We start from the raw sequence: 113408 nt of genomic DNA on the forward strand, positions 1-113408 counted from the left end.
CCGCCGGCCCGTACCCGCCGCCGTGCCACCCGTAAGGTCACCTCGCCCGAGGTGACCACCGAGGCCACCACCGAGGCCACCACCGGTGAGTCGCTGCCGGCCTCCGCCGTCGAGCAGATCGCCGCCGACGAGGCCGAGGTCGCCGCCGCCGAGACCGCCGCCACCCGTGGCCGCGGCCGCCGCCGCGTCACCTCGCCGCAGTTCACCTCCGAGCCGGCCCCGGCCCGCGAGCCCCGCCGCGCCACGCGCCCCGCCGTCGCCGTCTTCCAGGCCCCGGTCTTCGCCGAGCCGATGTTCCAGACCCCGGAGACCGCCGCCGCGGCCGCCGCCGCCGAGGTCGAGGAGCCGGAGGAGGAAGAGACGGTCGAGACCGTCGAGACCGTCGAGGCCGTGGTGGAGACCGAGCCCGCCGAGCGCGCCGAGTCCGGCTCCCGCCGTCGCCGTCGCCGCCGTGGCGAGCCCGTCGCCGTCGAGCCCGTCCCGGCCACCGTCGCCGACGAGCCCGAGGTAGAGGCCGTCGCCGACGAGGTCGAGGAGACCGAGGAGGCCGAGGAGACGGACGAGTACGAGGACCGTCCCTCCCGCCGTCGCCGCCGTGGCGGCCGCCGCCGCCGTCGCGGCGAGCTCACCGAGGTCGAGGAGACCGAGGAGGGCGAGGAGCCGCACGCCGAGGACGAGGCCGAGGAGGCCGAGGAAGGCGAGGAGGAGTCCGAGGAGGCCGAGGCCTACGCCGGCGGCTCCAGCAGCTCCCGTCGCCGCCGCCGTCGCCGCCGTCGCAGCGGGGACGCCGCCGCCGAGGTCGAGACGGCCGAAGAGGACGGCGTCCGTACGGTCGTCAAGGTCCGCGAGCCCCGCCCGGTCCGCGAGAAGGCCGAGCCGTCCGACGAGGTCCAGTCCATCAAGGGCTCGACCCGCCTGGAGGCCAAGAAGCAGCGCCGCCGCGAGGGCCGTGAGCAGGGCCGCCGCCGCGTCCCGATCATCACCGAGGCCGAGTTCCTCGCCCGCCGCGAGGCCGTCGAGCGCGTCATGGTCGTCCGCCAGAACGGCGAGCGCACCCAGATCGGCGTCCTGGAAGACAACGTGCTCGTCGAGCACTACGTCAACAAGGAGCAGGCCACCTCGTACGTCGGCAACGTCTACCTGGGCAAGGTCCAGAACGTGCTGCCGTCGATGGAGGCCGCCTTCGTCGACATCGGCAAGGGCCGCAACGCCGTCCTGTACGCCGGTGAGGTCAACTTCGAGGCGCTCGGCATGGCCAACGGGCCGCGCCGCATCGAGACCGCCCTCAAGTCCGGCCAGTCGGTCCTCGTGCAGGTCACGAAGGACCCGATCGGCCACAAGGGCGCCCGCCTGACCAGCCAGGTCTCCCTGCCCGGCCGCTACCTCGTGTACGTCCCCGAGGGCTCGATGACCGGCATCAGCCGCAAGCTCCCGGACACCGAGCGCGCCCGCCTGAAGACCATCCTCAAGAAGATCGTCCCCGAGGACGCGGGCGTCATCGTGCGCACCGCCGCCGAGGGCGCGAGCGAGGACGAGCTGCGCCGCGACGTCGAGCGACTGCAGGCGCAGTGGGAGGACATCCAGAAGAAGGCCACCCAGATCTCGACGTCCGCGCCGACCCTCCTGTACGGCGAGCCGGACATGACCGTCCGGGTCGTCCGCGACATCTTCAACGAGGACTTCTCCAAGGTCATCGTCAGCGGCGACGACGCGTGGGAGACCATCCACGGCTACGTGAACCACGTCGCCCCGGACCTGACCGACCGCCTGTCCAAGTGGACCAGCGAGGTCGACGTCTTCGCGACGTACCGGATCGACGAGCAGCTGATGAAGGCGCTCGACCGCAAGGTCTGGCTGCCCTCCGGCGGCTCGCTGGTGATCGACAAGACCGAGGCGATGATCGTCGTCGACGTCAACACCGGCAAGTTCACCGGCCAGGGCGGCAACCTGGAGGAGACCGTCACCAGGAACAACCTGGAGGCGGCCGAGGAGATCGTGCGCCAGCTGCGCCTGCGCGACCTCGGCGGCATCGTCGTCATCGACTTCATCGACATGGTCCTGGAGTCCAACCGCGACCTGGTGCTGCGCCGCCTCCTGGAGTGCCTGGGCCGGGACCGGACCAAGCACCAGGTGGCCGAGGTCACCTCGCTGGGCCTGGTCCAGATGACCCGCAAGCGGGTCGGCCAGGGCCTCCTGGAGTCCTTCTCCGAGACCTGCGTCCACTGCAACGGCCGCGGTGTCATCGTGCACATGGAGCAGCCGACCACCGCCGGTGGCGGTGGCGGCGGCAAGCGCGCGAAGAAGCGCGGCCGCGGCGGCGCCGAGCACGTCCACGAGCACGAGCACGCCGAGGCCGTGGAGCCGGAGACGGCGGAGGCCGAGGTCGAGACCGAGGCCGAGGTCGCCGCGGAGCTGGCCGCCCCGGTGGCCGTGCCGGTGCCGATCGCCCCGGACGAGGAGCTGTACGGCTCCGCCGCCGAGGCGGAGGCCGCCGCCACGCGCGGTCGTGGCCGTCGTCGCGCCACCCGCCGGGTGTCCGCGCCGGTCGCCTCGACGCCCGTCGCCCCGGCGGTCGCGGAGACCGAGGCCGTGGTGTTCGAGCCGGCGCCCGTCGCCGAGCCCGCCCCGGCGCCGGTCGCCGAGCCGGTCGTGGAGCCCGTCGCCGAGCCGGTCGCCGAGACCGTCGTCGAGGAGACCCCGGCCCCGGCCCCGCGTGGCCGTCGTCGCGCCACCCGTCGGGTGACGTCCCCGGTCGTCTCCACCACGGACGCCGCCGCCGAGATCGTCGCCGAGCCGGTCGTCGAGGCCGTCGCGGAGCCGGAGCCCGTCGTGGCGCCGGAGCCGGTGGCCGAGCCGGTCGTCGAGGCCGTCGCCGAGCCCGTCGTCGAGGAGGCCCCCGCGGCCGCCGCGCCGCGTGCCCGTCGCCGGGTGGTCCGCAAGGCCACCGCTCCCGCCGGTTCGCCCGCGGGCGCCGAGGAGGCGGCCGTCGTCGTGGTGACCACGGCCCTCGCCGAGGCGGCCGAGGAGCCGGTCGAGGCCGAGGCCGAGGCCGCGCCGGCCAAGAAGACGGCCGCGCGCAAGACCGCGAAGAAGGCCACGGCCAAGAAGGCCGCCACCAAGAAGACGGCGGCGACCAAGAAGACCGCGGCGAAGAAGACCACCGCCAAGAAGGCCACGGCCAAGAAGGCGGCGGAGAAGACCGCGGCTCCGGCCCAGGACTGATCCACCGGGTGCGGGCCGTCCCTCCACGGGGCGGCCCGCACCCGCTCGGGCGAATTTGACCCCTTGTGGCAGCCGCCCGTAACCTAGACCGTCGGCGTGTCTCATCGACATGCCGCGCCTCTGAGCACCTCCCTCCCGCTCGTCGGGAGAGGCCGCTCGTCCGATTCCGGAACGCCGCGGGCCCCCGGGCCCGTGTGAGCGGCTGGCTTCAGAGGTTTCGATCCCGAGTGAGAGAGAGATCCGCGTGTACGCCATCGTGCGCAGCGGTGGTCGCCAGCACAAGGTTGCTGTCGGCGACATCGTTGAGGTTGACAAGATTTCCACTGCCAAGGTTGGCGACACGGTCGAGCTCTCGACCCTGCTCGTTGTCGACGGCGACGCCGTGACCAGCGACCCGTGGGTCCTGGCCGGTATCAAGGTCACGGCCGAGGTCGTGGACCACCACAAGGGCGCCAAGATCGACATCCTGCGCTACAAGAACAAGACCGGCTACCGCCGTCGCCAGGGTCACCGCCAGCAGTACACGGCGATCAAGGTCACCGGTATCCCCGCGGCTGCGAAGTAAGAGGGACTGAGACATGGCACACAAGAAGGGCGCATCGTCCACCCGGAACGGGCGCGACTCCAATGCCCAGCGGCTCGGCGTGAAGCGCTTCGGCGGTCAGGCCGTCAACGCTGGTGAGATCCTCGTCCGCCAGCGCGGCACCCACTTCCACCCGGGCTCGGGTGTCGGTCGCGGTGGCGACGACACGCTGTTCGCCCTGCAGGCCGGCGCGGTGCAGTTCGGCACCCACCGTGGCCGCAAGGTCGTGAACATCGTTCCGGTCGCCTGATCGGAACACTTTGCGGAGGCGGACCTCACTTCCCGTACGGGAAGCGGGTCCGCCTTTCGCGTGTTACTAGATAGACATTCCGCACGTAATTCTCTGGAGGCACACCCATGACCACCTTCGTGGACCGCGTCGAGCTGCACGTCGCCGCGGGTAACGGAGGCCACGGCTGCGCCTCCGTCCATCGCGAGAAGTTCAAGCCGCTCGGCGGCCCCGACGGCGGCAACGGCGGCCGCGGCGGCGACGTGACCCTGGTCGTCGACCAGTCGGTCACCACTCTTCTCGAGTACCACCACTCGCCGCACCGCAAGGCGACCAACGGTCAGCCCGGCGCCGGCGACAACCGCTCCGGCAAGGACGGCCAGGACCTGGTCCTGACCGTGCCCGACGGCACCGTCGTCCTCGACAAGCAGGGCAACGTCCTCGCCGACCTCGTCGGCCAGGGCACCACCTTCGTCGCCGGCCAGGGCGGCCGCGGCGGCCTCGGCAACGCCGCGCTGTCCTCGGCCCGCCGCAAGGCCCCCGGCTTCGCGCTCCTCGGCGAGCCCGGCGAGGCGCGGGACATCGTCCTGGAGCTCAAGACCGTCGCCGACGTGGCCCTCGTCGGCTACCCGAGCGCCGGCAAGTCCTCGCTCATCTCCGTCCTCTCGGCCGCCAAGCCGAAGATCGCGGACTACCCCTTCACCACGCTCGTCCCGAACCTCGGCGTGGTCACGGCCGGCTCGACCGTCTACACGATCGCCGACGTGCCGGGCCTCATCCCGGGCGCCAGCCAGGGCCGCGGCCTCGGCCTGGAGTTCCTCCGCCACGTCGAGCGCTGCTCGGTCCTCGTCCACGTCCTCGACACGGCGACCCTGGAGTCCGAGCGCGACCCGGTCACCGACCTGGACGTCATCGAGGAGGAGCTCAAGCAGTACGGCGGCCTGGAGGACCGGCCCCGGATCGTCGTCCTCAACAAGATCGACATCCCGGACGGCCAGGACCTCGCGGACATGATCCGCCCGGACCTGGAGGAGCGCGGTTACCAGGTGTTCGAGGCCTCCGCCGTGGCCCGTACGGGTCTCAAGGAGCTCTCCTACGCCCTCGCCGGCATCGTCGCCGAGGCGCGCGCGTCCAAGCCGAAGGAGGAGGCGACCCGGATCGTCATCCGCCCGAAGGCCGTCGACGACGCGGGCTTCACCGTCACCTACGACGAGCAGGAAGAGGTCTACCGGGTGCGCGGCGAGAAGCCGGAGCGCTGGGTCCGCCAGACCGACTTCAACAACGACGAGGCCGTGGGCTACCTGGCCGACCGCCTCAACCGCCTCGGCGTCGAGGACCAGCTGATGAAGGCCGGTGCCCGCGCGGGCGACGGCGTCGCGATCGGTGCCGAGGACAACGCGGTCGTCTTCGACTGGGAGCCCACCATGATGGCCGGCGCCGAGATGCTCGGCCGCCGCGGCGAGGACCACCGTCTTGAGGCCCCGCGTCCGGCGGCGCAGCGCCGCCGTGACCGGCAGGCGGAGCGCGACGACGACGCGCAGCGCGAGTACGACGAGTTCGAAGCGTTCTAAGCGGTACCCGGGGAGCTCCCCGACCCCGTCGGAGGGGTCGGGGAGCTCCCGTAGGATCCTGGTGTGAGTAGCGTCCCCCCGCCCGAGACCGCAGGCCGGCTCAGTGTCGTCGTCATCGCCTACAACGACGAGGAGCTGGTCGCCCAGGCCATCGGCTCCGCGCTCGACCAGGGGCCCGTGGTGGCGGAGGTCGTGGCGGTCGACGACTGTTCGAGCGACGGGACCGCCGCCGTCCTCGACGAGCTCGCCGCCCGGCACCCGCGGCTTCGGGTGGTGCGCCGCACCGAGAACAGCGGCGGCTGCGGAACCCCGCGCAACGACGGCATCCGCGCCGCCACTTCCCCGTACGTCATGTTCCTGGACAGCGACGACATCCTGCCGGCCGGCGCCGCCGAGGCCCTGGTCGCCGCCGCCGAGCGGCACCGCGCCCCGGTCGCGGTCGGCGTCTGCGTACGGCGTGAACTGCCCGAGGGCCGGGACGTGCGCTGGCAGCCCGCGCTGTACCGGGAGCCGGCCGTCCTGGAGACGCCCGACGAGCTGCGCCCGCTCGTCCACGACACGCTCTGCGTCAACAAGATCTACGACCGGGCCTTCCTCGCCGAGCACGACATCCGCTTCCCCGACGGCCGGTTCGTCTACGAGGACTTCCTCTTCACCGCCCGGGTGTACGCCGCCGCCCCCCGCGTCGCCGTGATCCCCGACACCGTCTACGTCTGGCACGTGCGCCGGGCCGCCGCGCAGCTGTCGATCTCCCTGGACCGCGAGGGCGTCTCCAACTGGCGGGCCCGGATCGCCGCCCACGGCGCGGCCGTCGAGACCCTCGCCGAGGGGGGACGCGCGGAGCTCGCCGCCGCCTGCCGCACCAAGTTCCTCGAACACGACCTGCGCATGTACGCCCGCGACCTGCGGCTGCGTGACGCCGGACACCGCGCCGAATGGTGGGAGCTCACCCGCGCACACCTGTCCGGCTTCGCGGACGAGGAGATCGCCGCGGCGGTCGCCCCCGCCCGCTGGACCGCCCGTTTCCTGCTGGCCGCGAAGGAGCCGCGCGACCTGCTCCGGCTGTCCCGGCTCACCGCCAACCCGGGCCGGCTCCTCCCGCCGTACGCCGGCACCCGCACCGCCGCCGTCTGGGCGGACGACCTGCCGGAGGCCCGTCTCGACGGCATGGACGAGCTGCCGCTCGACGGGCTGCCGCTCGTCGTGGACGCCGCGCTGAGCACCGGCGGGGGCGGCGAGCTGCGGTTCACCGTCAGGGACCTGTACGGGCGGCTCGCCGAGGCCGGGCCCGTGCGCGCGGAACTCGCCTTCCTGCCGCGCGGCGACACCGAGCCCGCCCGTACCGAGGAGGCCGCGCTGAGCGCCGTGGCCGGGGCGGACGGCACGGTGGCCGCCTGGACCGCCCGGGTCCCCGTGGGGCTCACCGGGCTCGCCGGATCCGGCCGGCGGCGGGGGCGCGAGGGCGTCCAGCTGTGGGACATCAGCGCCACGGTGACGTGTGCGAACGGTGAGTCGTTCACCACGTCGCTGCGGGCGCCGGACGGTTCCCAGCGGCGCTCGGTGCTTCCGAGCAGCCGGTACGGTGTACTCCTGGTGCAGCCGTACACCACGGCCAACGGTTCGCTGGCGGTACGGATCGCACCCGGCGCACGGGACGGATTCCGGGCGGTCAGGGCCCGGCTCCGTCGGCTTGCCCGCAGTTCACAGTGAAAGGGTTTGGGGCACTATGACTTATCTGATCACCGGCGGCGCCGGATACATCGGCTCCCACGTGGTCCGCGCCATGACGCAGGCGGGCGAGCGGGTCGTCGTCCTCGACGACCTGTCCACGGGCTACGAGTCGCGGGTCCCCGAGGGCGTTCCCCTGGTGGTCGGCTCCACCCTGGACCGTGAGGTCCTGGACCGGACGATCGCGGAGCACGGTGTGACGGGCGTCGTCCACCTCGCCGCGAAGAAGCAGGTCGGCGAGTCCGTCGAGCTGCCGCTGCACTACTACCGCGAGAACGTCATCGGTCTCACGGTCCTCCTGGAGGCCGTCGCGGCCGCGGGCGTGCGGAACTTCCTCTTCTCCTCCTCCGCCGCCGTCTACGGCATGCCGGACGTCGACCTCGTCACCGAGGAGACCCCCTGCCTGCCGATGAGCCCGTACGGCGAGACCAAGCTCGTCGGCGAGTGGCTGGTACGCGCGGCGGGCGCCGCGCACGGCATCTCGACGGCCTGCCTGCGCTACTTCAACGTGGCGGGTGCGGCGACCCCCGAGCTGGCCGACACCGGCGTCTTCAACCTGGTCCCGATGGTCTTCGAGCGCCTCGACGCCGGGGAGTCCCCGCGGATCTTCGGCGACGACTACGACACGCCCGACGGCACCTGCATCCGTGACTACATCCACGTCGAGGACCTGGCCGACGCGCACCTCGTCGCCGCGCGGAAGCTCGCGGAGTGGGCCGAGGCGGGCGAGCCGCGTGACCTGACGGTCAACATCGGCCGCGGCGAGGGCGTCTCCGTCACCGAGATGGTCCGGCTGATCAACGAGATCACCGGCCACACCACCGAGCCGCTGGTCACCCCGCGCCGCGCCGGCGACCCCGCCCGGGTCGTCGCCGCCGCCGACCGCATCGAGTCGGAGCTGGGCTGGAAGGCCCGTCACGACGTGCGCGACATGATCGAGTCGGCCTGGGCCGGCTGGGTCTCCCGTCGCGGCGCGACCGTCTGATCGCGGACACGTCTGACCGCGGGACACAGCTGATCGCGGACACAGCTGACCGCGGACACAGCACAAAGGAAGGGCCGGGGAGTCGAACTCCCCGGCCCTTCCTTGTGTCCGGACGCGCCGTCAGCGCTCCAGGAAGGCGAAGAGCGCCTCCCAGCGGTCGGTGATCTCGTCCGCGGAGTACCGCTTCACGTTCTCGAAGGCGGCGTCGCCCATCCGGTTCCGCAGCTCCTCGTCGGCGATGAGGCTGCTGATGCGGCCGCCGAGCTCGACGGTGTTGCCGAGCCGGGCGAGCAGACCGTCCTCGCCGTCACGGATGATCTCCCGGACACCCGGGGCGCAGTCGAACGCGGCACAGGGCACGCCCGCCGCCATCGCCTCCAGGAGGGTGATCGGGAAGCCCTCGGCGCGGGACGCCTGAGCAAAGACCGAGGCACCGGAGAGCGCCCCGAGCACATCGCTGGTGCGGCCCATCCACTCCACGGACCCCTCGATGCCGAGCGTGGCCGCCCGGGCGGTCAGGGCCTGCTCCTCGTCACCCGTGCCGTAGATCCGCAGCTTCCAGTCGGGGTGCCGGTCGGCGATCTCGGCCCAGCTGTCGAGCAGCATGTCGACGCCCTTCTCGTGCGAGAGGCGTCCGATGGAGGCGACGACCTTCGCGGTGCGGGGCGCCGGGGCCTCGGGCATGAACGGCAAGGCGTTCGGCATGTGACCGACGTTGTCCATGCCGGCGCGGATCCAGAGGTCCGCGTCGCCCGGGGTGAGGACGAGCATCCGGTCGACGTCCTGGTAGTACCGCTTCACCCGGGCGAGCCGGGAGGAGGCGGCGCTCGCCGCGTACGACTCGTGGCTCATGCCGATGACGACATGGCCCTTGGTGTCGGCGAGGGAGACCCACTCCATCGCCCACACCTGGGTGACGATGACGACGGCCCCGGGCCGGGCGGCGGCGAACAGCGCCGTCATCCGGTCGGCGCGCTCGCGCATCCCGGCGGCGCGGGCCGTGTGGCGCCGGCGCTCCACCGCGTTGAGCTTGCCCTTGAGGCCGCGCAGCGGCTTCACCTGCGGCGGGTGCGCGTCGTACAGCGTGGTGGTGTCGTACGGCAGCGGCTCGGGGAACTCGTGCTGCCGCCCCGCGGGGGCCGGGGTGATGCCGATGACGTGGACCTTGTGCCCACGGTCGGTGAACTCCCGGGCCATCTGGTGCGTCCAGGTGGTCACACCGCCCATCTCGTCCACGCTGTTGGAGACGATGAAGATGTCGCGGCCGCCGGACACGGCGGTCTGGTTGGTCACTTACCGCTCCTGGTGAAGAACTTGGCGACGATCTGCCGGGCCGCGTCGCCCCGGTCGTACTCGCTGAACTCCGCGTTGAACCGCCGACGGGCCGTCGCGTACTTGGTGTCGGCCTCGTCCTTGAAGTTGGCGATCACTCCGAAGAGCTCCTCCTCCGTGGCCACCACCGGGCCCGGAGCGTGCTCCTTCAGGTCGAAGTAGGTGCCGCGGTTCTCCGTCGCGTACTCGTCGTAGTCGTACGTGAAGAAGATCATCGGCCGGTCGAGCAGCCCGTAGTCGAACATCACGGACGAGTAGTCGGTGATCAGCCCGTCCGCGAGGGCGAGCAGCGGCGTGATGTCGTGGTGCTTGGACACGTCGATGATCCGGCCGGCGACCGACTCCGGCAGCGTCACGCTGTTCAGGTAGTGCGTCCTGATCAGCAGCGTGTGCGTGTCGCCGAAGCGCTCGGCGAACTCCTCCAGGTCGAAAGGCGGCTTGAAGGCACGCACCTTGCCGCCCGGGGCGGAGCGGAACGTCGGCGCGTACAGCAGCACCTTCTTGTCCGGGTCGAGGCCCAGCTCGGCCGCGAGCGGACCGCGTTCCCGCGTCCCGGTCCCGGCCTCCGCGGAGCGCGCCTGGGCGAGCTCGTCGTTGCGCGGGTAGCCGACGGGCAGCAGCACCTCGTCGCGGAGGCGGAAGGCACGGCCGAGGGTGCGCCGGTCGTGCTCACCGCGGATGAGGAAGTGGTCGAAGCGGTCCAGGGCCTGCTGGAAGGACTCCTGGGCGGCCAGGGGGCGCGCCTTGGAGTTGGGCTCGTCGAAGCCCATCCGCTTGAGGGCGGTGCCGTGCCAGGTCTGGATGTAGGTGGTTCCGGGGCGCTTGGTGAGGCGCAGCGGGAAGCCCTGGTTGTCGATCCAGAACTCGGCCTGGGCCAGCGCCTTCAGGTACTGCCAGCTCCAGCGGCGGACGAGGGTGGCGTCCTCGGGGAAGCCGTCCGGCGTCGCCCCGGAGTACGACCAGACGGCCTCGAACGGGATGCCCTGGCTGCGCATCTCCTCGTAGATCGCCTTGGGGCTGTCGCTGTACTGCTTGCCGAGGTGGCTCTCGAAGACGACGAGGCCCTTGCGGATCGGGAGCTTGCTGTAGAACTCGTCGTAGACGCGCAGCTTCGTCTCGCCCGAGGTCAGGTCCTTCTTCGCCTTCCGCAGGCGGCGCAGGCTGGTCTTCGCCAGCTGTGCGGGACGCCCGTGCATCGCGCCCTCGATCATCGCCGAGGTGCGCACGGCCGCCTTGCCCTCGGCGGCGAGGACGTACGACAGGTTCCCCTTCTTGGTGATCTCGGGGACCAGGCGGTCCGAGACCAGGGTGGTCAGCCGCGGGCGGACCTTGAGGGAGCGGGCGTCGTCGAGGGAGGCGTCGCCGACGGAGACGCGGGTCCGCAGACGCTGGCCGTCGACGGTGAGTATGACGCGGACGTCCCAGACGGCGTCGATGATGCCGAGCGGGCGGACGGTGTTCGCGATGTCCGCGGTGCCCTCCCACTCGATCCACTCGCCGGCGTGGCGGAGGGCCGTCACCGGGATGCGGGCGGCCTTGCCGCTGACGCTCCGGCGGGCCGAGAGCTCCAGTACGGCGCTGAGCTTCGCGTCCGGGCTGATCCGGCCCAGCGGGTTGACGATGCGTCCCGCGAGCTTGACGACGCCGTCGGTGCTCTCGTACGAGGTGAGGCGGTTGCCGAGGGCGAGGGTGGGGAGCGACCTGGTGTGGAAGCCACGAGCGGTGACGTCGAGGATGCTGCGTCCCTGCTCGGTGTCCAGGTGGCGGCCGCACCAGTAGATCTGCTCGTCCAGCTCGGCGAGGGGGACGGTGAGGCGGCCCGGGTTGGTGAGCGCCTCGGTGGCCGGGAGCAGGTTCTCCCAGTCCTCCTTGCTCAGCAGGTAGGCGCAGATCGCGTGGATCGGCTGCACTTCCTCGTACGCCTGCGGGTCGATGTCCGCGAGGTACGCGTTGGCCAGTTCGGCGAAGGCGTGGCGGTACTCGTCGTCGGCGCGCGACAGGTCACGGAAGTGGAGGACCAGGTCGTGCTTGAGGAACTTGATGTCCTTGCGGTACTTGAGCTCGTCGTAGCCCTTGCTCGCGAGCAGCGCGTCCACGCGGCGGTGGATCTCCATGCGGTGCTCGAAGTTGGCGATCTCGTGGCGCCGGTTGCTGATCGACTTGGCGGCGGCGCTCTCCTGCACGTTCCAGTAGTAGACCGTGTTCGGGATGAGCGTGATCCGGCGCGCGGCGACGTAGGCCTGGGCCGAGAAGAGCAGGTCCTCGTAGTGGATGCCGACCGGGAACTCGAGGCCGGACTCCAGGAGGAACTCCCGGCGGTAGCACTTGTTCGTCGACAGGGTGTCGAAGGTCAGCAGGTCCGACAGCTCGGTGATCGAGTCGATCGTCCTGGTCGAGGCGTAGAGCCAGGGGTACCAGGAGGTCTTCTTCTGGTTGCGGCTGTCCAGGTGCACGCGGACGCAGAGGCCGGAGACGATGTCGGAGCCGGTGCTCTCGGCGGCGTCCAGCATGTTGCGGCAGGCGTTGCGCTCGAGCACGTCGTCGCTGTCGAGGAACATGACGTAGTCGCCGGCGCACTGCTGGATGCCGTAGTTGCGGGGCGCGCCGCAGCCGCCGCTGTTCTGCGGCAGCTGGAAGGCCCTGACCCGGTCCGGGTGTGCGGCGGCGAGCGCCTGGGCGACCTCGAAGGTGCTGTCCTTGCTGCAGTCGTCGACGATGACCACTTCGACGGCCTGCAGGGTCTGATCCAGTACCGACTGAACGGCCGTCGGGAGACGCTCTGCGTCGTTGTAGGCGATGACGACCACGGAGACGTCAGGCACTTGCACCTCGATCCACTTGTCTTTCCTCTAGACACACCCAAGCTACCTGGTGTTGTCCACCTGGTTCGCCGCCGCTTCGGGCACGACGGCGAGCCCCGTGTCCCGATCGTTACGGGACGGAGAGGCGCTCGGAGGCAACCATCCGCGCGCGTGAGAGGTCGCCCTCATGGGCGTTCGTTCGGGAGCGGCTGTGCGGACGGCGGCACATGTGGCGAGAACCTACCCCAAAGCTGCTTACTTCCGGCCACTCCAAGTGACAGGCGTCACAGGAGTCCCGGGGGTGTCATGGGTCATGAACGGCGCAGCCGGTCCACCCCGTAGTAGCGGGCGGCACACTGCGCGACCCAGTCCCGCGGATACACGGTTGTGAAGAAAGGTTCCGCGAGGCCGCCGATGAAGAGGGGGCGGTACGTCACGTCCGCGCGTCCCGCCGCCGCCTCGGCGCGGATCCGCGTGTCCTGCCGGTCCCAGGCGAGGCTGCGCTCCACCGTCCTCGTGGTCAGCGTCCGCGCCGGTGCCACCAGTGCGGCCGTCCCCGCGACGGCCACGACCCCCGCGACTCCCGCCGCGACCGCCGCGAGGGCGGACCGGGCTCCGAGCCGCCGCCCGATCCGGTGGCCGAGCCAGGCCCCGTAACCGCAGAGCGCGATCAGGAACGGCACGAGGAAGCTGGTCCACGCGCGCGCGTACGTCCAGCCCCCCGCTCCGTAACCACCACGCAGGCCGTACGCGGTCACGAGGCTGCCCAGGGCGATCAGGGGCACGGGGAGGACGGCGATCGTGAGGAGAGCCCCGCGCGGCAGCGCCCCCGGCCCGCCGGGCGAGGAGGCGGAACGGCGGGCCCGGAGGGCCGTCGCCAGGCCGAGGAGCACTCCGGCGGCGAGAGCGCCCGCGTACGCCCACTGGGTGCCGATCGTCTCCCAGATGCGGGCCCAGTCGTGGATCGTCGCCCCGATCTCCGACAGCGACAGCGGCCGCTTCGGCTGCTGGGCGCGCCGCCAGCGGGCGCCGGGGGAGACGAACAGCACCACCGAGCCGATGACGAGGCCCAGACACCAGGCGGCGCACCACGTCGAGGCGAAGCGGTCGTGGCTGAGGCGCAGCCGGGGGAGGCAGAGCACACCGGCCGTCGCCGCGAGCAGCCCGGACATGGCGACGAAGGGTTCGCTGAGCGTGCCGGCCGCCGCGCCCAGCAGGACCGCCGAGCCGACGGCGACGGACCGGGCCCAGGGCCGGCGGCTGCGGGCCGCCCACACCCCCGAGAGGGCCGCCCAGACGCCGAGGACGCTCGGGAGGGTGTGGGAGATGGTGGACGGAGCCCAGAGCAGCACCTGGTACGAGCGGGTCCCCGCGAGGAACAGCAGCGCTTCGAGCATCAGGACCGCCGTCGCGGTGGCCGCCACCGGGAACGGCAGGCGCAGGGCGCGCAGCGCCTCCCGGGCGAGGAGGAACAGCCCCACGCCGAGCGTGACGATCAGGAAGGCGGGCAGCAGCTTCGGCCCCCGCATGCCGTCGGAGTAGAGGAGGCCGGTGACGAAGGCGTTGGTGACGCGCCCGTTCTGGGTGCGGTAGAAGTCCGAGGTGATCCCCAGGGGGCCCATGTCCCGGGCCTTCCAGAGGGCGCACCAGTCGTCCGAGGTGGGGCGTACGTAGACGCCGAGGAAGGCGCCGACCGAGAGCAGCGCTCCGGCGCCGGCGGCGACGACGAGCGTGATCCAGGGCAGCAGCCGCCGCAGGGCGCCCCGGCGCCCGTCCCTGTCCGCCGTGCCGTCCGTCTCCTCGGTGCCGGTCATTCCGTCCGTCTTCCGCATCAGCGCGTCACCGTGCTCCGAGATGGTCGTCCTGCTCAACGGTCATCGCTCCAGCCGGCCAAGATCCGTGGCGTGTCGCCCCTGTGGCGTGTCGCCCCTATGGGTGACAAATGGGTGAAAAAGTCACGTACATCAATATCTGCCCCGCATGCTTTGCTCCATGGACGACATGCCGACCGGGGGTGGTCACTCGGACGACGCCGGGCAGTCATCGCCCGGTCGTACCGTTGCCGCGCTGCTCGAAGGAGAGTCCGGTGGCGGTCCTTCCAGTCCTTCAGGACGTCTTCTCGCCCATCCCTCTGGAGTGACCGTTCCATGACCAGGCTTTCCGTCGTCGTCCCCTGCTTCAACGAGGAAGACGTCATCGAGCGGTTCGACACGCGGATGCGACAGGTGCTCGACGCACTCCCGGTCGGATACGAGATCTGTTACGTCGACGACGGAAGCTCCGACGGAACGCTGGGCAAACTGCGCGAGATCGCCGCCCGGCACCCGCAGCACACCCAATACGCCTCCTTCAGCCGCAACTTCGGCAAGGAGGCCGCCATGCTCGCCGGCCTGCGCAAGTCCACCGGCGACGCCGTGGTCATCATGGACGCCGACCTCCAGCACCCGCCGGAGCTGCTCGGCCGCATGCTCGACCTCTACCACCAGGGCCACGACCAGGTGATGGCACGGCGCACCCGCGAAGGCGACAAGAAGGTCCGTACGGCGCTCAGCCGTGTGTACTACCGGGCCGTCAACCGCTGGGTCGACGTGGAACTCACCGACGGCGTCGGCGACTTCCGCCTGCTCTCCCGCCCCGCCGTCGACGCACTGCTCTCGCTGCCCGAGTACAACCGCTTCTCCAAGGGCCTCTTCTCCTGGATCGGCTTCGACACCGTCACCTTCGACTACCAGAACGCCGCGCGCGAGGGCGGCGAGACGAAGTGGAAGTTCAGCTCCCTGCTCAACTACGGCATGGACGGGCTGATCTCCTTCAACAACCGTCCGCTGCGCATCGCCCTCTGGCTCGGCATGATGCTCACCGGCCTCGCCGCCCTCTACGCGGTCTGGGTGACCGTCGCCGCGATCACCCAGGGCGTCACCGCCCCCGGCTATGTCACGCTGGTCGCGATCATCGCGGGGCTCGGGGGAGTGCAGATGGTGATGCTGGGGCTGATCGGCGAGTACATCGGCCGCATCTACTACGAGACCAAGCGCCGGCCGCACTTCCTGGTGAAGGAGACCCACCGCTCCTTCGGCCGCGGGGCCGCCGAGCGGGCCGGCGCCGAACGGATCCGCGTCGTGACCGCCGAGCGGGAGCGCTGATGGGCCCGGGGGGCGCCCCCGGCGCACGGCGGGCGCGGCTTGCCGAGATCTTCCGCTTCGCCCTGGTCGGCGGCGTCAACACCGCGACCTTCTTCGGCTGTTATCTCCTCCTGCACCCGTGGATGCCGTACTTCGCCGCGTACTCCCTCGCCTTCCTCCTCAGCATGATCGGCTCCTTCTTCCTCAACACCTACTTCACCTACCGCACCCGGCCGACGTGGAAGAAGTTCGCCCTCTTCCCGCTCACCAACGTCACCAACTACCTGGTGCAGAGCGTCGGTCTCTACGCCCTCGTCACCTGGGCCGGAATGGACGACAGAATCGCGCCACTCGTCGCGGCCGTCGTCGCCATCCCGTTCACCTACCTGATCTCCCAGCGGATCCTGGTGCCCCGCTCCACCGGCCGGCCCGCCGCGCCGGGTCCAGGGAGCGAAACGGACGAGCGGCAGCCCTCCCGGCTCGCGTAGATTGCCTGGCAGCCGCGGCGGGGAGCGCGCGGCGCGTGGGACAGCCGAGTGAGGACGACGCAGGTGGCGACGCAGGTGACGGGACAGACGGACGTGGCAAGGCAGTACGTGACGGAGGCCCGCAGGATCGTCGTCAAGGTCGGCTCCTCCTCGCTCACCACCGCCTCCGGCGGCCTCGACGCCGACCGCGTCGACGCCCTCGTCGACGTCCTCTCCAAGGTCCGCAGCGGCGGCGAGAAGGAGATCGTCCTCGTCTCCTCCGGCGCCATCGCCGCGGGACTCGCACCGCTCGGCCTCACCCGCCGCCCCAAGGACCTCGCCCGCCAGCAGGCCGCCGCCAGCGTCGGCCAGGGCCTCCTCGTCGCCCGCTACACCGCCTCCTTCGCCCGCTACGGCGTCCGTGTCGGCCAGGTCCTCCTCACCACCGACGACACCAGCCGGCGCGCCCACTACCGCAACGCGTACCGCACCCTGGACCAGCTCCTCGCCATGGGCGCGCTGCCCGTCGTCAACGAGAACGACACCGTCGCCACGGACGAGATCCGCTTCGGCGACAACGACCGGCTCGCCGCCCTCGTCGCCCACCTCGTCCGCGCCGACCTGCTCGTGCTGCTCTCCGACGTCGACGGGCTGTACGACGGAGACCCGTCCAAGCCCGGCACGTCGAGGATCGCCGAGGTCACCGGCCCCGAGGACATCGCCCACGTCGAGATCGGCTCCGCCGGCAAGGCGGGCGTCGGCACCGGCGGCATGGTCACCAAGGTCGAGGCCGCCCGGATCGCCGCCGCCGCCGGCATCCCCGTGGTCCTCACCTCCGCGAGCCGCGCCGCCGACGCCCTCGCCGGCCGGGACACCGGCACGTACTTCCACCGCACCGGCCGCCGCTCCGCCGACCGGCTGCTCTGGCTCGCCCACGCCTCCACCCCGCAGGGCCACCTCAGCCTCGACGACGGAGCCGTACGAGCCGTCGTCGAGGGCAAGAAGTCCCTGCTCGCAGCCGGGGTCGCGGCCGTCGAGGGCGACTTCGTGGCCGGCGACCCCGTCGAGCTGCGCGACGCCGCCGGGCGGGCCGTCGCCCGCGGCCTCGTCAACTTCGACGCCAAGGAGCTGCCCCGGATGCTCGGCCGCTCCACCCACGAGCTCGCCAAGGACCTCGGACCCGAGTACGAGCGCGAGGTCGTCCACCGCGACGACCTGGTCGTCATCCGCTGATTCGGCCGACGCCGAAACGGCTGAAAGTCTGGCCATCCGGAAGGGACGTTTACCAAAACCGCCCCATGTGCCGCCTCGGGCTGGTCAACTTTGTCTCGGGGGTAAGACAAGGCGGGGTACAGCACCACACGCATCACACAGGAGGCCGCCGGTGAGACGAGCGCGCCCAGGGGCACCGCCCCGCGGGACTGCCGAACGCGCCCTGACCAGTGTCGAGGCCGGAGCCGACTTCGACGAGGCACGGCACAGGTCCACGGACAGGAAGACCGAGACCACCACCGAGACACGTGAGGAACGGCCGGTGTCCAAGCTCTGGCACATCACCCTCAGTGTGTCGGGCGTGGAGTCACCGCTGAAGGAGGTGCGGCGCGGGCTCGAACAGCTGGCCCATGACCACCCCTTCCTGCTGACCAGCCGCTATGCCAACGACCACGCCGAGATCCGGTACTGGGAAGAGGCCCGCGACCTGCACGACGCGGCGGCCGTCGCCCTGCGGCTGTGGGGCGAGCACCGGCAGACCGCCAAGCTGCCGCCCTGGGAGATCGTGGGCCTGGAGGTCATCGACCGCGAGACCTACCACCAGCGGATCGCGGAGGGCTACGGCCCGCCACCCGCCGCCCCGGTCGGCGTCCACCCCTACTGACGGGCGGGTCTCCGTGGGGGCTCCTCCCGGCGGCGGGGTGCGTCTCCGCGTACGGGGTGCGTCCCTGCGTACGGGGTGCGTCCCGGGGGATACGGGCCGCATCCCCCGGGATACGGGCCGCGTCTCCGCGTACGAGCTGCGTCCCCGCGTATGGGCCGCGTCCCCGCGTATGGGCCGCGTCCCCGCGTATGGGCCGCGTCCCCGCGTATGGGCCGCGTCCCCGCGTATGGGCCGCGTCCCCGCGTACGGGCCGCGTCCCCGCGTACGGGTACGTCTCGGAGTGCGGGATACGTGAGGGATGTCCGCAGGGGTGCCAGTACCCTGCGGGCATGACCTCGCTCACGCCCCTCGACAACCTCTCCCCGGTCACCCGGGCCGCCTACCGGGCCCGTGGCGCCGCCGCCGAAATCGCGCCACTCCCGCGCGCGGCCAAGGACGACGCGCTCCTCGCGATCGCGGACGCCCTCGAAGTCCGCACGGCCGAGATCGTCGAAGCCAACGCCGTGGACATCGCCAAGGCCCGCGAAGCCGGGACCAGCGAGGCCATCATCGACCGTCTGACCCTCACCCCGGAGCGCGTCCGGGCCATCGCCGCCGACGTCCGCGACGTCGCCGCGCTGCCCGACCCCGTCGGCGAGGTCGTCCGCGGCTCGACCCTCCCCAACGGCATCGACCTGCGCCAGGTCCGCGTCCCCCTCGGCGTCGTCGGCATCATCTACGAAGCCCGCCCCAACGTCACCGTCGACGCCGCCGCCCTCTGCCTCAAGTCCGGCAACGCCGTCCTGCTCCGCGGCTCCTCCTCCGCGTACGCCTCCAACACCGCCCTGGTGACCGTCCTGCGCGACGCGGTCGGCGGCGCCGGACTGCCCGCCGACGCGATCCAGCTCGTCCCCGGCGAGTCCCGCGAGTCGGTCCGCGAGCTGATGCGCGCCCGCGGCCTCGTCGACGTGCTCATCCCGCGCGGCGGCGCCTCCCTGATCAAGACCGTCGTCGAGGAGTCCACCGTCCCGGTCATCGAGACCGGCACCGGCAACTGCCACGTCTACGTCGACGCCCAGACCGACCTCGACATGGCCGTCGACATCCTGATCAACTCCAAGGCCCAGCGGGTCAGCGTCTGCAACTCCGCCGAGACCCTCCTCGTCCACCAGGACGTCGCCGAGGCCTTCCTGCCCAAGGCCCTCGCCGCCCTCGCCGAGGCCGGCGTCACCGTCCACGCCGACGAGCGGGTCCTCGCCCTCGCCGAGGGCTCCAAGGCCACCGTCGTCCCGGCCACCCCCGAGGACTGGGAGACCGAGTACCTCTCGTACGACATCGCGGCCGCCGTCGTCGACTCCCTCGACAAGGCCGTCGAGCACATCCGGATGTGGTCCTCCGGCCACACCGAGGCGATCGTCACCACCTCGCAGGCCGCGGCCCGCCGCTTCACCCAGCTGGTCGACTCCACCACGGTCGCCGTGAACGCCTCCACCCGGTTCACGGACGGCGGCCAGTTCGGCTTCGGCGCCGAGATCGGCATCTCCACCCAGAAGCTCCACGCCCGGGGCCCCATGGGCCTTCCCGAGCTGACCTCGACCAAGTACATCGTCACCGGCGACGGTCACGTGCGGTAACACCTCCTTATCGGTACGGGGAGGGACGGGCAGGGAGGCTTCGCACTCTCCCTGCCCAAAAGCACCTTCCGGGTCTACTCTGAATCCGTGCCGGACGACGTGGGGGGCAGGCCGTTCCAGGACGGCGGGGACCCCGAGGACTCTGTCGACCGCGGAGGCGCCGACGAGGTCCACGCCGACGTGGTCTTCGACGAGGCCTTCGTCAGGGCCGCCACCATCCACGAGCCCACCGCGGTCGAGCGGCTTCTTGCCGCCGCCCAGGCCCGTGCCGAGGCCGAGGCGGCCCGCGCCCGCGCCGGCGGTGGATCCGTCGAGGACGACCCCTACGAGGACGGCCACGACCCTCTCGGGCTCACCTACGAGCCCGACGACATCGGCGACGACGCCAGCCCCTACGGCCGCCACGGCGGCGCCCTGCGCCCCTACCGGGGCCGCGCCCGCTGGCTCCGGCCCGTCGCCTGGATCCTCGCCCTCGTCATGGGCATCGGGATGGTCGCCCTCGCCTTCAGCGCCGTCTACCGCGGCGCGGCCGCCAACCGCGAGGACCAGGTCCCGCCGCCGGCCACCACCGGCGTCGACACACCCAGCCCGAACCCCGCCCCGCCGGCCGCCCAGGCTCCCGCCCCGGCCCCCGCTCACGCCCCCGCGGCCCGGTCGGCATCACCCCGCCAGGCGTTGCGGGCCGTGCGCGGCACACCCTGACGGCCGAATTCCCCCGAACTTGTCTCCCGGCGTTTACCGAAGCCCCAACAGACCTACCCTGAAGGTATGGCAGGGCGTGGCGACCCGCCTGAGGGGACACCCGAGGGGTTCCCCGGCGGTGGTGAGGACGAATACCGATCCGTCGTCTTCGACGAGGCGTTCATCCGTGCTGCCCACCTCCAGGAGTTCTCGGCTCGGGAGCGGATGGGCGAGCACGCCCAGGCCGTCCGCAGCCGCTCCTCCTGGGAGAGCCGGAGCGGCTCCCGTCAGGCGGTCCTGCTCGTGCTGCTGATCCTCCTCGCCTTCGGCACCGCCATCTATCTCGGCGTGCGCAACCCGTACCAGCCCCCCGTCGACCAGCGGGCCGAGCCCCTGCGGACCACCGTCGTCCCGCTCGCCCCCCAGGGCCCCGTCCCGGGCGGCACACCCACCCAGCTCTTCGCCCACAGCCCGGCCGCCGAGTACCGCACCGGGGCCGCCGGCATCAACCTGCCTATCGCGGGGCGCACCTCCCACTTCGCCGAGAGCCAGGTCGTCACCGGCCTGAGCATCGCCAAGGAGTACCTGGTGGCCTCCGCCCTGGAGCCGGGCGTCCTCTCCGGGGCCACCGTCCGGCCCGCGCGCCTGCTGCTCGACCCGGACCTGCTGGAACAGTTCGACCGGAGCGTCGAGTCCCCCGCCGACGACGGCCGGCACGCCCTCGCGGCCTGGCTCGTCCGCTTCGACCCCCGGCAGGTGGCCCTCGCGGAGCCCGCCGCCCGGGTGCAGGGCACCCTCCGCTTCGAGGAGACCGGCCCCGACACCCTGGACGTCACCGCGGACCACACGTACACCTACGCTCTCCGCCCGGCCGCCCACGGCGCGGGTCCGGTCGCCGCGGCGTCCCTCTTCACGGTCCACCGCGTGGTGCACTTCCGCTTCGACCGCGAGGACCTGCGCATGCACCGTGCCGAGCTGCTGACCAGCACCGTGGAGGCCGGGCCGCAGGCGTGCGGCGACACCACGGGCTCCCTGAAGCCGCTCCTGGCGGGCACGCGGGCCTCGGACGCGGGCGGCGGCCCGGCGGTCACCGACCCGTACGCCACCGCCCGGCCCGCCGCCCCCGCGCTGTGCGGTGCGCTGGCGCCGAGCGCTCAGCCCTCGCTCTGACCGTCCCCGGTCCCGTCACCGGCCGGCTTCCCGGCCTCGCCGTCGGCGCCCTTGCCGTCCCCGGCCGGACCGCCGTCCGTCTTCCCGCCGCCGTCCGTTTTCTGGCCGCCCTGGCCGCCGCCGAACCGGTTGCGGAGCCGCCCGCCCAGGTCGCCCGCCAGGTCACCGGCGCCGCCGGCTATGTCCCCGACCAGCTTCAGCAGGGGATCCTTGCTGGTCCGCACCGTGTCGGCGTAGTGCCCGGCCGACTCGCGGAAGGAGTCCGTGACCGAGGTGTCCTTGTCCTCCGAGCGCTTCGGGTAGTGCCCGTCCATGATCCGCTGGAAGTCGCGGCTCTCCGACCACTTCTTCAGCTCCGCCGCGCGGACGGTGGTGAAGGGGTGCGAGCGCGGCAGCACGTTGAGGATCTTCAGGACCGAGTCCCGCAGGTCCCCGGACTTCTCGTACTCGTCGGCCTGGGCGAGGAACGCGTCCACGTTCATCTCGTGCAGGTGGTTGCCGCCGGCGATCTTCATCAGACCGCGCATCGAGGCCCGCACGTCCTGGCCGACGAGGAGGCCGGCCCGGTCGGCGGAGAGCTCCGACTTGCGGAACCACTCGCGCAGCGCGGTCACGATGGCCGTGATCGCGACCGTACCCAGCGGGATCCACGCGATCTTGAGCGCGAGGCTGGTGAGGAACAGCAGCACCGTGCGGTACACGGCGTGTCCGGAGAGCGCGTGCCCGACCTCGTGGCCGACGACCGCCCGCATCTCCTCCTCGTCGAGGAGCTCCACCAGGCCGGTGGTGACCACGATGATCGGCTCGTCCAGGCCGATGCACATGGCGTTGGGCTTCGGGTCCTGGACGACGTACATCGGCGGGACCTTCTCCAGGTCCAGGATGTAACAGGCGTCCCGCAGCATGTCGTTGAGGTGGATGAACTGCGCGTCGCTCACCCGGACGGAGTCCGAGAGGTAGAGGAGCCGCAGGCTGCGCTCGGGCAGCAGTCCGCTGAGCGCCTTGAAGGCCGTGTCGAAGCCGCTGAGCTTCCGCAGGGCCACGAGGGCCGAGCGGTCGGCCGGATGCTCGTAGGCCCGCGAGGAGATGCCGGGGAACCGCTTCCGCTGCCTGCTCGGCACGTTCCCCTGGTCGTTCTCGGTCATGGATGCCCCCTGTTCGTACGAGTCGGTGCTCGTCCCCCTGACTGAGCCCAGCGTAGGCGCTGGAGCTACCGTGTGGCGGGGGCCTGTGGATAACTGGGGCGCCGAGGACGACCGAAGGGCACGACCGACATGCCGGACACCGCCGACGCCGCGAACGCACTGCTCGCGGCCGCCGCACAGCAGGGGCCGGGCGACACGCTCCGGATCCTGCTGCTCGTCTCGATCGTGGGCGGCGCCCTGCTCGCCTGGTTCCTGCTGCGCGGATACCGCAGCGACGACACCGGCGGCGGCACGGACACCGGCGCGGAGCGCGATGCCAACGCGGAGCGCGACGCCAACGCCTGAGTCGGCGTGAGCACGCCGCGACCGCCCGCATACGATGTGCGCGAAGTCTCCGCTCCCATCCCCGATCGATAGGTCTGTCGAAGATGAGCCTCCACAGCACCGCCGCCCACCTGGTCACCCTCGCCGAGGGCGCCGAGCACGGCGGCAACCACGAAAGCCTCAGCCCCTACCTCACCGGCTTCGGTGCCTTCGGCGCCCTGCTTCTGCTGCTGTGGATCACCACCCGCTTCAACCGCGACCGCTGAACCGTCGGACCGCTGATCCGGCGTCCGCTGCCGTGCCAGTAGGCTCTGCACGCATGGGAGAGCAGGAAGTGCCTACTGGCGGGCGCGGCAAGCGCCGACTCGGGGTGATGGGCGGAACCTTCGACCCGATCCACCACGGACACCTGGTGGCGGCCAGCGAGGTCGCCGCCCTGTTCCACCTGGACGAGGTGGTGTTCGTACCGACCGGAGAGCCGTGGCAGAAGAGCCACAAGGTCGTCTCGTCGGCCGAGGACCGCTACCTGATGACGGTCATCGCCACGGCGTCCAACCCACAGTTCTCCGTGAGCCGCATCGACATCGACCGCGGCGGCGCGACGTACACCATCGACACCCTGCGGGACCTGCGGTCTCTCAACAGCGACTCGGACCTGTTCTTCATCACCGGGGCCGACGCGCTGTCGCAGATCCTCACCTGGCGCGACGCCGAGGAGCTCTTCTCGCTCGCCCACTTCATCGGCGTCACCCGGCCGGGCCACGACCTCACCGACGACGGACTGCCCAAGGGCGGCGTCTCGCTCGTCGAGATCCCCGCGCTCGCCATCTCCTCCACCGACTGCAGGGCGAGGGTCGCGCAGGGCGATCCCGTCTGGTACCTGGTCCCGGACGGCGTGGTGCGCTACATCGACAAGCGCCAGTTGTACCGCGGCGAGTGAGCTTCGGGGAGGGCCACCGGTGAACGATCAGCAGCACCCGTACGACCCGTACTATCCGCAGCCGCAGATCATCGGCTACGACGCGTACGGGCAGCCGGTGTACCAGCAGCCGCAGGCACAGCAGCAGGCGCCCGCACAGCACTACGACCCGTATGGCCAGCAGCAGCAGCCGCAGCAGCAGGCGTACGGCTACGACCCGTACACCCAGCAGGGGCAGCAGCAGCCCGCCCAGGAGCAGGGCCGGCCCCCGCAGTACGACCCCTACGGGCAGCAGGGCTACGCCTACCCGTCCTACGACACCGGGCAGCAGTGGGCCCCCCAGGCCGAGCCCGCCCCGGCACCCGCTCCCGCCCCCGTACAGGCGCCCGTCCAGGCCGCGCCGGCGGCCCCCGCGGCCCCGGTCGCCGCGCCGGCCGGCGTCCCCGGCCAGCGCCCCGCCTCCGAGCGGTCCGCGGCGCCCCGGCGGGACGAGGACGACCGCGCGTACCGCACCGAGCAGTTCTCGTTCATCGAGGAGCCCGACGAGGACTCCGAGGACGTCATCGACTGGCTCAAGTTCACCGAGAGCCGCTCCGAGCGGCGCGAGGAGGCCAGGCGGCGCGGACGCAACCGCATCGTCGCGCTCGTCGTCGTCCTCGTGCTCGCCGCCGTCGGCGGCCTCGGCTACCTCTGGTCCGCCGGGCTGCTCCCCGGCTCGTCCGACCCGGAGCAGAAGGGCGGGAACACGGCGACCGGCCCGCAGCAGCGCGACACGATCGTCGTCCACCTCCACGACCTCAAGAACGGCAACACCTCCACCGCCCTGCTCGTGGACAACACGACCACCCGCCAGGGCGCCACGGTCCTCCTCCCCAACTCCGTCGTCGTCGCCGACGCCGAGGGCTCGGGGACCACCCTCGGGAAGTCCGTCGAGGACGACGGCTCCAGCGGCACGCGGGAGGCGATCGGCAACCTGCTCGGGGCGAAGATCACCGGCACCTGGCGGCTGGACACCCCGTACCTGGAGAACCTCGTCGAGTCCGTCAGCAGCATCGAGATCGACACCGACACCGACGTCCCCGACACCAAGAAGGGCGCCGGGCCGCTGGTCAAGCACGGCGAGAAGCAGACCCTGAACGGCCGCGCCGCCGTCGCCTACGCCACCTACCGGGCGCCCGGCGAGGCCGAGGCCAAGCAGCTCCAGCGCTTCGGCCAGGTCATGTACGGGGTGCTGCGCAAGTTCTCCAGCGACCCCGGGGCGGCCACGGTCACCATCGAGACCCTCCAGCAGATCCTCGACCCCTCTCTCCCCGAGAAGGACCTCGGCGCCTCCCTGGCCAAGCTCGCCGAGCACGCCAAGCTCGGCGACTACAAGACGGCCCTGCTCCCGGTGGGAGAGGACGGAGCGCTGACCGAGGGCGCGAGCGACAGCGTGGTGAAGGACATCCTGGGCGGCAAGGTCACCGCTCCCGAGGCGGGCGAGGTGCCCCGGGTCTCGGTGCGGGACGGTTCCGGCAAGAAGGCGGCCGAGGCGGCCAGGGTCGCCCTGATCAACGGCGGCTACGCCTTCGTGGGCGGCGCCGACGCGCCGGCCCGGGAGGAATCGCAGGTCCTGTACGGCGACGACAGCCAGAAGGCGACGGCGGCCGAGGTGGCCAAGACGCTGGGGCTGCCCGCCGGCTCGGTCGAGAAGGGCAAGCCCTCCGGAACGATCGCTGTCACCGTGATCCTGGGCCGGGACTACAAGGCCCCGGGGGCCCGGTAAGGGGCGCCCCGGAAAACGCCGACGGGCCCGTCGGCGGTCCGTGAGACCCTGGAGGGGTACTGGACCGCCGACGAAAGCCTGCTTGTGACCGCCACGGACCGTTCCATCGAGCTCGTCAAGACCGCCGCACAGGCGGCCGCCGACCGGCTCGCGCACGACATCATCGCGTACGACGTCAGCGACGTGCTGTCGATCACCGACGCCTTCCTGCTCGCCTCCGCACCCAACGACCGCCAGGTCAAGTCGATCGTCGACGAGATCGAGGAGCGGCTGCAGAAGGAGCTCGGCGCCAAGCCGGTCCGCCGTGAGGGCGACCGCGACGCGCGCTGGATCCTGCTGGACTACGTCGACATCGTCGTCCACGTCCAGCACAGCGAGGAGCGGGTCTTCTACGCCCTGGAGCGGCTGTGGAAGGACTGCCCCGAGCTCGACCTGCCCGAGGACGCTCTGAAGACCCGCGGCAAGGCCGCCGAGCACGCCGCTCTGATCGGCGCCGACATCGAGGCCGGCTCCGGTCTCCCCGAAGGACCGGACGGTGAGCTGAGCTGAGCGCCACCAAGGGCGGCAGCGGCCGCCGCATCGTCCTCTGGCGTCACGGCCAGACCTCCTGGAACCTGGAGCGCCGTTTCCAGGGCTCGACCGACATCGAGCTGACGGAGGCCGGTGTCGCCCAGGCGCGCCGGGCCGCACGGCTGCTCGCCGCGCTGGGGCCGGACGCCATCGTGGCCTCCGACCTGAAGCGGGCGGCGGCCACCGCCGCCGAGCTGGCCGCGCTCACCGGCCACGCCGTCGCGCACGACTCCGCCCTGCGCGAGACGTACGCGGGGGAGTGGCAGGGACTGACCCACGACGAGATCGTGGCGCGGTACGGCGAGCAGTACGCCGCCTGGAAGCGCGGGGAGCCCGTGCGCCGGGGCGGCGGCGAGCTCGAGACCGAGGTGGCCGACCGGGCCGCCCCGGTGGTCCTGGAGCACGCCGACAAGCTGCCCGAGGACGGCACGCTCGTCGTGGTCAGCCACGGCGGCACCATCCGCACCACCATCGGCCGGCTCCTGGGCCTGGAGGCCCGGCACTGGGAGAGCCTGGGCGGGCTCTCCAACTGCTGCTGGTCGGTGCTCGGCGAGGGCGCCCGCGGCTGGCGTCTGATGGAGCACAACGCGGGCACGCTGCCCGAGCCGGTCCTCGGCGACGACGACTGAGCCCCACGACCGGCCTGCCGGACCAGGATTTCACTTTCCGGCAGGTCACAGGCTAAAGTTCTTCTTGTTCGCAGCGCGGAGCGCGAAGAACACGAGGGGCTATAGCTCAGTTGGTAGAGCGCCTGCATGGCATGCAGGAGGTCAGGAGTTCAATTCTCCTTAGCTCCACAGTCACCGAATCCCGTCCCCATCAGGGGGCGGGATTCGTCGTTCCGTCACCTCTTCGCCCCGCGCAGGAGCTCGATCCCCCGGCGGCTCTCCTCGTCGGTCGGCGTGTACGTCACGATCCGGCACTCCGGCATCCCGTTGACCGAGAGGGAGACCGAGGTCAGCCGCACCTCGCCCACCAGCTCGTGCCGGAAGGTCTTCACCCTCGTCCCCGGGGGCACCACGTCACCGCTGCTCCAGAGCCGGGCGAACTCCGGGCTGGTCTCGGCGAGACGCCGTACGAACTCCTCCCACTCGGGCTCGCCCACATGACGGCCGTACGCGCCCCGCAGCTGGGCCACCATGAGCGGCAGCTCCCGCTTCCGGTCGACCACCGGGCACTTGGGCCCGGGGACGCTGAAGAGCGCCCAGAGCACGTTGCGTATGCCGAACGGGCCGGTGTCCAGGCCCGGTCCGTCCTGCATCAGGAGTCGCTCGTACAGGGCGTTGGTCGCGAGCACGTCGTACCGCGCGTTGTACAGCACCGCCGGGAGCGGGTCGAGGGCGTCGAGGATCCCCTGGATCTCCGGGCTGACCACCAGGGCGTCCGCGGCGGACCGGTCCGGCGCGTAGGGCACTTCGGCGAGGTGGTAGAGGTGCTCGCGCTCCGGCCGGTCGAGCCGGAGGGTGCGGGCCACGGCGTCGAGGACCTGCGCGGAGGCGTTGATCGGCCGGCCCTGCTCCAGCCAGGTGTACCAGGTGACGCCGACGCCCGAGAGCTGGGCGACCTCCTCGCGGCGCAGCCCCGGTGTGCGCCGGCGGAGTCCCGGCGGCATGCCCACGTCCTCCGGGGTCACCCTGGCCCGGCGGCTGCGCAGGAACGCGGCCAGTTCCGGTCGTCGTCGTCGCTGCGCCGGCAGTGCTGCCACAATCGTCACACCCCCATGGTCGAGTCCCCGCGCCGCCGCTGCCAGGTGGTGTCAGTACCAGCATCGGCGGGCTCTCGTTACCCGTATCCGATCGCGGTCACGCTCGACGCATGACCTCGACCACAACACGTCCCGCACTCAGTAAAGACGGTGCCACCGACAACCGCCCGGGACTGCTGCTCGGCGTGGTGCTCGCCGCCCAGTTCATGGCACTCCTCGACGTCTTCATCGTCAACGTCGCCGCCCCCACCATCAGGGCCGAACTTTCCGCGTCCGGAGGCGCGCTCCAGCTCGTCATCGCCGGATACACCATCTCCTACGCGGTGTTGCTGATCACCGGGGCCCGCCTGGGCGACCTGTTCGGCCACCGCCGGGCGTACCTCGGCGGCCTCGCCCTGTTCACCGCGGCCTCCCTCGCCTGCGGACTGGCCACGGGATCCGGCCAGTTGATCGCCTTCCGGCTGGTGCAGGGCGCGGGTTCCGCCCTGATGATCCCTCAGGTGCTGAGCCTCATCCAGCGCAACTTCACGGGCGAGCGCCGGGTCCGGGCCCTCAGCGCCTACTCCGCGGTCCTGGCCACCGGCGCGGCCGCCGGGCAGGTGGCCGGCGGCGTCCTGGTGAGCGCCGACCTCTTCGGCACCGGCTGGCGGCCGGTCTTCCTGGTCAACGTGCCCATCGGGATCGCCCTGCTCGCCCTCGGCGCCCGGGTGCTGCCCCGTGAGGTCCACGCCGGGTCCACGCGTGCGCGTGCCCTCGACCTGCCGGGTCTGCTGCTGCTCGGCGCGGCCGTGTCCCTGCTGACCGTCCCCCTGGTGCTCGGGCAGGAGCAGGACTGGCCGCTCTGGTCCTGGCTCTCCCTCGGCGGTTCGCTGGTGATCGCCGTCGTGTTCGGCATGTACGAGTCCCGGCTCGCCCGGCGCGGCGGCGCACCGCTGATCGCCCCGCGCGTGCTGCGCATTCCGGGGATGGGGCGGGCCGTCCTGTGGATCTCGGCGGCGATGGGCGTCAACGCCGGCTTCCTGTTCACCCTCACCCTGCATCTGCAGGGCGGGCTCGGCCACAGCGCCCTGCGCGCCGGACTCACCTTCGGGCCCGCCGCCCTCGTCTTCGGGGTCGTCGGCCTGACCTGGAGGCGCTGGCCGGCCCGGCTGCACCGCGGCCTGGTCCCGGCCGGATTCCTGCTCGCGGCCGTGGCGGTCCTCGCCCTCGGAGCGCTGCTCGGGGACGGTGGCACCGGCGGCTGGGCTCTCTACCCGGCGCTGGGCGCGTTCGGCGCGGGGATCTCGCTGGCCTTCAGCCCGGCCCTGACCGGGGCCCTGGCCACCGTACGGCCCGAGGACGCGGCCGACGCCAGCGGACTGCTCGCCACGGTCACGCAGCTCGGCCAGATCGTCGGCGTCGCCACGTTCGGCACCCTCTTCCTCGGCCGGTACGCGGGTTCCGGAGCCCAGGACTCCGCCGACGCGCTGTGGGCGACCGCCCTGGCCCTGGCCGCCGCCTCCGTCGTGGGCGCCGCGGCGGGACTGCCGCGACGATCACGCTGACCCTCTTGCGGGGCCATGGCAGAATCGGACGGCCGGAGGGGGACGAGGATCCGGACGGGAGGGTGACCCAAGTGCTCGGCGACAACGGCAGGGTGTCCTATGGGTGCACGGCCTGCGGCCACAGCTGGAGCTGATTGATGGGTGCACACAGGCGGAAGTGCGACTGGTGCGGCAGCGGCACGCCCATCGTGCGCGACATGGACCCCGTCAATCCGGGGTTCCAGTACTGGTGCGAGGAGTGTGCGCGGGCGCTGATCATAAAAGGCGACCCCATCGAGACCTACCGCGAGCTGGAGGGGGAGCCGATCTACGGCCGGCTCCTCGACGAGCACTGCACCCTCAAGCGGTTCTACTCCTTCGCCACGGCCTGACGCCGCAGCGTCAGCGCGTACCCGACGAACAGCGCGGTCGCCGTCAGCGGATAGATCGCCGACAGCAGCATCTGCCCGGCGTTCTGGTCCAGTTCGGGGCGGCCCGGGTCGTGCGGGACCCACCACAGCGCGAACGAGGCGAAGGCCAGGGCCACCGCCCCCGTCACCGGCCACGCGCGCGTGGCGCGGTCCGCGAGCAGGATCAGCAGGGGCACGCACCAGACCCAGTGGTGGGACCAGGAGATCGGGCTGATCATCAGCGCCGTGAACGCGCAGACGACCACGGCCACGGCCTTGTCGCCGCGGACCGCCGCCCGCACCGCGAGCACCATCGCCGCGCCGCCCAGGACGGCCGCGGTCACCGCCCACCACATGCCGGGGTCGTCCGTGTGCAGCAGCCGGGCCAGGACCCCGCGGATCGACTGGTTGGCGGTCTCCTCGGCGAAGCCGACCCGGCCGGTCTCGAACAGGGTCTGCGTCCAGAACCGCTTCGAGTCCGCGGGCAGGGCGAGCGCCACCGCCAGCGTCGTCCCGAGGAACACCCCGGTCGCCGTCAGCGCGGTGCGCAGCCACTGGTTCATGCCCCGGTCCCGGTGACAAAGGAGCAGACCCGCGGCGAGCAGCAGGACCACGAAGAGCCCCGGTGTGAGCTTCACCGCGGTCGCCAGACCGATGCCCAGTCCGGCCCAGCGGCTGCTCTCGCGGCGGGTGAGGTCCCAGAGCACCGCCACCGCTATGAGCAGGTTGATCTGGCCGTACCGCAGGGTCGTCCACACCGGCTCGCACCAGACCACGACGGCGGCGACCCACAGCGTCGTGCGCCACAGGTCGGTCCGGGACAGGGAGGGGCGGATCAGCTGGAGCGACAGCTGTACCAGGGCGACCACCAGGAGCAGGTTCCCCGCCGTGGTGAGCGTCCGCATCAGCGGGACGTCGACCAGCGTCAGCGGGACGAACAGCAGAGCCGCGAAGGGCGGGTAGGTCATGCCGAGGTTCGCCGAGGTCGCGCGCATCGCGTACAGGTCCCCGCCGGCCCGGACCGTCTCGCCCTCGGCCCGGTAGACCATCACGTCGAGCATGTTCACGTGGGCCAGGCGTTGCGCCACCCAGAAGGCCGCGAACGAGAGCAGACAGACCGCCGCGGCGGTGGCCAGGGGCCACGGCCGGGCGCGGGTTCGGGAGAGCACGGAGACGGACACAGTCGGCGACCCTACCCGGGGCTCCGGAAGGGGCGGAGAAACCGATTTGGCGATCTGCCGGGCGGGCCGTTACTGTTCTGTCCGTCGCCGCGAGCGAGAGTGAAGCGAGACGACAAATCAAGGGGCTATAGCTCAGTTGGTAGAGCGCCTGCATGGCATGCAGGAGGTCAGGAGTTCAATTCTCCTTAGCTCCACAGAACGGAAGCGAGCCATCCGGATCGGATGGCTTGCACCGGTTCTGCGGTAATCTGAATAATTCCCGCACGCGGGGCTATAGCTCAGTTGGTAGAGCGCCTGCATGGCATGCAGGAGGTCAGGAGTTCAATTCTCCTTAGCTCCACAGAAGAGAAGCGGGTCACCCGGATCGGGTGGCCCGCTTCTTCGTGTGCGTCTCCTCGGTGCCGCTCCGTGGAACGTCGATGCGGCCCGCTCGGGCCCTGCGGTACCCTGGCGCCATGCGTGCCGAACGCCTTCTGCTTACCGAGCCGCGCTGACCAGTCCCGACGGGTGACAGACATTCCGTCGGAGTCGGCGCGGCATCCCCTCCTGTGCGAGGGGATTTTTCATTTCGGGCAGTTCGTGGCAGTGGGCAGAGACGATCGATGGAGCATCAAGGACCATGACCGAGATCACGACGGCCGCCGAGACGGCGGCCCCTCATCGCTACACGGCGGCCATGGCCGCCGACATCGAGGCACGCTGGCAGGACTTCTGGGACGCCGAGGGAACCTACGAGGCGCCGAACCCCACCGGTGACCTGGCGGGCGACCCCGCGGTCGCCGCCCTGCCCAAGAAGTTCATCATGGACATGTTCCCGTACCCCTCGGGTGCGGGCCTGCACGTCGGCCACCCGCTGGGCTACATCGCCACGGACGTCTTCGCCCGCCACGCGCGCATGACCGGCCACAACGTGCTGCACACCCTGGGCTTCGACGCCTTCGGCCTGCCGGCCGAGCAGTACGCCGTGCAGACGGGCACGCACCCGCGTGTGTCCACCGAGGCCAACATGGAGAACATGAAGGTCCAGCTGCGCCGGCTGGGCCTGGGCCACGACAAGCGCCGGTCGTTCGCCACGATCGACCCGGACTACTACAAGTGGACCCAGTGGATCTTCCTGCAGATCTTCAACTCCTGGTACGACGACGAGGCCAAGAAGGCCCGGCCGATCGCCGAGCTGATCGAGCAGTTCGAGAACGGCACGCGTGAGGTCCCCGGCACGCGCGCGTGGAGCGAGCTGAGCGCCGCCGAGCGCTCCGACGTCCTGGGCGAGTACCGCCTGGCGTACGCCTCCGACGCGCCGGTCAACTGGTGCCCCGGCCTGGGCACCGTCCTGGCCAACGAGGAGGTCACCGCCGACGGCCGCTCCGAGCGCGGCAACTTCCCCGTCTTCAAGGCCAAGCTGCGCCAGTGGAACATGCGGATCACCGCCTACGCGGACCGCCTGCTCGACGACCTGGACGCGCTGGACTGGCCCGAGGCCATCAAGCTGCAGCAGCGGAACTGGATCGGCCGCTCCGAGGGCGCCCGCGTCGACTTCCAGGTCGGCGACACCGGTGCCATCACCGTCTTCACCACCCGCCAGGACACCCTGTTCGGCGCCACCTACATGGTCCTGGCGCCCGAGCACGACCTGGTCGAGAAGATCGTCCCGGCCACCTGGCCCGAGGGCACCCACGAGGTGTGGACCGGCGGTCACGCCACCCCCTCCGAGGCCGTCGACGCCTACCGCAAGCAGGCCGCCTCCAAGTCCGACGTCGAGCGCCAGGCCGAGGCCAAGGACAAGACCGGCGTCTTCACCGGCGCGTACGCGACCAACCCGGTCAGCGGACAGCCCGTCCCGGTCTTCATCGCCGACTACGTCCTGATGGGCTACGGCACCGGCGCGATCATGGCCGTCCCCGCGCACGACAGCCGCGACTTCGCCTTCGCGCGCGCCTTCGAGCTGCCGATGCGCTGCGTCGTCGAGCCCTCGGACGACCGCGGCACCGACCCCTCGACCTGGGACGACGCCTTCTCCTCGTACGAGGCCAAGCTGGTCAACTCCGCCAACGGCGAGATCTCCCTGGACGGCCTGGGCGTCGTCGACGCCAAGGCGAAGATCACCGCCTGGCTGGCCGACGGCGGCATCGGCGAGGGCACCGTCAACTTCCGGCTGCGTGACTGGCTGTTCAGCCGCCAGCGGTACTGGGGCGAGCCCTTCCCGATCGTCTACGACGAGGACGGCGTCGCCCACTCGCTGCCCGAGTCGATGCTGCCCCTGGAGCTGCCGGAGGTCGAGGACTACTCGCCGCGCACCTTCGACCCCGACGACGCGGACACCCAGCCGGAGACCCCGCTGTCCCGCAACGAGGACTGGGTCAACGTCACCCTGGACCTGGGCGACGGCCGCGGTCCGCGCCCCTACCGGCGCGAGACCAACACCATGCCCAACTGGGCCGGCTCCTGCTGGTACGAGCTGCGCTACCTGGACCCGCACAACTCCGAGAAGCTGGTCGACCCCGCCGTCGAGCAGTACTGGATGGGCCCCCGCGAGGGCATGCCGACCGGCGGCGTCGACCTGTACGTCGGCGGCGCCGAGCACGCCGTGCTGCACCTGCTGTACGCGCGCTTCTGGTCCAAGATGCTGTTCGACCTGGGCCACGTCTCCTCGGCCGAGCCGTTCCACAAGCTGTACAACCAGGGCATGATCCAGGCCTTCGTCTACCGGGACGCGCGCGGCATCGCCGTGCCGGCGGCCGAGGTCGAGGAGCGGGACGGCGGCTTCTGGTACCAGGGCGAGAAGGTCAGCCGCGTCCTGGGCAAGATGGGCAAGTCCCTGAAGAACGCGGTCACGCCGGACGAGATCTGCTCCGAGTACGGCGCCGACACCCTGCGCCTGTACGAGATGGCGATGGGCCCGCTGGACGTGTCGCGCCCCTGGGACACGCGCGCGGTGGTCGGCCAGTACCGGCTGCTGCAGCGGCTGTGGCGCAACATCGTCGACGAGGCGACCGGTGAGGTCACCGTCGTCGACACCGCGCCCGACGAGGACACGCTGCGCGCCCTGCACAAGGCGATCGACGGCGTCGCGCAGGACATGGCCGCGATGCGCTTCAACACCGCCATCGCCAAGATCACCGAGCTGAACAACCACCTGACCAAGTCCGGTGGCGCGATCTCCCGCCCGGTCGCCGAGCAGCTGGTGCTGCTGGTCGCCCCGCTGGCCCCGCACATCGCCGAGGAGCTGTGGCGCAAGCTGGGCCACACCGACTCGGTCGTCCACCAGGACTTCCCGGTCGCCGACCCGGCGTACGTCGTCGACGAGGCCGTGACCTGCGTCGTGCAGATCAAGGGCAAGGTCAGGGCCCGCCTGGAGGTCTCCCCGTCGATCACGGACGCGGAGCTGGAGACGCTGGCGCTGGCCGACCCGCACGTGGTCGCGGCGCTGGGCGGCGCCCAGATCCGCAAGGTGATCGTCCGCGCGCCGAAGCTGGTCAACATCGTCGCCGGCTAGCGGCACATAGGGGTTTCCCCTAGTGGCAGGTTGGGGGTTCCGATGGAACCCCCGGCCTGCCACTTCCGTTTACGGTGGAGGAACCACAGCCGTGGGGATTCGACGGACGCGGAGGGGCCGCACATGGAAGCCACGATTATCACGATCCTGGCGCTGCTCTTCTTGTCCTTCGTGGCGCTCGGTGTGTTCGTCACCGTGAAGGTCGCGAAGGCCGCCAAGCGCGGCGTCGACCGCACCCTCGACCAGGCCCGCCGCACGGTCGAGGACACCACGCTGAGGGCCAAGAGCCTCGGCCAGGCCGGGGTCGCCGGCGAGCTGGCCCGGCTGCGACTCTCGCTGCGCACCTCGATGCGCGCCACACAGGAGGCGCTGCAGTCGGGGGTCGGCGAGGACGCCTCGCTGAAGGAGTCGCTCGACCTGTTCCGCCGGCTCAGCACCCATGGGCTCGAACTGGACGCGGACCTCAAGCGCCTGGAGCGCGAGCCCGACCGGGCGTGGGTGGCCGGCCAGCTGCCCGAGCTCGCCGCGCGGACCGAGCGGATCACGGGCTCGGCCGACGCGCTGCGGCGCGCCGCCCGGGACCGGGCGCTGAAGTTCGCGGAGGACGACCTGTCGACGCTCAGCGCGCAGATCGACGTCGAGGCGGGCGCCCTGCGTCACTGGACGGGTCCGGAGAGTGCGCCGGGGGCCACGTCGGGGACCACGCCGGGGTCGGCGCGGACGGCCGGCCCCGGGGCGGGGGCCGGGGTGCCGGACGCGGCGACGGCCGACGGATGGGGGCAGCCCGCAGGGCCCGCCAGGCCCGCCGGTCAGGCCGGTCCGCGGGCAGCCGGAGAGCCGTCCGCGATCACGGGGCCCGACCCCCGGCGCACCGCCTACCCGTGGGAGAAGTCGGCCCGCCCGGAGACCACCACCTGACGTAACGACCCTCGGCGAAGCCCCGGCGGGGCGCGGACGGGCGTCCGGTGGGGGGCCGGGCTGCCGCGCGACGGCCTCGGCGGGTAACCTCCCGCTCATGTCCCGGCATGTCGCGATCGTCACCGATTCCACGGCCTACCTGCCACGCCAGACGAGGGAGCGGCACGCCATCACCACGGTCCCGCTGACCGTCGTCATCGGCGACCGCGCCCTTGAGGAGGGCACCGAGATCTCGGCGAAGGCCCTTGCCGAGGCCTTGCAGAAGCGCCGGCCCGTCACCACCTCGCGGCCGAGCCCCGAGGTCTTCGCCGAGGCCTACCGCGAGGCCGCCGCGGCGGGCGCGAAGGGTGTCGTCTCGCTCCATCTGTCCGCCGAGGTCTCCGGGACCTACGACGCCGCCGTGCTCGCCGCCAAGGACGCCCCCCTGCCCGTACGGGTGGTGGACACCCGCATGGTCGGCATGGCGCTGGGCTTCTGCGCCCTCGCGGCGGCGGAGGTCGCCGAGGCCGGCGGCTCCCTCGACGAGGCGGTCGCGGCCGCCGAGAAGCGCGCCGAGGGCACCTCCGCCTACTTCTACGTCGACACCCTCGACTATCTGCGCAGGGGCGGGCGCATCGGTGCCGCGCAGGCGCTGCTCGGCTCCGCGCTCGCCGTGAAGCCACTCCTCGAGCTCGACGGCGGGCGGATCGAACTGCGGGAGAAGGTGCGAACGGCCTCGAAGGCGATCGCACGCCTGGAGGAGATCGCCGTGGAGCGGGCCGGCTCCGGCCCCGTCGACATCGCCGTGCACCACCTCTCCGCACCGGAGCGGGCCGACGCGCTCGCGGACCGGCTCGCGGAGCGCGTCCCGGGAATCGAGGAACTCCACGTCAGCGAGGTGGGCGCGGTCATCGGCGCCCACACCGGCCCCGGGCTCCTCGCGGTCGTGGTCTCGCCGCGCTGAGCCCCTTCGTCCCAGCGGGCCGATCCCCAACCGTCCCCCGCAAGGGTGAGGGAGTTTTCCACAGCGGAGCGCTTGTCCACGGAAGACGGCTGAGCTCCGCACGGGCATGCCGTGATCTCTACCGTCACGGACATGACTCTTCGTACACGTATCCCAGCGACCACCTCCAGGACCTCGGGCAGGGCCGGGGGTCCGACGAGCGGGCCCGGTCGGGTGCCCGGTTCGGACGGGCGCAGCCGCCCCGGAGGGCGCGGCTCGCCCGCCGGACGGGCACGGAGGTGCATCCCGGTCGGCGGCCGGACCCTCGCGACCCTCGCAGAGCCGGGGGATGCCGTACGGCGACGGGGGGACGCCCTGTTCCCGACGTCGACACCACCGGTGCCGGCGGCGACACCGCCTCCGGTGCGCGCGCCGGACGTTCGGGAGGTGCCGGGGGTCCGGGAGATGCCGGAGGCGCCGGAGCGTGGTTCCCCGCCAGGGGTACGGGCGCGGCTGGCCGCGGTGCTCCGCGACCGGACTCCGCTGTGGGTGCAGACCAGGTGCGGTCTGGAGCCGAGGGCGCTGGCCGCGCTGACCGTGGTCCTGCTTCTGGCCGCGGGCCTCGCGGGCGGGTACTTCTGGACCGGGCGGCCGGAGTCCGTGCGCGCTCCCGAACTCGTCCGCGCCGCCGTCCCCGCGGCCCCCGCGTCCGCCGTACCTGAGCCCGCGCCGAGGGCCGGTTCGGGGGCGGGACCAGGTCCGGTGCCGGAGGCGGCCGGGGCTTCCGGGGCGCGGGTCGTCGTCGACATCGGCGGCAAGGTACGCAGGCCCGGGGTGCTGACCCTGCCCGCCGGCTCGCGCGTGGCGGACGCCCTGCGGGCGGCGGGTGGGGCGGAGCCCGGCGCGGATCTCACCGGGGTCAACCGGGCCCGTGTCCTGTTCGACGGCGAGCAGGTCCTGGTCGGTCTGCCGGGGAGCCCGGCCGGCGGTACAGGCCCGGGCGGCAGTGCCGGGGGCGGTGCGCCGGGGATGCCGCTCAGCCTCAACACGGCCACGGCGGAGCAGCTCGACGGCCTTCCGGGTGTGGGACCCGTGCTCGCCCAGCACATCGTCGACCACAGGACGGAGCACGGCGGCTTCCGGTCGGTCGGGGAACTGCGCGAGGTCAACGGCATCGGTGAGCGCCGGTTCGCCGACCTCGAACCGCTGGTCCGGCCATGAAGCACGAGGAGGTGGCCGGGGAAGAAGCAGGCGCGCCCGGGCCGGTGCGGCGGGAGGAGCCGGTCGATCTCCGGCTCGTTCCCCTCGCGCTGGCGGCCTGGGCGGCGGCGTCCTGTGCCGTGGGCATCACCGGGTGGTGGACGGTGGCCGGTGTCACGGTCTGCCTGGTGGGGGCGCTGGTTCTGGTGGCGCGACGGCCGGTTCGGGGGCGCGAGGGACCCGGTGGTCCCGGCGACGCCGTACCGCCTGCCACGCCGGGGTGGCGGTTACGGGCGACCGCGTGGGCCGGGGTGCTGCTCTGCGCCGCGGCCGGGGCCACCTCAGCGGGGCTGCACGCGGCGGACCTTCGACGGGGGCCCGTGCCGGAGCTGGCGCGGGAGTACGCCCGGGCGCGGCTGGAGGTGGCGGTGACCTCCGATCCACGGCTCACCAGGCCCAAGGTCCGGGGCGACGCGATGGCGCCGGTCTCGATCGTCCTGGACGGCGAGGTGACCCGGGTCGAGCAGTCGGACGGCTCGGTCCACCGGACCCGGACACCGGTCCTGCTGATCGTGCCGTCGGGGGAGGGACGGGAGGAATGGCTGCGGCTCCTGCCCTCCACCCGGCTGCAGGTCGGTGGCCGGCTCGCGCCGCCGCTGCGCCCCGGCGAGCCCTTCGCGGCGGTGCTCAAGGTCGACGGGGCCGGTCCGCCCTGGATCGTCGGCCCGCCGAGCGTGCTGCAGCGGACGGCGGGGGACCTGCGCGCAGGGCTGCGGAGGGCGACCGAGGGGCTCGATCCGGACGCGAGGGCGTTGCTGCCCGGACTGGTCGTCGGGGACACCTCCCGGATCGGACCCGAGCTGAGGGAGGCGTTCGAGGCGACCGACCTCACCCACCTCCTGGCCGTTTCCGGGAGCAACCTCACGGTGGTGTTGCTTCTGCTCATCGGGCGGCCCGGGCGGGCGCACCAGGTGGAGCGGGGTGGGCTCGCGCCACGGATCGGATTGTCGCTGCGGTTCACCGCGCTGGCCGGGGGAGCGCTGACGCTGGCCTTCGTGATCGTCTGCCGGCCGGATCCGAGCGTGCTGCGCGCCGCGGCCTGCGGGCTCGTCGCCCTCCTGGCGATCGGGACCGGACGCCGGAGATCCCTGATCCCCGCGCTGGCCGCGGTCGTCCTCGTCCTGGTGCTCTACGACCCCTGGCTCACGCGGAGTTACGGCTTCCTGCTGTCGGTCCTGGCGACCGGGGCGCTGCTGACGATCGCCCCGCGCTGGAGCGAGGCGCTGCGGCGGCGCCGGGTGCCGGGCCGACTGGCCGAGGCGCTGGGCGCGGCCCTGGCGGCGCAGGCGGTGTGCGCGCCGGTCGTGGTGGTCTTCGCGGCCCGGGTGAGTCTGGTCGCCGTCCCGGCGAACCTCTTCGCCGAACTCGCGGTGGCGCCGGCGACGGTGTGCGGGTTCGCCGCGCTCGCCCTCGCGGCGGTCTGGATGCCGGCGGCGGAGGGGCTCGCGTGGGTGGCGGGATGGCCGGCCGGGTGGCTGGCACGGGTGGCCCGAACGGGCGCCGTGCTGCCGGGGGCCGAATTGGCCTGGCCCGGCGGGTGGTGGGGCGGCCTCGCGCTGGCGCTGGTCACGGCGCTGGTGGTCCTCGGGGCGCGCAGGCTGCCGTACCGGGGTGCGGTCGGCGTGATCGTCGCCACGGTGCTGCTGCTCGTGGTGGTGCGGCCGGTGCCGATGGCCCGATGGGTCACGGGGTGGCCGCCGCCGGGCTGGGTGTTCGCGATGTGCCAGGTGGGGCAGGGGGATGCGACGGTGCTCGCGGCGGGCGGGGACTCGGCCGTCGTGGTGGACGCGGGCCCCGACCCCGTACCGGTGGATCGCTGTCTGCGTGAACTAGGGGTGCGGCGGGTGCCGTTGCTGGTGCTCACGCACTTCCACGCGGACCATGTGGCCGGACTTCCCGGGGTGCTGCGGGGGAGGACGGTGGGCGCGATCCAGGTCACGGGACTCGAAGAGCCGCCCGGCCAGGCGGCGTTCGTGCGGCGGACGGCGGCCGCCGCCGGGGTGCCGCTGATCCGGGCGGGACCGGGCGAGCGGCGAAGGGTCGGGGCCCTGGAGTGGCGGGTGCTCTGGCCGTGGGCGGGTGGCGGGGGGTCCGCGGGCTCAGGGGCATGGTCGGGTGGCGAGGGGTCCGCGGGCTCCGGGGAATGGTCGGGATCCGGGGTGTCCGCGGGCTCCGGGGTGTCCTCGGACTCTGGGGGGTTCGACGGTGGGCCCAATGACGCCAGTGTGACGCTGCTTGTCCGTACCGCCGGAGGGCTGAGTCTGTTGCTTCTCGGGGACCTCGAACCGCCGGCCCAGCGGGCGTTGGTGCGGGTTCATCCGGGGCTCGGGCCGGTGGATGTGCTCAAGGTCGCCCATCACGGTTCCGCGCACCAGGACCCGGGTCTGATGGCTCTGGTGCGGCCGAGACTCGCGCTCGTGTCGGCGGGGCGTGACAACCCGTACGGACACCCGGCGCCCCGGACCCTGGAGGCGCTGCGGGCGGGCGGTGCGCGGGTGCTGCGGACCGATCGGGACGGGGCCGTCGCGGTGGTGGGCGCGGGGCGTGGGCTCGTGGCCGTACCGGGAGGAGGGTGAAGCCACCGAGCATGCTCGGAAGGAAGCGCTTGTAAAGAAATCCTTGTAAAGGAGTCTTTCTAAAGATACCTTTTCATCATGCCGGAGACCAGCGCACCGCAGCCCGGGGGCGAGCAGCCCCGCAGCATCCGACTCACCGACCCGCGCGCCCTGCGGGCCTACGCCCATCCGCTGCGGATGTCGCTGGTGGGGCTGCTGCGCAGCAGCGGGCCGTTCACCGCCACCCGGGCCGCCGAGCTGACCGGCGAATCCGTGGCCAGCTGCTCCTACCACCTGCGGATACTCGCCAAGTACGGGCTGGTGGAGGAGGCGCCCGGCGGGCGGGGGCGGGAGAAGCCCTGGCAGGCCACCGCCCGGTACACCGAATGGCCGGAGTACAGCGAGGACGCGACGGTCGCCGAGGCGGCCGACGCGCTCAGCACCGCCGTCGTCGAGCGCTACTTCGAACGGGTCACCCGGGCCATCGAGAACCGGCACCGGCTGCCGAGGGAGTGGCGGGAGGCCGAGCAGTTCGGCGACTCCCTGCTCCACCTCACCCCCGAGGAGCTGGCCGGCCTCGGAGAGCGGATCGGCGAACTGCTCCGGCCCTACGAGGCGCGGGGGGCCGACCCGGCCCTCAGGCCCGAGGGCGCCCGGCTCGTCAGCATCCTGCGGATCGCCTACCTGGACCAGGACATCCCCGACAGCGAAGAGGAGTGACCGAGATGGCTCTCGTGGAACGCATACCGGCGCTGCTGCGCGAGCGGACCTTCCGTCGCTACTGGACCGGGCAGACCGTCTCCCTCGCCGGGGACCAGATCTCGCTCATCGCGATCCCGCTCGCGGCCGTCCTGGTCCTCGGTGCCGACGCCGCGCAGATGGGCCTGCTCAAGACCGCCGAACTCCTGCCCGCCCTCCTGCTCAACCTGCCGATCGGCGCCTGGGCCGACCGGCAGGCCAGTCGCAGGCGCGCCATGATCGCGGCCGACCTCGGGCGGACGGCGCTGGTCCTGAGCCTCCCCGTCGCCTACGCGCTGGACGCGCTGACGCTCGGTCAGCTGTACGCGGTGGCCTTCGGGATCGGCGCGCTCACCGTGCTCTTCGAGGTCTGCAACGTCACGGTCGTCGTCGCGCTCGTCCCCACCGATCGCTACGTCCAGGCGAACTCGCTGGTCAACGGCAGTCGTTCGATGGCCTGGCTCGCCGGGCCCGGGATCGGGGGCCTGCTCGTGCAGTTCCTCACCGCGCCCTTCGCGCTCGTCGCGGACGCCCTCACCTATCTGGTGTCGGCCGGGTACCTGGCCCGGATCAAGCCGGTCGAACCCGCGCCGGCGCCCGTGGCCAAGGGGCACTTCACCGAGGGGCTGCGCTGGGTGCTGGGGGAGCGCTCGATGCGCGCGCTGTTCGCGGCCTCGGGCACGATCCAGTTCTTCAACTTCATGTTCTCCACCCTCTTCGTGCTCTACGCGACCACCGAACTCGGCATCGGCGCGGGGCTGCTCGGCCTCGTGCTCGCGGCCGGAGCCGTGGGCGGCCTCCTCGGGGCGGTGTGGAGCGGGGCGGTCGTGCGGCGGATCGGCATCGGCGCCTCGCTCGTCGCCGGGTTCCTCGGATTCACCCTGCCCCTGCTGCTGGTACCCCTGGCGGGCGGGCCGCTTCCGCTGGTGGCGGGTGTGCTGTTCGCCGCGGAGTTCCTCTCCTGCCTCGGGGTGATGCTCGTCGACATCGCCGCGGGATCGTTCCAGATGGCGCTGATACCCGACGCCGTACGGGCCAGGGTCATGGGCGCGTACCGGACGCTCAACCACGGCTTCCGCCCGCTCGGCGCACTGGTCGGGGGTCTGCTCGGCACCGCGATCGGGCTGCGCCCCACGCTGTGGATCGCCACCGCCGGGGCCGTCCTCGCCGTCCTCTGGCTGCTGCCCTCGCCGCTGCCGCGGATGCGGGAACTTCCCACGCGGGAAGGGGAGTCGGTGCCCGTCGGATAGGGATTCGGGCAGGGAATCGGATGGAGAAGAGGATCAACGAGCGGGCAGACTGCCGGTATGACCACACACGAACCTGCCGCCATCGACGCCTATCTGCGCCGTATCGGCGCGGAGCGGCCGGGGCGCGCGGACGTCGCCGCGCTGCGCGAGCTGCATCTGCTGCACCTGCGGACCGTGCCCTTCGAGAACCTCTCCATCCATCTCGGCGAGCCCGTCGTCCTGGACGAGAAGGCGCTCCTCGACAAGGTGGTCGGCGCCCGGAGGGGCGGGTTCTGCTACGAGGTCAACACGGCGTTCGCCGTGCTGCTGCGAGGGCTCGGCTACGAGGTCGCGCTGCTCCAGGCGCGGGTGATCGGACCGGACGGGACGCCTGGCATCCCCTACGACCACATGGCGCTGCTCGTGGAGACGGCGGAGGGGGAGCGGTGGCTGGCCGACGTCGGCTTCGGCGACCACAGCCACTATCCGCTGGCCTTCGACGCGCGCGACGACCAGACCGACCCGGGCGGGGTCTTCCGGATCGTGGAGACCGCGGAAGGCGATCTGGACGTGCTGCGGGACGGGAAGCCGCAGTACCGGCTGGAGCGGCGGCCGCGGGAGCTCGCCGACTTCACGGCGGGCGCCTGGTACCACCAGACCTCGCCCGACTCGCACTTCCCGCGGTCCCTCATCTGCTCCCGGCTCACCGAGGACGGCCGGATCACGCTCAGCGCCCCGAAGCTGATCACCCGAGCGGGCGGTGAGCGCGAGGAGCGGATTCTCGACAGCGAGGACGAGGTGAGGAGTGCGTACCGGGAGCTTTTCGGGATCGAGCTCGACGTGCTGCCGGCCGTGCGAAGCGGAATCCCCAATTCGGACCCTCGGTAACACTTGCCTCCACTCGCCCCGTTTGCCTCGAACGCCTCAACGGTGATCGAATGCGACTTCGTTGCATAGTGAACGAGTCGCACGGGGGTGCGTGAAGAATGTTCGATCGTCTCTTCGGGAAGCGCGTGGCGGGGGCCGCGCGCGGCGGTCCGCTCGCCGGTCTCGCCGTCCCCTCCTCGGCGGGCGTGCTCAGCTGCCGGGTGCTCGACCCGGTGCATGAACCCGTCCGCCAGGCCGAGTTCGTCGTCAGTGACACGGCGGGCCGCAAGGTCCTGGGCGGCGAGACCGACCCGTACGGCACGGTCCTCGCGACCGTGCCGGCCGGCGAGTACCGGGTCGCCGTCACCTCCGAGGGGTACACGCCCTACCACGGCAGCGCCGTCGTCACCGAGGGCCATCACCAGGGCCTCGGCGACGTCCTGCTCCAGGTCGCGCCGCAGCCGCAGCTCCCGGAACCGGGCGACTGGGAGATCGACCCCCTGCACTCGCAGATCGGCTTCACCGCGCGCCACATCGGGCTCGCCCGGATCCATGGACGGTTCAACAGCTTCGCGGGCGCGGTGCGGATCGCCGAGCGCATGGAGCAGTCCGCGATGCACGTCGTCATCGACGCCGCCTCCATCGACACCGGGGTGCAGATGCGCGACGACCATCTGCGCTCCGGCGACTTCCTCGACGTCGGCGCCTACCCGACGCTGGAGTTCTTCAGCGAGCGCTTCGTCCACCGGGGCGGCAGCCGCTGGGCCGTCACCGGTGCGCTCACCCTCCACGGCGTGAGCCGCACGGTGACCCTCGACACCCAGTACCTGGGCCTCGGGAACGGCCTGGAGGGCGAGACCCGGGGCGCCTGCCGGGCCACCACCGAGCTGCACCGGGAGGACTTCACCCTCACCTGGCAGACGCTGCTCGCGCGGGGGATCGCGGCGGTCGGGTCCAGCATCAGCATCGACCTCGACGTCCAGATCGTCCCCAAGAAGGGCTGACGGGCGCCCCTGGCGGTCCTACGGGGCCTCCAGCCAGCCCTCGTACTCGGCGGCCAGCGCGTCAAGGGCCGCCGGGTCGAGGCGGGCGTCCGGGTCCTCCACGACCACCAGCCACTGCGCGTCCTCAGCGTCGTCCTCGCCGGCCAGGGCGTCCCGTACGAGCTGCGGTTCCTCGGCCAGGCCGAAACGGTCGGGGAGCTCCCCGGCGACCTCCTCGGCGGCGTCGCGGTCGGGGAGTACCAGTACGTGTCGTTCACTCACCCCGCCATTCTCGTCCCCTGTGCGGGCGGTGGTGTCAGTGGCCCGTGGGATGCTGGATCGCGATGGCCACCAGAAAGACTTCCCCCGACGACCTCCTCGGCCCCGTGACGCTCGCCGTGGGGCAGGAGGACCTGCTCCTCGACCGAGTCGTCCAGGAGGTGGTGGCGGCCGCGCGGGCCGCCGACGCCGACACGGACGTGCGCGACCTCACCCCCGACCAGCTCCAGCCCGGGGCGCTTGCGGAGCTCACCAGCCCCTCGCTCTTCGCCGAGCGCAAGGTGCTGGTCGTGCGGAGCGCGCAGGACCTCTCCGCCGACTCGATCAAGGACATCAAGGCGTACCTGGCCGATCCGGTCGAGGACATCTCGCTCGTCCTGCTCCACGCCGGCGGTGCCAAGGGCAAGGGGCTGCTCGACGCGGCGCGCAAGGCCGGGGCCCGGGAGGTGGCCTGCCCGAAGACGACGAAGCCGGCGGAACGGCTGACGTTCGTACGGCAGGAGTTCCGGGCGCTGGGGCGGTCGGCCACGCCCGAGGCCTGCCAGGCGCTCGTGGACTCGATCGGCAGTGATCTGCGGGAGCTCGCGTCCGCGGTCTCCCAGCTCACCGCCGACGTGGACGGGACGATCGACGAGGCCGTCGTCGGGCGGTACTACACGGGCCGCGCCGAAGCCTCCTCCTTCAACGTCGCGGACCGCGCCGTCGAGGGGCGGGCGGCCGAGGCCCTGGAGGCCCTGCGCTGGTCCCTCTCGACCGGGGTCGCGCCCGTGCTCATCACCAGCGCGCTGGCCCAGGGCGTACGGGCGATCGGCAAGCTCTCCTCGGCGCGGGGCGGGCGGCCCGCCGACCTGGCGCGGGAGCTGGGCATGCCGCCCTGGAAGATCGACCGCGTGCGGCAGCAGATGCGCGGCTGGACGCCCGACGGGGTGTCGCTGGCGCTGCGGGCGATCGCGGAGGCGGACGCGGGGGTGAAGGGCGGGGGCGACGACCCGGAGTACGCCCTGGAGAAGGCGGTGGTCGCGGTGGCGCGGGCGGCGAGGATGCGGCGGGGCTGATGCCCTGGGGCCGTGCGGGGGGCCGTGCGGCGCGGGTGGTTCGTCGGCGGTGCGGGGGCCGTGCGGCGCGGGGGTTCGTCGGCGGTGCGGGGGCGGGTGGTGCCGTCCGGGGGATCCCCCACCCCGCCCCTTCCCGAAACCCTGCCGGGGGCTGGTGGGGGTTGAGGTCTGTTTCTCCGGGGGTTCCGCCCCCGGACCCCTGCAGCAAGGCGGCAGCTTCGCGCCGCCCCCGCTACCAGCCGCCCCGAGAGGGTCGGGCCCGTCCGGATGTGCCGTCAGGCATCGGGAGGCGCCGCCTCGCGCGGCAGCTTCGCGCCGCCCACTACCGGCCCCGAGACGGGCGGCCCGTTCGGCTCCACCAAGGTCAACCCGTTCGGATCCACCCACGACGAAGGCCCCGCTGCTCCTGGGGAAGGAGGCAGCGGGGCCTTCGTCGTTGTCGCTGGTGGGCTCGCGCCCGCGTGGCGAACGCGTCCGTGCGCGAGTCCGGGTGGCCGGGCGGGAGCGGGGTAGAGGGCCCGCTGAGTCCCGTACGGCCGATCACATCAGAGCTCAGCCCTGGAGGGAGGCAACCTTGGTGGCCAGCGCCGACTTCTTGTTGGCGGCGGCGTTCTTGTGGATGACACCCTTCGAGACAGCCTTGTCGAGCTGACGCGAGGCGGCGCGAGTGGCAACGGTGGCCTTCTCGAGGTCGCCGGCGGCGACAGCCTCACGGGCCTTGCGGATCGCGGTCTTGAGCGAGGACTTGACGGCCTTGTTGCGCAGGCGCGCCTTCTCGTTCGTCTTGTTCCGCTTGATCTGGGACTTGATGTTCGCCACGAAAAGAGCCTTTACAGGTTCGATGTTCCTTCTGGATGCGCCTCGCAGCTGAGAGGGCATACGAGACACAGCTGTCCACACTATCAGCCACCCTCGGGGCCGCCCAAACCGGGCGCAGGGCGGCGGGCATGGGACCATGGTCTCTACGTATCCGTTCTGAACATCGCCCGAGACGAGATCACTGCGTGCCCGCGACTCCTACCAACGTGCCCGAGCCGAGCCGTACCGACCCGGCTCTGATCCGCAACTTCTGCATCATCGCGCACATCGACCACGGCAAGTCCACGCTTGCCGACCGGATGCTCCAGCTGACCGGTGTGGTCGACCAGCGGCAGATGCGTGCCCAGTATCTCGACCGGATGGACATCGAGCGGGAGCGCGGCATCACGATCAAGTCCCAGGCGGTCCGGCTGCCCTGGGCGCCCACCGACGGGCAGGGTGAGGGCAGGACGCACATCCTGAACATGATCGACACGCCCGGGCACGTCGACTTCACCTACGAGGTCTCCCGGTCGCTCGCCGCCTGTGAGGGCACGATCCTCCTCGTCGACGCGGCGCAGGGCATCGAGGCGCAGACGCTCGCCAACCTCTACCTGGCGATGGAGAACGACCTCACGATCGTCCCCGTCCTCAACAAGATCGACCTGCCGGCCGCCCAGCCGGAGAAGTTCTCCGAGGAGCTGGCCAACCTCATCGGCTGCCAGCCGGAGGACGTCCTCAAGGTCTCCGCGAAGACCGGCATGGGCGTCGAGGCGCTGCTCGACCGTGTCGTGCGGGACGTCCCGGCCCCGGTCGGTGTCGCCGACGCCCCCGCCCGCGCGATGATCTTCGACTCCGTCTACGACTCCTACCGCGGTGTCGTGACGTACGTCCGAGTCGTCGACGGTCAGCTCAACAAGCGCGAGCGCATCCGGATGATGTCGACCGGCGCGACGCACGAGTTGCTCGAGATCGGTGTCTCGTCGCCCGAGATGACCTCTTCCGACGGTCTCGGCGTCGGCGAGGTCGGTTACATCATCACCGGCGTGAAGGACGTCCGTCAGTCCAAGGTCGGTGACACGATCACCTCCCTGCACCAGGGCGCCACCGAGCCGCTCGGCGGTTACAAGGACCCGAAGCCGATGGTCTTCTCGGGCCTCTACCCGCTGGACGGCTCCGAGTACCCGGACCTCCGCGAGGCCCTCGACAAGCTGCAGCTCAACGACGCCGCGCTGGTCTACGAGCCGGAGACCTCCGCCGCCCTCGGCTTCGGTTTCCGCGTCGGCTTCCTCGGTCTGCTCCACCTCGACGTGATCCGTGAGCGGCTCGAGCGCGAGTTCGGGCTCGACCTGATCGCCACCGCGCCGAACGTGGTCTACCGCGTCGTGATGGAGGACGGCAGCGAGCACACCGTCACCAACCCGAGCGAGTTCCCCGAGGGCAAGATCAGCGACGTGTTCGAGCCGGTCGTGCGTGCCACGATCCTGGCCCCGAGCGAGTTCATCGGCGCGATCATGGAGCTCTGCCAGACCCGCCGCGGCACCCTGATCGGCATGGACTACCTCTCCGAGGACCGGGTCGAGATCCGCTACACCCTGCCCCTCGCCGAGATCGTCTTCGACTTCTTCGACCAGCTGAAGTCCAAGACCCGCGGTTACGCCTCCCTCGACTACGAGCCCACCGGCGAGCAGGCCTCCAGCCTGGTCAAGGTCGACATCCTGCTGCACGGCGACAAGGTCGACGCCTTCTCGGCCGTCACCCACAAGGACGCCGCGTACGCCTACGGTGTCCGGCTCGTCGCCAAGCTGCGCGAGCTCATCCCGCGGCAGGCCTTCGAGGTGCCGATCCAGGCCGCCATCGGCTCCCGGGTCATCGCCCGCGAGACCATCCGCGCCATCCGGAAGGACGTCCTCGCCAAGTGCTACGGCGGTGACATCTCCCGTAAGCGGAAGCTGCTGGAGAAGCAGAAGGAAGGCAAGAAGCGCATGAAGATGGTCGGCTCGGTGGAGGTGCCCCAGGAGGCCTTCATCGCCGTCCTGTCGAGCGACGAGTCCTCCGGCAAGGGCAAGAAGTAGCTGCCTTATGCACCGAATGGGCCCACGTGCGCAGCGCACGTGGGCCTGTTCGTTATCCAGGGGCCCTTACGTGGCAGCATTTCGGCCTCTACTCTGATCCCGGCTCGAAGGTTACTCGCCAGTTAGTTACGAACCACCAGAAGGCACCGCCGCCGCCCGGAGGACGTCGTGAGCGACACACAGACCCAGATCGAGAATCGGCCGCCCTCCGTGGCGGGCCTCTTCCTTGAGCGCGTCGAGCGGACCCCGGATGCGGAGGCCTACCGCTACCCGGTTCCCGCCGCCTCGGGCGCCGGCCCGGACGACTGGAAGTCGCTCAGCTGGGGACAGGCCGCCGAACGGGTCTACGCGATCGCCGCCGGCCTCGTCGACCTCGGCGTCCAGCCCGAGGAGCGCGTCGCCCTCGCCTCCTCCACCCGGGTCGAGTGGATCCTCGCCGACCTCGGCGTGATGTGCGCGGGCGCCGCGACCACCACGGTCTACCCGCAGACGAACGCCGAGGAGTCGGCGTTCATCCTCTCCGACTCCGAGTCGAAGGTCCTCATCGCCGAGGACGCCGCCCAGCTGGCCAAGGCCGTCGAGCGCCGCGCCGAGCTGCCCGACCTCCGTCATGTGGTCGTCATCGACGCCACGGGGGTGGAGAGCGACGGCGAGTTCGTCCTCTCCCTCGCCGAGCTGGAGGCGCGGGGCAAGGCCTATCTGGAGAAGCACCCCGAGGCCGTCAAGGAGCGGGTCGGCGCGATCACCTCCACGCAGCTCGCCACCCTCATCTACACCTCGGGCACCACCGGCCGCCCCAAGGGCGTCCGCCTCCCGCACGACAACTGGTCGTACATGGCCAAGGCCATCGCCGCCACCGGCCTCGTCACCCAGGACGACGTCCAGTACCTCTGGCTGCCGCTCGCCCACGTCTTCGGCAAGGTCCTCACGTCCGGCCAGATCGAGGTCGGCCACGTCACCGCCGTCGACGGCCGCGTCGACAAGATCATCGAGAACCTTCCGGTGGTCCAGCCGACCTACATGGCGGCCGTGCCCCGCATCTTCGAGAAGGTCTACAACGGGGTCGCCGCCAAGGCCCGCGCCGGCGGCGGCGCCAAGTACAAGATCTTCCAGTGGGCCGCCGAGGTCGCCCGCGAGTACGCCAAGGCCACCCAGGACAACTTCCGCCGCACCGGCACCGCCTCCGCGCCCTTCGGCCTCTCGGCGAAGCACAAGGTCGCCGACGCCCTGGTCTACGGCAAGATCCGCGAGGCCTTCGGCGGCAACCTGCGCGCCTGCATCTCGGGCTCCGCCGCCCTCGCCCCCGAGATCGGCTACTTCTTCGCCGGCGCCGGCATCCACATCCTGGAGGGCTACGGCCTCACCGAGTCCTCCGCCGCCTCCTTCGTGAACCCGGGCGAGGCCTACCGCACCGGCACCGTCGGCAAGCCGCTCCCCGGCACCGAGGTCCGGATCGCCGACGACGGCGAGATCCTGCTGCGCGGCCCCGGCATCATGGAGGGCTACCACGGCCTGCCGGAGAAGACCTCCGAGGTCCTGGAGTCCGACGGCTGGTTCCACACCGGCGACATCGGCGAGCTGTCCGCCGACGGCTACCTCCGGATCACCGACCGGAAGAAGGACCTGATCAAGACGTCCGGCGGCAAGTACATCGCGCCGGCCGAGGTCGAGGGCCAGTTCAAGGCCGTCTGCCCCTTCGTCTCGAACATCCTCGTCCACGGCGCCGACCGGAACTTCTGCACCGCCCTCATCGCCCTCGACGAGCCCGCCCTCCTCGGCTGGGCCGCCGAGCACGGCCTCGGCGGCAAGTCGTACGCGGAGGTCGTCGCCGCCCCGGAGACCGTCAAGCTCATCCAGGGCTACGTCGACCGCCTCAACGAGGGCCTCCAGCGCTGGCAGACGATCAAGAAGTTCCGCCTGCTGCCGCGCGACCTCGACATCGAGCACGGCGAGCTCACCCCGTCCCTGAAGCTGAAGCGCCCGGTCGTCGAGCGCGAGTACAAGGACCTCATCGAGGAGATGTACGCGGGGTCGCGGGAGTCCTGACCCCAGGGGTTCGGGGCGTACCTTCTCGAGTGAACGGCGGGATCAGGAAACCGGAACCCTGCTGTCACGGCTGGCACTTAGGATCTCCGCAAGATCTTCAGGTTGGTCGTTCGTCAGCGAGGTAACCGTGTCAGACCCCGCCGTTGTGCCCGAGGACGCCGCGCGCGTCCGGCAGATCTTCCGTTACCTCGCCGAGGTAGGCGGAAGCCGGACGAAGCCCGTACGCCACGACGACGGGGCGAGGCACGCCCTCTGGTTCGGCGAGCTCCCGCCGCAGTTCCAGGACTTCCTCCGGGGGCCGGTCGGTGGCGACCGGCCCCTGTGGCTGAGCGCGGACCGCCCGCTGGCCGCCCAACCGCCCGCTCCGCCCCAGCCACTCGCCACCTGGCTGGAAGCGGCCCACATACGCGAGTCGGAGCGTGACGCGGCCCCGCGGCCCCGTGACACCGCGGAGGTCTCCGTCTCCGAAGTGACCCCCGACGGCAGCACTCTTACGCGCCTCGTCACGACCACCCTCGACGCCTACCACCGGAAGGACGAGGTGCTGGCCCAGTACGAGGACTGGGAGCCGCTCTGGATCGGCTGGGCCCGGAACGACCGTGTCATGAAGCCGGTGGTACGGGCCTACGACCGCCTCTACCGTGTCCACGAGGACGTCAGCGACCTCGGCGAGAGTTTCGAACTCCTTCTCGGTCTTGGTCATCTGACCTGGCAGTCGGGCGACGAACCCGTCCGGCGTCACCTCGTCACCTGCCGGGCGGTCATCGCCCTCGACCCGGACACCGGCACCATCACCGTCGGCCCGGATCCCGAGCAGGGCGCCTTCGTTCTGGACGAGTCGATGCTCGACGCCGACCAGAAGACCCGGGCCCACACGCGGGAACTCGTCCTCAAGGATCTCGAAGCGTCCGGCGATGCCACCGAACCGGACGGCCGCGACCTGCTGCACCGTGCCCTCAACACCTGGGCGATCGCAGCCCATCAGTCGGGAGAGTACGTCACCGACCCTGCCCGCCCCGGCCGGAGCGGCCACAGGACCGCACCCATCGTCCACTTCGCACCGGTTCTCCTCCTGCGCGAGCGGACCCGCCGCAGCATGCAGGAAGCCCTCCATGGCATCGCCCGCCTCATCGAGCACGGAGCCGAGCCGACCCGGCTGCTGCGGGCGATCGCGGGTACGGACGACACGGCCCCGCTCGATGACTCAGGTCGCCCCGACAGCCAGGACCGGAGCGGGGAAGGGGCCCAGCCGCAGGAGCTCTACTTCGCTCTGCCCTCCAACGATGAACAGCGCACGATCGCCGAACGGCTGCGGGACCGCAGCCTCGTCGTCGTCCAGGGACCGCCCGGCACCGGCAAGACGCACACCATCGCCAACCTCGTCACCGATCTGCTCGCTCACGGACAGCGCGTGCTGATCACCAGTCACACTTCGCGGGCCCTCAGGGTCCTCAAGGAGAAACTTCCCGTCTCCGTGCGGGAACTCTGCGTGAGCCGCACGGACGAACTGACGGCCCAGCAGGAACTGGAGCAGTCGGTCAAGGCGATCCTCGACCGACAGGGCGAGTTCTACCCGCGCGACTACGAGCGGCGTATCAAGGGCCACGAGGAGAAGCTGCGCGCCGCCCGCTCCATCCAGGCCGGCTCCCTCAAGGAACTTCGCGCGATCCGCGAGCGGGAGACCTACCGCCATCCCGTGGGCATCGGCGATTACCAGGGCACGCTTGCGCAGATCGCGAGCCGCCTCCACGACGAGCGTCCTGCCCATGCCTGGATAGGCACCGTTCCCGCCCCTGAACCCCTCATGGGTGTCGAGACGCTGGCCGAACTCCGGCGGACCTCCCTCGCGTTCACCGCACGGCACCGGGCCCTGGCCGCTTCCGTCTCCGCGAAGCTCCCCGCGGCACAGGCGCTCCTGTCCGGACCGGAGTTTGCCGAGGCCGTGGCCTCCGTCCGAGCCGCGGAGGCCGATCTGGCTGTCCTGCGCGAGGCGCCACAGGCATCCGGCCTCGACGGGACCGTCTCAGGCCTGCCCGTGGACCGGCAGGAAAGCCTTGCGCGGGCACTGGACGACTTCCTTACGGCCATGGCCGAGAGCGCGCAGGAGCACACGCCGTGGTTCGTCACACTACGCGGGGAAGCGCTCGATGGAAGGGAACACGAAGTCAGGGACCGGTTCGACCGCTCCCGCGCCGCCCTGGAAGCGGCCGGAGAGGCCGCGGACTCCTGCGGGAACGCCCTGGTCAGCGGTTTGGAGAACCTGACCGTGGCGGACGCGCTCGGCCTGGCCACCACCCTCCGTGACGGCCTGGCCGGGGGAGAACGGCTCCGTGGCCCTCTCGGCCTCAAGACCCGGCTGCGCAAGGCTGTGGGGGACTTCCCGGAGACCGTGAAGGTCGACGGGCAGACCGTGCAGACCCAGAGCGCCGCCGAGACCGTGCTCCAGCGCGTACGCCTGGAACGCCATCTCCAGGAGACCGAGGAGGAGTACGGGACCGTTGAGCCCTGGCAGTCGCCCTCCCGCAGGCTGGCGCGGCTCCGGCAGCAGGTCCAGAGCCTGGAGACCCTGGTGACACTGGCCGATCGCCGCACGGCGCTCGTGCGGGCGGCATCGGGCACCCCCGGCTTCGCGGGCCTCGCCTGGCAGCACGACGAGCCCCGGACGACCGTGGCGGCGCTGCTGCGCGCCCACGCCGCCAGCCGCAAGGCCGCTGCACCGCGCCGACAGCTGGGGGAGACCGCCTCCGCACTCGGCGCTGCCGCCCTGCTGCGCGGCGCTCCGCCCGCAGTGGATCGCGCCCGGCGAGCCGCCGAGGAAGGGGACGTGAAGGCGTACGCCGAGGCGATCGGGGAGCTGGAGGAACTGCGGGAGGCGCTGGCCCGCAAGCATGCCTGCGACCTGGCCTACTCCGCGGTCGCCGACCATCTGCCCGAACTCGCGGACCAGCTGGAGGCGGAAGCCGAGTCTCCCGCCTGGGACGAACGGCTGCGCTGCTACGAGGAGGCTTGGGCCTGGTCGGCCTGGTCCCTCCGGATGGACGAGCTGACCGACCCCGCTGCCGAGAAGCGGGCCCTGGCCCGCCTCTCCCAGGCCGACGCCGACATCCGCATCGGCCTGGAGCGGCTCGCGGCCGACAAAGCGTGGTACGGCTGTCTCTCCCGGCTCACCGACGACCAGGCGGTCGCACTCACCTCGTACCAGCAGAACGTCAGACGGCTGGGCAAGGGGACCGGGAAGTACGCGCATCGGTACCGGCAGCAGGCCAGGGAGAGCCTCAAGGCGAGCCAGGAGGCCGTCCCGGCGTGGATCATGCCGCTACACGCGGTCACGGACACCGTCCCGATGGACCGGTCCGGCCGCTTCGACGTGGTCATCATCGACGAGGCGAGCCAGTCAGGGCCCGAGGCGCTGCTCTTGGCCTGGCTCGGCGCCAAGATCGTCGTGGTGGGTGACGACAAGCAGGTCAGTCCGGCCAACGTCGGAATCGACCACGACGAGCTCTTCGCCATCCAGGGCAGGGTGCTGAGCGGCCTCCCCGACTTCCGGCGCAGTCTGTTCGCGCCTACGGCAAGCTTCTTCGACATTGCCTCCGGCCTGGCCGGCGGGCGCGGGCGCCTCATGCTGCGCGAGCACTTCCGCTGCATGCCCGAGATCATCGGCTTCTCGAACGAGCTCTGCTACGGCGGCAAGCTCCAGCCGCTGCGGCAGTACGGTGCCGACCGGCTCTTGCCGCTGCGCTCGGTCCACGTGGCCGACGGCTACGTGGAAGGCGCCGGTCAGAAGCAGGTCAACCGGCCGGAGGCCGAGCGTCTGGTGGAGACGGTGGTCCAGTGCATCGAGGATCCCGCGTACGCGGGCCGCACAATGGGTGTGATCACGCTCCTCGGGCAGGGCCAGAAGTACCTCGTCGAGGACCTGCTCGCCGATCGCGTCCCGCTCGACGAGCGGCAGCGGCGCCGCCTCCGGGTCGGCAGCGCGGAGGAGTTCCAGGGCGATGAGCGGGACATCGTCTTCCTCTCCGCGGTGGCGTCGCTGACCGGTTCTGAGGGACCGCGGAGGATCGGTTCGTACAGCAACACACTGTCCCAGCAGCACATCAACGTGGCGGCATCCAGGGCCCGGGACCAGGTCTGGCTCTTCCACAGCGTCACCCTGACCGAACTCGCCGAGTCGGACTTCCGTCGCCGGTACCTCGACTGGTTCTCCCGCCCCGCGGAGCAGCTGGACGGATCGGGTCTCGGCGACGTCACGGCTGATGAGCCCCACGAGGCCTTCGACAGCCTCTTCGAGCAGCGGGTTTTCCTGGCCCTGCGGCGGAGGGGGTACCGGGTACGGCCGCAGTACCCGGCCGGGCGGTACCGCATCGACCTCGTTGTCGAAGGCGGTACGCGGCGACTTGCCGTCGAGTGCGACGGGGACGCCTACCACACCGAGGAGAACGCGGACGCGGACGCGGCCCGGCAGCGCGAGCTGGAACGGGTCGGCTGGACATTCGTACGGATCAGGGGAAGCCGCTACTTCCTCGATCCGGAGAAGGCTCTGGAACCCTTGTGGGCCGAGCTCGACAAGCTCGGCATCGAGAAGGCGACGAGCGGAGGGGCAGTCGTTGCGGGTGTCGCCGCAGCTGTACTCGATGAGACGCCGCTCCTTCCTTCCCAGGCCGGAGCCGCACCCGTGTCTGAGCCCGAGCAGGCACCGCTCGTTCCGCGCGTGCGGACAGGGGAGCCGGTTCCTTCGCGGCAGAGGCCCAAGGGCTCGGCGCAGTCGCAGCCGGTGACGCCTGTCGCTGCCACAACGGGCGAGAGCGAAGCCGTGGCGGACAGGCCGCGGTGGACCCTTGATCCGACAGGGTTTCGTACCGTCGCTTGGTTGCGTCGAGGCGAGGTCAACGCGGCGCAGCACGCGTTCAGCATGAGGCGTACGGTCCCCGACGACGAGGATGCCACGGGGGCGGCCCGATTCCTGTCCAAGGCGGGAACGGCCGGCGGCGACCTCGTAGAGGTCGTCAGGGCGGGTGAACCGCTTGTGCGACTCACACACGACGAGGTGCAGGGGGTCATCCGCGCGGCTGTGGCCAAGACGGATGTTCCGGTTCTCGCGGGCGATCGCCAAGTCGCTCTTGTGCGGTACCATGATCGGCGGTCAGCCGAGGCGGTTCGGCACGGCTCCTCCACGGAGCTGCTTCGCCGACCCGCCCGGGAGCAGGAGTCCCGAGCGTCCAGGGCGAAGTCTCCGGCGCCGCGAGCGCGGGTCGCCGTGACACCGGCGGTCGTGGCGGACAGCGTTCCCTCGGCCAGAGACCGCCGTATCAAGGTGGACCGGCTGTCCGTCACCGCCTACCGCAGGGTCCAGCGCGAACTGGACAGGATCAGGGACGAGCTCGAGAAGCCCCTCCCCGAGGTGGTCGCCGTCGATTCCGCGTCCTGGCGGGCGCAGCAGGCCGGCCGGGAGCAGCTGCAGAAGACGCTGCTGGACCGTAAGGAGTTTCTGCGAAGGCTTCTGGACGAGGTGGCGGTCGATCCCGGCAGCGGTGGCGGCAGCCTCGTCACGCCGGGTTGCCTGGTCGGAGTGGAGGACCCGGACGACCCCGGTATCACTACGTATGAGATCGCGCTGCGGCCCGGCGAGGAAGCGGAGAAGCTCAGCCCGTACACCCCGCTGGGAGAGGCCCTGCTCTGGAGCGAGGTGGGAGACACCGTCCGGTGGAAGACGGAGGACGGACGGCGGCACAGCGTGATCGTTCGCTACGTCGACAGCTGACCCGGGGACGGCAGTGACCCCGCGGGCCGGAGGTTCACTCGGGCAGTACGGGACAATGGATCCCATGCCTTCCGTACTGCCCGATGGTGAGCCCGTGCCCGACGACGGGGCGCTGCCCCCGCGCGCCCTCGAAGGGGCCGGGGAGCGGCCGCTCGGGTTCTATCTGCACGTGCCGTACTGCGCGACGCGCTGCGGCTACTGCGACTTCAACACGTACACGGCGAGCGAGCTGCGCGGTACGGGCGGTGTGCTCGCCTCCCGTGACAACTACGCCGAGCAGGTCGTCGAGGAGATCCGGCTCGCCCGGAAGGTCCTCGGGGACGACCCGCGGCCCGTGCGGACCGTCTTCGTCGGCGGCGGCACGCCGACGCTGCTCGCCGCCGGGGACCTCGTACGGATGCTGGGGGCGATCCGGGACGAGTTCGGGCTCGCGGACGACGCCGAGGTGACGACGGAGGCGAATCCGGATTCCGTGAACCCCGCCTATCTCGCCGAGCTGCGGGACGGGGGCTTCAACCGGATCTCCTTCGGGATGCAGAGCGCCCGGCAGCACGTGCTGAAGATCCTCGACCGCACGCACACGCCGGGGCGGCCCGAGGCGTGCGTCGGGGAGGCGCGGGCCGCCGGGTTCGAGCACGTCAACCTCGACCTCATCTACGGCACGCCCGGGGAGTCCGACGACGACTGGCGGGCCTCGCTGGAGGCGGCCATCGGCGCCGGGCCCGACCATGTCAGTGCCTACGCCCTGATCGTCGAGGAGGGGACGCAGCTCGCCCGGCGCATCCGGCGCGGTGAGGTGCCCATGACCGATGACGACGTGCACGCCGACCGGTACCTGATCGCCGACGCGGCCTTCGAGGAGGCCGGCTTCTCCTGGTACGAGGTGTCCAACTGGGCCACCTCCGAAGCCGGGCGCTGCCTCCACAACGAGCTGTACTGGCGCGGCGCGGACTGGTGGGGCGCCGGGCCCGGGGCGCACTCGCACGTGGGCGGCGTCCGCTGGTGGAACGTGAAGCATCCCGGCGCGTACGCCGCCGCGCTCGCGGAGGGGCGTTCTCCCGGCGCCGGGCGGGAGATCCTCGCCGAGGAGGACCGGCGCGTCGAGCGGATCCTCCTGGAGCTGCGGCTGCGGGAGGGCGTCGAGCTGTCGATCCTCAGGCCCGCGGGCCTCGCGGCCTCGCGCAAGGCGCTGGGGGACGGGCTGCTCGACCCCGCGTCGTACGAGGCGGGGCGCGCGGTCCTGACGCTGCGGGGGCGGCTGCTGGCGGACGCGGTGGTGCGGGACCTGGTGGACTAGGACGGGGCCTGTCCGGCGGATCAGGGCCCGACAGGCCCCAGGGGGCGAAGGGCGGCCTCGCGGAGGTGGGCCCGGCGTGCCCCCGGGCGGGGGCACGCCCTGGGGGTGTCAGTGGCTCGGCAGGTACCGGTAGCAGTAGTTCGCCGTCTCCGGGTTGTACGCCCGCAGGGTCTCCAGCATCTTGTCGCCGGTGTTGGGCCCGACGATGCCGTCCGCCTGGGAGTCACCCAGCTTCCAGCGCTGGAAGGCGACCACGCCCCACTGCGTCTGCTCGCCCCAGATGCCGTCCTCGGCCAGGTCGACGGGGTAGGCATTGGCCCAGTTCACCGCGATCTGGGCGCACTTCACGCCCTCGCCCTGGCTGCCGTACGAGAGGTAGGGGGCACCCGGGCGGGCACTGGCGGTGCCCGCCAGGCCCGTCACGGCGACAGCGGTGGCGGACACGAGCAGTGCGGCCCTCGTGAATGCGGGGTGGGAGAACACGGATTCCTCCGGATGACGTGACGGTGGCGGCGCGGCGGAAGGACGGCGCCGGTGAAGACTCCGCCACGCTCGCACGGACCCGTCCGCCGTGGCGCGGATCCGGAGTCCCGAGACGCCGGGACACCCCTGTCCCGGGACACCGGGCCGCGCCTTCCCGGGACGCGTCCGCCTACGGCTCCCGCGGCGCCGTCACGAAGTCGATCAGTTCCTCCACGCGCCCGAGCAGCTCCGGTTCCAGGTCCTTGTAGGACGTCACGCGCTTGAGGATCGCCTGCCAGACCGCGCCCGTGTTGTCCGAGGGCCAGCCGAGGGCGCGGCAGACGCCCGTCTTCCAGTCCTGGCCGCGGGGGACCGCCGGCCAGGCCGGGATGCCGAGGGAGGACGGTTTCACGGCCTCCCAGACGTCGATGTACGGGTGGCCGACGACCAGGACGTCCGGGGAGGTCACCCGGGCGGCGATCCTCGACTCCTTCGAGCCCGGCACCAGGTGGTCCACCAGGACGCCGAGCCGGGCGTCCGGGCCGGGGCCGAACTCCGCGACGATCGCGGGCAGGTCGTCGACGCCCTCCAGGTACTCCACGACCACGCCCTCGATCCGCAGGTCGTCGCCCCAGACCCGCTCGACGAGCTCCGCGTCGTGGCGGCCCTCGACGTAGATCCGGCCCGCCCGCGCCACGCGCGCGCGAGCGCCCGGCACGGCGACCGAGCCGGAGGCCGTACGGGTGGGGCGTACCGGACCGCCCGAGGCCGGGCGGACCAGGGTCACGACCTTGCCCTCCAGGAGGAAGCCGCGCGGCTCCAGCGGAAAGACCCGGTGCTTGCCGAAGCGGTCCTCCAGGGTCACCGTGCCCGCCTCGCAGCGGATCACCGCCCCGCAGAAGCCCGTGGTGACCTCTTCGACGACCAGGTCGGGGTCCGCCGGGACCTCCGGGACGGGCTTCGGCTTCTTCCAAGACGGCGTCAGGTCCGGGTTGTAGCTGCGCATTTGGGCGACGCTACGACACCTCGAAGCGGCGTGCCAGTTCATCGCGCTGTGCCCGGACGAACGTGGCGTCCACCACCGCGCCGTGTCCCGGAACGTACGCCGCCTCCTCGCCGCCCAGGGCGAGCAGCCGGTCCAGGGCGTCGGGCCAGCGGGACGGGATCGCGTCCGGGCCCGCCTGCGGCTCGCCCGACTCCTCCACCAGGTCGCCGCAGAAGACGACCTCCCGCGCGCCGGGGACGCAGAGCGCCAGGTCGTGTCCTGTGTGGCCGGGGCCCACGTTCGCCAGGAGGACCTGGCGGTCGCCCAGGTCGAGTGTCCACTCGCCCGAGACCACGTGCCGCGGTGCCACCAGGAGGTCCGCCGCCTCCGCCGCCGCCTCCGCGTCAAGACCCTGCTGTACCGCGTCCGTGCGCAGCTCCTCCCGGTCCCGTACCCGCCGCATCAGCTCGTCCGAGCCCACCGCGCCGAAGACCTCCGCTCCCGCGAACGCCGCCGTGCCGAAGACATGGTCGAAGTGGGGGTGGCTGAGTGCGATGTGTGTCACCTTCCGGCCGCCCGTGAGTGCCGCCACCTGTGCCCGCAGTTCGGCACCCTCCGCCATCGAGGAGCCCGTGTCGTAGAGCAGCACCCCCCGTGTGCCCAGGACCAGCCCGACCGTGGCGTCCCAGCCGGGCAGCCGTCGCCGGCCCACCCCGTCCGCGAGCCGCTCCCATCCGTACGCTTCCCAATCCACGTCCATGGGGCGACGCTAACCGGTGCGGGCGCCGCCTCCTTGCCAGGAGCGATGTCCGCCGCCGTACACTGGCCGGGGGATCGCTGGCACTCGGACAGGGCGAGTGCCAAAAGCGGAGCAACCGGAACGACGACAGCTGGAGGTGCGCCACGATGCTCAGCGAACGCAGACTCGAGGTCCTGCGCGCCATCGTCCAGGACTACGTCGGGACGGAGGAGCCCGTCGGCTCCAAGGCGCTCACCGAGCGCCACAAGCTCGGCGTGTCGCCCGCCACCGTGCGCAACGACATGGCCGTCCTGGAGGAGGAGGGGTACATCGCCCAGCCTCACACCAGTGCCGGGCGCATCCCGACCGACAAGGGCTACCGCCTCTTCGTCGACCGGCTCGCCGGCGTCAAGCCGCTGTCGACACCCGAGCGGCGCGCCATCCACAACTTCCTCGACGGAGCCGTCGACCTCGACGACGTCGTCGGGCGTACGGTACGACTGCTGGCCCAGCTGACCCGCCAGGTCGCCGTCGTGCAGTACCCCTCGCTGACCCGCTCGACCGTCCGGCACGTGGAGCTGCTCTCGCTGGCCCCCGCCCGCCTGATGCTCGTCCTCATCACGGACACCGGCCGGGTCGAGCAGCGGGTCGTCGACTGCCCCACGCCCTTCGGCGAGACCTCGCTCGCCGATCTGAGGGCCCGGCTCAACAGCCGGGTCGTCGGCCGCCGGTTCGCCGACGTGCCGCAGCTGGTGCAGGACCTCCCCGAGTCCTTCGAGGAGGTCGAGGACCGCGCCACGGTCTCGACCGTGCTCGCGACCCTCCTCGAAACGCTCGTCGAGGAGCACGAGGAGCGGCTGATGATCGGCGGCACCGCCAATCTCACCCGCTTCGGACACGACTTCCCCCTGATGATCAGGCCCGTCCTGGAAGCCCTGGAGGAGCAGGTCGTGCTCCTCAAGCTGCTCGGCGAGGCCAAGGAATCGGGCATGACCGTACGCATCGGGCACGAGAACGCGCACGAGGGGCTGAGCTCCACGTCCGTCGTCTCGGTCGGCTACGGTTCGGGCGGCGAGGCAGTCGCCAAACTCGGCGTGGTCGGACCGACCCGCATGGACTACCCCGGAACGATGGGAGCGGTACGCGCAGTGGCACGTTACGTCGGACAGATCCTGGCGGAGTCGTAAGTGGCCACGGACTACTACGCCGTACTCGGCGTGCGCCGCGACGCTTCCCAGGACGAGATCAAGAAGGCGTTCCGGAGGCTCGCGCGCGAGCTGCACCCGGACGTCAATCCCGATCCGAAGACGCAGGAACGCTTCAAGGAGATCAACGCCGCCTACGAGGTCCTCTCGGACCCGCAGAAGAAGCAGGTCTACGACCTCGGCGGCGACCCGCTCTCGGCCTCCGGCGGCGGTGGCGCGGGCGGCGGCTTCGGGGCCGGTGGCTTCGGCAACTTCTCCGACATCATGGACGCCTTCTTCGGCACGGCCTCGCAGCGCGGCCCGCGCTCGCGCACCCGCCGCGGCCAGGACGCCATGATCCGTCTGGAGATCGACCTCAACGAGGCGGCCTTCGGCACGACGAAGGACATCCAGGTCGACACGGCGGTCGTCTGCACCACCTGTTCGGGTGAGGGTGCCGCGCCCGGCACCTCCGCGCAGACCTGTGACATGTGCCGCGGCCGCGGCGAGGTCTCCCAGGTCACCCGGTCGTTCCTCGGCCAGGTCATGACCTCCCGCCCCTGCCCGCAGTGCCAGGGCTTCGGCACCGTCGTCCCGACCCCGTGCCCCGAGTGCGCGGGCGACGGCCGGGTCCGGTCCCGTCGCACGCTGACGGTCAAGATCCCGGCCGGCGTCGACAACGGCACCCGCATCCAGCTCGCGGGCGAGGGCGAGGTCGGCCCCGGCGGCGGCCCCGCCGGCGACCTGTACGTCGAGATCCACGAGACGCCGCACGAGACGTTCCAGCGGCGCGGCGACGACCTGCACTGCACGGTCACCATCCCGATGACGGCGGGCGCGCTCGGCACCAAGGTGCCGCTGCAGACGCTCGACGGCGTCGAGGAGATCGACATCCGGCCGGGCACGCAGTCCGGCCAGTCGATCCCGCTGCACGGGCGCGGCGTCACGCACCTGCGGGGCAACGGCCGGGGCGACCTGATCGTGCACGTCGAGGTGACGACCCCGAGCAAGCTCGACGCGGAGCAGGAACGCCTCCTGCGCGAACTGGCCAAGCTGCGCGGCGAGGAGCGGCCCACGGGGCAGTTCCAGCCGGGACAGCAGGGCTTGTTCTCGCGGCTCAAGGACGCGTTCAACGGGCGGTAGGCCTGTGGACCTGGAAAGGGGCGGTATCCATTCTTGGATACCGCCCCTTTCCATGTCCCTCCCTGCGGCATGACACGATGCCCATATGTCCACCACCGCACTGAACGATCTCTCTCGGTTTCCGATCGTGCAGGCCCCCATGGCGGGTGGCGCCTCCTGTCCCGAGCTCGTCGGAGCCGTCTGCGAGGCCGGGGCGCTCGGCTTCCTCGCCGCCGGGTACAAGACGGCCGGAGGCCTGTACCAGGAGATCAAGCAGGTCCGCGGGCTCACCGCCCGCCCCTTCGGCGTCAACCTCTTCATGCCGCAGGACGGGCGGCCCGCCGACCCCGCCGCCGTCGAGGTCTACCGCCACCAGCTCGCCGGTGAGGCCACCTGGTACGACACCCCGCTCGGCGAGACCGACGACTCCCGCGACGACGCGTACGACGCGAAGCTGGCCATCCTCCTGGAGGACCCGGTCCCCGTCGTCTCCTTCACCTTCGGCTGCCCCGCCCGCGAGACGTTCCACGCCTTCGACCGCGTCGGTACGTACACGATCGTCACCGTCACCTCCGCCGACGAGGCCCTCGCCGCGCAGCGCGCCGGCGCCGACGCCGTCTGCGTCCAGGGCGTCGAGGCCGGCGGACACCAGGGCACGTACCGCGACGACCCGGCCGACGAAGGCGCCCCCGGCACCGGGCTCCTCACCCTCGTCACCCAGGTCCGCGAGGCCGTCGCGCTGCCGATCGTCGCCGCCGGAGGGATCATGCGCGGCGCGCAGATCGCCGCCGTCCTCGCCGCCGGCGCCGACGCCGCCCAGCTCGGCACGGCCTTCCTGCGCTGCCCCGAGTCGGGCGCGCACCCCCTGCACAAGCAGGCCCTGACGGACCCGCTGTTCACCCGGACCGCCCTCACCCGGGCCTTCTCCGGGCGCCCGGCGCGCGGTCTCGTCAACCGCTTCATGCGCGAGCACGGGCCGTACGCCCCCGCCGCCTACCCCGAGATCCACCACCTCACCGCCCCGCTCCGCAAGGCCGCCGCCACCGCCGGCGACGCCCAGGGCATGGCCCTGTGGGCCGGCCAGGGCCACCGCCTCGCCCGCGAACTCCCCGCCGGGCAGCTGGTCGAGGTGCTGGCCGCCGAACTCGACACCGCTCTCTCCGAGCTGGCCCCCAGGAGCGCCTCATGACCGCACCCGTCTTCGTCGTCGACACCGTCCCCGGTGCCGGGAGCTTCCTCCTGGACGGGCCCGAGGGGCGGCACGCCGTCTCCGTGAAGCGGCTGCGGGCCGGGGAGGAGCTCGTGCTCGCCGACGGGCGGGGCCGCTGGGCCGCGTGCGTGGTGGTCTCCGCCGAGGGCAGGGACGAGCTGACCGTGCGGGTCGACGAGGTCCACGAGGACCCCGAGGAGGAGCCGCGCATCACGGTCGTCCAGGCCCTTCCCAAGGGCGACCGGGGCGAACTCGCCGTCGAGACCATGACGGAGACCGGCGTCGACGCGATCGTGCCCTGGGCCGCCTCCCGCTGCATCACCCAGTGGAAGGGCGACCGGGGCCTCAAGGCGCTCGCCAAGTGGCGGTCCACCGCGCGCGAGGCCGGCAAGCAGTCGCGCCGCACCCGCTTCCCCGAGGTCGCCGACCTCATGACGACCAAGCAGCTCGCCGCCCTCCTCGCGGACGCCGACTTCGCGGCCGTCCTGCACGAGGACCGCGACCACCCCAGCGGCGCCCTCGCGACCGCCGAACTCCCGGCCAAGGGCTCGATCGTGCTGATCGTCGGCCCCGAGGGCGGGGTCTCCCCGGACGAGCTCGCCGCCTTCGAGGCCGCCGGTGCGAAGCCGTACCGCCTCGGCCGCAGCGTCCTGCGCACGTCGACGGCCGGCACGGCGGCGACGGCGCTGGTCCTGGGGCGCACCGGCCGCTGGAGCTAGGGGGTGTCTTGCCGATCAGGCCGGGCTCGCGGCGTCTGGCACCGCGCCTCGCCGCGTTGTCGTCGGTCGGCATGGCTCCGCCATGACTCCCTCCTCCGCCTGCGATGCGTCCCCTCGGCCCTGGCGGGCCTGGGGAGGCCCCAGGCACCAGACGCCGCTCCCTGATCCGGCCTGATCGGCAAGACACCCCCTAGGCCTCCTCGGAGGCCGTGAGCGTGTCGTACAGCGGCCAGGCGTTCTCCTCGCGGACGCCGTGGGCGGTGGGGAGGAGGCCGCGGGCCGCGGCCTCGTCCAGGAACCGTCGTACGACCCCCGGCCTGTTCAGGTTCAGGATGTCGCCGTCCGTCGAGGCCACGTCGCCCAGGCCGAAGGGGTATCCGGCCACGATGCGGCCCGGGCCGTCCCGGAAGACGAGACGGAGCTGCGCGTGGCGGTGCTCCGCGCGGCGCAGCGAGAGCACCGTCCGGCAGTCGGGGTGCCGGTGCCGGACGTTCCACAGCCACACGGTGCCGTCCACGGTCAGTCTGCGCGGCGCGCCTTCCCGTCTCATGCCGCGCACCCTACGCCCCGCGGCCTGCCGCACCCGGTGGACATCGGCCCCCGAACGCTCCTTAGGCTGACCCGCATGGCCGACGAGTCCCCCCTCATCCGCAGTCTGCGCGCCGCCGTGGCCGCCGCCCCCGGTGACGTGCCCCTGCGCCTCCACTTCGCCGAGCTCCTCCTCGCGGAGGGGCGCAACGACGAGGCCGTCGCGGAGGCGGCCGTCGCCCTCCAGCACGCGCCCGGTGACACGGACGCGCGTGCGCTGATGATGCGGGCCATGGGGATGCCGCCCGCCTCCGCGCCCGCGCCCGTCCCCGAAGAGCCGGCCGCGCCCGCGCCCCTTCCCGAAGAGCCCGCCGCGCCCGCGACCGCCGCCGAAGAGCCCGCCGCGCCCGCGCCCTCCTTCGACTGGGACGCCGCCGAGCAGCAGGTGCAGGACCTCGTCGGACCCCGGTTCCTCGACGAACCGCAGGCCGAGGGCGGCGACGGGATCGCCGGGGACGCCGCCGCCTGGGACGTCGACGCCCCCGGCGCCGTACGCCTCGCCGACGTCGGCGGCATGGAGGAGGTCAAGGAGCGCCTGGAGGCCGCCTTCCTCGCGCCCATGCGCAACCCCGAACTGCGCAGGCTGTACGGCAAGTCGCTCCGCGGCGGCCTGCTCCTGTACGGCCCGCCCGGCTGCGGCAAGACCTTCATCGCGCGGGCCGTCGCGGGCGAACTCGGCGCCAACTTCCTCACCGTCTCGCTCTCCGACGTCCTCGACATGTGGATCGGGGCCTCCGAGAAGAACATCCACGACATCTTCGAGACCGCCCGCCGCCAGGCCCCCTGCGTCGTCTTCCTCGACGAGCTGGACGCCCTCGGCGCCAAGCGCTCCCGTACGCACCACAGCGGCCTGCGCAATGTCGTCAACCAGCTCCTCACCGAGCTCGACGGCATCGCGAGCGGCGCCGGCAACGAGGGCGTCTTCGTGCTCGCCGCGACCAACGTGCCCTGGGACGTGGACATCGCGCTGCGCCGCCCCGGCCGCCTCGACCGGACCCTGCTCGTGCTGCCGCCGGACGCCGCCGCCCGCGAGGCGATCCTCCGCTACCACCTGCGGGAGCGCCCCATCGAGGCCGTCGACCTCGGCAAGCTCGTCAAGGCCACCGAGGACTTCTCCGGGGCGGACCTCGCCCATGTCTGCGAGACGGCCGCCGAGACCGCGCTCCTCGAATCGGCCCGCACCGGCTCCGTACGCCTGATCACCACCAAGGACCTGCTCGGCGCGGCCAAGCAGATCAAGCCGTCCACGGAGCCGTGGTTCGCCGCCGCACGGAACGTCGCCATGTTCGCCAACGAGGGCGGCCTGTACGACGACCTCCTCGCCCACCTCAAGCGGAAGCGCAAGCTGTGACCGCATCCACCGCGCTCGCCCGCGCCGAGGCGCTCTACGAGACCGGTCGGTACGCGCAGGCCGGCGAGCTCGTCGCCCGGCACCTGGCGACCGAACCGGAGGACGCCGAGGCGCTCGTCCTGCTCGCCCGCTGCCACCACCGGGCCGGCGAGCGGGCCGCCGCCCTCACCGCCGTCGACCAGGCCCTGCGGGCCGAGCCCGAGCTGCTCGGGGGCTGGCTGATGCGCGTCCACATCCTCCTCGCCGACCGGCGGTTCCAGGAAGCCGAGGCCACCGCCCGGCACGCCGTCGAACTCGCCCCGAACTACTGGGGCACCCACTACGCGCTCGGCACCGCCCTCGCCGAGTACGCCGAACACGCCCGCACGCCCGCGCGTACCGTCGAGGCGTACGAGGCGGCGCGGACCGCCGTCGGCCTCGCGCCCGAGGAGGACGCGGCACACTTCCTCGTCGGCCTCACCGCCCAGCGGCGCGGCGACCACGCCACGGCACAGCGCGCGTACGAGACGACCCTGCGCCTCAACCCGCAGAGCAGCGAGGCCCACAACAACCTCTCGCTGCTGCGCCTGCGCCGCCGCTGGTTCCGGCGCGGAGCCTGGACCCAGGCCGCCGAGGGCTTCGTCGCCTCCGCCGCGCTCGACCTCCAGGACCGCAAGGCCCGCTACAACCTGGAGGCCATGGCCTGGAACACCGCCGCAGGGGCCCGCTGGGTCGCGCTCGTCGGCTTCCTGGCCGCCGCCGTCGCCCTCGCCGCGATCCCCACCCCCGCGACCTGGGCCGACGCGGCCGTCCCGCTCCTGGTCGGCGGGGCCGTGATCGTCGGAGCCTGGACCGGATGGGCGGTGTGGATGGCCCGCCGGGTGCCGCCGCGGCTGCGCCGGCCGATGCTCCTGGTGGCACGCAACTGCCGGCCCGTGCTGTTCATGGCCGGGGCCGTCGGGCTCCTCGGCCTCTACTCGCTCGCCTCGCTCGCCCTGTGGTCCTTCGACTCGGGCGTGGTGAGCGGAGTCGGCACGCCCCTGTTCTGGGGCGTGATCATCACGTACTGGGTGAGCCGCTCCGCGCTCAACCGCCGTGCACCGAAGGACTGAGGGTTTTCCACAGGCTCCCACCGGCTTCCACCGACTGCCGGAGGCGGCGGATAGCATGACCGGGTAGTGATCGTCATCCGACCTAGGAGGTCCGGGACATGGCTGGAGAGCCGCAGAGCGACTGCCTGTTCTGCAAGATCGCGGAAGGGGACGTGCCGGCGACGATCGTGCGCGAGACGGAGACCGTCGTCGCCTTCCGCGACATCAACCCGCAGGCGCCCACGCACATCCTCGTGATCCCGCGCGTCCACTACCCCGACGCCCCCTCGCTGGCCGCCGCCGCGCCGACCGTCGCCGCCGACATACTGCGCGAGGCGGGCGAGATCGCCGAGCAGGAGAAGATCGACGGCAGCGGCTTCCGGATCGTGTTCAACACCGGTGCCGGCGCCGGCCAGACCGTCTTCCACGCCCACGCGCACCTGCTCGGCGGCCGCGGTCTCAACTGGCCCCCCGGATAAGCCGTGTCCGTACGCGAACTGGTCGTCCTCGGGACCGCGAGCCAGGTCCCGACCCGGCACCGCAACCACAACGGCTACGTGCTCCGCTGGGACGGAAGAGGGATCCTCTTCGACCCCGGTGAGGGCACCCAGCGGCAGATGCTGCGGGCCGGGGTCGCCGCGCACGACCTCGACCGGATCTGCGTCACGCACTTCCACGGCGACCACTCGCTCGGCCTGGCCGGGGTGATCCAGCGGATCAACCTCGACCAGGTCCCGCACCCGGTCACCTGCCACTACCCGGAGAGCGGGCAGCGCTTCTTCGAGCGGCTGCGGTACGCCACGGCCTACCGCGAGACGGTGAAGCTGACCGAGGCCCCGGTGGCCGCCGACGGGCCGCTCGCCGTCACCGAGGAGTTCACCCTCGACGCCCGCCGGCTCTCCCACCCCGTCGAGTCCTACGGCTACCGGATCACCGAGCCCGACGGGCGCCGCATCCTGCCCGGGAAGCTCGCCGCGCACGGCATCAAGGGCCCCGACGTGGGCCGGATCCAGCGCGACGGCAGCCTGAACGGCGTCACCCTCGACGACGTCAGCGAGGTCCGGCGCGGGCAGCGCTTCGCCTTCGTCATGGACACCCGGCTCTGCGACGGGGTGCACGCCCTCGCCGAAGGCGCCGACATGCTCGTCATCGAGTCGACCTTCCTCGACGAGGACGTCCGGCTCGCCACCGACCACGGCCATCTGACGGCCGGACAGGCCGCCGCGGTCGCACGGGACGCGGGCGTGCGCCATCTCGTCCTGACCCACTTCTCGCAGCGCTACTCCGACCCCGCCGCCTTCGAACGGCAGGCGCGGGCGGCCGGGTTCGACGGCGAGCTGACCATTGCCCAGGACCTCATGAGGGTCCCCGTACCGAAACGAACGTGAACATGCCTGTACCCAAGGCTGAACTGCACCTCCACATCGAAGGCACCCTCGAACCCGAGCTGGCCTTCGCGCTCGCCGCCCGCAACGGCGTCACCCTGCCGTACGCCGACACCGCCGCCCTCCGCGAGGCGTACCGCTTCAGCGACCTCCAGTCCTTCCTGGACCTCTACTACGAGCTGATGGCGGTCCTGCGCACCGCCGAGGACTTCACCGAGCTCGCCGATGCCTACCTGGAGCGGGCCGCGGCCCAGGGCGTCCGGCACGCCGAGATCTTCTTCGACCCGCAGGCGCACACCGCCCGCGGCGTCCCGATCGGCACCGTGATCGAGGGCCTCGGCGCCTCCCTCGACCGCGCCGAGGAGCGGTACGGGATCTCCACCCGGCTCATCCTGTGCTTCCTGCGCGACGAGTCGGCCGAGTCGGCCCTCGCGACCCTGGAGGCCGCGAAGCCGTATCTGCACCGGATCACCGGAGTCGGCCTCGACTCGGCGGAGGTCGGCCACCCGCCGGCCAAGTTCCGCGAGGTGTACGAGGAGGCCGCCCGGCTCGGCCTGCGGCGCGTCGCCCACGCGGGCGAGGAGGGCCCCGCCGCCTATGTCCGCGAGGCCCTGGACGTCCTCGGCGTGGAGCGGATCGACCACGGCCTGCGCTGCATGGAGGACCCGGAGCTCGTCGACCGGCTGGCCCGCGAGCGGGTGCCGCTCACGCTCTGCCCCCTGTCGAACGTCCGGCTCCGCGTCATCGACACCCTCGCCGACCATCCGCTCCGCACGATGATGACGGCGGGGCTGCTCGTGACCGTGAACTCCGACGATCCCGCGTACTTCGGGGGCTACGTCGGGGACAACTTCGACGGCGTGCGGGAGGCGCTGGACCTCACGGAGGACCAGCTCCGCGAGCTGGCGCGGAACTCGTTCGAGGCGTCCTTCCTGGAGGACGACGAGGAGCGGCGGGCGCGCTACCTGGCCGAGGTGGAGGCGTACGAGTTCGGGGGCCGGTGAGCGGGAGAAACCGGAGTCGGTGAGCGGGGGAAACCGGAGTCGGTGAGTGGGAGAAGCCGGGGCCGGTGATGCGGAGACGTCGGGCGTACGTGTTTTCGGATTGCGGGTTTCCGGGTCCGGCCGTGGGGTGATACTCGGGCGACGACAGTTGTTTCGGGGGGAGCAGCACGTGTCAGACACGCCCGGTCCCACGGGGGACACCACGGCCACGCCGCCGAGTCCCGGAGCCGCGGGAGCCGCTCCGGGAACCGCCCCGGCCGACCGGCCGGCCCCGCATCCGCCCCGGTGGGCCTGGTGGGTGGCCGGGGTGGTGGTGCCCCTGGTCGGCGCTCTGGCGACGGTCCTGACCCAGACGCAGCGCACGGGCAACGCGTCGGCGCCGCCGCCCGCGCAGGTCGTGCCTTCGGCGGTCTCGTCCACCGCGGGCGAGGCACCGGGCACCGGGCCGACGTCCGCGACGCCGTCCCCGACGGCGCCGGGAACGACCACGCCGGGGACGGCCGCGCCCAGCTCGGTGCCGGAACCGAGCGGCGCCCCCACCCGGGCACCGGAGACGCCGCCGCCCGCCCGGCAGTCCCCGACGCGGGTGCCGCCCGCGCCGCGGGACGGCGGCGCCATGGCGCCCCCGGTGGGTCCGGCGGTGCGGATCGTGAACGGCAACAGCGGTCTGTGTCTCGCGGTGCCCGGCGCCTCGACCGCGGTCGTCGACCTGAACCAGTTCGCCTGCGGCCCGTACGCCGACCACTTCTGGCACCTGCGGCCCGCGGGCGCGGACGGCGCCGGACGGGCCCGCTACCGGATCGTGAACGGCAACAGCGGGTACTGCGCGGCCGTGCCGGGGGCCAGCAAGGCCACCGCCGTGAACGTCAACCAGTACCCCTGCGGCGACTACCCGGACCACCTCTGGCGGGTCGAGTACCAGAAGCGGGACACGGCCGGACGCCCGCTCTACCGGATCGTGAACTCCAACAGCGGGCTCTGCCTCGCCGTCCCCGGGGCGAGCACCCGGCAGACGGCGCCGGTCAACCAGTACCCCTGCGGCCCGTACGCCGACCACTTCTGGCGGTTCGGGCAGGGGTGAGGCCTCGGACCCTCAGGTGATCCCTCAGCCCCGGTCCGAGGGGCGGGCCAGCCGGAACGCCGACTTCGCCGCCCGGCGGCGCCCCGTGGCGACCGGGATCGGGGTGACCTCCTGCTCGGGGGCTCCCATCTGGGGGACCAGGGCCGTCCCCGAACCGCGGCCCGCGAGGACCGCCGCGGGGGCCCCGCCGCGGCGGCGGATCGAGCCCGGGACCAGGGGGCGGCCGGAGGCGTGGCGGGCGACGGCCGTCATCGGGGCGGCGACGAGCAGGAGCAGGGCGCAGAGGGCCAGGCCCATGCCCGGGTAGCCGGCGCGGTCGGAGAGCAGGGAGCCGGCGACCGGGCCGCAGGCCACGCCGAGGGACGAGGCCGAGCCGACCATGACGGCCCAGCGGCCGCGCGGGTCCAGGGAGGCCGCCAGGCCGAGCAGGTAGGACAGGACGACCGGGTAGACGGCGTTCCAGAGGATCTCGCCGGTCGCGAAGCCCGCGAGGCTCTCGGCGGTCGAGCTGAGCAGGACGCAGCCCGCGATCGCCACCGTGCCGGCGCCGATCGGGACCGCCCGGCCGAGGCGGGAGCCGAGTGCGCCGGCCGCCGTGACTCCGGCGAGGCCCGCGCCGAGCGCCGCCGCGAAGACCGCGCCGACGGTGACCTCGGAGAGGCCCGCCTGGGTGAGCCCGATGCGGCCGCTCACACCCCAGAGGGCGTTCTGCGCGAGGGACCAGCACAGGATGCCCCCGGCGAGCACGGCGCCCGCCCGCCGGTGGGGGAGGGGACCGGAGGCGCTCGCCGTCTCGCGGACGCCGGAGACGCCCGCGGTCTCGCGGACCGTGTGCGGGGTGGCGGGCAGGCCGCGCGTGAAGGGCCACACCAGCGCCGCCCCGCACGCGATCGCGAGGAGTGGGGCGGCGTGGCCGCCGCCCAGGTGCGGAAGCGTCAGGTAGAGGGCGCCGGCCGTCGCCGAGACGGAGAGCAGGCCGAGGGTGGAGGCCCGGTGCGGGTCGCGCTGCCCGGCGATCCCGGCCACGGCCACCGCCGTCGCCGTGCCCGAGCCGAGGCCGCCGAGGACGGCGCCCGCGACGACCAGCGGTACGAGGCCGGTCGCGGCGGCGGAGCCGTATCCGACGGCCATCGCCAGCAGGCCCGCGCGGGCGGCCCGGCGCGGCCCGATCCGCTCCCCGCGCGCGGCGAGCGTGAAGCCGGCCGTGGAGGAGCCGAGGAGCAGCACGGAGCCGACCAGGCCCGCCTGGGACGGGGTGAGGCCGAGACCGGCCGAGAGGCGGCCGACGACGGTCGGCAGGAGGTACGGGGCGAGGTAGCCGGCCGTGAAGAGGGCGACGAGGGCGACGAGGGCCCCCGCGCCGCGAGTCCGCGAGGACATGGGCGTTCCCGGGAAAGGAAGGGGGAGGGGTGGAGCGCCCGGTGGTGTGCGCGGGGCACGGGGTCGCGGACCATGTGTATCAAGCAGGTGAGTGGCGGGAGAAGGTGGTTTCCGCCCGTTCGGGGTGTGATCCGAGTCACTCTTTGTTTGATGGGTGAGTTCGTGGGTAACCAGGGGCCTTCTTGTGCGTCCCACCCGTCACCCCACCCCCATCGGGCACACTGATCTGATCCGCACCACGACCGGGGAGCCTGCCGTGACCACAGCAAGGGGAGAGCAGCCGCAACACGATGCCGGGGTCGACCCGTTGGTGTGCCTGCGCGAGCCCACGGACCCCGCCTGCGACGTCTTCCTCACGGGCACCGTCTTCCTCGACATCATCTTCACCGGCCTGGACAGCGCCCCCGTCCGCGGCACCGAGTCCTGGGCCCGCGGCATGGGGTCGAGCCCGGGAGGCGTCGCCAACATGGCCACCGCCCTCGCCCGCCTCGGCCTGCGGACCTCGCTCGCCGCCGCGTTCGGCGACGACCACTACGGCGAGTACTGCTGGGACGCCCTGGAGCAGGGCGAGGGCATCGACCTCTCGCTCTCCCGGACCGTCCCCGGCTGGCACTCCCCGGTCACCGTCTCCATGGCCTACGAGGGCGAACGCACGATGGTCTCCCACGGCCACGAGGCCCCGCCCCTCGACGGCGCCCTGCCCGCCTACCCGCCGCACGCGCGCGCGGCCGTCGCCTCCCTCGTGCCCGGCCGCTCCGAGGACTGGGTGGCCCAGGCCGCCCGCGGCGGCGCCAAGGTCTTCGCCGACGTCGGCTGGGACGACACCGGCCGCTGGGACCTGGCCGGCCTCACCGACCTCCAGCACTGCGAGGCCTTCCTGCCGAACGCCGCCGAGGCGATGCGCTACACCCGCACCGACTGCCCCCGGGCCGCCGCCCGCGCCCTCGCCGACAAGGTCCGCTACGCCGTGGTGACGCTGGGCTCCGAGGGCGCCTACGCCGTCGACGGCGCCACCGGCGAGACCGCCGAGGTCCCCGCGATCCAGGTCTCCGCCCTCGACCCGACCGGCGCCGGGGACGTCTTCGTCGCCGGATTCGTCACCGGCACCCTCGCCGACTGGCCGCTCGCCGACCGGCTCGCCTTCGCCGGCCTGACCGCCGCACTCTCCGTGCAGGAGTTCGGCGGCTCGCTGTCCGCCCCGACCTGGGGCGAGATCGCCGCCTGGTGGCAGCACGTCCAGGGTCACGCCCGCCAGGACCCCGAGGCGCTGCGCGGCCGCTACGCCTTCCTGGAGCGGCTCCTTCCCGCCCCGGCCCGCCCGTGGCCGCTGCGCCGGGCGGTGCCGACGATCGGGTTCAGAGCAGCCCACTCGTAAACCCTTTCGGGCTTGTCGGTACCTGGTCGTAGGCTTGGAAGCCGAGAGGTTGTCGAGCGGCGAGAACCCCGCAACGGGAGGTATGCGCAGGCCTTTGTGCCGGCCCATGACTCAGACACCCACAGCCCACGCCCCCGCGCCGGGGCAGGCAGAAGCCCGCTTCACCATCCCCGCGAAGCACCCCATGGTCATGGTGCTGGGTTCCGGCGACGCCCTGCTGCGCGTGATCGAGCAGGCGTTCCCCACGACGGACATCCACGTCCGGGGCAACCAGATCAGCGCGATCGGCGACGCGAAGGAAGTCGCGCTGATCCAGCGACTGTTCGACGAGATGATGCTGGTGCTCCGCACCGGTCAGCCGATGACGGAGGATGCGGTGGAACGCTCGATCGCCATGCTGCGCGAGGAGAACGGGGAGGGCGGAGCGGCGGTCGAGACGCCCTCCGAGGTGCTCACACAGAACATCCTCTCCAGCCGGGGACGCACGATCCGTCCCAAGACGCTCAACCAGAAGCGGTACGTCGACGCGATCGACAAGCACACGATCGTCTTCGGCATCGGCCCCGCCGGCACCGGCAAGACCTATCTCGCCATGGCGAAGGCGGTCCAGGCCCTGCAGTCCAAGCAGGTCACCCGGATCATCCTGACGCGGCCCGCCGTCGAGGCGGGCGAGCGGCTCGGCTTCCTGCCCGGCACGCTCTACGAGAAGATCGACCCGTACCTGCGGCCGCTGTACGACGCGCTGCACGACATGCTCGACCCCGACTCGATCCCCAAGCTCATGGCGAGCGGGACGATCGAGGTCGCGCCCCTGGCGTACATGCGCGGACGGACGCTCAACGACGCGTTCATCATCCTCGACGAGGCGCAGAACACGAACCCCGAGCAGATGAAGATGTTCCTCACCCGCCTCGGCTTCGACTCGAAGATCGTCATCACCGGTGACGTCACCCAGGTCGACCTGCCGGGCGGGACGAAGAGCGGTCTGCGGCAGGTCCGCGACATCCTCGACGGTGTCCCGGACGTGCACTTCTCGATGCTCACGTCGCAGGATGTCGTCCGGCACAAGCTCGTCGGCCGTATCGTCGACGCGTACGAGCAGTACGACATCCGCAACGGGAAGTAGTAACTGAGCACCATGTCGATCGACGTCAACAACGAGTCCGGTACCGAGGTCGACGAGCAGGCGATCCTCGACATCGCCCGCTACGCGCTCGCGCGCATGCGCATCCACCCGCTCTCCGAGCTCTCGGTGATCGTCGTGGACGCGGAGGCGATGGAGCAGCTCCACATCCAGTGGATGGACCTGCCCGGGCCGACGGACGTCATGTCCTTCCCGATGGACGAGCTGCGCCCGCCGTCGAAGGACGACGAGGAGCCCCCGCAGGGGCTCCTCGGCGACATCGTGCTCTGCCCCGAGGTCGCCACCCAGCAGGGCAAGGACGCGCCGACGCAGCACTCCATGGACGAGGAGCTCCAGCTCCTCACCGTCCACGGGGTGCTGCACCTGCTCGGGTACGACCACGAGGAGCCGGACGAGAAGGCCGAGATGTTCGGCCTCCAGGCGGCGATCGTCGACGGCTGGCGCGCGGAGAAGGGCCTCACCGGCCCGTCCCCGGCTCCGACCGTGTCCTGACCCGATGGACGTCTCGCTGATCCTCGGCGCCGTCGCGCTGGTCATCGTGGCCTGGCTCGCCGCCTGCGCCGAGGCCGGTCTCGCCCGCGTCTCCAGCTTCCGCGCCGCCGAGGCCGTACGGTCCGGGCGGCGCGGCGCGGAGAAGCTGGCCCAGGTCGCCGCCGACCCGACCCGCTATCTCAACGTGGCGCTGCTCGTCCGCGTCGCCTGCGAGATGGCGGCCGGCGTCCTCGTCACGTACGTCTGCCTGGAAGCCCTCCCGGAGACCTGGGAGGCCCTGCTCGTCGCGATCGTCGTCATGGTCCTCGTCTCGTACGTGGCCGTCGGCGTCTCGCCGCGCACCATCGGCCGCCAGCACCCGCTGAACACGGCGACCGCCGCCGCGTACGTGCTGCTGCCGCTGGCCCGGATCATGGGCCCGATCCCGCAGCTGCTGATCCTCATCGGCAACGCGCTGACCCCGGGCAAGGGCTTCCGCAAGGGCCCCTTCGCCTCCGAGGCCGAACTGCGGGCCATGGTCGACCTCGCCGAGCAGGAGTCGCTCATCGAGGACGAGGAGCGCCGCATGGTGCACTCCGTCTTCGAGCTGGGCGACACCCTCGTCCGCGAGGTGATGGTGCCCCGCACCGACCTGATCTGCATCGAGCGGTACAAGACGATCCGTCAGGCCCTCACCCTCGCGCTGCGCTCGGGCTTCTCCCGGATCCCGGTCACCGGGGAGAACGAGGACGACATCGTCGGCATCGTCTATCTGAAGGACCTGGTCCGCAGGACCCACATCAACCGGGACTCCGAGGCCGACCTGGTGTCCACCGCGATGCGGCCCGCCGCCTTCGTGCCCGACACCAAGAACGCCGGTGACCTGCTGCGCGAGATGCAGCAGGAGCGCAACCACGTCGCCGTCGTCATCGACGAGTACGGCGGCACGGCCGGCATCGTCACCATCGAGGACATCCTGGAGGAGATCGTCGGCGAGATCACCGACGAGTACGACCGGGAGCTGCCGCCCGTCGAGGAGCTCGGCGATGACCGCTACCGGGTCACCGCCCGCCTCGACATCGGCGACCTCGGCGAGCTGTACGGCTTCGGCCCCGACGAGTACGACGACGAGGACGTGGAGACCGTCGGCGGGCTGCTCGCCAAGGCGCTCGGCCGGGTCCCGATCTCCGGCGCCAAGGCGGTCGTGGAGCTGCCGGACGGCCGCTCGCTGCGGCTGACGGCCGAATCGCCGGCCGGCCGCCGGAACAAGATCGTCACCGTGCTCGTGGAACCGCTGGAACCGGAGGAGAAGCCGGAATGACCCCCGACGAGCTGCGCGCCTTCTGCCTGGACTTCAACGACGCCTCGGAGGAGTTCCCGTTCGGCCCGGACACCTCCGTGTTCAAGGTCGCCGGGAAGATGTTCGCGCTCTCGTGGCTCGACGGCCGTCCGCTGCGGGTCAACCTCAAGTGCGACCCGGACGAGGCCGTACGGCTCCGCGAGGAGCACCCGGCGATCGCCCCCGGCTACCACATGAACAAGCGGCACTGGAACACCGTGACCGTCGGAGAGCTCCCGGACCGGATGGTCCGGGAGCTCGTCGAGGACTCGTACGACCTCGTCGTCGCCGGTCTTCCGAAGGCGGTACGGCTCCGCCTCGACCGCCCCTGACTCAGGACCGGCGCCGCAGGCCGAGGGCGACCAGGACCGCCGCGCCGACCACGATCGCCGCGTCGACGGCGATGACCGTGCGGACCCCGGCGAAGAGGTCGGAGCCGGTGGTGGCGAGGACACCCAGCAGCGGGATGCCGACGGTCAGACCGACCTGCTGGGTGGTGGTGACCAGACCGGTCGCGAGCCCCTGCTCCTCGTCGCGGACGCCGGAGGTGACGGTCACGCCGTACGAGATGATCGCGCCGAGGTGCAGCATCGACGCCAGGGAGACGGCCACGGCCGCCAGGACCGCGCCGGACTCCCGGCCGATGCCGAGCAGTCCGGCGGTGAGCAGGCCCTGGCCGAGCAGCGAGACCACCAGAGTGCGGTGGGCACCGAACCGGCCGATCACCTTCGGGGTGACCATGCCGGCGAGCACCGAGAACGCGCCCTGGACACCGAAGACGATGCCGGAGGCGAAGGCCGACAGGCCGAGGGTCTGCTGGAGGTACAGGGTCAGGGCGAAGACGATCGTCGACATCATCGAGAAGGTGACCAGACCGCCCACGTTGCCGAAGGCGACGGTACGGCGGCGCAGCACCGGCAGCGAGACCAGCGGGGCCGGGTGCCGGGACTCGATCACGCCGAAGGCCACGAGCAGCAGCACGCCCAGGGCGAGGGTGACGGGGACGTCCACGCCGCCGAAGCCGCGCTCGGCCGCCGTCGTCAGGGCGTAGATCAGGGAGAGCAGACCGCCGGTGACGGTCAGCGCGCCGGGCACGTCGAGGCGGGGCCGCTCGGGGGTGCGGGACTCGGGCAGCAGGCCCGGGGCGAGCGGCAGCACGATCAGGGTGAAGACGGCGAGCAGGCCCATGGTGGAGCGCCAGCCGAGGGTGTCGGTCATGACGCCGCCGAGCACCATGCCGATGGTGAAGCCGAGGGACATCAGGGTGCCGGAGATGCCGAGCGCCCTCGCCCGCAGCGGGCCCTCGGGGAAGACGGTGGTGAGCAGCGCCATGCCGGTCGGCACGATCGCCGCCGCGCCGAGGCCCTGGAGGGCGCGGCCGGCGAGGAAGGCGCCGGGGCTCCAGGCGAGGGTGGCGAGCAGGGAGGCCGCGCCGAAGAGCACGAGACCGGAGAGGAAGAGCTTCTTGCGGCCGAAGAGGTCGCCGATCCGGCCGAAGAGGAGCAGGAAGCCGCCGGAGGGCAGGGCGAAGGCGGTGACCGCCCACTGGAGGCCGGACGGGTCGAAGTGGAGGTCGGCGCCGAGGACGGGCAGAGCGACGTTCAGGACGGAGAAGTCGAGCGCCACCATGAACTGGGCGGCGCACAGGACGAAGAGGACGAGCCGGTCGCGGCCGGTGAGGGCCGGGGGAGCGGCGGGGGCGGTGGAGGCGGTGGGCGTGGTGGGGGACTCGGGCGGGGTGGTCGTCGTTGCCATGCGTCCACCTTCGGCGTACGGGAACAACGCTGGGGAGCGGGAACTTATCCTGTTGGTCGCACCACCAGGCACCACCAGGCACCACCAGGCACCGCCGGACACGACCACGGCACGACCACGGCACCGCCAGGCATCTGCCATCCGCGTCCAGGGGGAGGAAGCACACGTGGCCACCGTTCTCGAGAGCGCCGGCGCGAAGCAGCACCGACTCGGCGAACTGCGCGAGTTCCTGATGAGCCGTCGGGCCCGGGTCAGCCCGGCCGAGGCGGGACTCCCGGACGGCGGCGCCCGCCGCCGCACCCCGGGCCTGCGTCGCGAGGAGGTCGCCGTCCTCGCGGGCGTCGGGGTCTCCTGGTACCAGTGGCTGGAGCAGGGCCGGGACATCACGGTCTCCCCGCAGGTCCTCGACTCGGTGGCGCGGGTGCTGCGGCTCAGCCCGGCCGAGCGCCGTCATCTGTACGTCCTGGCGGCGCTGAACCCGCCGGCCCTGGAGGCGGCCCCGGAGGACCGGGACATGTGCCACGGCCTGCGGCGGCTCATCGACGCGTGGATGCCGTTCCCGGCGCACATCATGGACCAGTACTGGAACACCGTCATGTACAACGACGCGGCGGCGATCGTGATGGGGATGCGCCCGGAGATCGTGCAGAACTGCCTGATCGCGTTCTTCACGGACCCGCTGTACCGCTCGCGGTCGACGCGCTGGGAGGAGATCGCGCCGAAGGTCGTCGCGCAGTTCCGCTCGGCGTGCTCCGAGTGCCCGGACGACGAGGGCTTCCAGGCGGTGGTCGAGGCGGCCAAGGAGGCGAGCCCGGAGTTCGCGGAGCTGTGGGAGCGGCGGGACATCCTGCCGGGCGGCCAGAACCGCAAGGAGATGGAGCACCTGCTGGTCGGCACGCTCGTCGTCGAGGCGACCCAGCTGAGGGTCCCGGCTCGCCCGGACCTGGTCATCGTGATGCACACGCCGCTCCCGGAGGCGGACACGGCCGAGAAGCTGGAGTGGCTGGTGTCGCCGGAGGGGCGCCGTGGGGCGATGTACCCGGTCGCGGGCTGATCATCGTCGCGGACCTATGCTCGGTTCATGACACTCAGCAGCGAGCACGGCGACCTCGGCGCCGAGGACCTCAAGATCATCACCCTTGCGCGGAGCGCCCGCGCCCGTAACGGCGTGCCCGAGGGTGCGGCCGTACGCGACGAGACGGGCCGCACCTATGTGGCCGGCACCGTGGAGCTGGAGTCGCTCAAGCTGAGCGCGCTGCGGACCGCGGTCGCGATGGCCGTGGCCAGCGGGGCCCAGTCCCTGGAGGCGGCGGCCGTGGTGTCGAACGCCGAGGCGGCCTCGGACGAGGACCGCGCGGCGGTACGCGACCTCGGCGGCCCGGAGACCCCGGTGCTGCTCGCGGGTCCGGACGGGCAGCTGCGCGTGGCCGTCACCGCGGGCTGAGCGAACGGATCAGGACAGCGGGGGCCCGGCGTGACGCCGGGCCCCCGCGCCTTTGTGTGTTTGTGAAGGATCACCGCATCTTCTCTTGCCTTCCCCGGCGGTCTGCGCGTCAATGACAGCGGTTCGTCCGACGGACCGTCAGATCTCTCGTCCTTCACGCAGTGTCCGCACCCCTGCGTTCGGTATCGGAAGGGGTTCGAACTCGCCATGAGAAGCAGAAGCACCTTAGGGGCCGTCGCGGTCCTCACCGGGGCGCTCGCCGCCGCAGGACTCGCCTTCGCGCCGACGGCCGGCGCGGTGTCGCCGGGCTCGGCGACGGCGACGTACGACTGCGGTACGTGGGGCAGTGGCACCGCCAACCTCACGGCCACGCAGAGCGGCACCGCCGCGACCCTCACCCTCACGTCGGCCATCACGACGCCCGTCGGGGTGGGCGCCGACACCATCAGCTCCACCCTGACGATGGCCAAGGCCGGCGGTGGCACCCGGGTCTTCACCGGGAAGAAGAACCCGGCGCTCACGGCCGGGCAGTCCGTCAAGATCGGCCCGCTCAGCGGGACCGTGGCCTCGGGCGACAGCCTCAACTCGTACTTCGCCGGGGTCGCCCTCAAGATGGTGATCTTCGGGATCACGGTGAACTGCGACGCGGTGACCTCGCAGTCGCCGGGTCCGTTCGTCTTCAGCTGAGTCCCGCTCAGCCCCTGACCGGTGTCGTCCGCGGCGACACCGGTCTCTGTCGTGACCTGGGGAAATGTCGCCTACGTCCCGATCTTGACAGTATCTGATGGGTCATCAGTCGGTGGAATTCGATTCCATTGACTTCTCTCCGCCCGCAGCCGTCAATGGCGCCCACTCATCCCTCAGGAGGGGGCACACACATGGCACTCACCCGATCCCGGGCGGCGGCCCGAAGACGGCGCTGGACCGCCGTCCTCGGCGTCACCGCCCTCGCGGTCGCCGGCGGCGCGCTCGCCGCCCCGGCCGGCGCGGCGACCACCTCGCAGTCGGTGGAATTCCAGACCCGCTGCGTCCCGCCGCCGGTCGCCCAGATCCCGCCGATCGAGGGCGCGACCACCGCCCAGATCACGGTCGACAAGACCAGCCCCAAGGTCGGCGAGACCGTCACCGTGACCTACACGGTCACCAAGCCCGCCGCGTCCAACCCCGTCGACCTCGCGCTCCCGGCCGACATCATGACGCCCAGCGGCAAGGTGGTCCTCGGCGGCGCCCAGACCGGCACGGTCACCGTCACCGGCCCCAAGAAGAACCCGCCGGTCCCCGGCAAGGGCTCCTTCCCGGCCTTCTCCATGACGGGCACCTTCACCGCCACCGAGGCCGGCTCGATCACCCTCTCGCCCGGCGACTACAACATCCACACCAGCTACCTCATGGAGCTGGACACCCCCTGTACGGTGCTCAACCCGCCCGCCCCGGTCTCCGAGACGGTCGTCGCGAGCCCCGTGACCAGCCCCAACACCCGAGCGCTCCAGCTCGACAACGCCACCGGCGACCCGGGTGTCCGCGTCACCGTCACCGGCTCCCACTTCACCCCGCTCACCGAGGTCACCGTCGTCGGCCGCGCCGGAGCGGCGGAGACCGCCGACAAGATGACCGTCACCACCGACAGCGAGGGCGGCTTCGCCGCGCGCCTGAAGGTCAACGACCCGGCGACCACCGGGATCGTGGCGTACGAGGGCACGGCCTGGGACCCCGAGAAGGGCGCGGGCCCCGCCGCGTACAAGGTCATCGTCCCGGCACCGCCGAACAGCCAGACGATCACCGCGGCCGTCACGGCGGGCGAGCTGTCCATGACCCAGGCCGGAGACGCCGTCCAGCTGTCCTCCGTCGACTTCGGCGCGGGCGGCCCGGCGAAGGGCGCGCTCCAGACGGTGACCGTCAAGGACTTCCGCGGCGGCCCCGCCGGCTGGTCCCTGACCGGCAAGGTCACCGACTTCACCGGCCCCGGCGGCGCCATCGGAGCCGGGAACCTCTCCTGGACCCCGGCCTGCACCGCCAAGGCCGGCAGCCCCAGCGCCTGCGCCGCAGGCTCGGCGGGACCGGTCGGCAGCGGCGGCGCGACCCTCGCCTCCACGCCGAACGGCACCCTCACGGGCGGCGAGTTCACCGTCGACGCGCAGCTCTCCCTCGACGTCCCGGCGTTCACCGCGCCCGGCTCGTACGCGGGCGTGCTCACGCTGACCCTGTCCTGACCGCTCGCGGGCCGGGCGCGCACCCGGCCGGCCCGCTCCGATCCGCACCCCGGGGGTCCGCACCCGTGCGCAAGCTCTCCGCACTCCTCCTGAGCACCCTGCTCGTGCTGCTCGGCCTCGCGCCGGGAGCCGGGGCCGCCGAGAACGGCGAGTGGGCCGTCTACCCGGCCGCCTCGAAGCTCGGCGGCCGCCCGTACTTCTACCTCTCCGCCGACCCCGGCACGACGCTCACCGACCGCGTCACCGTCGCCAACAAGACCGCCGCGCCGCTCACCTTCCGGCTGTACGGCGCCGACGCCTACAACACCGACCGCGACGGCGGCTTCGCCGTCCGCACCCAGCGGGAGAAGCAGACCGGCGCCGGCGCCTGGATCAGGCCCGAGCGGACCCGGATCACCGTCCCGCCCCGCTCCGTCGTCACCGTGCCGTACACGCTGACCGTCCCCGCCGACGCCGACCCCGGCGACCACCCGGGGGCCCTCGTCGCCCTCGACGAGCGGATCGCCCCGGGCGGGAAGGGCTCCGTCGCCGTCGGCGTGCAGCGCGCGGTCGGCGCCCGCGTCTACCTCCGGGTCAACGGGCCGACCGTCCCGGCCCTCGCCGTCGAGGACGTCACCCTCGACCAGGACCGGCCGCTGGTCCCCGGCACCCGTACGAGCAGCGCCCTCGTCTCGTACACCCTGCACAACCGGGGCAACGTCACCCTCAACCCCAAGGTCGTCCTGAAGGCCCAGGGCCTCTTCGGCCGCACCCTCCTCGACCGCGACCTGGCCAGGGTCCCCGCCGAGCTGCTGCCCCGCCAGAAGATCCGGCTCACCGAGCGCTGGACCGGCTCCCCGCAGCTCGACTGGGGCGACGTCACCCTCACCGCCACCGCGAAGGACGTGAAGGAGACCGGCACCGTGTCCTTCCTGGCCCTGCCCTGGCTCGCCGCCGCGGTCCTCGCCGTGGGCGGCGCGGCCGGGCTCTTCGGCCTGCGGATACGCCGCCGCCGGGCCGCCGGTACGTGACGGGATACGCCCCCGTCGGGCACTGAGTACGTGACGGGATACGCCCCCGTCGGGCACTGAGTACGTGGCGCGGGCGCTCATCGGGGACAATGGCCCCCATGAGCGCTCGCAACCAAGAAACCGAAGCCGTCCACCGGGCCGGCTTCGCCTGCTTCGTCGGCCGCCCCAACGCGGGCAAGTCCACCCTCACGAACGCTCTGGTCGGCCAGAAGGTGGCCATCACCTCGAACCGGCCGCAGACCACCCGGCACACCGTCCGCGGCATCGTGCACCGCCCGGACGCCCAGCTGATCCTGGTGGACACCCCCGGCCTCCACAAGCCGCGCACCCTCCTCGGCGAGCGGCTCAACGACGTCGTCCGCACCACCTGGGCCGAGGTCGACGTGATCGGCTTCTGCCTGCCCGCCGACCAGAAGCTCGGCCCCGGCGACCGCTTCATCGCCAAGGAGCTCGCCGGGATCAAGAAGACGCCCAAGGTCGCGATCATCACCAAGACCGACCTGGTCGACTCCAAGACGCTCGCCGAGCAGCTCATCGCGATCGACCAGCTCGGCAAGGAGCTGGGCTTCGAGTGGGCGCAGATCGTGCCGGTCTCGGCCGTCGGCAACAAGCAGGTCCAGCTCGTCGCCGACCTGCTCATCCCGCTCCTGCCGGAGTCCCCGCCGCTCTACCCGGAGGGCGACCTCACGGACGAGCCGGAGCAGGTCATGGTCGCGGAGCTGATCCGCGAGGCCGCGCTCGAAGGCGTACGGGACGAGCTGCCGCACTCGATCGCGGTGGTCGTCGAGGAGATGATCCCGCGCGAGAACCGCCCGGCGGACCGGCCGCTGCTCGACATCCACGCGAACGTGTACATCGAGCGCCCCAGCCAGAAGGGCATCATCATCGGCCCGAAGGGCAGCCGCCTCAAGGAGGTCGGCATGAAGTCCCGCAAGCACATCGAGGCCCTCCTCGGCACCCCGGTCTTCCTCGACCTCCACGTGAAGGTCGCGAAGGACTGGCAGCGGGATCCGAAGCAGCTGCGGAAGCTGGGGTTCTAGGGGGAGCCCTCCACCGTCCGGCCGGAGGCCGGCGCAGCCGACCGAAGCCCGTGAGGCCCCCCTGGGGCCGAGCGGTGCGAGGACGGCAATGAAGAGGGTTCCCGAAGCAGCTGCGGAAGCTGGGGTTCTAGCTCAGGAAGCTCGGCTTCTAGCTCTCGGCAATCCTCTGGGCAGGCTCCCAGGCCGCGTGTCAGCATGGCGCGGTGACAGAGATCGTCAAGGGGGGAAACCTGCCGGTCCCCGGGCAGGTGTGGCGGATCGCGGTCGTCCGGCGGGCCGGCGGCGAGGGGGTGCCGGACGTCGACGCCTCGGCGCTGCTGCTCGACGCCGCGGGCCGGGTCAGGGGCGACGGCGACCTGGTCTTCTACAACCAGCCCGCGCACGCGTCCGGCGCCGTGCGGCTGCTCGGGCAGGTACGGGACGAGGAGCAGCGCGTCGCCGACTGGCTGGAGATCGACACCGCGCGCGTGGAGCCCGCCGTCCAGCGCATCGTGATCACCGCGTCCAGCGAGGACGGGACGTTCGGCCAGGTGCCGGGCCTGCACATCCGGACGACCAGCGCCGCCACCGGCGAGCAGCTGGCGCTGTACGAGGTCGACGACGCGAGCACCGAGACGGCGTTCGTCCTCGGCGAGTTCTACCGGCGCGACGGGGCGTGGAAGTTCCGTGCCGTGGGCCAGGGGTACGACTCCGGGCTCGTCGGCCTCGCCGAGGACTTCGGCATCGAGGGCAGGGACCCGGAGCCCGCCCCCGGCGAGGAGCCCGCCCTCGACGACGAGCCCGCCTCCGAGGACGAGCCCGCCTCCGCCGGCGTCACGCCGGAGGCCATTCCCGGGGAGCTCCTGGCCAAGGTCCGGGAAGCCGAGGCCGCCGTCCCGGCGCAGGCCCCCGTACGGATCCCGGTACAGGTCCCCGTGCGGGTCGGCCCCGCCCTGCCCACCGGGCTCTTCGGGGAGGACTTCCCGGAGTTCGTCCGTAGCGGCACCGGCAAGACCGATCTCACCGTCGACGTGCCCGTACCGCCCGGCTTCGTCCTGGTCGACTGCGAGCGGACGCGCGACGGCTACTTCTCGGTGCACACCATCGGCGAGGACGGCGAGAACGGCGCCCTGCTCGCGAACACGACCCTGGAGGACTTCCAGGGCCGGGCGCTGCTCCGGTACGACGGCCGGAGTCCGTTGCGCCTGCGCGTCAACGCCGTGGGCCGCCCGTGGACGGTCGCGGTCCGCCCGGTGAGTGCCGTGGACGAACTCGGTCACGGCGCCGAGGGACGGGGCGCCGACGTACTGCTCCACACGGGGCCGGCCGCCGAGCTCTCCGCCCGGCTGCGCCCGAAGGACGGGCACGCCCTCTTCCAGGTGCGGGGCTACGAGCCGGGCGACCGCGTACACCTGCTGGCCAACGAGGCGAGCAGGCGCCCGAAGTCCTCGCGCCCGATGCCGGCGGGCCCCCTGCTGGTGGCGGTCGGAAGCTCCGAAGGGGACTGGACCCTGGAGGTCCGGCCGCCGAAGCAGAGCCGGTTCTGGCGCCGGGCCTCCCGCTAGCCCCTACGCGCCCTCCTTGAGGACCCTCGTCACGAGGGTCCTCTGGGCGTCCGTGAGGCGGGGGTCGCGGCACCGGACCGTGCGGCCGTCGACGGTGATCTCGTACGAGAAGCCGTCCGGCACGCCCCGGGCGTCACCGTCGCCCTCCGCGAGGACGGCGGAGGTCAGGGACTCCCATTCGGGTCCCGAGACCTCCACCTCCGCCGACCGTTCGATGCCCGCGAAACCACCCGTGCGCCGCACTCGAATCCGCATGGGCCCTGTCTACCGCAGAACCGGCCGGGTCACGAGGTCGGTACGCCGACGGCCGCCCAGGCGCGCCGCACGGCCTCGACGACCTCCCCGTCGCCGTAGAGTCCCCGCGCCGTCGCCACCGTCGCCCCGGCGAACTCGCCGAACCGGACCTCCTCGGACAGGGTGCCGCCGGTCATCGTCGCGTACCAGATCCGGCCGGGCCGCTCCCAGGCGTTGCCGCCGAGCTCGGTGGCAAGGAGGTAGAAGGCGTGGTTGGGGATGCCGGAGTTGATGTGCACCCCGCCGTTGTCGGAGCTGGTGCGGACGTAGTGGTCCATGTGGGCGGGCTGCGGGTCCTTGCCGAGCACGTCGTCGTCGTATGCGGTGCCGGGGGCCTTCATGGACCGCAGTGCCGTTCCCTCGTCGACGGCGGGGCCGAGCAGCCCGGCCCCGATGAGCCAGTCGGCCTGCTCCGCGCTCTGGCCCAGGGCGTACTGCTTCACGAGCGAGCCGAACACGTCCGACACGTGCTCGTTGAGCGCCCCCGACTGGCCGTAGTACGCGAGGTTCGCCGAGTACTGGGTGAAGCCGTGGGCCAGCTCGTGGCCGATGACGTCGACCGGGAGCGTGAAGTCGAGGAAGAGCTCGCCGTCCCCGTCGCCGAACACCATCTGCTCGCCGTTCCAGAAGGCGTTGTCGTACTTCTCGTCGAAGTGGACGGTGGCGCGGAGCGGCAGCCCGGCGCCGTCGATCGAGTCGTGGCCGAAGGCGTTCAGGAAGAGGTCGAAGGTGGCGCCGAGGCCGGCGTAGGCGCGGTTGGCCGTGCTGTCGGTGAGCGGCGGCTCGCCCTCGTCGAGCACCTGGTGGCCGGGCAGCCGGGTGCCGTTCTTGGCGTCGTAGATCGTGCGCCGGGGCTTTCCGGGACTGTCCGCCGACGGGGCGGGCGCGCTCCGCTCGGTCCGGGTGGCGCGCTGGGTGAGGTCCACCGCGAGGGTGCGGCGGGCGGCTTCGGCGACGGCCGGATCGGCGGACTCGGCCAGCCGCTCCAGGACGTGGGGCGGGACGATCGAGCAGAAGACAGACGCGTGGGAGGTCATCACAGCAATGTGGCACTGCGTACCGCCGGTGTCACGAGTAGCGACGATGATTGGCGAAATGGAGTGATGGATCACCATTCGACCTTGACGTGGCCGCCGTCCCGCATACTGAAACAGGACGTCCGGCTTCCCCGGACCTGGGCTATGGTGACGCACATCATGCGTTTCGGGCTGCTTCTCCTTAGCTGCCGCGGCGAGGGCCTGTAGTCGTAGGCCGACCCCCTCCCCGCGGGTTTTGGTGTTGCGTTCGACAGTCGGCCGTCCCTCCCGCAGGACCCCGAGGAGCCCTACGCAATGTCCCAGTCGCCTTTCGTCAGCCGCCCGACGCCCATCACCAACGCGACCCACACGCAGCAGCCGTCCGGGATGCCGATCCACAAGTACGGCCAGTACGAGGCCGTGACCATCCCCGACCGGACCTGGCCCGAGAAGCGCATCACGAAGGCGCCCCGCTGGCTGTCCACCGACCTGCGCGACGGCAACCAGGCCCTGATCGACCCGATGTCCCCGGCCCGCAAGCGCGAGATGTTCGACCTGCTCGTACGCATGGGCTACAAGGAGATCGAGGTCGGCTTCCCGTCCTCCGGCGAGACCGACTTCGCGTTCGTGCGCTCCATCATCGAAGAGGGCGCGATCCCGGACGACGTCACCATCTCCGTCCTGACCCAGGCCCGCGAGGACCTGATCGAGCGGACCGTGGAGTCCCTGAAGGGCGCCAAGCGCGCCACGGTCCACCTGTACAACGCCACCGCGCCCACCTTCCGCCGGGTCGTCTTCCGCGGCTCGAAGGAGCAGATCAAGCAGATCGCCGTGGACGGCACGCGGCTGGTGATGGAGTACGCGGAGAAGCTGCTGGGCCCGGAGACGACCTTCGGCTACCAGTACAGCCCCGAGATCTTCACCGACACCGAGCTGGACTTCGCCCTGGAGGTCTGCGAGGCCGTCTGTGACGTCTGGCAGCCCGGCCCCGGCCGCGAGATCATCCTCAACCTGCCCGCCACCGTGGAGCGTTCGACGCCGTCCACGCACGCGGACCGCTTCGAGTGGATGTCCCGGAACCTGACCCGCCGCGAGCACATCTGCATCTCCGTCCACCCGCACAACGACCGCGGCACCGCCGTCGCGGCGGCCGAACTGGCCGTCATGGCGGGCGCGGACCGCGTCGAGGGCTGCCTGTTCGGCCAGGGCGAGCGGACCGGCAACGTCGACCTGGTGACGCTGGGCATGAACCTGTTCTCGCAGGGCGTCGACCCGCAGATCGACTTCTCCCAGATCGACGAGATCCGCCGTACCTCCGAGTACTGCAACCAGATGGAGGTCCACCCGCGCCACCCCTACGCGGGCGACCTGGTCTACACGGCCTTCTCCGGCTCCCACCAGGACGCCATCAAGAAGGGCTTCGACGCCATGGAGGCCGACGCGGCCGCCCAGGGCAAGACGGTGGACGAGATCGAGTGGGCGGTGCCGTACCTGCCGATCGACCCGAAGGACGTCGGCCGCTCCTACGAGGCCGTCATCCGGGTCAACTCGCAGTCCGGCAAGGGCGGTATCGCGTACGTCCTGAAGAACGACCACAAGCTGGACCTGCCCCGCCGGATGCAGATCGAGTTCTCGAAGATCATCCAGCAGAAGACCGACAGCGAGGGCGGCGAGGTCACGCCGGCCGCGATCTGGGCCGTCTTCCAGGACGAGTACCTGCCCAACCCGGACAATGCCTGGGGCCGCATCCAGCTGCGCTCCGGCCAGACCACCTCCGACACCGACGGCACGGACACGCTGACCGTCGAGGCGGTCGTGGACGGCGTCGACACCGTCCTGACCGGCGCCGGCAACGGTCCGATCTCCGCGTTCTTCGCCGCGCTGCAGTCCATCGGCGTCGACGCCCGCCTGCTGGACTACCAGGAGCACACGATGAGCGAGGGCGCCTCCGCGCAGGCCGCCTCGTACATCGAGTGCGCCATCGACGGCAAGGTCCTGTGGGGCATCGGCATCGACGCCAACACGACCCGCGCCTCCCTGAAGGCGGTCATCTCGGCGGTCAACCGCTCCGCCCGCTGACCCCGCTCCACCCCGCCGTCCGCTGCCCCGCACCCTTCCTCCCGGAGGGTGCGGGGCAGCGGCATGTGTGAGCTGCGTCACGGTTTCATGTCGCTTCAGGTTCGCTTAAGGAAGATCATCCCGGCATGCCGGAATCGGCGTCATATCAGGTGAGTTGACGCCACATCGGGGAATGGCGGAAGGTCGGCTCGTCCACTCGGACACACCCCCCACGCGCCCTCTCCGTACCTCCCTGACCTGGAGTTTCGTATGCGTACGACCGCTGCCGTGGCCGCCGTCCTCGCGGTGACCGGTGCCGCCCTCACCTGGGCCCCCGCCGCCTCCGCCACCACCACGGACTGCGTGTCGCATCCGCTCGGCACGGCCGGTCTGTACGCCGAGTTCGTCGAGAAGGACTCCGTCCGCCACGCGGACTCCGAGGGCGCGGTCGCGGTCGGCGGCGACGCCACCTTCGGCGAGTCGGGCACGTCCGGCTTCTCCGTCGGCTCCCGCCTCTCCGACGCCGATCTCGCCCGGCTGCCCGGCGGACACAGCCTCGTCGTCGGCGGCACCCTCAAGGCCAACGGCGTGGTCCTGGTGAAGGGCTCCGGCATCGCCGGCAAGGTCGTGGACAACACCGGGGGCGCCGGCTTCGACGTCGACGGCGACAAGGTCGCGACCGGGCCCTCCCCGATCGACTTCGGCAAGGAGTTCACCGAGCTGCGCAAGCTCTCCGCCGGCTGGGCGGGCGTGCAGCCCAACGGCGAGGCGGCCGGCGGCCAGGACGGCCGGAGCCTCTACCTCACCGGCACCGACGCGAAGCTGAACGTCTTCGCCCTGAGCGGCGCCGACCTGGAGAAGGCCGGCGAGATCTACCTCAAGGTCCCGGCGGGCTCCTCCACCCTCGTGAACGTCATCGGCGCCTCGTACGACATGCAGGCCAAGCCCACCTCCGGCGTCTGGATCTCGGACGGCGGCGCGTACGTCCAGGACGACTACGACCAGCACACCGACGCCCACAAGAGCATCCGCTCCAGGCTGCTGTGGAACTTCCCGCAGGCCGAGACCGTCAAGAAGAACTACGCCGCCTGGCCCGGCGCGATCCTCGCGCCCAACGCCGACGTCACCATGGGCAGCGAGGGCGCCTACGGCCCCGGGCACATCAACGGCTCCGTCATCGCCGAGTCGCTGCACACCGTCCCCGGCGCCGAGACCCACCAGATGAACTTCACCGGCTGCCTCCCCGAGGTGACCACCCCCGGCCCGGTCGTCACCCCCGAGACGCCCAGGCCGACCGACACCCCCGCGCCCACCACCCCGGCGACCGAGGGCACGCCGACCACCCCGGAGGGCACCGACAGCCCCTCCGCCTCCCCGTCCACCCCGGGCGCCCCGGCGACTCCGGGTGAGGCCACCACCGCGCCCGCCCCGGCTCCGTCCGCCACCCCGGAGGGTGATCTCGCGACGACCGGTTCGGCCATCGGCCCGGGCGTCATCGCCGCCGCCGTGGCCGCCGTCGCCGTCGGCGGAGGCTTCCTGGCCTTCGCGAAGCGCCGCCGCCGCACTTCCTGATCTTGCGAGAGCGGTGACGTGTCTCGGCCAACTACGCGGTGAACTCCTGACGGGGTGCTGACGCCACATCAAGGATGTGGCTAACATCACGCCAACGCCGGCAGTGCAGCCGGGCCGTTGAGGAGGTGCGTGTGCGGTCTGCCCGGAATTCACGTGGTGGGAAAGTGGGCGTCTGCGGAATCCGCACCTCCTGGAACACCGTCGGAGACGGCGAGTTCTTCTGCGAGGAGTGCGGGGGCGACCGCAACTACCGGCGGCGCACCGGCCGCCGCAGGTTCGCGGTCCTGGGCGTCCCCGTCCTGCCCCGGGGCTGTACCGGCCCCGTCGTCGAGTGCGCGGCCTGTCACACGCACTTCGGTACGGAGGTGCTCGACCGTCCGACGACGAGCCGCTTCTCCGCGATGCTGCGGGACGCCGTGCACACCGTCGCCCTGGCCGTCCTCGCGGCCGGCGGCACCGAGTCCCGCGAGGTCCTGGACCGGGCCGTCGTCGCGGTCCGGTCGGCCGGCTTCGCCGAGTGCACGGCCGTCCAGCTCGTCGACCTCGTCGAGGCCCTGGAGGCCGACACGGGGCGCTTCATGCCCGAGGTGAACCCCGAGGGGACGCTCCTGTCGATCGAGCTCCACGAGGCCCTGGAGCCGCTCACCCCGCACCTGGCTACCGCCGGCCGGGAGTCGATTCTGCTGCAGGCCGCCCGGATCGCGCTCGCGGACGGTGCCTACACCCCGGCCGAGACCGAGGTCCTCGGCACCGTCGGCAACGCGCTCGCGCTGGCCCCCGACGACACCATCCGTCTCCTCGCCTCGGCCCGCACCGTCCCGTAAGCCCCGTCTACCCGGCGAAGGCGGGCACGGCGAGGGCGGCCGTGCCCCAGCCGGCGAGCGCCGTGATCGCCAGGAGGAACGCGGCCCCGATCAGCGTCTTGACCACGGAGCCCATCCCCTTGTGCCGGACGCTGGTCCACCACCCCCGTAACGCCAAGAGCGTGTACCAGGGGACGAGGGGGGCGGTCCGCAAGGAGCGCAGGGCCCGCGAGAGCTTCGTGAGGGGCACCGTGTGGTTCGCGTCCCTGTCGTTCCTCGGGAGCGCCCTGTCGATCGGGGCCCTGGTCCTCGGACCCTGACGACCGGCTACGGCGCGATGTTCTGGTTGAACCGGAACACGTTGTCGGGGTCGTAGCGGCGCTTCACCTCGCGCAGCCGGTCGTAGTTCTGCCGGTAGTTCACCCGCACCCGGTCCTGGTCGTCGTCCGTCATGAAGTTCACGTACCCGGCCTCCTCGGTGTGCGGCCGCAGCGCCGCGTCGTAGGCGCGGGTCCAGGCGATGTTCCGCTCATTGTCCGCCGGGTCGACCCAGGTGCCGCCGAAGGTGTGCGAGAAGGAGGCGTCCCGGTAGGCGAAGGCGGTGTCCTCCGGGCCCACCTCGTGGCACGCCCCGTCGATCGGGAAGATCGCCGTGTCCGACTCCATCGACGGCATCGTCGCGCCGAACTCCATGTGCGCGGCGATCGCGCCGTCCGTCAGCCCGCGGCTGAAGTTGCCCTTCCAGTAGTGGTAGAGGCCGGGCGGCAGCTGCTCGTCGAAGAGCGTGTTGATCACCGGGTACGGCATGCGGTCGATGAACCGGCCGACGACCGGGCCCAGCCCCTCCAGCCGGGCGAGGACCCTCTCGTCCTCCGCCGCCGGGCCGCTGAAGCAGGTGAACGCGGCGCAGATCGGGCGCCCGTGCCAGCGCTCCGGAAGGAACGGCTCCTCCGGGCCGAGCGCCACGACGAGGATCGTGTTCAGCTCGACGGGAGCGGCCGCGTTCATCTCCTGCCAGGCGCGGGCGACGTCCCCGTCGAGCGGATAGCAGACGATCCCGCCGAAGATCACGTCGATCGGGTGCAGCCGGAACGCGAGCGAGGTGACCACCCCGAAGTTGCCGCCGCCGCCGCGCAGGGCCCACAGCAGGTCGGGGTTCCGGTCCCGGTCGCAGGTGACGAGCGTGCCGTCGGCGGTCACCACGTCCGCCGCGACCAGGTTGTCGCAGCTCAGTCCGCAGCGGCGGGCCAGGTGTCCCATGCCGCCGCCCAGCGTCAGGCCGGCGATGCCGGTCGTCGACACGACCCCGCCGGTGGTGGCGAGCCCGAAGGCGTGGGTGGCGTGGTTGAAGTCGCCCCAGGTGGCACCGCCCTCGGCCCGTGCCGTCCGGGCCTCGGGGTCGACCCGGACGGCCCGCATCCGGGACAGGTCGACGACCAGGCCGTCGTCGACGGTGCCGAAGCCGGCGACGGAGTGGGAACCGCCGCGCACGGCCACCGGGAGCCGTTGCTCCCGGGCGTGACGGACCGCCGCGATCACGTCGGCGGCGTCCACGGCGTGGACGACGGCGGCGGGGCGGCGGTCGATCAGGGCGTTGTAGACCCGGCGGGAGACGTCGTACGACGGGTCGCCACGGGTCACGACGGTGCCGCGCACGGCATCGCGGAGCGTGTCCAGGGGAGTGGTCGTGGTGGTCATGCCTCCGGTGTAGCCGGGTGCCCCGCCCAGCCGCATCGCCTGAACGGCCCATGGTCCGGCACGGGGCCCGGATGGGCCGTTCAGACCAGGTCGTGCGCGTACGCGTACGCCGTGGCCGCCGCCCGCGAGCCCACGCCCAGTTTCGCGAAGATGTTGTTCAGGTGCCGGGCCACCGTGTGTTCGCTGATCACCAGGGCGTGGGCGATGTCCTTGTTCGTGCCGCCCGAGGCGACCAGCCGGAGGACCTCCGCCTCCCGGGCGGTCAGTCCGCCCGGCAGGCGGCGCCGCGCCCCGCCGGTCAGCAGCGCCGCCGCACGCCGGGCGTCCGGTACGGCCCCGAGCCGTTCGAACACCGCGCGTGCCGCGCCCAGCTCCAGGCGGGCCGCCTCCTCGTCGCCCACCGTCCGGTCGGCCGCCGCGAGCAGCATCCGCACCTGCGCCGCCTCGTACGGCACCCGCAGCTCCAGCCACCCGGCGAGCGCCCCGCGCAGCAGCCGCAGCGCGGGCTCCGGCCGCGCCTCGGCCAGCGCCACCGCACCCCGGGCCGTGTCGGCCATCGCCCGCAGCAGCGGTACGTCCCCGGCCAGGACCGCCAGCTCCGCCGCCGCGCCCGCGGCCCCGGGCACGTCACGGACGGCGAGGGCCACCTCGCTCCGGGCGGCGAGCAGCCGGGCCCGGCCGAGGAGGTCGTGGCGGGGGTCGCTCTGGCAGGCGAGCGCCAGGTCGACGCCCGCGACCGCCGCCGCGGCCCGGCCCTGCGCGAGCCGCAGCAGCGCGAGGCCCGGCTGCGGGATCCTGCCCAGTTCGTGGGCGTGCGCGTACGAGGCGGCGGCCTCGTCCAGGCGGCCCTGGCGCCGCTGGACGTCCCCGGCGGCGTAGTACGCGGCGGCCGCCGACTCCAGGCAGTCCACCGACACCTCCCGGCACGCCAGCCGGGCATCCGCCTCCGCGAGCGCCCACGCCCCGAGGAGGTCGAGCACCTCGACCCGGTGCGCCCGGCACACTCCCCGGAAGGGGTTCTCGCCGGAGGGGACGGTCATGGGGGCCGTGCCCGTGCCGGTACCGGGCTCGTCCGGCGCGCTGCCCGCCCACGGTGGTTCGCACCATTCCATCGCCGCGTTCGTCCACTCCACGGCGCGGGCGAAGTCCGCGGTCTCCATGCACTGGGTGATCGCCAGGCAGTACAGCCAGCCCGTGAACATGCCGCTCAGTTCGCCGGCGGTGACCGCGCACATCGCGTCGTCCAGGAGCGTCAGGGCCTCGGTGCGCCGGCCGCTCGCGAGGAGGACGGAGGCCTCCGCCTGGCGGCTCAGGGCCAGGAGGTCCGGGCTGCCGGAGCGGAGGGCGAGCCTGGTCATGCGGCGGGTGGCCGCGAGGGCCGCCGCGTGGTCGCCGCGGGCCGAGGCCTCCTCCGCGTCGGTCCACGCGAGGAAGCACTGCTCGGGGCAGGGCGGCCGGCCGTCCAGATGGTGGTGGGCCCGGTGCAGCCAGCCGGCCGCCGCCGCGGGCCGCCCGAGGCCCTCGTACTCGTACGACAGCCACCACGAGGTCAGTCCCGCGCCCCGGTGGTCGCCGCCCGCCACGTACGCCGCGTGTGCCCGCAGCCGGGCCGCGACGGACTCGTCCACATGACCCGACCACCAGGCCGCGTCGGCCAGGATCGTCAGGTCGTCGGCGCTCAGCGCGCTCGTGGGGTGCTCGTCGTGGGCGTGCAGCAGTCCGTACGCCTCGGCCCAGGACTCCCGGGCCGCCGCGGTCCTCGCCCGCGCGATCCGGTCGATCGTGGGTGCGGACATGGCCCTCACCTCTTCCGGGTCCTTCCAGGGTAGGACCGGGAGGGGGGGAGGGCCCTGCGACCGTTACTTGATCGCGCCGCTCGGACCGTTAGTTGATCGCGCCGCTCGCGCGCAGCATGTCCTCGCGCTCGACGATCTTCACGCGCTCACGGCCCTGGGGCTCGCCGAGCGCCTTCTCGGCGGCGTCGAGGGCGTACCAGCCCTCCCACGTCGTGTACGTGATGCCCTTGCCCTCCAGGAAGGACACGACCGCGTCCGCCTCCGGAGTCTCCGGCGTGAGCAGGCGCCCGTTCGCGAAGTCGTCCAGGAGGTTCGCGACGGTCTCGTTGGCGTCGCCCTTGGTGTGGCCGATGAGGCCGACGGGGCCGCGGCGGATCCAGCCCGTGCAGTACGTGGAGGCCATGTGCGCGCCGGTCTCCTCGATCACGCGGCCGCCCTCGTCCGGGACGGTGCCGGAGACCGCGTCCCAGGGGAGCTTGGGCAGCTCGTCGGAGAGGTAGCCGACCGCGCGGTAGACCGCCTGGACGTCCCAGTCGGTGGTGGCGCCGGTGCCCTTCACGTTGCCCGTGCCGTCCAGCTCCGTGCGCTCGGTGCGCAGGCCGACGACCTGGCCGTCCTCGCCGAGGATCTCGACGGGCGACTCGAAGAAGTGCAGGAAGAGCTTGTGCGGGCGGTCGCCGGCGTCGCGGATCGCCCAGTTCTCCAGGGTCTTCGCGACCATGTCGGTCTGCTTGTTCTTGCGGCGCTCGGCGATCGAGCCCTCGTCGTAGTCGATGTCCTCGGGGTTGACGATGACCTCGATGTTCGGCGAGTGGTCGAGCTCGCGCAGCTCCATGGGGCTGAACTTCGCCTGCGCCGGGCCGCGACGGCCGAAGACGTGGACCTCCAGGGCCTTGTTGGCCTTGAGGCCCTCGTGGACGTTCGCCGGGATCTCGGTCGGCAACAGCTCGTCCGCCGTCTTGGCGAGGATGCGCGCGATGTCGAGGGCCACGTTGCCGACGCCGAGGACGGCGACCTTCTCGGCCTTGAGGGGCCAGGTGCGCGGCACGTCCGGGTGGCCGTCGTACCAGGAGGCGAAGTCGGCGGCGCCGTACGAGCCGTCGAGCTCCACGCCGGGGATCTTCAGCTCGCGGTCGGCCATGGCGCCGGTCGAGAAGATCACCGCGTCGTAGAAGGCGCGCAGGTCGTCGAGGTGCACGTCGGTGCCGTAGTCGACGTTGCCGAAGAGGCGGACCTGCGGCTTGTCGAGGACCTGGTGGAGGGCGGTGATGATGCCCTTGATGCGCGGGTGGTCGGGGGCGACGCCGTAGCGGATGAGGCCGAAGGGCGCGGGCATCCGCTCGAAGAGGTCGATCGACACACCCGGCTCGGCGGCGGCCTCGGACTTCAGCAGCGCATCGGCGGCGTAGATTCCGGCGGGGCCGGCGCCGACGATCGCGACCCGGAGGGGGCGGGGCATGACTGGGTTTCCCTTCGCAAGCGACGTGGCGGCGAAGCCGCCGACACTTAGGTCACCCTAAATAACACCTGGCGCGGACCGGTACCCGCCCCCGGTCTATGGCCTCATAAGGCGAACTTATGACTTCCATAAGTCGACCTAGGTGTCGCCGGAGATCGCCTGGGGGTCGACGAACGCGATGACGGCAATCGTGATCAGGCCGGCGAAGCCGAGGAGCGCGAAGCCGGTGCAGAACAGTCCGACCGCGAGCTCCCCGCGCCGGAACAGGGCGGTCCTCGGGAGGACGACGTTCCCCGGGTCGACGGGGTCGTAGCTCACCTTGACGGCGATGCCGCCCGCCCAGGTGAACACGTGACGGATCAGGCCCGCCGGGTCCGTGTAGAGATACATCCCCGGCCTGTCCGTCACCTCGGCGGCGAAGGTCGTGATGCCGTGCCGGATCAGGCGCCACTCGCGGTACCAGTTGGCCAGGGCGTTCGCGCCGATGGCGAGGGTCCCCGTCAGGACCAGGCCTCCGGGGACGAGGAGCGCTGCCATGACCGGCTCCCCGGCGACCGCGACCAGCACGCACAGCAGGACGAGCAGGCCGAGGGCGCCGACCGAGACCCACAGGACACGGCGCAGCTTCCTCGACCGCCGGCTCAGGGGGAGGTCGCGCGTCCGGACGAGCGCGGTCCCGTCGGCCGCCGTGTCCCGTCCGGGCGTCCCGGGCAGGGCGGCGTTCACGGTCGCGGCGAACATGGTGGCCGCCGCCTCGCTGACGCCGTCGATCCGGTGCACATAGCGCGTGGTTCCCGGAGGAGCCGTCAGCTCGACGGTGACCGTCCTCCGCTCCGTACGTATCTGCTCGACCGCCGCGAGGGGGATGAGGGCCTCCTCGGTGGGGCGGGCGAGGAGCAGGGCGTCACCGTCGAGGCGGAGGGAGGCCTTTCCGGCACCTTCGACGACGGGTGTGGACGGGGTGATCGACATGGACGGGATGGTAGGCGGGAGGATCGGCTTACGGGAGGGGCTCCGTCCGGGATCGGACGGAGCCCACTTCCGGTTCGTGGCACGGGGGTTCGCCCTGCCCCAGGGCGGAGTCCGCCCGGGCGAAGCCGTACGGCCGGGCCCGGGCGGACTGCGCGACGGCTCACTTCGCCTTGAAGAGGATCTTCTCCGAAGGGAGTGTCATCCTCACGGTGCTGGTGTTGGTGATCTCGACGATCCGGTGAAGACCGACCTGCTCCTTCGGCTTGGCCTGCGTCAGGTCGAGGAACCTGTCCGCGGCTCCCGCCAGGTAGGCGGGGAGGGCGTCGAGCGTGGTGTTGCCGAGCGAGAAGTACTCCTTCAGGCGGCGGAAGAGCTTCGGGAGGATCACCACGTCGTCGGTGATCGACTGCATCCCGGTGATCTTCGCCCCGCTGAGGGTCACGTCGCCGAACGCGTTGCCCGTGGTGTTCCAGATGCCTACGCCGATCCCCGCCTGCGCCTCCGCCTTGCCTTCGGCCAGCGCCTCGCGCAGGACGGGAAGCAGCCCCTGGTAGAACGTCGGATACGCCAGACCCAGGCTGAGCAGGTGGTAGTTGGCCGTCCTCTCCTTCAGGAGCTTCACCGACACGTCCAGCTCGTAGCCGCTGGGCCCCGGCGGGTCCCCCGCGCAGGCGAACGCCACGCAGCGGCCGAAGACGTCGGCGCCGTTGGTGAGGATGAAGCCCGGGACCGATTCCGGGGTCGCGGAGATCATGTCGTGCGGGTGGTGGGGGTCGGGGGTGCGCTTGATGTCACGGAAGCCGAGAAACGTCAGCAGCGCGTCCGTGGCCTCGTCGCCGAACTTGGCCGGCTGGCGCTCCTCGTCCCCGTAGTTCCCCGAGTAGTGGGTCTCCAGCGCGTCGATGCCTTCGAGTCGGATGTCGACGTGGCCGTCGCGCTCCGGCTGCGGCTTCTCACAGCCTCGGACGAGCTTCCACTCGCCCACGTAGTCCGGGATGAAGGGGACGGTGTCCCCGTCGGGGGCCGTATGGCCCGAGAGGTGGAAGGATCCCTTGATCAGGAGCAGTGGCATGGTGACTCCCACGGCGATGTTGCGTGCGGCATGGAAGGGAACCGGTTCTCCTCCTTCCATGCTGCGACCGCGCGCGGCGGATCGCCATCGGGGCTGACGCAGAGGCGTACGCCGGCGCATTGAGGCATCTCGCGGGCGCGCCCCTTGTCCTGGAGCGCCGTTACGCCTTCAGACCGGTGACGAAGGCCGCCCAGGCGGCCGCCGGCACGACGAGGACGGGCCCGTCGGTGACCTTGCTGTCGCGGACGGGGACGACGCCGGTGACGTCGTACGAGACCTCGACGCAGTCGCCGCCCTCGCCGTTGCTGTAGGAGCTCTTGAACCAACGGGCGTTGCTCAGGTCGTACTCGCGCATCGTCTGAAGTCCTCCGCCGCCGATTCGATCAGGGCCTGGGACGCCTCCGGCGACAAGGCGGCGACCCTGAGCAGATCGTAGGCGCGCTGTGCACGCTTCACCACTGCCGGATCATCGAGGAGCGTTCCCGAAAACGAGGTCTCTGTATAGGCCGTTGGCGGCTGGTCCACGAACTCCATGAGCTTGAGTGTGCCGTTCATGGAGGCGTGTGCCCCGGCCGTGCGGGGCACGACGGTCACCAGTACCCACCGCTGCCGGATCAGCGTCGCGATGTGGCCGAGCTGTTCGGCCATGACCGTCGAGCCGCCGACCGGGATACGGATCGCGTTCTCATGCAAGGTGACCCAATACTCGGGCCTTGTAGCGTCCGCGAGGATCCCCGCCCGGTCGATCCGTGAGCTGACCTTCTCCTCGACGTACTCCTCCGTGGCGAACGGGTTGGCCGCCAGCGTGACCGCCCTCGCGTACGCATCCGTCTGGAGCAGGCCCGGCACCACCAGCGGCGCGAACTCGCAGATCCTCGTCGCCACCGCCTCCAGCTCCGCCACCGCGCTGAAATAGGACGCGTAGGGCGACTTGTCGATGAGCTTGCGCCACGTACGTTCGAAAATACCGCCGGTTTGTAGGACTTCATCGATTCGCTGCGCCACATCCAGCTGCGGCTTTCGAATTCCCTGCTCGAACAGGCCGATGTACGCCCCGGATACGAACACCCGTCTGCCCAGTTCGCCCTGTGAGAGGCCCGCCGCCTCCCGGCGTTCCTTCAGGAGGTCGCCGAAGAACTCCCACGCGTCCTGCTGCTTGCTTCTGGCCATGGATTAACTCCCCAACCCTACCCAGCAGTTGTACGACCTGCGCATCTGCCGATTCTACGGATCTGCCCCCACTCTGGAGAGGCGAAGCGGGAAATGGATTCAGAAAGGCATACGTTGGTGAAGGAAGACATCATGAAGGCGACCACGGGGGCCATCGGAGCCGCACAAGAGGCAGTGGCGGAATTGCGCGAGGCCCTGGCGAGGGCGGGAATCACGCTCCCCTCGCTCGGGCTCGACGTCGTCACCCTCGCGGCCGACCCGCCGCGGCCGCTCGTGGAATTGGGATGCTGCACGGTGGAAACGGCCCGGCTCCTCGCCGCCGCCGTACTGCCGAGGGAGGAGAGTCGATCGTGACGCTGCCCATCGGGTCGTACGTCGTCGAGATCCGTACCGGACGGGTCGGGAGGGTCATGGGGCACGAGGGGCCCTATGTGCAGGTGCGTCCGCTGGGAGGCGGGCGGGAGTGGGACGTGGAGCCGGACGAGGTGCGGGAGGCCACCTCGGCGGAGCGGCTGAGCGCGGCCACGGCGCACGTCAACGCGCGGAGCCGGGGCGAGGTGCCGTGAGCCCGTTCCGGCCCTGAGCAGGTGCCGCCCGGTCGGGTGAAACGCCGTTTGGGCGGCCTGTTGGTCCATCCGCCGCGCCCGCGCTGCACTCATCTCGCCGCACCGGTTACGTGGTTGCCGCGAACCGGTTCGCGTTCGCTGACCACGAAAGGAGACGAGGTGTTCGGCATGGTGGGACGAGGCCGGGTCGCGAGACCGGCGTACCGGCTGGCGGCGGTGTCCGCGGCGGCAGGGGCATTGCTGGCCGGGGGACTGACGGGAGCGGACGCGGCGGAGCCGGAAGGGCGGTACGTGATCGTCCTGAAGGACTCGGAGCGCGGCCGGCTCGACGCGATCGTGCGGGGCCACGGCAGGGACCACGGGGTGCGGGCGGGCTTCCGGTACCGGCACGCGCTGGTCGGGTACTCGGCGGTGGTGCCGGAGTCCCAGGTGGCCGCGCTGCGGGAGGACCCGAACGTGAAGGCGGTCGCCCCCGACCTGCCCGTGCACGCCACCCAGCAGGTGCTGCCGACCGGGGTGGACCGGATCGAGGCCGATGTGAGCAGTGCGGCCTCCGGGAACGGGACGGGGACCGTCGACACGGCGGTGGCGATCCTCGACACCGGGATCGACGACCGGCACCCCGATCTCAACGTGGCCGGCGGGTTCAACTGCCTGGATCCCTCGCGGCCCGGCGCGTGGCGGGACAACAACGGCCACGGCACCCACGTGGCCGGTACCGTCGCCGCCCGGGACAACGGCGACGCCGTGGTCGGGGTCGTGCCGGGCGCCCGGCTGTACGCGGTGAAGGTGCTCGGCGCCTCCGGCCACGGATCCACCTCCAGCATCGTGTGCGGGATCAACTGGCTGGCCCAGCATGCCGCCGAGCTCGGCATCAAGGTCGCGAACATGAGCCTCGGCGGCGACGGCGCCGATGACGGCAACTGTGGGTTCACCAACAACGACCCGGAGCACCAGGCGATCTGCCACGTGGTGAACGACACCGGCGTCACGATGGTCGTCGCGGCCGGCAACGACGCCGGCGACCTGGCCTCACACCGGCCCGCCGCCTACGACGAGGTCCTCACCGTGACCGCCGTGGCCGATTACAACGGGCAGCCGGGCGGCGGCGGCGCCACGACCTGCCGGGCGCCCTACGCGGACGACAGCGCGGCCGGCTTCTCCAACTTCGCCGTGAGCGCCGCGGACGCCGACCACACCATCGCCGGACCGGGGGTGTGCATCGAGTCCACCCGCAGGAGCACCGGCACGGTGGTCTACTCCGGCACCTCCATGGCCTCGCCGCACGTGGCCGGCACGGCCGCGCTGTGCCTCGCCGGCGGGGTGTGCGCGGACCCGTCCCCGGCCGGAGTGATCGCCGAGCTCCGCGGCCACGCGGCGGCCCAGCCCACCTCGTACGGCTTCACGGGCGACCCGAACACGCCTGTCACCGGGCGCTTCTACGGGTACCTCGTGCACGCCGGCAACTACTGAGCACCTCGCACCCACTGACGGTGCCCCGAGCACCGTCAGTGGGTGCGGCGGCGGATCTGTTGCACCTCCCGCGTGATGGCCCAGGCGTCGGCCACCGGGCCGAGGTGGCCGAGCTTGTCGGGGTTGAGGACCGAGCGGATGGCCTGGATCCGGCCGTCGAGGATGTCCAGGACGACGGCCTGGAGGATCCGGCCGTCGCGGTCGCGGTAGAGCCCCCCCGGCTGACCGTTGACCTCGTGCGGCTCGCAAGTGACGTCGAGCGCCAGCAGGGAGGGGAAGACCGCGCCCAGGAGCCGCGCGACCTTCTCCGCGCCCACGATGGTCCTGGCGAAGTTCGGGGCCTTGCCGCCGCCGTCGCCGACGAGCTGGACGTCGGCGGCGAGGAGGTCCTGGAGCCCGCCGACGTCGCCGTCCTTGAGGGCGTCGAAGAAGCGGGTGGCCAGTTCCTGGCGCTCCTGGCGGTCGGCCGCGAACCGGGGGCGCCCGTCGTGCATGTGCCGCCTGGCCCGTACGAGCAGCTGGCGGCAGGCCGCCTCCGAGCGGCCCACCGCTTCGGCGACGTCCTGGAAGTCGAAGGCGAAGACCTCCCGGAGGAGGAAGACGGCCCGTTCCAGGGGGCTGAGCCTTTCGAGGAGCAGCAGCGCGGCCATGGAGACCGAGTCGGCCAGCTCCACCGCGCGTGCCGGGTCCTCGTACGGATCGCTGAGCAGGGGCTCGGGGAACCAGGGTCCGACGTACTCCTCGCGCCGGACCCGGGCCGAGCGCAGGACGTCGATCGAGAGGCGGGTGACCGTGGCCGACAGGAAGGCCTTGGCCGAGACGGGCCGGGTCGAGGAGCCGTCGAAGCGCAGCCAGGTCTCCTGGACGGCGTCCTCGGCCTCGCTGACGCTGCCGAGGATCCGGTAGGCGATCGAGAACAGCAGCGGACGCAGTTCCTCGAACTCCTCGACCTTGCTCATGACGACTTCCTCTCCCCGTACGCGTACGCCTCATGATCATCCAGACGGGTGGTGTCCGTCAGTGGAACTGGCCCGGCACGTAGTCGCCCGCCGGCTGCCGGGTGATCGCGTTCAGCCGGTTCGCCAGGTTCATGAAGGCGATGTGCATGACGAGGGCCATGAGCTGCTCCTCGTCGTAGTGGAGGGCCGCGCGCTCCCAGACCTCGTCGCCGACGCCGCCGGCCCCGTCGGCGATCCGGGTGCCCTCCTCGGCGAGTTCCAGGGCGGCGCGCTCGGCCTCGGTGTAGACGGTGGCCTCGCGCCAGGCCGCCACCAGGTTGAGCCGCACCGGGGTCTCACCGGCGTGGGCGGCCTCCTTGGTGTGCATGTCGATGCAGACGGCGCAGCCGTTGATCTGGCTCACGCGGAGCGCGACCAGTTCCTGGGTCGCGGCCGGGACCGTCGACTCCTTGACGGCCTTGCCGGCCGCCATGAGGTGCTTGAAGGCCTTGCCGGCGGTGGGGCTCGTGAAGAGGTTCAGTCGGGCGTCCATGGGGTGCTCCTCGGTGTCGGTCACTGGCCTGGCTACACCCCCGAGACGAGACAGCCCGAGCCCCTGTGACACCGGCGGATGTGACCTGCGTCTCCCTTGGGCCGTGCGTCCTCTCCGGCATCGCGGTACGGGAGAATGGGCGCATGAGTCTGTTCCGCGACGACGGCATCGTGCTGCGCACCCAGAAGCTGGGTGAAGCGGACCGCATCATCACGATCCTCACGCGCGGTCACGGCCGCGTACGCGCGGTCGCGCGGGGCGTGCGCCGGACGAAGTCGAAGTTCGGGGCGCGCCTCGAACCCTTCTCGCACGTGGACGTGCAGTTCTTCGCCCGGGGGAGTGAGCTGGTCGGACGCGGGCTGCCGCTCTGCACGCAGAGCGAGACCATCGCCGCGTACGGCGGCGGGATCGTCACCGACTACGCCCGGTACACCGCCGGCACGGCCATGCTGGAGACGGCGGAACGGTTCACCGACCACGAGGGCGAGCCCGCCGTCCAGCAGTACCTGCTGCTCGTCGGCGGGTTGCGGACGCTGGCCCGGGGCGAGCACGCGCCGCACCTCATCCTCGACGCCTTCCTCCTCCGCTCCCTCGCCGTGAACGGCTACGCGCCCAGCTTCGAAGACTGTGCGAAATGCGGACTCCACGGTCCGAACCGGTTCTTTTCGGTCGCGGCGGGCGGGGTCATATGCGGCGACTGCCGGGTGCCCGGAAGCGTCGTACCCTCTGCGGAGGCCATCGGCCTGCTCAGCGCGCTGCTCACCGGCGACTGGGCGACGGCGGACGCGTGCGAGCCGCGTCACGTCAGGGAGGGCAGCGGACTCGTGTCCGCCTATCTGCACTGGCACCTGGAGCGCGGCCTGCGGTCCTTGAGGTATGTAGAGAAAAGCTAAGACTTGATCCGTACGTCACCAGAGGGTGAGCTGCGGACTGCACGCCGTGCGGTGTCCGGGCTTTCCGGCGTGGTCACGCCTGGGGCGTGGCTCATCCGGGGTTGCACGGTTCCGCTGTCCGGCGGTTCGGGGAGCAGAGGTCTCACGGCGCCGCCGTGGGACTGCCGCATGGCCGGCACCGCGTGGGGTGGTCCGGCTCGGCGCGGTTGACTCCCGCAGGGCTTCTTCCAGCCCTTGTGCGAATGCGATCTGCGCGTGCCGGGACGCAGTGGTGTCCAGGTACGCGGTCTTGGGGTTGTCGACGTCGGTGAAGCGGACGAACACGGCCAGAGCCGCGGAGACGAAGTCGCGTTTCCCGGTCAGGCCGCACGCGGTGCACTTGTGCTCACGGTCCCGCAGGGTCTTCCGCACACGTTCACCGCACAGGCAGTACTGGGACAGGGCCGTGGACCAGGTGGAGGCCCGTGAGAGACGACCGCCCGCTGCCTGGCACTCACGCTCAAGGGCGTCGATGAACAGACCAGGAGTGGTCTGGGACAGGCGTTTTCCCCACAGGCGGTACCACGTGCGGACGTCACAGTCCTCGACGACGAGCACGGGGCCGTGGGTGGCGATGATCTGCCGCGCCAGGGTGCGGGCTCGGTGGCGGCGGTGCTCTGCGGCCGAGGCGGCTGCTTCGGCCTGACGGTCGCGCGTTTCTCGGTAGCCGATGGAGATTCGGTCGCGGCGGTACGCCTGCATCGGCACCCCGTCGACGCGGGCATCGCGCGCACCACCGGGCACCGTGATGGTCCTGGGGCTCAGGCCCTTGGCCGCCCGGTGCTCGGCGCGCCGGATCTGCTTCTTCGACAGTCCGTACTGGGCGGTGTTCGTCGCCCGGCGGGAGCGTTCCAGTGCCCGTGCCCGACCGCGCTGTTTCTTCGCTTCCCGTTCCAGCCGGGCGCGCTCGGCGTCGGTGAGGGTGATCTCGGTGGAGGCCGGGACGCCGTCGGTGGGGTCGAGGTCGGCAGGCAGGGAGACGACGGAGAGGTTGGAGACATTGCCGTCCACGCCGCCGATCCGGTCCAGGGCGGCGGCCTGCTCGCGCATCCGCTGTACGGCGGGGGCGGTGTAGCCGGGGCCGAGGACCATCAGGTGCGCCTCGTACACCCAGCCGCCCGGCGCGGACGCCTTGCGGCGCCGTACGAGGTCGACCTTGTGCCAGCGGCCGGGATGGGCGAGGAAATATGCGACACGGGCCCACTGGCCCGGCTGCTGCGGCACCCTGACCGGCAGCACCAGGTCACCCCGGCCGGAGTTCGGACCCCCTGCGAACACCACAGCGAGCGAGCCGATGTGATCCCACCAGCTGGCCTTCCGTAAGACCGGTTTGCCTGAGGAGGTGGTCCTGCCGGTGGGTACACGGGTGGAAGAGGAGGCTGGGGCTGGCATCCGGCGGGGCTGCAACAGAGGGTGCCGACCGCCGTCGGTGTAGGCCATGGTGTGGCCGTGCAACGAGCCTACGAGGCGGAAGGTCTCCCACTTGCGGGCGACGGTGTGTGAACGTGCCCGGCCGGGGATGCGGGTGAAGTCGTGTCGGCGGCCCGTCCTCGGGCGGCCGTGTCGCTTGCCGGTGACGTCGGGGAAGAGATGTCGATGGACACCGTTCCACACCTCGTCGGCCATGTGCATGGCCAGGGCCTTGGATGCGTGGTGCTTGAGGTGCCCGGCGTCTTCGAGGTGCTTGTAGGCGCAACGCTCCAGAGCTTCACGGGACAGTCCGAGGCGCTGCCGTACGGCCTTCGCGCCGTCCCGCTCGCGCTCATGCCTGGCAGCCCAGTAGGCGTCGACCCTGGCACGGGCGTCACGCTGGACGGCCCGCTTGACCGACCACATCGCATCGAACAGCTTCCCCAGGCGTGCGACGTCGGCGGGGTCGGTGACGGCCAATGGCAGCACCATGACCGAGACCTGCCCACCCTCGGGCTTCTCCCACCTCGGGGCCCTGTTCCTGCCCCGGAACGTCCGTGTCTTCCGGGCAGCCCGCACAACTGTCACCCCCTCGGTGTCGCCCGACCTCAGACTCAACCTAGAGATCAGTCCGCACGTGCAGGCGAACCACGTACATATTCACCAGCACTCGCGACATGTCGCACATACATACGCCTAGTGGGTGGTGGTCCATGCCGCCGGGTTGATCACCAACCGCAACAAGAGCAATCCGTTCTCCATGTGAAAATCGACTACGCGTGAAGTACGGGACACCTTCTAGGAGAGACCACTCATGGCCATCGCACGACTCCTCGGGCGCCAGCGTCGGGAGTACAGCACCCCCGAGCCGCACCCGTCCGGTGCCCGCCCGCCGAAGCTCCAGTCCGAGCTGGTGCCGGAGCACGTCGCGATCGTCATGGACGGCAACGGCCGCTGGGCCAAGGAGCGCGGGCTCCCGCGCACCGAGGGGCACAAGGTCGGCGCCGAGCAGGTGCTCGACGTCCTCCAGGGCGCGATCGAGATGGGCGTGGGGGCGATCTCGCTGTACGCCTTCTCGACCGAGAACTGGAAGCGCTCCCCCGAAGAGGTGCGCTTCCTCATGAACTTCAACCGCGACTTCATCCGCAAGACCCGCGACCAGCTCGACGCGCTCGGCATCCGGGTGCGCTGGGTCGGCCGGATGCCCAAGCTGTGGAAGTCCGTCGCCAAGGAGCTCCAGGTCGCCCAGGAGCAGACCAAGGACAACACCAAGCTCACGCTGTACTTCTGCATGAACTACGGCGGTCGCGCCGAGCTCACGGACGCGGCGCAGGCGATGGCCGAGGACGTGAAGGCCGGCCGGCTCGACCCGGCGAAGATCACCGAGAAGACCATCCAGAAGTACCTCTACTACCCGGACATGCCGGACGTGGACCTGTTCCTGCGGCCCAGCGGCGAGCAGCGCACCTCCAACTACCTGATCTGGCAGAGCGCGTACGCCGAGATGGTCTTCCAGGACGTGCTGTGGCCCGACTTCGACCGCCGCGACCTGTGGCGGGCCTGTGTCGAGTACGCCCAGCGCGACCGCCGCTTCGGCGGCGTGGACCCGGCCGACCTCGCCGTCCTCGACAAGGCGTAGGGCCTCCGGCCGTGGGAGGGGGGACGATGGAGCTCGTCTACACGCCGACGCGCGCGGACGTGGCCGACGCCGTGGGCGTTCAGATGAAGCACGGCTGGTTCCGGTGGGTGCTGCGGGTGATGCGGATCGTCGCGGTCCTCGCGGCCCTGGTGGCGGTCCTGGCGCTGCTCGGGCCCGGTGACCCGAACACGGGTGGGGCCGCCCGCCTGGCGGGGCTCGCGCTGCTGCTCGTGGTCCTGGGGCCGCTCGCGCGGTCCCTCACCACCCGGCAGATGTTCGCCCTGATCGGGCGGCAGGGGGAGTTCCGGGCCCGCGTGGACGAGGACAGCGTGCGCTGGACCACCCGCGACAGCGAGATCGTCCAGCGCTGGCAGCTCATGAACCGGTACGCCGAGACGCCCACGCAGTTCGTCCTGCTCTCCGCCGACAAGGGCGGCGTCGGAGTGGGCGCCCTGCCCAAGCGCGGCTTCGCCGACCCCGCCGACGTCGACCGGCTCCGCGAGTTCCTGGACCGGAACCTCACCCGCATGTGACCTGACATACGAAGGGCCCGCACCGAATCGAATCGGTGCGGGCCCTTCGTATGTCAGGTCACTTCCCGGCGCAGTCCGCGCAGGTTCCGAAGATCTCCACGGTGTGCGCCACGTTCACGAAGCCGTGCTCCGACGCGATCGTCTCGGCCCACTGCTCCACCATCGGGCCCTCCACCTCCACGGCCTTGCCGCAGACGCGGCAGACGAGGTGGTGGTGGTGGTCGCCGGTCGAGCAGCGGCGGTAGACCGTCTCGCCGTCGCTGGTGCGCAGCGCGTCGACCTCGCCCGCGTCCGCGAGGGACTGGAGCGTGCGGTAGACGGTGGTGAGGCCGACGGAGTCGCCGCGGTGCTTGAGCATGTCGTGCAGCTCCTGGGCGCTGCGGAACTCGTCCACCTCGTTCAGTGCCGCCGACACGGCGGCCCGCTGCTTGGTCGAGCGGCCGCGTACGGGGGGTCCTGCCGTCGCCACGGGGGCCTCCTTGGATGCTTGTCTGCCCCCGCCATTCTGCCAGCCCCCCGTGCCCCCGGGATCAGCCGCGGATCAGACCTTTACGTCGTCCGTCGGCCGCCGGGTGGCCGGAACGCAGCGGGTGTCGCAGTCCGCGGTGGCCTGCGCGGCGGCCTTGGCCCGCCGCTTGGCCAGCGGGGCGGCGAGCAGCGTCAGGACGATGAAGATCCCGATCGCGTACAGGACGATCGTCGCCCCCGGGGGTACGTCCTGGTAGTACGAGGTGACCGTGCCCGCCAGGGTGACCGTGATACCGGTCACCACCGCGAGGACGAAGGTCGCACGGAAGGACTTCGACAGCTGCTGGGCCGCCGCGACCGGCACCACCATCAGCGCGCTGACCAGGAGCAGGCCCACGACCCGCATGGCGACCGTGACGGTCACCGCGGCGGTGATCGCGATGAGCAGGTTCAGGGCGCGGACCGGCAGTCCGGTGACCCGGGCGAACTCCTCGTCCTGGCTGACCGCGAAGAGCTGCCGGCGCAGGCCGACCGTGACCAGGACCACGAAGGCCGCGAGGATGCTGATCGCGGTGACGTCCTCCGTCGAGACGGTGGAGAGCGAGCCGAAGAGGTACGAGCTCAGGTTGGCGTTGGAACCGGTCGACGAGAGGTTGATCAGCAGGACGCCACCGGCCATGCCGCCGTAGAAGAGCAGCGCGAGCGCGAGGTCGCCACGGGTCTTGCCGTACGCCCGGATCAGTTCCATCGCGACCGAGCCCGCGACGGCGACGAGGGTCGCCATCCAGACCGGGCTGCTGTTCAGGAGGAAACCGAGGCCGACACCGGTCATGGCGACATGGCCGATGCCGTCGCCCATCAGCGCCTGGCGGCGCTGCACGAGATAGATGCCGACGGCGGGCGCGGTGATGCCGACGAGGACGGCGGCGAGCAGCGCCCGCTGCATGAAGGCGGGTTCGAGGAAGTCCATGATCAGGTCAGCAGTCCCGTACGGAGCGGCTCGTCGGCCGCGTGCGGATGAACGTGGTCGTGGCCGGGCAGCGCGTGCTGGCCGAGAGCCTCGGGCGGCGGGCCGTCGTGGACGACGCAGCCGTCGCGCAGGACGACCGCGCGGTCGATCAGCGGCTCCAGGGGGCCCAGCTCGTGCAGGACGAGGAGGACGGAGGTGCCGCCCGCGACCTGCTCGCGCAGGGTCGCGGCGAGGATCTCCTGGCTCCCGAGGTCCACGCCGGCCATCGGCTCGTCCATGATCAGGAGTTCGGGCTCGGAGGCGAGCGCGCGGGCGATCAGGACCCGCTGGTGCTGGCCGCCGGAGAGCGCGGTGACGGAGTCCTGGGCGCGGTCGGCGAGGCCGACCAGTTCCATCGCCCGGTGGACGGCGGCCTTGTCGGCCTTGGTCGGCAGGCCGAACCGGCGGCGGGCGAGACGGCCGGAGGCGACGACCTCCCGGACGGTGGCGGGCACGCCGGCGGACGCGGTGGTGCGCTGCGGTACGTAGCCGACGCGGGCCCAGTCGCGGAACCGCTTCCGCTCGGTGCCGAACAGCTCGATCGTGCCGCCGGTCAGCGGGACCTGGCCGATGATCGCGCGGACGGCGGTGGACTTGCCGGAGCCGTTGGCGCCGAGCAGGGCGACGACCTCACCGGAGCGGACGGTGAGGTCGACGCCCCGGAGGACGGGGCGCGCGCCGAGGGCCGCCGTGGCTCCGCGGACGGAAATGACGGGCTGGTCGTCGCTCACGTGGGGCCTCCTACTTGGCGCCGAGCGCGGTCTTCAGGGCGGCGAGGTTGGACTGCATGACCTCGATGTAGTCATCGCCCTTGGACTGCTTGGTGATTCCCTCCAGCGGGTCGAGCACGTCGGTCTTCAGACCGGTGTCGCCTGCGAGGGTCTTGGCGGTCTTGTCGCTCGCGAGGGTCTCGAAGAAGACCGTGGAGACCTTGTCCTTCGCGGCGATGTCCTGGAGTTCCTTGATGCGGGCGGGGCTCGGCTCGGACTCGGGGTCGATGCCGGTGATGCCCTCCTGCTCCAGGCCGTACCGCTCGGCGAGGTAGCCGAAGGCGGAGTGGGTGGTGATGAAGGTCTTCGTGGCGGTGTTCTTCAGGCCCGTCTCGAACGCGGTGTTCAGGTCGCCGAGCTTCTTCACCAGGGCTTCGGTGTTCTTCTTGTAGTCGGCGGCGTGGTCCGGGTCCGCCTTCTCCAGGGCGGAGCCGACGCCCTTGGCGACCTCGGCGTACTTCACGGGGTCGAGCCAGATGTGGGGGTCGGCGCCGGCCTCGGACCCATGGGCGTCGCTGTGACCGTGGTCGTGGCCGACCTCGGTGCCGTGCTCTTCGAGCTGGGTGAGGGTGGCGGCGTCGACGGTGTTCTCCACGCCGGCCTGGGCGATGGCGTCGTCGACGGCGGGCTGGATGCCCTTGAGGTAGAGGATGACGTCGGCCTCGCCGAGCTCGCCGATCTGCTTCGGCTTGAGCTCCAGGTCGTGCGGCTCGACGCCCGGCTTGGTGAGCGTGTCGACGGCGACGTGGTCGCCGCCTATCTGCTCGGCCAGGTACTGCATGGGGTAGAACGACGCCACCACGTCCAGCTTGCCGCTGCTTCCCTTGTCCGCGGCGTCGGAGGTTCCGGAGCAGGCGGAGAGGGAGACGACGCCGAGCGCGACGGCTCCGGCGAGGGCGGTGCTGGGTATCAGGCGACGTACGTTCATGACACTCATTTTCAACAAAGTTGGAAACGGTTGTCAATTGCCCTCCCTGTGTTCCGGGCCACCCGGGGCCTCGCGGGCCCTGGATGCCTAACCGATTTGATACGGGGCCCCAGGGCGCCGGTAACCTGTGGCATTCGCACTTCGTCGTCGTAATGAAGAGAGCACCGTGGCCGCCGACAAGATCGACACCATCGTCAGCCTGAGCAAGCGCCGTGGCTTCGTCTACCCGTGCAGCGAGATCTACGGCGGCCAGCGTGCCGCCTGGGACTACGGGCCGCTGGGTGTCGAGCTGAAGGAGAACATCAAGCGCCAGTGGTGGCGTTACATGGTCACCGCGCGCGAGGACGTCGTCGGCATCGACTCGTCGGTCATCCTGGCCACCGAGGTCTGGGAGGCCTCCGGTCACGTCGCCACCTTCACCGACCCGCTGACCGAGTGCACCTCCTGCCACAAGCGCTTCCGCGCCGACCACCTGGAGGAGGCGTACGAGGAGAAGCACGGCCGTCTCCCCGCGAGCCTCACCGAGCTCAACTGCCCCAACTGCGGCAACAAGGGCACCTTCACCGAGCCCAAGCAGTTCTCCGGCCTGCTCTCCACGCACCTCGGCCCGACCCAGGACACCGGCTCCGTCGCGTACCTGCGTCCCGAGACCGCCCAGGGCATCTTCACCAACTTCGCCCAGGTGCAGACCACCTCGCGCAAGAAGCCCCCGTTCGGCATCGCGCAGATGGGCAAGTCCTTCCGGAACGAGATCACTCCGGGCAACTTCATCTTCCGCACGCGCGAGTTCGAGCAGATGGAGATGGAGTTCTTCGTCAAGCCGGGCGAGGACGAGCAGTGGCAGGAGTACTGGATGGAGCAGCGCTGGAACTGGTACACCGGCCTGGGTCTCCGTGAGGAGAACATGCGCTGGTTCGAGCACCCGCAGGAGAAGCTCTCCCACTACTCGAAGCGCACCGCCGACATCGAGTACCGCTTCTCCTTCGGCGGCAGCGAGTGGGGCGAGCTGGAAGGCGTCGCCAACCGCACCGACTACGACCTGAGCGCCCACTCCAAGGCCTCCGGCGCCAACCTGTCGTTCCTGGAGCAGGAGACCGGCGAGCGCTACACGCCGTACGTCATCGAGCCCGCGGCCGGTGTCGGCCGCACGATGCTGGCCTTCCTGCTCGACGCGTACATCGAGGACGAGGCCCCGAACGCCAAGGGCGTCATGGAGAAGCGCACCGTGCTGCGCCTCGACCACCGCCTGGCCCCGGTCAAGGTCGCGGTCCTCCCGCTCTCCCGCAACGCGCAGCTCTCCCCGAAGGCCAAGGGCCTCGCGGCGGACCTGCGCCAGAACTGGAACATCGAGTTCGACGACGCCGGCGCCATCGGCCGCCGCTACCGTCGCCAGGACGAGATCGGCACCCCGTACTGCATCACCGTCGACTTCGACACCCTCGAGGACAACGCGGTGACCGTGCGTGAGCGCGACACCATGAAGCAGGAGCGCGTCTCCCTCGACCAGATCCAGGGCTACCTGGCCAGCCGCCTCATCGGCTGCTGAATCTGATCGCGGACACGGGAAAGCCCCCGGTCCCTTCCCGCAGGAAGGAACCGGGGGCTTTCCCGTGTCGTCAGGCGGTTGCGGCGGCGGCGGCCGCCGCCTCGGCCTCGGCCTGGCGGCGGGCTCCCTCCGCCGCGCGGCGCTTCCCGAACCAGGCCGTCCACACGCCGAGGGCGCCGAGGACGCCGTAGATCATGATCGGGCTGAGCGTGACCATGGTCTTGGTCGCGAGCACGTACGCGAGAGCGATACGGACCAGGGCCTCGGCCACGTACGCCACGCCCCACACCAGCGTCATGGTGCGCATGGTGGAGCGGAAGCCCTCGAACTGCCACATGCCGTTCCACCAGGCCGTGGACTCCGGGGTGCCGTCGGTCGCGAACTTGCGGCCGAAGTAGAACATCAGCGGGCGCGGGGCCAGCAGCGTCCCCAGACAGAGCAGGCCGAACAGGCCCGTCACCGAGGAGTCCTTGATCAGCAGCGCGCGTGCGGTGTGCGCGCCGACCAGCGAGACCACGGCCGTGATCACCAGGAAGACCAGGGTGACCATGGCGAACTCGTCGATCTTGCGGCGCCAGGCCGCCATGATCGCGGTGTCGAGAACCGGCCAGGCGCTGCTCAGGAGCAGCGCGGAGAACTCGGACCAGCCGTGGTCCTCGGTCAGCGTGTTGTACGTGAGGATCGGCGCGACGACGTTCAGGCCGATGGTGAGGACCCAGCCGATCGCGGAGGCCCCGCCTGATCGGGCCGGCTTGGCGGGTGCGGGCGCGGACATGGTTCCCCCTGGGTGCTTTTACGGTCGCGGTGCGGGAGAACCTTAGTCATGCACAGGATAGGGAAGGGAAAACTCCACGCCAAATGATCTTCAAATGGTGAGACGGCTCAGGCCCGCAGCGCCCGCTGCACCAGGGAGACGACCGCCGCGAACGCGGACTCGACGTCCGGGGCCGACCACTCGGCGGCGTGCGCCGGGTTGTGGAAGCGGTCCGTGGCGTCGAAGACCGCGCGGGCCGTGGTGGCGAAGTCCCGCTCCGGCGCCGCGAACAGACCCTCGCGGTGACCGTCCTCCAGGATGCGGGCGATCTGCTCGACGAGGTGCTCCTCGTGCCGGTCGACCACCGCACTGTTCTCGCCGATCAGCACCTGGAAGGTGGCCATCAGCTCCGGATCGCCGCCCGCCTTCTTGCGCTTGAGCGCGAACAGGGCCGTGAGCCAGCCGGTCAGCCGCTCGTCCGCCGGACCCCCGGCCTCGACGTACGGCCCGAGGGCCACGATCGTCCGCTCCAGCCACCGCTCGGTGACCGCCTCGCGCAGCGCCGCCTTCGTGCGGAAGTGGCGGTAGACGCTGCCGTGACTGACGCCGAGCACCCGGGCCACGTCGACGACGGTCGCCTTCGCCGGCCCGTAGCGCCGCAGCACCTCCTCGGTGGCTTCGAGGATGCGCTCTGCGGTCAGGGTCTCGGTGGCGGCCATGGAATGACAGTACCCGTCAGTGCTCGCTGTCCAGGTGGGCCATCTGGGCCTCCGGGTAGCGGGCGCCGGAGGCCGCGTTCGCCGGGACCGCCTCCTCGATCGCGGTCAGGTCGGCGGCGTCGAGCGTGACGTCCAGGGCGCCGAGCGCCTCGGTGAGCCGGTCCCGGCGGCGGGCGCCCACCAGGGGCACGATGTCCTCGCCCTGAGCCAGGACCCAGGCGATCGCGGTCTGGGCGACCGTGACGCCCTTGGCCTCCGCGATCGCGCGCAGCCGGTCCACCAGGTCCAGGTTCCGGCCGAGGTTCTCGCCCTGGAAGCGGGGGGACATCCCGCGGAAGTCGCCCGGCGCCAGCTCGCGGTCCCGGGTGAAGTGGCCGCTGATCAGGCCCCGGGAGAGGACTCCGTACGCCGTGATGCCGATGCCCAGTTCGCGGGCGGTGGGGAGGATCT

General features: G+C 71.7%; 101 protein-coding genes and 3 tRNA genes (1 of these 104 cut by a window edge). 71 read left to right on the top strand and 33 right to left on the bottom strand.

Features of this window, described 5'->3' with window-relative positions; translation table 11 throughout:
• The 6 genes from AC07AW_RS08490 to galE form a co-directional block, all read left to right on the top strand.
• On the top strand, window positions 1-3222 hold a 3222-nt coding region (locus AC07AW_RS08490), incomplete at its 5' end, for an Rne/Rng family ribonuclease (RefSeq protein ID WP_478814699.1).
• Between the two features lie 244 nt (window positions 3223-3466).
• Window positions 3467-3787 carry a 50S ribosomal protein L21 gene (gene rplU, locus AC07AW_RS08495; RefSeq protein WP_015033583.1) on the top strand — a complete coding sequence of 107 codons (321 nt, stop codon included), beginning with the start codon at window positions 3467-3469 and terminating at the stop codon, window positions 3785-3787.
• Between the two features lie 13 nt (window positions 3788-3800).
• Window positions 3801-4055, top strand: coding sequence for a 50S ribosomal protein L27 (gene rpmA, locus AC07AW_RS08500; protein WP_015033582.1), 255 nt, complete (start codon window positions 3801-3803; stop codon window positions 4053-4055).
• A gap of 107 nt (window positions 4056-4162) precedes the next feature.
• On the top strand, window positions 4163-5605 hold the full coding sequence (gene obgE, locus AC07AW_RS08505) for a GTPase ObgE (protein WP_478814700.1): 1443 nt from the start codon (window positions 4163-4165) through the stop codon (window positions 5603-5605).
• Window positions 5606-5668: 63 nt separating this feature from the next.
• Window positions 5669-7315 carry a glycosyltransferase family 2 protein gene (locus AC07AW_RS08510; RefSeq protein WP_478814701.1) on the top strand — a complete coding sequence of 549 codons (1647 nt, stop codon included), beginning with the start codon at window positions 5669-5671 and terminating at the stop codon, window positions 7313-7315.
• Window positions 7316-7331: 16 nt separating this feature from the next.
• Window positions 7332-8318: a UDP-glucose 4-epimerase GalE gene (gene galE, locus AC07AW_RS08515; protein ID WP_351183006.1), complete on the top strand. Its 987-nt coding sequence runs from the start codon at window positions 7332-7334 to the stop codon at window positions 8316-8318.
• A 120-nt stretch (window positions 8319-8438) separates the two neighbouring features.
• Here the strand turns inward: galE and AC07AW_RS08520 are convergent, their stop codons facing one another.
• The 3 genes from AC07AW_RS08520 to AC07AW_RS08530 form a co-directional block, all read right to left on the bottom strand.
• Entirely contained in the window at window positions 8439-9545 is a 1107-nt protein-coding gene (locus AC07AW_RS08520) for a glycosyltransferase (protein ID WP_478815311.1), read from the bottom strand.
• Window positions 9546-9607: 62 nt separating this feature from the next.
• Window positions 9608-12478, bottom strand: coding sequence for a bifunctional glycosyltransferase/CDP-glycerol:glycerophosphate glycerophosphotransferase (locus AC07AW_RS08525; RefSeq protein WP_478814702.1), 2871 nt, complete (start codon window positions 12476-12478; stop codon window positions 9608-9610).
• A 284-nt stretch (window positions 12479-12762) separates the two neighbouring features.
• Entirely contained in the window at window positions 12763-14322 is a 1560-nt protein-coding gene (locus AC07AW_RS08530) for a DUF6056 family protein (RefSeq protein WP_478814703.1), read from the bottom strand.
• Between the two features lie 276 nt (window positions 14323-14598).
• Between AC07AW_RS08530 and AC07AW_RS08535 the strand changes: the two genes are divergently transcribed.
• The 7 genes from AC07AW_RS08535 to AC07AW_RS08565 all read left to right on the top strand — a co-directional run bounded on the left by AC07AW_RS08535 (window position 14599) and on the right by AC07AW_RS08565 (window position 21380).
• Complete coding sequence (locus AC07AW_RS08535) at window positions 14599-15594, top strand: glycosyltransferase family 2 protein (RefSeq protein ID WP_478814704.1); 996 nt, start codon at window positions 14599-14601, stop codon at window positions 15592-15594.
• Window positions 15594-16061: a GtrA family protein gene (locus AC07AW_RS08540; protein ID WP_478814705.1), complete on the top strand. Its 468-nt coding sequence runs from the start codon at window positions 15594-15596 to the stop codon at window positions 16059-16061. Before AC07AW_RS08535 ends, AC07AW_RS08540 begins: the two co-directional genes overlap by 1 nt.
• A gap of 108 nt (window positions 16062-16169) precedes the next feature.
• On the top strand, window positions 16170-17273 hold the full coding sequence (proB, locus tag AC07AW_RS08545; RefSeq protein ID WP_478815312.1) for a glutamate 5-kinase: 1104 nt from the start codon (window positions 16170-16172) through the stop codon (window positions 17271-17273).
• Window positions 17274-17424: 151 nt separating this feature from the next.
• Window positions 17425-17916 carry a hypothetical protein gene (locus AC07AW_RS08550; protein ID WP_093876131.1) on the top strand — a complete coding sequence of 164 codons (492 nt, stop codon included), beginning with the start codon at window positions 17425-17427 and terminating at the stop codon, window positions 17914-17916.
• Between the two features lie 329 nt (window positions 17917-18245).
• Window positions 18246-19529, top strand: a complete 1284-nt coding sequence (locus AC07AW_RS08555) for a glutamate-5-semialdehyde dehydrogenase (RefSeq protein ID WP_478814706.1) — start codon at window positions 18246-18248, stop codon at window positions 19527-19529.
• Between the two features lie 87 nt (window positions 19530-19616).
• Window positions 19617-20231, top strand: coding sequence for an SCO2584 family spore wall biosynthesis protein (locus AC07AW_RS08560; RefSeq protein WP_478814707.1), 615 nt, complete (start codon window positions 19617-19619; stop codon window positions 20229-20231).
• Window positions 20232-20297: 66 nt separating this feature from the next.
• Window positions 20298-21380, top strand: coding sequence for an SCO2583 family membrane protein (locus tag AC07AW_RS08565; RefSeq protein WP_478814708.1), 1083 nt, complete (start codon window positions 20298-20300; stop codon window positions 21378-21380).
• On the opposite strand, the gene AC07AW_RS08570 is transcribed toward AC07AW_RS08565, so the two are convergent.
• The gene (locus tag AC07AW_RS08570; protein ID WP_478814709.1) at window positions 21365-22525 is read right to left on the bottom strand and encodes a M48 family metallopeptidase; all 1161 of its coding nucleotides are present in this window, start codon (window positions 22523-22525) and stop codon (window positions 21365-21367) included. The genes AC07AW_RS08565 and AC07AW_RS08570 overlap by 16 nt on opposite strands.
• Before the next feature lie 129 nt (window positions 22526-22654).
• On the opposite strand from AC07AW_RS08570, the gene AC07AW_RS08575 reads away from it, so the two are divergent.
• The 7 genes from AC07AW_RS08575 (at window position 22655) to AC07AW_RS08605 (ending at window position 26900) form a co-directional block, all read left to right on the top strand.
• Complete coding sequence (locus AC07AW_RS08575) at window positions 22655-22870, top strand: hypothetical protein (RefSeq protein ID WP_478815346.1); 216 nt, start codon at window positions 22655-22657, stop codon at window positions 22868-22870.
• Between the two features lie 83 nt (window positions 22871-22953).
• Window positions 22954-23115, top strand: coding sequence for a hypothetical protein (locus AC07AW_RS08580; protein WP_185893249.1), 162 nt, complete (start codon window positions 22954-22956; stop codon window positions 23113-23115).
• 53 nt (window positions 23116-23168) lie between these two features.
• Window positions 23169-23789 (top strand): nicotinate-nucleotide adenylyltransferase, encoded by a 621-nt coding sequence (gene nadD, locus AC07AW_RS08585; RefSeq protein WP_392153992.1) that lies wholly within the window; start codon window positions 23169-23171, stop codon window positions 23787-23789.
• Window positions 23790-23808: 19 nt separating this feature from the next.
• Complete coding sequence (locus tag AC07AW_RS08590; RefSeq protein ID WP_478814710.1) at window positions 23809-25533, top strand: LCP family protein; 1725 nt, start codon at window positions 23809-23811, stop codon at window positions 25531-25533.
• Window positions 25534-25617: 84 nt separating this feature from the next.
• The gene (rsfS, locus tag AC07AW_RS08595) at window positions 25618-26082 is read left to right on the top strand and encodes a ribosome silencing factor (RefSeq protein WP_392153995.1); all 465 of its coding nucleotides are present in this window, start codon (window positions 25618-25620) and stop codon (window positions 26080-26082) included.
• Window positions 26079-26732, top strand: a complete 654-nt coding sequence (locus AC07AW_RS08600; protein ID WP_478815313.1) for a histidine phosphatase family protein — start codon at window positions 26079-26081, stop codon at window positions 26730-26732. The genes rsfS and AC07AW_RS08600 overlap by 4 nt, the downstream gene beginning before the upstream one ends.
• 95 nt (window positions 26733-26827) lie before the next feature.
• A tRNA-Ala gene (locus AC07AW_RS08605) sits at window positions 26828-26900 on the top strand.
• Between the two features lie 47 nt (window positions 26901-26947).
• Here the strand turns inward: AC07AW_RS08605 and AC07AW_RS08610 are convergent.
• Complete coding sequence (locus AC07AW_RS08610) at window positions 26948-27817, bottom strand: helix-turn-helix transcriptional regulator (protein WP_478814711.1); 870 nt, start codon at window positions 27815-27817, stop codon at window positions 26948-26950.
• Window positions 27818-27918: 101 nt separating this feature from the next.
• Here AC07AW_RS08610 and AC07AW_RS08615 point away from each other — a divergent pair, with 101 nt between their 5' ends.
• On the top strand, window positions 27919-29352 hold the full coding sequence (locus AC07AW_RS08615) for an MFS transporter (RefSeq protein ID WP_478814712.1): 1434 nt from the start codon (window positions 27919-27921) through the stop codon (window positions 29350-29352).
• Between the two features lie 137 nt (window positions 29353-29489).
• Window positions 29490-29723, top strand: coding sequence for a hypothetical protein (locus AC07AW_RS08620; protein ID WP_015033559.1), 234 nt, complete (start codon window positions 29490-29492; stop codon window positions 29721-29723).
• On the opposite strand, the gene AC07AW_RS08625 is transcribed toward AC07AW_RS08620, so the two are convergent.
• Window positions 29702-30922, bottom strand: a complete 1221-nt coding sequence (locus AC07AW_RS08625; protein ID WP_478814713.1) for a glycosyltransferase 87 family protein — start codon at window positions 30920-30922, stop codon at window positions 29702-29704. The two genes, AC07AW_RS08620 and AC07AW_RS08625, sit on opposite strands and share 22 nt — an antisense overlap.
• A gap of 121 nt (window positions 30923-31043) precedes the next feature.
• Here AC07AW_RS08625 and AC07AW_RS08630 point away from each other — a divergent pair.
• The 11 genes from AC07AW_RS08630 to AC07AW_RS08680 all read left to right on the top strand — a co-directional run bounded on the left by AC07AW_RS08630 (window position 31044) and on the right by AC07AW_RS08680 (window position 43908).
• Window positions 31044-31116: transfer RNA gene (locus AC07AW_RS08630), tRNA-Ala, on the top strand.
• A 73-nt stretch (window positions 31117-31189) separates the two neighbouring features.
• Window positions 31190-31262, top strand: a tRNA-Ala gene (locus tag AC07AW_RS08635).
• Window positions 31263-31541: 279 nt separating this feature from the next.
• A complete protein-coding gene (gene leuS / locus AC07AW_RS08640; RefSeq protein WP_478814714.1) occupies window positions 31542-34415 on the top strand; it encodes a leucine--tRNA ligase in 2874 nt (957 codons plus the stop codon).
• Window positions 34416-34538: 123 nt separating this feature from the next.
• The gene (locus AC07AW_RS08645) at window positions 34539-35333 is read left to right on the top strand and encodes a hypothetical protein (RefSeq protein WP_478814715.1); all 795 of its coding nucleotides are present in this window, start codon (window positions 34539-34541) and stop codon (window positions 35331-35333) included.
• Window positions 35334-35430: 97 nt separating this feature from the next.
• Entirely contained in the window at window positions 35431-36276 is an 846-nt protein-coding gene (locus AC07AW_RS08650; protein WP_478814716.1) for a DegV family protein, read from the top strand.
• 444 nt (window positions 36277-36720) lie between these two features.
• Window positions 36721-37476 carry a ComEA family DNA-binding protein gene (locus tag AC07AW_RS08655; RefSeq protein ID WP_478814717.1) on the top strand — a complete coding sequence of 252 codons (756 nt, stop codon included), beginning with the start codon at window positions 36721-36723 and terminating at the stop codon, window positions 37474-37476.
• Window positions 37473-40091, top strand: coding sequence for a ComEC/Rec2 family competence protein (locus AC07AW_RS08660; RefSeq protein ID WP_478814718.1), 2619 nt, complete (start codon window positions 37473-37475; stop codon window positions 40089-40091). The genes AC07AW_RS08655 and AC07AW_RS08660 overlap by 4 nt, the downstream gene beginning before the upstream one ends.
• Before the next feature lie 78 nt (window positions 40092-40169).
• The gene (locus tag AC07AW_RS08665) at window positions 40170-40790 is read left to right on the top strand and encodes a winged helix-turn-helix domain-containing protein (protein WP_478814719.1); all 621 of its coding nucleotides are present in this window, start codon (window positions 40170-40172) and stop codon (window positions 40788-40790) included.
• Between the two features lie 5 nt (window positions 40791-40795).
• Window positions 40796-42058 (top strand): MFS transporter, encoded by a 1263-nt coding sequence (locus AC07AW_RS08670; protein ID WP_478814720.1) that lies wholly within the window; start codon window positions 40796-40798, stop codon window positions 42056-42058.
• A gap of 57 nt (window positions 42059-42115) precedes the next feature.
• Window positions 42116-42925 (top strand): arylamine N-acetyltransferase family protein, encoded by an 810-nt coding sequence (locus tag AC07AW_RS08675; protein ID WP_478814721.1) that lies wholly within the window; start codon window positions 42116-42118, stop codon window positions 42923-42925.
• Between the two features lie 98 nt (window positions 42926-43023).
• Window positions 43024-43908 (top strand): YceI family protein, encoded by an 885-nt coding sequence (locus AC07AW_RS08680; protein ID WP_478814722.1) that lies wholly within the window; start codon window positions 43024-43026, stop codon window positions 43906-43908.
• Window positions 43909-43926: 18 nt separating this feature from the next.
• Here AC07AW_RS08680 and AC07AW_RS08685 read toward each other — a convergent pair whose 3' ends face one another.
• The gene (locus AC07AW_RS08685) at window positions 43927-44169 is read right to left on the bottom strand and encodes a hypothetical protein (protein ID WP_086828707.1); all 243 of its coding nucleotides are present in this window, start codon (window positions 44167-44169) and stop codon (window positions 43927-43929) included.
• A gap of 62 nt (window positions 44170-44231) precedes the next feature.
• Between AC07AW_RS08685 and holA the strand changes: the two genes are divergently transcribed.
• The gene (gene holA / locus AC07AW_RS08690) at window positions 44232-45221 is read left to right on the top strand and encodes a DNA polymerase III subunit delta (RefSeq protein ID WP_478814723.1); all 990 of its coding nucleotides are present in this window, start codon (window positions 44232-44234) and stop codon (window positions 45219-45221) included.
• Between the two features lie 552 nt (window positions 45222-45773).
• Here the strand turns inward: holA and rpsT are convergent.
• Window positions 45774-46040: a 30S ribosomal protein S20 gene (rpsT, locus tag AC07AW_RS08695; protein ID WP_188270270.1), complete on the bottom strand. Its 267-nt coding sequence runs from the start codon at window positions 46038-46040 to the stop codon at window positions 45774-45776.
• 185 nt (window positions 46041-46225) lie between these two features.
• Between rpsT and lepA the strand changes: the two genes are divergently transcribed.
• The 4 genes from lepA to hemW all read left to right on the top strand — a co-directional run bounded on the left by lepA (window position 46226) and on the right by hemW (window position 57198).
• The gene (gene lepA, locus AC07AW_RS08700) at window positions 46226-48094 is read left to right on the top strand and encodes a translation elongation factor 4 (RefSeq protein WP_478814724.1); all 1869 of its coding nucleotides are present in this window, start codon (window positions 46226-46228) and stop codon (window positions 48092-48094) included.
• 168 nt (window positions 48095-48262) lie between these two features.
• On the top strand, window positions 48263-50140 hold the full coding sequence (locus AC07AW_RS08705; RefSeq protein ID WP_478814725.1) for an AMP-dependent synthetase/ligase: 1878 nt from the start codon (window positions 48263-48265) through the stop codon (window positions 50138-50140).
• A 127-nt stretch (window positions 50141-50267) separates the two neighbouring features.
• A complete protein-coding gene (locus tag AC07AW_RS08710; RefSeq protein ID WP_478814726.1) occupies window positions 50268-55901 on the top strand; it encodes an AAA domain-containing protein in 5634 nt (1877 codons plus the stop codon).
• 55 nt (window positions 55902-55956) lie between these two features.
• Window positions 55957-57198, top strand: a complete 1242-nt coding sequence (hemW, locus tag AC07AW_RS08715) for a radical SAM family heme chaperone HemW (RefSeq protein ID WP_478814727.1) — start codon at window positions 55957-55959, stop codon at window positions 57196-57198.
• 108 nt (window positions 57199-57306) lie between these two features.
• Here hemW and AC07AW_RS08720 read toward each other — a convergent pair whose 3' ends face one another.
• The 3 genes from AC07AW_RS08720 to AC07AW_RS08730 all read right to left on the bottom strand — a co-directional run bounded on the left by AC07AW_RS08720 (window position 57307) and on the right by AC07AW_RS08730 (window position 59405).
• Window positions 57307-57642, bottom strand: a complete 336-nt coding sequence (locus AC07AW_RS08720) for a peptidoglycan-binding domain-containing protein (protein ID WP_478814728.1) — start codon at window positions 57640-57642, stop codon at window positions 57307-57309.
• A 208-nt stretch (window positions 57643-57850) separates the two neighbouring features.
• A complete protein-coding gene (locus AC07AW_RS08725; RefSeq protein WP_478814729.1) occupies window positions 57851-58666 on the bottom strand; it encodes a DUF3097 domain-containing protein in 816 nt (271 codons plus the stop codon).
• Between the two features lie 10 nt (window positions 58667-58676).
• On the bottom strand, window positions 58677-59405 hold the full coding sequence (locus AC07AW_RS08730; protein WP_478814730.1) for an MBL fold metallo-hydrolase: 729 nt from the start codon (window positions 59403-59405) through the stop codon (window positions 58677-58679).
• A 146-nt stretch (window positions 59406-59551) separates the two neighbouring features.
• On the opposite strand from AC07AW_RS08730, the gene hrcA reads away from it, so the two are divergent.
• The 4 genes from hrcA (at window position 59552) to AC07AW_RS08750 (ending at window position 63619) form a co-directional block, all read left to right on the top strand.
• The gene (gene hrcA / locus AC07AW_RS08735; protein WP_478814731.1) at window positions 59552-60571 is read left to right on the top strand and encodes a heat-inducible transcriptional repressor HrcA; all 1020 of its coding nucleotides are present in this window, start codon (window positions 59552-59554) and stop codon (window positions 60569-60571) included.
• Window positions 60572-61711 (top strand): molecular chaperone DnaJ, encoded by a 1140-nt coding sequence (gene dnaJ / locus AC07AW_RS08740; protein WP_030684863.1) that lies wholly within the window; start codon window positions 60572-60574, stop codon window positions 61709-61711.
• An 85-nt stretch (window positions 61712-61796) separates the two neighbouring features.
• A complete protein-coding gene (locus tag AC07AW_RS08745) occupies window positions 61797-62879 on the top strand; it encodes a nitronate monooxygenase (protein WP_478814732.1) in 1083 nt (360 codons plus the stop codon).
• Window positions 62876-63619, top strand: coding sequence for a 16S rRNA (uracil(1498)-N(3))-methyltransferase (locus tag AC07AW_RS08750; protein ID WP_478814733.1), 744 nt, complete (start codon window positions 62876-62878; stop codon window positions 63617-63619). Before AC07AW_RS08745 ends, AC07AW_RS08750 begins: the two co-directional genes overlap by 4 nt.
• 190 nt (window positions 63620-63809) lie before the next feature.
• Here the strand turns inward: AC07AW_RS08750 and AC07AW_RS08755 are convergent, their stop codons facing one another.
• Entirely contained in the window at window positions 63810-64169 is a 360-nt protein-coding gene (locus AC07AW_RS08755; protein WP_478814734.1) for a hypothetical protein, read from the bottom strand.
• A gap of 75 nt (window positions 64170-64244) precedes the next feature.
• Between AC07AW_RS08755 and AC07AW_RS08760 the strand changes: the two genes are divergently transcribed.
• From AC07AW_RS08760 to AC07AW_RS08785, 6 genes are all read left to right on the top strand, one after another.
• Window positions 64245-65558, top strand: coding sequence for an ATP-binding protein (locus AC07AW_RS08760; protein WP_478814735.1), 1314 nt, complete (start codon window positions 64245-64247; stop codon window positions 65556-65558).
• Complete coding sequence (locus AC07AW_RS08765) at window positions 65555-66649, top strand: tetratricopeptide repeat protein (RefSeq protein ID WP_478814736.1); 1095 nt, start codon at window positions 65555-65557, stop codon at window positions 66647-66649. The genes AC07AW_RS08760 and AC07AW_RS08765 overlap by 4 nt, the downstream gene beginning before the upstream one ends.
• Before the next feature lie 98 nt (window positions 66650-66747).
• Complete coding sequence (locus AC07AW_RS08770; RefSeq protein WP_478814737.1) at window positions 66748-67107, top strand: histidine triad nucleotide-binding protein; 360 nt, start codon at window positions 66748-66750, stop codon at window positions 67105-67107.
• Between the two features lie 3 nt (window positions 67108-67110).
• Entirely contained in the window at window positions 67111-68016 is a 906-nt protein-coding gene (locus AC07AW_RS08775; protein WP_478814738.1) for a ribonuclease Z, read from the top strand.
• Window positions 68017-68018: 2 nt separating this feature from the next.
• Complete coding sequence (locus AC07AW_RS08780) at window positions 68019-69017, top strand: adenosine deaminase (protein WP_478814739.1); 999 nt, start codon at window positions 68019-68021, stop codon at window positions 69015-69017.
• A gap of 169 nt (window positions 69018-69186) precedes the next feature.
• Window positions 69187-70098, top strand: a complete 912-nt coding sequence (locus tag AC07AW_RS08785; protein WP_478814740.1) for an RICIN domain-containing protein — start codon at window positions 69187-69189, stop codon at window positions 70096-70098.
• 24 nt (window positions 70099-70122) lie between these two features.
• Here AC07AW_RS08785 and AC07AW_RS08790 read toward each other — a convergent pair whose 3' ends face one another.
• A complete protein-coding gene (locus tag AC07AW_RS08790; RefSeq protein ID WP_478814741.1) occupies window positions 70123-71478 on the bottom strand; it encodes an MFS transporter in 1356 nt (451 codons plus the stop codon).
• Window positions 71479-71734: 256 nt separating this feature from the next.
• Here AC07AW_RS08790 and AC07AW_RS08795 point away from each other — a divergent pair, with 256 nt between their 5' ends.
• The 5 genes from AC07AW_RS08795 (at window position 71735) to AC07AW_RS08815 (ending at window position 76139) form a co-directional block, all read left to right on the top strand.
• The gene (locus AC07AW_RS08795; protein ID WP_369144179.1) at window positions 71735-72853 is read left to right on the top strand and encodes a carbohydrate kinase family protein; all 1119 of its coding nucleotides are present in this window, start codon (window positions 71735-71737) and stop codon (window positions 72851-72853) included.
• 106 nt (window positions 72854-72959) lie between these two features.
• The gene (locus AC07AW_RS08800) at window positions 72960-73979 is read left to right on the top strand and encodes a PhoH family protein (protein ID WP_478814742.1); all 1020 of its coding nucleotides are present in this window, start codon (window positions 72960-72962) and stop codon (window positions 73977-73979) included.
• Between the two features lie 12 nt (window positions 73980-73991).
• Window positions 73992-74489: an rRNA maturation RNase YbeY gene (gene ybeY / locus AC07AW_RS08805; protein ID WP_041129173.1), complete on the top strand. Its 498-nt coding sequence runs from the start codon at window positions 73992-73994 to the stop codon at window positions 74487-74489.
• Window positions 74490-74493: 4 nt separating this feature from the next.
• Window positions 74494-75789, top strand: coding sequence for a hemolysin family protein (locus AC07AW_RS08810; RefSeq protein ID WP_478814743.1), 1296 nt, complete (start codon window positions 74494-74496; stop codon window positions 75787-75789).
• The gene (locus AC07AW_RS08815) at window positions 75786-76139 is read left to right on the top strand and encodes an MmcQ/YjbR family DNA-binding protein (RefSeq protein ID WP_086832460.1); all 354 of its coding nucleotides are present in this window, start codon (window positions 75786-75788) and stop codon (window positions 76137-76139) included. The genes AC07AW_RS08810 and AC07AW_RS08815 overlap by 4 nt, the downstream gene beginning before the upstream one ends.
• 1 nt (window position 76140) lies before the next feature.
• On the opposite strand, the gene AC07AW_RS08820 is transcribed toward AC07AW_RS08815, so the two are convergent.
• Window positions 76141-77562, bottom strand: a complete 1422-nt coding sequence (locus tag AC07AW_RS08820) for an MFS transporter (protein WP_478814744.1) — start codon at window positions 77560-77562, stop codon at window positions 76141-76143.
• 166 nt (window positions 77563-77728) lie between these two features.
• Here AC07AW_RS08820 and AC07AW_RS08825 point away from each other — a divergent pair, with 166 nt between their 5' ends.
• The 7 genes from AC07AW_RS08825 (at window position 77729) to AC07AW_RS08855 (ending at window position 84810) form a co-directional block, all read left to right on the top strand.
• Window positions 77729-78616, top strand: coding sequence for a helix-turn-helix transcriptional regulator (locus AC07AW_RS08825; protein WP_478814745.1), 888 nt, complete (start codon window positions 77729-77731; stop codon window positions 78614-78616).
• 27 nt (window positions 78617-78643) lie between these two features.
• Window positions 78644-79006 (top strand): cytidine/deoxycytidylate deaminase family protein, encoded by a 363-nt coding sequence (locus AC07AW_RS08830; protein ID WP_189801886.1) that lies wholly within the window; start codon window positions 78644-78646, stop codon window positions 79004-79006.
• 207 nt (window positions 79007-79213) lie between these two features.
• Window positions 79214-79693, top strand: coding sequence for a hypothetical protein (locus AC07AW_RS08835; protein ID WP_478814746.1), 480 nt, complete (start codon window positions 79214-79216; stop codon window positions 79691-79693).
• A 191-nt stretch (window positions 79694-79884) separates the two neighbouring features.
• The gene (locus AC07AW_RS08840; protein ID WP_478814747.1) at window positions 79885-81216 is read left to right on the top strand and encodes a beta-xylosidase; all 1332 of its coding nucleotides are present in this window, start codon (window positions 79885-79887) and stop codon (window positions 81214-81216) included.
• A 65-nt stretch (window positions 81217-81281) separates the two neighbouring features.
• Entirely contained in the window at window positions 81282-82226 is a 945-nt protein-coding gene (locus AC07AW_RS08845) for a DUF916 domain-containing protein (RefSeq protein ID WP_478814748.1), read from the top strand.
• Between the two features lie 89 nt (window positions 82227-82315).
• Window positions 82316-83266 carry a GTPase Era gene (era, locus tag AC07AW_RS08850; protein WP_370468173.1) on the top strand — a complete coding sequence of 317 codons (951 nt, stop codon included), beginning with the start codon at window positions 82316-82318 and terminating at the stop codon, window positions 83264-83266.
• Window positions 83267-83469: 203 nt separating this feature from the next.
• On the top strand, window positions 83470-84810 hold the full coding sequence (locus AC07AW_RS08855; RefSeq protein WP_478814749.1) for a TerD family protein: 1341 nt from the start codon (window positions 83470-83472) through the stop codon (window positions 84808-84810).
• Between the two features lie 3 nt (window positions 84811-84813).
• Here AC07AW_RS08855 and AC07AW_RS08860 read toward each other — a convergent pair whose 3' ends face one another.
• On the bottom strand, window positions 84814-85065 hold the full coding sequence (locus tag AC07AW_RS08860; RefSeq protein ID WP_478814750.1) for a protealysin inhibitor emfourin: 252 nt from the start codon (window positions 85063-85065) through the stop codon (window positions 84814-84816).
• 29 nt (window positions 85066-85094) lie between these two features.
• On the bottom strand, window positions 85095-86141 hold the full coding sequence (locus AC07AW_RS08865) for a M4 family metallopeptidase (protein ID WP_478814751.1): 1047 nt from the start codon (window positions 86139-86141) through the stop codon (window positions 85095-85097).
• Window positions 86142-86435: 294 nt separating this feature from the next.
• On the opposite strand from AC07AW_RS08865, the gene leuA reads away from it, so the two are divergent.
• The 4 genes from leuA (at window position 86436) to AC07AW_RS08885 (ending at window position 90873) form a co-directional block, all read left to right on the top strand.
• Complete coding sequence (gene leuA / locus AC07AW_RS08870) at window positions 86436-88199, top strand: 2-isopropylmalate synthase (protein ID WP_478814752.1); 1764 nt, start codon at window positions 86436-86438, stop codon at window positions 88197-88199.
• A gap of 249 nt (window positions 88200-88448) precedes the next feature.
• Entirely contained in the window at window positions 88449-89750 is a 1302-nt protein-coding gene (locus AC07AW_RS08875) for a choice-of-anchor A family protein (protein ID WP_478814753.1), read from the top strand.
• 74 nt (window positions 89751-89824) lie between these two features.
• The gene (locus AC07AW_RS08880) at window positions 89825-90574 is read left to right on the top strand and encodes a TerB family tellurite resistance protein (RefSeq protein WP_478814754.1); all 750 of its coding nucleotides are present in this window, start codon (window positions 89825-89827) and stop codon (window positions 90572-90574) included.
• A 98-nt stretch (window positions 90575-90672) separates the two neighbouring features.
• Window positions 90673-90873 (top strand): hypothetical protein, encoded by a 201-nt coding sequence (locus tag AC07AW_RS08885; RefSeq protein WP_478814755.1) that lies wholly within the window; start codon window positions 90673-90675, stop codon window positions 90871-90873.
• 7 nt (window positions 90874-90880) lie between these two features.
• On the opposite strand, the gene AC07AW_RS08890 is transcribed toward AC07AW_RS08885, so the two are convergent.
• The 7 genes from AC07AW_RS08890 to AC07AW_RS08920 all read right to left on the bottom strand — a co-directional run bounded on the left by AC07AW_RS08890 (window position 90881) and on the right by AC07AW_RS08920 (window position 98720).
• Window positions 90881-92251, bottom strand: a complete 1371-nt coding sequence (locus tag AC07AW_RS08890) for an FAD-binding oxidoreductase (RefSeq protein ID WP_478814756.1) — start codon at window positions 92249-92251, stop codon at window positions 90881-90883.
• Window positions 92252-92331: 80 nt separating this feature from the next.
• Window positions 92332-94047, bottom strand: coding sequence for a LuxR C-terminal-related transcriptional regulator (locus AC07AW_RS08895; RefSeq protein ID WP_478814757.1), 1716 nt, complete (start codon window positions 94045-94047; stop codon window positions 92332-92334).
• A gap of 88 nt (window positions 94048-94135) precedes the next feature.
• The gene (locus AC07AW_RS08900; RefSeq protein ID WP_478814758.1) at window positions 94136-95506 is read right to left on the bottom strand and encodes an FAD-dependent oxidoreductase; all 1371 of its coding nucleotides are present in this window, start codon (window positions 95504-95506) and stop codon (window positions 94136-94138) included.
• Between the two features lie 138 nt (window positions 95507-95644).
• Window positions 95645-96478: a hypothetical protein gene (locus tag AC07AW_RS08905; protein ID WP_478814759.1), complete on the bottom strand. Its 834-nt coding sequence runs from the start codon at window positions 96476-96478 to the stop codon at window positions 95645-95647.
• Between the two features lie 160 nt (window positions 96479-96638).
• Window positions 96639-97550, bottom strand: a complete 912-nt coding sequence (locus AC07AW_RS08910; RefSeq protein ID WP_478814760.1) for a nuclease — start codon at window positions 97548-97550, stop codon at window positions 96639-96641.
• 160 nt (window positions 97551-97710) lie between these two features.
• Window positions 97711-97905 (bottom strand): DUF397 domain-containing protein, encoded by a 195-nt coding sequence (locus AC07AW_RS08915; RefSeq protein WP_478814761.1) that lies wholly within the window; start codon window positions 97903-97905, stop codon window positions 97711-97713.
• Window positions 97887-98720, bottom strand: a complete 834-nt coding sequence (locus AC07AW_RS08920) for a helix-turn-helix domain-containing protein (RefSeq protein WP_478814762.1) — start codon at window positions 98718-98720, stop codon at window positions 97887-97889. The genes AC07AW_RS08915 and AC07AW_RS08920 overlap by 19 nt, the downstream gene beginning before the upstream one ends.
• A gap of 132 nt (window positions 98721-98852) precedes the next feature.
• Here AC07AW_RS08920 and AC07AW_RS08925 point away from each other — a divergent pair, with 132 nt between their 5' ends.
• From AC07AW_RS08925 to AC07AW_RS08935, 3 genes are all read left to right on the top strand, one after another.
• The gene (locus AC07AW_RS08925) at window positions 98853-99074 is read left to right on the top strand and encodes a hypothetical protein (protein WP_478814763.1); all 222 of its coding nucleotides are present in this window, start codon (window positions 98853-98855) and stop codon (window positions 99072-99074) included.
• Window positions 99071-99286: a hypothetical protein gene (locus AC07AW_RS08930; protein WP_478814764.1), complete on the top strand. Its 216-nt coding sequence runs from the start codon at window positions 99071-99073 to the stop codon at window positions 99284-99286. The genes AC07AW_RS08925 and AC07AW_RS08930 overlap by 4 nt, the downstream gene beginning before the upstream one ends.
• Before the next feature lie 168 nt (window positions 99287-99454).
• Complete coding sequence (locus AC07AW_RS08935) at window positions 99455-100759, top strand: S8 family serine peptidase (protein WP_478814765.1); 1305 nt, start codon at window positions 99455-99457, stop codon at window positions 100757-100759.
• A 35-nt stretch (window positions 100760-100794) separates the two neighbouring features.
• On the opposite strand, the gene AC07AW_RS08940 is transcribed toward AC07AW_RS08935, so the two are convergent.
• Complete coding sequence (locus tag AC07AW_RS08940) at window positions 100795-101718, bottom strand: RNA polymerase sigma-70 factor (RefSeq protein ID WP_478814766.1); 924 nt, start codon at window positions 101716-101718, stop codon at window positions 100795-100797.
• A gap of 58 nt (window positions 101719-101776) precedes the next feature.
• The gene (locus AC07AW_RS08945) at window positions 101777-102250 is read right to left on the bottom strand and encodes a carboxymuconolactone decarboxylase family protein (protein WP_478814767.1); all 474 of its coding nucleotides are present in this window, start codon (window positions 102248-102250) and stop codon (window positions 101777-101779) included.
• A gap of 143 nt (window positions 102251-102393) precedes the next feature.
• Here AC07AW_RS08945 and recO point away from each other — a divergent pair, with 143 nt between their 5' ends.
• A complete protein-coding gene (recO, locus tag AC07AW_RS08950) occupies window positions 102394-103143 on the top strand; it encodes a DNA repair protein RecO (RefSeq protein WP_030684767.1) in 750 nt (249 codons plus the stop codon).
• 15 nt (window positions 103144-103158) lie between these two features.
• Here the strand turns inward: recO and AC07AW_RS08955 are convergent, their stop codons facing one another.
• Window positions 103159-105084: a zinc ribbon domain-containing protein gene (locus AC07AW_RS08955; protein ID WP_478814768.1), complete on the bottom strand. Its 1926-nt coding sequence runs from the start codon at window positions 105082-105084 to the stop codon at window positions 103159-103161.
• Between the two features lie 322 nt (window positions 105085-105406).
• Between AC07AW_RS08955 and AC07AW_RS08960 the strand changes: the two genes are divergently transcribed.
• Both AC07AW_RS08960 and AC07AW_RS08965 read left to right on the top strand, forming a co-directional pair.
• Window positions 105407-106231, top strand: a complete 825-nt coding sequence (locus tag AC07AW_RS08960; RefSeq protein WP_478814769.1) for an isoprenyl transferase — start codon at window positions 105407-105409, stop codon at window positions 106229-106231.
• Between the two features lie 26 nt (window positions 106232-106257).
• Complete coding sequence (locus tag AC07AW_RS08965) at window positions 106258-106764, top strand: YcxB family protein (protein WP_478814770.1); 507 nt, start codon at window positions 106258-106260, stop codon at window positions 106762-106764.
• Window positions 106765-106822: 58 nt separating this feature from the next.
• Here AC07AW_RS08965 and AC07AW_RS08970 read toward each other — a convergent pair whose 3' ends face one another.
• From AC07AW_RS08970 to AC07AW_RS08985, 4 genes are all read right to left on the bottom strand, one after another.
• On the bottom strand, window positions 106823-107233 hold the full coding sequence (locus AC07AW_RS08970) for a Fur family transcriptional regulator (RefSeq protein WP_453513826.1): 411 nt from the start codon (window positions 107231-107233) through the stop codon (window positions 106823-106825).
• A 72-nt stretch (window positions 107234-107305) separates the two neighbouring features.
• Window positions 107306-108202: a metal ABC transporter permease gene (locus AC07AW_RS08975; protein WP_478814771.1), complete on the bottom strand. Its 897-nt coding sequence runs from the start codon at window positions 108200-108202 to the stop codon at window positions 107306-107308.
• 2 nt (window positions 108203-108204) lie between these two features.
• Window positions 108205-108972 (bottom strand): metal ABC transporter ATP-binding protein, encoded by a 768-nt coding sequence (locus AC07AW_RS08980; protein WP_478814772.1) that lies wholly within the window; start codon window positions 108970-108972, stop codon window positions 108205-108207.
• 10 nt (window positions 108973-108982) lie between these two features.
• Window positions 108983-109939, bottom strand: coding sequence for a metal ABC transporter substrate-binding protein (locus AC07AW_RS08985; protein ID WP_478814773.1), 957 nt, complete (start codon window positions 109937-109939; stop codon window positions 108983-108985).
• Window positions 109940-110105: 166 nt separating this feature from the next.
• Between AC07AW_RS08985 and AC07AW_RS08990 the strand changes: the two genes are divergently transcribed.
• Complete coding sequence (locus AC07AW_RS08990; RefSeq protein WP_478814774.1) at window positions 110106-111485, top strand: glycine--tRNA ligase; 1380 nt, start codon at window positions 110106-110108, stop codon at window positions 111483-111485.
• Window positions 111486-111555: 70 nt separating this feature from the next.
• Here the strand turns inward: AC07AW_RS08990 and AC07AW_RS08995 are convergent, their stop codons facing one another.
• From AC07AW_RS08995 to AC07AW_RS09005, 3 genes are all read right to left on the bottom strand, one after another.
• On the bottom strand, window positions 111556-112260 hold the full coding sequence (locus tag AC07AW_RS08995) for a VC0807 family protein (RefSeq protein WP_478814775.1): 705 nt from the start codon (window positions 112258-112260) through the stop codon (window positions 111556-111558).
• Between the two features lie 107 nt (window positions 112261-112367).
• Window positions 112368-112958, bottom strand: coding sequence for a TetR/AcrR family transcriptional regulator (locus tag AC07AW_RS09000; protein WP_478814776.1), 591 nt, complete (start codon window positions 112956-112958; stop codon window positions 112368-112370).
• 16 nt (window positions 112959-112974) lie between these two features.
• A protein-coding gene (locus AC07AW_RS09005) for an aldo/keto reductase (RefSeq protein WP_478814777.1) crosses the window boundary here: on the bottom strand, window positions 112975-113408 show its 3' end. 604 nt of this gene lie beyond the right edge of the window; only the last 434 of its 1038 coding nucleotides appear in the window; the start codon falls outside the window, past its right edge — the gene reads right to left on this strand; its stop codon occupies window positions 112975-112977.

This window comes from Streptomyces sp. NPDC044003 (assembly GCF_056435185.1).

What these genes read in the sequence shown, in the direction of transcription:
- rpmA (WP_015033582.1), top strand. Translation starts at nt 3,801, where the DNA reads ATGGCACACAAGAAGGGCGCATCGTCCACCCGGAACGGGCGCGACTCC.
- obgE (WP_478814700.1), top strand. Translation starts at nt 4,163, where the DNA reads ATGACCACCTTCGTGGACCGCGTCGAGCTGCACGTCGCCGCGGGTAAC.
- galE (WP_351183006.1), top strand. Translation starts at nt 7,332, where the DNA reads ATGACTTATCTGATCACCGGCGGCGCCGGATACATCGGCTCCCACGTG.
- AC07AW_RS08520 (WP_478815311.1), bottom strand. Translation starts at nt 9,545, where the DNA reads ATGGGCGGTGTGACCACCTGGACGCACCAGATGGCCCGGGAGTTCACC.
- AC07AW_RS08535 (WP_478814704.1), top strand. Translation starts at nt 14,599, where the DNA reads ATGACCAGGCTTTCCGTCGTCGTCCCCTGCTTCAACGAGGAAGACGTC.
- AC07AW_RS08540 (WP_478814705.1), top strand. Translation starts at nt 15,594, where the DNA reads ATGGGCCCGGGGGGCGCCCCCGGCGCACGGCGGGCGCGGCTTGCCGAG.
- AC07AW_RS08555 (WP_478814706.1), top strand. Translation starts at nt 18,246, where the DNA reads ATGACCTCGCTCACGCCCCTCGACAACCTCTCCCCGGTCACCCGGGCC.
- AC07AW_RS08565 (WP_478814708.1), top strand. Translation starts at nt 20,298, where the DNA reads ATGGCAGGGCGTGGCGACCCGCCTGAGGGGACACCCGAGGGGTTCCCC.
- AC07AW_RS08570 (WP_478814709.1), bottom strand. Translation starts at nt 22,525, where the DNA reads ATGACCGAGAACGACCAGGGGAACGTGCCGAGCAGGCAGCGGAAGCGG.
- AC07AW_RS08575 (WP_478815346.1), top strand. Translation starts at nt 22,655, where the DNA reads ATGCCGGACACCGCCGACGCCGCGAACGCACTGCTCGCGGCCGCCGCA.
- AC07AW_RS08580 (WP_185893249.1), top strand. Translation starts at nt 22,954, where the DNA reads ATGAGCCTCCACAGCACCGCCGCCCACCTGGTCACCCTCGCCGAGGGC.
- nadD (WP_392153992.1), top strand. Translation starts at nt 23,169, where the DNA reads ATGGGAGAGCAGGAAGTGCCTACTGGCGGGCGCGGCAAGCGCCGACTC.
- AC07AW_RS08615 (WP_478814712.1), top strand. Translation starts at nt 27,919, where the DNA reads ATGACCTCGACCACAACACGTCCCGCACTCAGTAAAGACGGTGCCACC.
- AC07AW_RS08620 (WP_015033559.1), top strand. Translation starts at nt 29,490, where the DNA reads ATGGGTGCACACAGGCGGAAGTGCGACTGGTGCGGCAGCGGCACGCCC.
- leuS (WP_478814714.1), top strand. Translation starts at nt 31,542, where the DNA reads ATGACCGAGATCACGACGGCCGCCGAGACGGCGGCCCCTCATCGCTAC.
- AC07AW_RS08645 (WP_478814715.1), top strand. Translation starts at nt 34,539, where the DNA reads ATGGAAGCCACGATTATCACGATCCTGGCGCTGCTCTTCTTGTCCTTC.
- AC07AW_RS08650 (WP_478814716.1), top strand. Translation starts at nt 35,431, where the DNA reads ATGTCCCGGCATGTCGCGATCGTCACCGATTCCACGGCCTACCTGCCA.
- AC07AW_RS08655 (WP_478814717.1), top strand. Translation starts at nt 36,721, where the DNA reads ATGCCGGAGGCGCCGGAGCGTGGTTCCCCGCCAGGGGTACGGGCGCGG.
- AC07AW_RS08660 (WP_478814718.1), top strand. Translation starts at nt 37,473, where the DNA reads ATGAAGCACGAGGAGGTGGCCGGGGAAGAAGCAGGCGCGCCCGGGCCG.
- AC07AW_RS08665 (WP_478814719.1), top strand. Translation starts at nt 40,170, where the DNA reads ATGCCGGAGACCAGCGCACCGCAGCCCGGGGGCGAGCAGCCCCGCAGC.
- AC07AW_RS08670 (WP_478814720.1), top strand. Translation starts at nt 40,796, where the DNA reads ATGGCTCTCGTGGAACGCATACCGGCGCTGCTGCGCGAGCGGACCTTC.
- AC07AW_RS08675 (WP_478814721.1), top strand. Translation starts at nt 42,116, where the DNA reads ATGACCACACACGAACCTGCCGCCATCGACGCCTATCTGCGCCGTATC.
- AC07AW_RS08680 (WP_478814722.1), top strand. Translation starts at nt 43,024, where the DNA reads ATGTTCGATCGTCTCTTCGGGAAGCGCGTGGCGGGGGCCGCGCGCGGC.
- holA (WP_478814723.1), top strand. Translation starts at nt 44,232, where the DNA reads ATGGCCACCAGAAAGACTTCCCCCGACGACCTCCTCGGCCCCGTGACG.
- hemW (WP_478814727.1), top strand. Translation starts at nt 55,957, where the DNA reads ATGGATCCCATGCCTTCCGTACTGCCCGATGGTGAGCCCGTGCCCGAC.
- AC07AW_RS08725 (WP_478814729.1), bottom strand. Translation starts at nt 58,666, where the DNA reads ATGCGCAGCTACAACCCGGACCTGACGCCGTCTTGGAAGAAGCCGAAG.
- AC07AW_RS08730 (WP_478814730.1), bottom strand. Translation starts at nt 59,405, where the DNA reads ATGGACGTGGATTGGGAAGCGTACGGATGGGAGCGGCTCGCGGACGGG.
- hrcA (WP_478814731.1), top strand. Translation starts at nt 59,552, where the DNA reads ATGCTCAGCGAACGCAGACTCGAGGTCCTGCGCGCCATCGTCCAGGAC.
- AC07AW_RS08745 (WP_478814732.1), top strand. Translation starts at nt 61,797, where the DNA reads ATGTCCACCACCGCACTGAACGATCTCTCTCGGTTTCCGATCGTGCAG.
- AC07AW_RS08750 (WP_478814733.1), top strand. Translation starts at nt 62,876, where the DNA reads ATGACCGCACCCGTCTTCGTCGTCGACACCGTCCCCGGTGCCGGGAGC.
- AC07AW_RS08755 (WP_478814734.1), bottom strand. Translation starts at nt 64,169, where the DNA reads ATGAGACGGGAAGGCGCGCCGCGCAGACTGACCGTGGACGGCACCGTG.
- AC07AW_RS08760 (WP_478814735.1), top strand. Translation starts at nt 64,245, where the DNA reads ATGGCCGACGAGTCCCCCCTCATCCGCAGTCTGCGCGCCGCCGTGGCC.
- AC07AW_RS08770 (WP_478814737.1), top strand. Translation starts at nt 66,748, where the DNA reads ATGGCTGGAGAGCCGCAGAGCGACTGCCTGTTCTGCAAGATCGCGGAA.
- AC07AW_RS08780 (WP_478814739.1), top strand. Translation starts at nt 68,019, where the DNA reads ATGCCTGTACCCAAGGCTGAACTGCACCTCCACATCGAAGGCACCCTC.
- AC07AW_RS08790 (WP_478814741.1), bottom strand. Translation starts at nt 71,478, where the DNA reads ATGTCCTCGCGGACTCGCGGCGCGGGGGCCCTCGTCGCCCTCGTCGCC.
- AC07AW_RS08800 (WP_478814742.1), top strand. Translation starts at nt 72,960, where the DNA reads ATGACTCAGACACCCACAGCCCACGCCCCCGCGCCGGGGCAGGCAGAA.
- ybeY (WP_041129173.1), top strand. Translation starts at nt 73,992, where the DNA reads ATGTCGATCGACGTCAACAACGAGTCCGGTACCGAGGTCGACGAGCAG.
- AC07AW_RS08810 (WP_478814743.1), top strand. Translation starts at nt 74,494, where the DNA reads ATGGACGTCTCGCTGATCCTCGGCGCCGTCGCGCTGGTCATCGTGGCC.
- AC07AW_RS08815 (WP_086832460.1), top strand. Translation starts at nt 75,786, where the DNA reads ATGACCCCCGACGAGCTGCGCGCCTTCTGCCTGGACTTCAACGACGCC.
- AC07AW_RS08820 (WP_478814744.1), bottom strand. Translation starts at nt 77,562, where the DNA reads ATGGCAACGACGACCACCCCGCCCGAGTCCCCCACCACGCCCACCGCC.
- AC07AW_RS08830 (WP_189801886.1), top strand. Translation starts at nt 78,644, where the DNA reads ATGACACTCAGCAGCGAGCACGGCGACCTCGGCGCCGAGGACCTCAAG.
- AC07AW_RS08835 (WP_478814746.1), top strand. Translation starts at nt 79,214, where the DNA reads ATGAGAAGCAGAAGCACCTTAGGGGCCGTCGCGGTCCTCACCGGGGCG.
- AC07AW_RS08840 (WP_478814747.1), top strand. Translation starts at nt 79,885, where the DNA reads ATGGCACTCACCCGATCCCGGGCGGCGGCCCGAAGACGGCGCTGGACC.
- era (WP_370468173.1), top strand. Translation starts at nt 82,316, where the DNA reads ATGGCCCCCATGAGCGCTCGCAACCAAGAAACCGAAGCCGTCCACCGG.
- AC07AW_RS08860 (WP_478814750.1), bottom strand. Translation starts at nt 85,065, where the DNA reads ATGCGGATTCGAGTGCGGCGCACGGGTGGTTTCGCGGGCATCGAACGG.
- AC07AW_RS08865 (WP_478814751.1), bottom strand. Translation starts at nt 86,141, where the DNA reads ATGACCTCCCACGCGTCTGTCTTCTGCTCGATCGTCCCGCCCCACGTC.
- leuA (WP_478814752.1), top strand. Translation starts at nt 86,436, where the DNA reads ATGTCCCAGTCGCCTTTCGTCAGCCGCCCGACGCCCATCACCAACGCG.
- AC07AW_RS08875 (WP_478814753.1), top strand. Translation starts at nt 88,449, where the DNA reads ATGCGTACGACCGCTGCCGTGGCCGCCGTCCTCGCGGTGACCGGTGCC.
- AC07AW_RS08880 (WP_478814754.1), top strand. Translation starts at nt 89,825, where the DNA reads ATGTGGCTAACATCACGCCAACGCCGGCAGTGCAGCCGGGCCGTTGAG.
- AC07AW_RS08890 (WP_478814756.1), bottom strand. Translation starts at nt 92,251, where the DNA reads ATGACCACCACGACCACTCCCCTGGACACGCTCCGCGATGCCGTGCGC.
- AC07AW_RS08895 (WP_478814757.1), bottom strand. Translation starts at nt 94,047, where the DNA reads ATGTCCGCACCCACGATCGACCGGATCGCGCGGGCGAGGACCGCGGCG.
- AC07AW_RS08900 (WP_478814758.1), bottom strand. Translation starts at nt 95,506, where the DNA reads ATGCCCCGCCCCCTCCGGGTCGCGATCGTCGGCGCCGGCCCCGCCGGA.
- AC07AW_RS08905 (WP_478814759.1), bottom strand. Translation starts at nt 96,478, where the DNA reads ATGTCGATCACCCCGTCCACACCCGTCGTCGAAGGTGCCGGAAAGGCC.
- AC07AW_RS08910 (WP_478814760.1), bottom strand. Translation starts at nt 97,550, where the DNA reads ATGCCACTGCTCCTGATCAAGGGATCCTTCCACCTCTCGGGCCATACG.
- AC07AW_RS08915 (WP_478814761.1), bottom strand. Translation starts at nt 97,905, where the DNA reads ATGCGCGAGTACGACCTGAGCAACGCCCGTTGGTTCAAGAGCTCCTAC.
- AC07AW_RS08920 (WP_478814762.1), bottom strand. Translation starts at nt 98,720, where the DNA reads ATGGCCAGAAGCAAGCAGCAGGACGCGTGGGAGTTCTTCGGCGACCTC.
- AC07AW_RS08925 (WP_478814763.1), top strand. Translation starts at nt 98,853, where the DNA reads ATGAAGGCGACCACGGGGGCCATCGGAGCCGCACAAGAGGCAGTGGCG.
- AC07AW_RS08935 (WP_478814765.1), top strand. Translation starts at nt 99,455, where the DNA reads ATGGTGGGACGAGGCCGGGTCGCGAGACCGGCGTACCGGCTGGCGGCG.
- AC07AW_RS08940 (WP_478814766.1), bottom strand. Translation starts at nt 101,718, where the DNA reads ATGAGCAAGGTCGAGGAGTTCGAGGAACTGCGTCCGCTGCTGTTCTCG.
- AC07AW_RS08945 (WP_478814767.1), bottom strand. Translation starts at nt 102,250, where the DNA reads ATGGACGCCCGACTGAACCTCTTCACGAGCCCCACCGCCGGCAAGGCC.
- recO (WP_030684767.1), top strand. Translation starts at nt 102,394, where the DNA reads ATGAGTCTGTTCCGCGACGACGGCATCGTGCTGCGCACCCAGAAGCTG.
- AC07AW_RS08955 (WP_478814768.1), bottom strand. Translation starts at nt 105,084, where the DNA reads ATGGTGCTGCCATTGGCCGTCACCGACCCCGCCGACGTCGCACGCCTG.
- AC07AW_RS08960 (WP_478814769.1), top strand. Translation starts at nt 105,407, where the DNA reads ATGGCCATCGCACGACTCCTCGGGCGCCAGCGTCGGGAGTACAGCACC.
- AC07AW_RS08965 (WP_478814770.1), top strand. Translation starts at nt 106,258, where the DNA reads ATGGAGCTCGTCTACACGCCGACGCGCGCGGACGTGGCCGACGCCGTG.
- AC07AW_RS08975 (WP_478814771.1), bottom strand. Translation starts at nt 108,202, where the DNA reads ATGGACTTCCTCGAACCCGCCTTCATGCAGCGGGCGCTGCTCGCCGCC.
- AC07AW_RS08985 (WP_478814773.1), bottom strand. Translation starts at nt 109,939, where the DNA reads ATGAACGTACGTCGCCTGATACCCAGCACCGCCCTCGCCGGAGCCGTC.
- AC07AW_RS08995 (WP_478814775.1), bottom strand. Translation starts at nt 112,260, where the DNA reads ATGTCCGCGCCCGCACCCGCCAAGCCGGCCCGATCAGGCGGGGCCTCC.
- AC07AW_RS09000 (WP_478814776.1), bottom strand. Translation starts at nt 112,958, where the DNA reads ATGGCCGCCACCGAGACCCTGACCGCAGAGCGCATCCTCGAAGCCACC.